Source organism: Haloarcula marina, assembly GCF_024218775.1.
In the GTDB taxonomy this organism is placed as follows: Archaea; Halobacteriota; Halobacteria; order Halobacteriales; family Haloarculaceae; genus Haloarcula; species Haloarcula marina.
This window is the reverse complement of record NZ_CP100404.1, coordinates 1,318,448-1,427,236: the sequence shown is the minus strand read 5'-3', so window position 1 is coordinate 1,427,236 and position 108,789 is coordinate 1,318,448. Positions and strand designations below refer to the sequence as shown.

Genomic DNA, 108,789 nt, shown 5'->3' with positions numbered 1-108,789 from the left:
TCGACCGCGTCGAAGTGTACTCGCCGACGCAGGCTCACCGGGAGTCCTTCGCCGCCGAGATGAACGAGGCATTGGACGCCACCGTGGCGGCCGTCGCGTCCTCCGCGGCCGCCGTCGAAGGCGCGGACGTGGTCGTGACGGCGACGAACGCGAGCGAACCGGTTTTCGACGGCGACGTGCTCGAAGCGGGCGCGCACGTCACCGCGATGGGACAGTATCACCCCGAAAAGCGGGAGTTAGACGCGACGACCATCGAGCGAGCGACGTACGTCCCGGACCTCCGCGACCGGGTCACGCAGGACGCCGGGTCGTTTATCCACGCGATGGAGGAAGGCGTCGTCGACGAAGCCCACATTCACGCGGAACTGGGGGAGGTCGTCGCGGGCCACGCCGACGGCCGCACCAGTCCCGACGAAATCACGGTCTTCGACTCCGGCGGGACGGCCATCGAGACGGTGGCGGCGGGGAAGATGCTGTACGACCGCGCCAGCGACGAAGAGGTCGGCGAGGAGATTCCGTTCGCGCCCGCGAGTCGCGCGATGGACTAGAGGTACGGAGCGAGTCCGAGGGCGTCGACGAGCGTGATACCCGCGGCGAACGCGCCCAAGACGTAGCCCGCGATGGTGCCGCCGTTGAGTAGCGGTAGCCCGGCGTGCGCACGGCCCTTGAGGACCATCCAGAGCAGTATCGACAGGCCGACGAACGTCCCGACCATCGCGGTCAGCGACGGGAGGGGTATCCCGAGGACGGTGGCGACGCCCTCCGGCGCGAAGAAGGCCGCACTCGCTACCAGCACCGTCGGGATGACGGCGTCGCCGAGGCCGATAAACAGGGCGTCGCGGTCCAGCGGCCCGCCGTCTTCGTGGGCCCTCTCTCCGTCGTCGCCCGTATCCGGTTCGCGCTCGTCGACCGCCGGTTCGGGGGCCGACACGCCATCTCCGCCATCAGCGGCGGCGTCCGCGGTCGGATTCGGCGTCGGCGCGTCGAGGAACGAGTACGACAGCGACAGCGGGATGACGAGGACGACGGGGACCTTCAGGTCCATCACGCCCGAGGCCAGCGTCAACATGTGTTCGGTGCCGTAGACGCTGATGGCGTCGTACACCGCGAGCACCGTGAGCAAGACGAGCGCCGGGAGGATACCGAAACTGATGCCGAACAGTCCCGCGCCCGCCGCGCCCATCACCGCTCCGGCGGCGTCGATGACGTACCACTCCGGGTGGACCAGTAGTGCGACGCCGAGCGCGGCCGCCAGTCCGATGGCGAGGACGTTGAATCCGCCCACCGTCACGACGGGTGGGACGAGGACGCGAAAGACGTACAGCGAGAGCCACGCCCCCGAGAAGACGACAAGGCCGCGAATCAACTGGTCTGCGTCGTACTTGAACGCGAGCAACATCACCGCCGTCGCGACGAGGATGCCACCGATGTAGAGGACGCTGTTCGTCGGGTCCGACGGGTCCTCGACGGCCTGATAGCCAGCGCTCTTGAACGGTTCGACGAGCGCCAACGCACCCAACTGCACGAACAGGAAGATGAGCGCGATGAGTCCACATCCCGCGGCGACGCGCCAGCGTGTATCCATGCCGATACGTCCGAGAGGACCGACTTTGAGGGTTACGGAGCCGTCTGCTCAGCGTGCGTACAGCGCCGACCCCACCAGTCCGGGCAGGTGGACGTTCGACCCCGGCGAAACGGCCATGTACGGCTTCTCGACGGGACCGAACACGTCGACGACGGAGCCGACGGTCCGGAGTTGGTCGTCGACGATATCGGTCCCGACATCGGCGTACTCCGCGTCGGGCGCGCGGACGATTGCCAGCCCTTGCGCGACTCTGACGACCGACCCGACGCGCCTCATTCGCGGAGCGCCTGTAGGTACGCCGCAACGGCACCCAGCAGGTCCGTCTTCGTGGCGTCGTCGGCGTTCTTCACGAGGACTCTGCCCCGAGTCTCGTACTCTCTCGGATAGGTCTTCTCGCGTTCGATGACCGCGTCGTAACCGACCTGCTGGACCGCCTTGGCAATCTCGTCGACCGTCGGCTCCTCGACCGCGAGGCCCCGGGAGACGCGTCGCCCCTCGCTGCGCGAACAGTCCGCGTCGAATGCCGCAGGCCAGATGACGTTCTCGACCATACCGGACGTGGCCCCCGCTGGCTTATGTGCCTTTCCGACATCCGACGTGCGTCGGCCGTCGCATGAGGGAAACATACATAACCAAATGGGATATGACTTCGTACGATGGTCAACAAAACCGTGCTGGGCATCGCCGTCCTGTTGGTCCTCGCCTCCTTCGGCGGTGGTATCTTCGTCGGGATGCAACTCGGTGGACAGGACGCCGAACCACAGACCGATTCAAGTGGTTCGGACAGCGGTGGCGGCGATGACGGCGGCGCGGCGCAGACGAGTACAGCGACGCCGACCAACGGGTCCGCCTCCAACGGCTCTGTGGACAATGGTACAGCGACGAACGAGACGACGCCAGACGGGACGGCGACGGCGACGCCAACCCCGACGCCGGTCGAGACAGAGCAGGAAGCGTACGTCCCACCGCGGTACTACAGCGAGAGCAAAATCGCAGCACACGTCGCCGAATTCATCAACGAGGAGCGACAACAGCGCCGCCTCGACCCCATGTCCCCGAACGGGAACACCGCGGACCGTATCGCAGTGATGGCCGAGGGCCACAGTGACGCGATGGCGGCCGAAGGGCGGACCGTCCACGAAATCGACGGCGTCGACAGTGCCGACCGATACCGCCAGAGCGACCTCTACAGCGCCTGTACGTTCCAGGCCGCTGGAAAGTCGTACGTCCGATATCCCGACGGCAACAACTTCGAGGCAATCGACCGCACCGTCGCCGGACAGGTCTACACCGAAGACGGCCAAGAGCAGTTCAACGCCGGGAACCGAGAGGTCGCTCGCGCCATCGTCGACTCCTGGTTCGACACGCAACCGTACCGCGACCGCCTCACCTACGCGAACGCCGCCCGGATGGGCATCGGCATCAACGTCACCGACTCGGGCGACGTGTACGCGACGGCGAACATCTGCGGCTGACCGGACCGGTTTTTCGCGGTTCGAAACGACGGACGCATTCTGGAGAGCGGCTACCTGACGAGCGAACAACTCGCTTCGCCCCGAAGGGTCCGACGCAGGGAGCGACACTCACGCCGACAGCGACGGGAGCGCGGTGCCGACGCCGAACAGCGTCCCGGTCGCTTGACGCCGAGAGACGGGACCGAGTACGGCCGACGAGTGAGTCGAGCGCGACACCGCGTGCGAGGACAACGTCCGTGGGTCGAGGGCGTCTGCTTGTTCGACAGTGCTCGTCGAGCGAGCGGATACCGCTCGCTCGGATAGGGTGACCACTTCGTCGGGCGCGTCTGTCTGACGCGACGGCCCGCAGTGAACTGCTTCGAGTGAGTGCGAGAACGAGCGTGAGACGACACACGGCCGAGAGAGTGAGGCGACGGAGTACAAACACGAACGGTCCGGGGGAGCGACGGAATCGTGTGAGAACGGCGAGAGAACGAGGCCGCAGGCGTCAGTTACTGGACTGGTTCTGCTGGTCGGCAATCCACTGGTCGTACTCGTCGGGCGGCATCACGACGACTTCGCCAAGCATCCTCGAGTGGCCGGAGCCACAGTACTCGGCGCAGTACAGTTGGTAGGTCCCCGGTTCGGTCGGGACCGTACGGAGACGGTTGTACTGGCCGGGGAACGCGTCGGACTTCAGCCCGAGGCTCGGGACGTGGAAGGCGTGGAGCCAGTCACGCGAGGTGATGCGTAACCGGACCTCCCTGTCCGCTGGCATGCGGAGTGTTCCGGTCGACGTGGCCGCCGCGTTGTCCTGGAAACTGGAGCCGTTGTAGTAGAACGACCAGCCGTAGCGGTAGGCCTGCACCTCGATGTGTTCGGGGTTCTCCTGTTGGATGTCGGCTTGGGCCCCCGCTTCGGCGGTGACGTAGGGGCTCGCGAGCACCTGATAGGAGGCGACGCCGACGAACAGGAGGATGATGGCCGTCGCGACGGTCCACGTGATTTCGAGGCGACGGTTCTCCATCGTCGGGAGCGGTTCGTCCTGATTGCGGAACCGCCAGACGGTGTAGATGAGAATCCCCTCGACCAACACGGTAATCGGAATGGCGACGTACAGCAGGTTCAGGTTCAGCTCCCAAATCTGCTCGACCGTCGTCGAGGCGGACGGCTGTGCTGCGACCGGTTCGGCGGCGAGCGCGAGCAACGCCGCGCCGAACAGAGCGACAAGACCGACGCGTCTCCGGGTCATGGTCGCGGCTTAGGATTTCGGGGATAAATAACTGCTGTCTTGACTTTCGGACCCCGTCTCGTCCGGCGACAGACAGGGCGTCGGCACGTCGATTAGGAGGGGGTTTCTCAGGCAGATAGCGGCCACAAACCGACCTCGAAACACGGGGTGAGCGGAACGTGTTCCGGGCGAGCCGCTATAGGCCAGTTATCCGCGATTACGAAGCCTGATATGGCCGGTGTATCGCACGTATGCCCATCAGACGCTCTCCAGTATCGCGCCGAACGCGGCGCTCACAATTGCCCGACGGACCGCTGACGCGGGAGGACGGGTAGGTGACGACACCGTGACCGCTCGCACATCTCGTTCCGTATCCGCAGTCGTCGTGGCGGCGCTCGTCGTCCTCGCGACGGACGGCTTCGCCGGTGTCGCGGCGGCCCAGACCGCCAGCGTCACGCAGTCGACGACGGCCACGACCGCGCTCCCCGGCGACGAAGTGACTCTGACGACGACGTTCGAGACGTCTGCCGACACGGGTGCGCCCCAACTGCAACTCGAGTTCCCCGAGGGCTGGGAAGGTGAACTGGACGACACGGACGGTGACGGCCAACTCAGCGACGAGAGCGCCGTCGTCACCGAGGACGTGACGCTCGACGGCGGGGAGAGTACGACCGTCGAGTTCACCGGCATCGATACGAGCGGCCTCGTGCCCGGCGACTACGCACACGGAGTCCTCTCCGAGGACGACACTGAGACGACCACTCTCACCATCGAGCAGGCGAACCGGCCGCCGACGGCCGACGCGGGGGACGACCGGACTGTCGCCGAGGTGACCGCGGTCGAACTGAACGCCACCGGGTCGGCGGACCCCGACGGCGACCCGCTGACCTACAGGTGGACCGAAGCGACCAACACGGGAGTCACGCTGACCGACGCCGACACGGCGACGCCCACGTTCACGTCGCCCGCCGTCGATTCCGCGACGACGCTCACCTTCGAGGTGACCGTCACCGACGAGAGCGGTGCGACGGACACCGACACCGTCAACGTCACCGTCCAACCGACCACCGTGACGGAGGCCGTCGCCAGTTACGGGTCCGGCGACGACGCAACCATCGAGGACGACGAAATCCAGCAGGCCGTCTTCTGGTGGCAGACGGGCGCGGAGGTGCCGGGGACCGGCGGCGAGACTATCACCGACGGCGAGATTCAGCAACTCGTCTTCCAGTGGCAGACGGGCGCGACGGTCACCGGATCGTAGCCGGGGTCCCGCCTCGTTTCGGTGCCACAGTGGGGTTCGAGCGAAAAAGCGAGGAGTCTAAGTGTCCGCCGACAAAGTCGTAACTAATGGCTGCAAGCCGGACCTTCGCCGGACTGTTGGCGGCGACTGCCGTCGGCGTCTATCTGCTGGTCATCGCCGGTGCGACGGCCGCCATCACCGACGCGGTGGCGACGTGCACCACGTGGCCGCTGTGTCGCGGTCCGGTCTCCCTCTCGGAGCCCGAACTGCTCATCGCCCGCGGGCACCGCCTGACTGCGGCAATAGTCGGCGTCCTCGCCCTCGTGACCGTCGGCCTCGGTCTGCGAACCGACGCGTCCCGTCGCGTCAAGGCCACGCTGGTGGCGGGCCTCGCGCTGTACCCCCTCCAAATCGCGCTCGGCGCGTTCGTCGCTACCTCGGGCGCGGCGGGCCAACTCCCCGGCGCGCACCTCGCGGTCGGGATGGCGATTTTCGGCGCGTTCGTCCTCGCGCTGGCGTGGCATCTGGAAGCCGAGACCGGTGACGACGAGGAAGAACCGGTCACCGACCTCTCGCCCGCACCGATGCCCGAGGAAAACGACGAGCGCCCCGTCTCGGCGGCGTCTCTCTCCGCGCGTGAGCGCGTCGTCGCCACCGTCTCCGCGTACTTCCGACTGATGAAGCCGCGGCTGATGTGGCTGCTGTGTCTCGTGGCCGCCGCGGGGATGGCGCTGGCGACGGGGGCGACGGGGACCGACCTCACCGTTCGGACCGTCCTGCTGACCCTCGGCGGCGGCGTCCTCTCTATCGGAGCCTCCGGGACGTTCAACCACGTCCTCGAACGCGACATCGACAAGCGGATGGACCGGACCTCCGACCGCCCCATCGCGACCCACCAGATTCCGGTGCGCAACGCGATGGCCTTCGGTCTCGTCCTCTCCGCGACGTCGCTGTGGCTGTTCTGGCAGGTGAACCTGCTGGCCGCAGCCCTCGGTCTGGCCGCCATCCTCTTTTACAGCGTCATCTACACGCTCGTGCTGAAGCCCAACACCGTCCAGAACACGGTCATCGGCGGGGCCGCTGGGGCGCTCCCGGCGCTCATCGGCTGGGTCGCCGTCGCCGGAACCGTCGGCCTCCCCGGTATCGTGCTGGCGACGGTCATCTTCCTCTGGACCCCCGCGCACTTCTACAACCTCGCGCTGGCGTACAAGGACGACTACGAGCAGGGCGGCTTCCCGATGATGCCCGTCGTTCGCGGCGAGACGACGACGCGGAAACACATCGTCTACTACCTCGGCGCGACGCTGGTCGCCTCGGGCGTGCTGGCGGCGCTGACCTCGCTCGGATGGCTGTACGCGCTGACCTCGGTGGCGTTCGGGGCCGTCTTCCTGTGGACGGTCGTCCGCCTCCACCGCGAACAGACCGAAGCGGCGGCGTTCCGGGCGTTCCACGCTTCGAACACCTACCTCGGGCTCTTGCTCGTGGCCATCGTCGTCGATGCCCTCGCGATATGAGCACGCTCACTCGCCGACCCGACTTCTCGCTCGACCGCGAGACGCTGCTGTACGGCGCGCTCCTCCTCAATACGGAACTCCTGCTGGTCGCATTCCACGTCCTCTTCGGCGGGACGACGGCCACCTCGCTGACCGGCATCGCCCAGTACGTCTACCCGCTGGTCTGGATAAACGTCGGCCTGCTGGCTATCGTCAAGACGACGCCACCGCCCGTCTCGCAGTCCCAACGCCGTAAGGGAATGCTCGTCGCGGGCGCGTACTTCCTCGTACTGGCGGCCATCGGCGGTATCGTCCGCCCGGGGTCGCCCGGCATCGAGTCGTACTTCCAGTTCAACCTGCTGTACCTCCCGCCGGGGTGGAACCCGATGCTTGCGTACTTCGGCGAAGTCGTGTCGGTGACGCTCATCCCGTACAAACTGGTCGGCTACGCCGCCCTGTCGTATCTCGTCTACGTGATGGTGCTGGACTCGGCGGGCCTCTCGTGGGGGACGCTGACCGGCCTGTTCTCGTGTGTCTCCTGCGTCCTCGGGATTCTCGTCCCGGTGGTCTCCAGCGTCCTCGGCGGGACGGCGGCCGTCGTCGGCCAGTTGGTCCCCCAATCGTACGGCGCGGCGACTGTGGTGTACCTCCTCTCCGTCGCGCTCCTGTACTGGCGGCCGTTCGGCCGCTGAGGGCGGGCGTTTTTCTCCCGCGAGAGCGTACCCGCGCGCATGTCGAACGTCGAAGTCGAAATCGAGTACTGCGTCCCGTGTGGATTCCTCGACCGAGCGCTGGCCGTCGAGCGCGCGATTCTCAACGGCCTCGAAGGCGAGTTGGATAAGGTGAGTTTGGTGATGGGGTCACACGGCGTGTTCCGCGTGACCGTCGACGGCGAGGCGGTGTACGACAAGGACGAAGACGACTACGACGTGGACGACATCGTCCGCGCCGTGCGCGCCAGTCTGTAGCGTCGACAGAACGGAACCGCTTTCGGCGGCGATACCGGACGGGCAGATATGGACGAGGTACTGGTCGCCGAGGACGTGCAACGGAGGTACGGCGACACGGTCGCGCTGGACGGCGTGTCGCTGACAGCGACAGCGGGGGAAGTCCTCGCGCTGGTCGGCCCCAACGGCGCGGGGAAGACGACGCTGGTCCGGGCGCTGACGGGGACCACCGACGCCGAGGGGCGTGTCGAACTGTTCGGCGAGTCACCCCGCGCAGTGGACCGGAGCCGAATCGGCCTGCTCCCGCAGTCGTTCTCGCCCCACGAACGCCTGACCGCCCGCGAACTCGTCGCCTACTACGCCGGACTGTACGACGAGACGCGAGACGTGGACGCCGTGCTGGCGGACGTGGGACTCGCGGACACCGCCGACACCACCTACGAGAACCTCTCGGGGGGCCAACAGCGTCGGACCTGCGTGGCGACGGCGCTCATCAACGACCCCGACCTGCTCGTGTTGGACGAACCGACGACGGGCATCGACCCAGCGGGTCGGCAGGCCATCTGGGAGTTGCTCGAGGGCCTCGCCGACCGGGGCGTCACTATCCTCGTGACGACACACTACATGGAGGAGGCCGAACGACTCGCCGACCGCGTCGGCTTGCTCGCCGACGGCCGACTCGCCGCGCTGGACGACCCCGAGCAGTTGATAGCCGACCACGGCGGCGACAGCCAACTCCTCGTCGACGGCACGTTCGACGAGGACGCCGTTTCGGCTATCGACTACCCCGCGCGGACCGCCCTTCGGAACGGGCAGTTGGTCGTCTACGGCGTCCGCCCGGAGTCCATCGGTGGCGTCGTCGACGCTCTCGAGGGCGCTGGCGTCGGCTACGACGGCCTGACGTGGACCGAACCCGACCTCGAAGCGGTGTATCTCGAACTGACCGGCACCGGCGTCGGCCGCGGCGGTGAACCACAGGCGACGGCCGCCGCGTCGGGAGGCCCGCAATGAGCCGTCTCGGCCGACTCCGCTCGGAGTCGCGGGCGGCAGCGCTGGCATTTCTCCGCCGCCGGACGGCCGTCTTCTTCACGTTCTTCTTCCCGCTCATCATCGTCGTCATCTTCGGCGTGTTGGTCCAGACGCGGCCAGGCGGGGGCGGCCTGTTCACCGAACCACCGGCGTACTACGTTCCCGGCTACCTCGCCGTCGTCGTGCTGTTCACGCCGCTGTCCCGGGTCGGGAGCGAAGTCGCGCGGCACCGCGACGGCAACCGCTTCGAGAAACTGGCGACGACGCCGCTCACTCGACCGGAGTGGCTCCTCGCACAGACGCTCGTCAACGTCGTCATCATCGGCCTCGCTGGGATACTCATCCTCGGTCTGATGGTGGTCCTGACCGGGGCGCAGATTCGACCGTCGCCGCTCTTGCTCCCGTTCGTCGCCGTCGGCGTGGGTCTGTTCTGTGGCGTCGGTGCGATGCTCGGCAGCCTCGCCGACTCACAGGACGGCGTCATCTCCGCGAGCAACGCCATCGCCCTGCCGCTGTTGTTCCTGTCCGAGACGTTCGTTCCCCCCTCCCTGCTCCCGGCGTGGCTTCCGACGTGGCTCTCGCCGCTGACGTACTTCTCGCGGGGCGTGCGCGCGGCCACGTCGACGGGCGGCAACGCGCTTCCGGCGCTGACGGTCCTGACCGCGTGCGCGGTGGTGGCGTTCCTCGTCGGCGCGCGACTCCTGCCACGGACGGACTGAATCAGCGCCAATCCGGACTGGGGGCTGACGGGGCGCGCCCGACCGCGCGCCAGGTTCTGTACGGACCCTCATCGGTTGATTTTGTAAGTATTGCCGGATATTTAATCACGTCATACGCCAGTAGACGACGACGCAAAGCAGTGCGGTCTACGACCGGATTAGTCCGTACAGCATCTGAAACAAACGTATTGTGGACTTTCGAGCGATAGATTTCTTATCTAGTTGCCGACATATATGAGGGGTGACAATAGCCCACATCCGAAAGGTTTACTATTATAATTGTTATTCCGCCAGTTGGCATGGCAGAGAATCCATTCGGTGGTAGTGGCAGCGGACTGAACCGACGGGATTTCCTCGGTGGGGTGACCGGGCTACTGGCGGCGGCAGCGTACTCGAGGGACGTTCCGGCGGAAGTCGCCGCGCAGGTGACTTCGGGGGACAGTTCAGACGTTCAGAGCGTGACATCGCCGGACGGATCCATCGAGATGACCGTCGACCTCTCCTCGGGCGTTCCGACGTACAGCGTCTCGGCGAACGGCACGACTTACATCGACCCGTCGCCGCTCGGGTTCAACTTCGCGAACCAAGCGGCGTTCGGGACGGCCATCAGCGGCACGGGCCCGGACATCACGGTGACTGGCACTGACAGCGGCACGGCGACGGAGAACTGGACGCCCCAGTGGGGGGACTTTGCGTCCGTCTCCGAAGACTACAATTACCTGACCATCGGTCTGGAAGAGACGGCCAGTCCGGGCCGGTCGGCGAACCTCCGCATCCGGGTGTTCGACGACGGCCTCGGGTTCCAGTGGGCGTTCGATTCCGAGTTCGGAGACTTCGCCATCACCTCCGAGAACACGGAGTTCAACTTCAGCGAGGACTACACGGCGTGGTGGATCAGAAACGAGTTCGTCAATCCGCGCTTCGAACAGGAGTACAACGAGACGAACCTGAGCGGCATCGACGCCGGGTCGCGAACGATTCGGCCGAACGACAACACGGTCCGGTCGGGGGCGCACACACCGGTGACGATGCAGGCCAGCGACGGCACGTATCTGAGTGTCCACGAGTCGAATCTCGACGATTACGCGTCGATGTCGCTCGCCTCGAAATCTGACACCGGCAGTAAGAACATGGCGACGGAACTCGCGCCGCTTCCCGACGGGACGAAGGTGTCGGCGTCGGCCCCGCACGTCACGCCGTGGCGGACGGTCCAAATCGGCTCCACTCCGGGTGAACTAGTGGAATCGCAGTTGATTCCGCTGCTGGCGGATCCGCTCGACGAGTCCGTGCTACCGACCGCTGGGGGGAGCGTCGACACCGACTGGATAACCGCACGGAAGTACGTCGGCATCTGGTGGACGATGATCGCCGGGTCGGCCAACTGGGAGTACAAGTCCGACAGCGAGATTTCGGGGGACCCGGCGGCGTACATCCACGGGGCGCGAACCGAACGGATGAAACGCTACATGTCCTTCGCCAGTCAGAACGGGATGGACAGCGTCCTCGTCGAGGGATGGAATCAAGGGTGGGACACGTATCCGGGCGACGGGTCCGGATTGGAGATGGGGGTGGCCGACTCCTACCCGGACTTCGACGTGCCGGAAGTGACTGACTACGGCGCGGCCCTCTCTAACTCGGTGGAGATGACCATCCACAACGAGACGGCCGGGAACATCGTCAACTACGAGGACGAGATTCAGAACAACGGCATCTTCCAGGAGTACGAGGACGAGGGCATCCGCTCCATCAAGAACGGCTACGTCTCCGACCCGGGCCTCGGCTTCGAAGGCGACGGCACGTACGCGACGCACAACCAACACTGCCAACTCGCGGTCAACCACCATCGACTCGTCATCGAGCAGGCGGCGGCCGACCGGCAGATGCTGGAGATTCACGAGGGCATCAAACCGACGGGGGAGATTCGGACGTACCCGAACGTCGCCGCGCGAGAGGTCGTGAAAGCCCAGGAGTACGACGGGTTCGGCGCGCTCGGGTCAAACGTCGGCCGCGACCACCACGTCCTGCTACCCTACACGCGGATGCTGGCGGGGCCGACGAGCTATCAGCCCGGTATCTTCGACATCACGTTCAACGACGACGAGGGCGACCAGATTCAGACCACGCGAGCGAAACAACTCGCGATGTACCCCACCTACCTCGGCGGCATCCAGATGGCCGCCGACCGCATCGAGGCCTACGTCGACTCGAGCCTCGAAGTCGGCGAGTTCGTGCAGGCCCAGTCGGGCGAGTTGGACGGGATGATTACCGCCGATAAGTGGCGCAACGCCTACGGCGCGCACTACGTCCCGGTCGACCCGAACCGCGAACCCTCGGGGGCGTCGGTGACCTTCACGGTCAAGAACGTCCCGAGCGCGGGCGACTACGACCTGCACTTCCGGTACGCCAGCGACTCCTCGGCGAACTCCCAGCGGGTCATCGACAATGGCGGCCCGGAGGCGACGCTGTCGGTCAACGGGAGCACCCAGAAAATTCAGCCCAGCTATACCAACTACTGGGACGACTGGGGCATCCATACGACCACGGTATCGCTCGACGCGGGCGACAACACCGTTGCCGTCGAACTGAACTACAGCACCGACGGCAGCGGTACCTGGACCGGCGGCGACGTGGGGGGCTTCAACCTCAACTCCGTGGCCGTCAGCGACGTTGGCGCGGGGTCGCCCGTCGCGGCGGACTACGCCAACGTCGACCCGAGCAAGGAGAACTTCGACACCGAACCCGAGTTCGACTACATCGAGAACGTCCCCGCGAGTTGGGACGAGACGGTGGCCGTCGACGGCGAAATTGGCGACTACATCGTGACGGCGAAGCGCTCGGGCGACGAGTGGTACGTCGGCGCGATGACCGACGAGACGGCCCGCGACGTGACCGTCTCGCTCGACTTCCTCGCCAGTCAGCCCGACGGCTGGACGATGACGAAGTACGCCGACGCGGCCGGGACGGACGTGGACACCAACCCCACGGACGTCGCCATTACCGAATCGAACGTCGCGGCCGGAGACAGTATCACCTTCTCGATGGGCGCGGGCGGCGGGACGGCGCTCCGTCTCGTGCCCGCCGAGTCGTCTTCGAGAACCTTCTCGTCGAGTCTCGGCGACGCGTCGGGCGACGACGCCGGACCGGGCGCGTACACCTACCCGACCGACAGTTCCTTCGAGGACGGCGCGTTCGACCTGCTCTCGTTCGACGTCGATGAGACCAGTTCCACCTACGACTTCACCTTCGAGGTGTCGAACCTCTACGACGCCTTCAGTTCGGGGAACTTCTCGCCGCACTACTTCGTCGTCTGGCTCCGCGACCCCTCGCTGTCGGGCGGGTCGGCGACGGAGAACGGCGACCTGAACGTCACCGCCGAGTTCGACGCGGCGTGGCACTACCGCGTCGACGCCAGCGGCTACAGTCAGGGCGTCATCGACGCGGCGGGCAACAGCCTCAGCACGCCCGGACTGAGCGTCGATCTCGGTGCGAACACGGTCACGCTGTCCGTCGCCCAGAGCACGATGAGCAACGTGGACATCGAGAACGCCGAAGTCGTGCCCGTCGTCGGTTCCGAGGACTACGGCGCGTTCCGCGACGTACAAGAGAGCGCGACCCAGTGGCAGTTCGGCGGCGCGCAGTCCGGGGCCGTCGGCAACGCCCCCAGCATCATCGACATGGTGACCCCCGACGGCGTGAGCCAATCCAGCGCGCTCGCCTACGACGGGTCGACGCTGGCGTCGCTGCCGTTCACGTCGCTGTAAGGCGAACTCACACGAGACCGACATTCGGTTATCGAGGTCTGCTTTCGTTTTTTACGGTCCGCCCGCCGCCGAACGTCGGCGGCCGAGATTGAATTAACCTCGCGGAAAGTTGAGATAGGCGACGAAATAGTTCTTCATCAACGTCCATAATCGTTGGATTTATGGTGCATAACTCATCTTACTGAGGTGGAAATGGTTAGTAGACAATCCAAACAAACTCTTAATGGGCTCAAGCGCCGGGAGTTCCTCGGCGGCGTGGCGTCGCTCGTGGCAGCGGCGGCGTACACGCAAGACGTGCCCGAATCGGTGGCCGCACAGGTCACTGGTGGGGACGACAGCGACACGCAGACTGTCGCGTCGCCCGACGGCAGCATCGGGGTAACTGTCGACGTATCGGGTGGGACACCGACCTACAGTGTCGCGTTCAACGACACGACGTACATCCAGTCGTCGAATCTGGGCTTCGACTTCCAGAATCAGGCGACGTTCGGAGCCAGCGCCGACGGCACCAGCGGTGCCAGCATCACCGTCACCGGCAGCGAGAGCGGGACGGCCACGGAAAGTTGGACGCCCGAATGGGGGGAGTTCACGAGCGTCTCGGAGGACTACAACTACCTTCGACTCGGCCTCGAAGAGTCGAGCGCCCCCGGTCGGTCGGGCAACCTCGAACTCCGCGTCTTCGACGACGGCCTCGGCTTCCGGTTCGTCTTCGACGACGACTTCGCCGCCAACAGCGGCAACCTCGTCGTCAGTTCAGAGAACACGCAGTTCAACTTCGCGGGAGACTACACGGCGTGGTGGATTACGAACGAGTTCGTCAACCCGCGGTTCGAACAGGAGTACACCGAATCGAAACTCAGCGAAATCGACGCTGGCACGCGGACGATTCGACCGACCGACAACGAGATTCGTACGGGGGCACACACGCCGTTGACCGTCAAGGCGGGCGAGAACGCCTACATGAGCGTTCACGAGGCGAACCTCGACGACTACTCGACGGCGTCGCTCGCCGCCGACGCCGACGACGGCGGCACGACGTTCTCGACGCAACTCGCGCCGCTCCCGGACGATACGAAGGCCTCGCTGCAGGCCCCGAACGCGACGCCGTGGCGCACCGTTCAGTTCGCCACGAGTCCGGGTGACCTCGTCGAATCACAACTCATCCCGCTGCTGAACGAGGACCGCGACGACGACGTGCTCCCGAGCGACGGGAACGGCGGCGTCGACACGAGTTGGCTGACGCCCCGGAAGTACATCGGCATCTGGTGGACGATGATCGCGGGCAACGCGCGGTGGGAGTACAAGACCGATAGCGAAGTTTCGAACAACGGCAACGACCCCGCGGCGTACATCCACGGTGCGCGCACAGAGCGCATGAAGCGGTACATGCACTTCGCCAGCGAGAACAGCATCGACAGCGTGCTGGCAGAGGGGTGGAACGTGGGATGGGACTCCTATGGGTCCGACGCCAGCGACACGGGCGCGTCGCTGGAGATGGGCGTCGCCGACTCCTACCCGGACTTCGACGTGCCGGAGATTACGACCTACGGGGCGAACCTCTCGAACCCCGTGGAGTTCACCATCCACAACGAGACGTCGGGGAACCTCCCGAACTACGAGAACGAAATCGAGACGGACGACATCTTCTCGCAGTACGACGACCAAGGCATCCGCTCCATCAAGAACGGCTACGTCTCCGACCCCGGCCTGTTCGGGGACAACCAGTCGTCGCCGAGTCACAACCAGCACTGCCAACTCGCGGTCAACCATCACCGCACCGTGATTCAGGCGGCGGCGGGCGAGCGACAGATGCTGGAGATTCACGAGGGCATCAAGCCGACCGGCGAGATGCGGACGTACCCGAACGTCGCCGCGCGAGAGGTCGTGAAAGCCCAGGAGTACGACGGGTTCGGCGCGCTCGGGTCCAACGTCGGCCGCGAACACCACGTCACGCTTCCGTTCACGCGGATGCTGGCCGGGCCGACGAGCTATCAGCCCGGCATCTTCGACATCACGTTCAACGACGACACCGGCGACCAGATTCAGACCACGCGGGCGAAACAGCTCGCGATGTACCCGACCTACAACGCGGGCATCCAGATGGCTGCCGACCGGGTCGAGGCGTACATCGACGAGTCGTTCGGTATCGGCGAGTACGTCCAAGCACCCTCGGGCGTCTTGGACGGCCTGATTACCGGCGACGACTGGCGCAACGCCTTCGGGACGCACTACGTCGCCGTCGACCCCAACAACGCACCCTCGGGGTCGAAAGTCAGTTTCACCGTCGACAACGACTCGGGGGCTGGTACCTACACCCTGCACCTGCGGTACGCCTCGAACGGGTCGGACGGGACCAACGCGCCGCGTGTCCTGAACAACGGCGAGTGTCAGGCGACGCTGAAGGTCAACGGTAGCGCCTACGACGGCGGCGACGGCAAGATTACGCCGCAGTTCACCAACGCGTGGGACGACTGGCAGATTCACACGGTCGACGTTGACCTCCAGTCGGGCGAGAACACCATCGACGTCGAACTCAACTACACCGACGGAGATTCCTTCTCCGGCGACGTGGGCGGGTTCAACCTGAACACCGTCGGCATCTCCGCACAGGGCGGCAGCGCGCCGTTCCCGGCGGACTACACCGCCCTGACCGACGGCATGGTGGCGAACGAGAACGTCGCTTCCAAGCCCGACTTCAAGTACATCGAAGACGTCCCGGCCGGGGGCTGGGACGAGACGCGCGTCCTCGACGCGTCCATCGGCGAGTACATCGTCACCGCCCGCAAGCAGGGCAACGAGTGGTACGTCGGCGCGATGACCGACGGCAACGGCCGCGCAATCAACGTCACGCTCGACTTCCTCGCCAGCCAGTCCAACGGCTGGAAGATGGAGATGTACACCGACGAAGCCGGTATCGACGTGGACACGAACCCGACCGAGATTCGCCAGACCGAGTCCATCGTCAGTAGCGGCGACACGGTCCTCGCCTCGATGGCTCGCAGCGGCGGGACGGCCTTCCGACTGACCCCCGCATCGTCGAGTGAGGCGTCGAACCTCTCGGCGTACTCGCTCCCCTCGCAGACCGTGAGTTTCAACATCTCGACCGGCCCCGACCTCGACCAGCAGTTCATCACTGCGACCGGGTCGAACACCGGGGACTACATCGGCGGGACGACCGTCGGCATTCAGGTCGACGGCTCCGTCGACGCTATCGAGAACATCCGTCTCGCTCCCGGCGCGTCGGACAAGGACTTCAACTTCGGGTACACGTTCTCCTCGCCCGGGACCTACGACGTGGTCCTGAAGGACCTCCAGACCGACGCTGACCTCGCGTCGGCGACGGTCACCGTGACTCCCGGTGTCTTGGTCGCCGAGTTCACCGACCCCGACGGCGACGACGACGGACCGGGCGGGTACACCTACCCGACCAACAGCGCCTTCCAAGACGGCGCGTTCGACCTCAAGAGCTTCAAGGTGTACGAGTCCGACACGAACTACCTGTTCGCCTTCGAGGTCGACAGCCTCTACGACGCCTTCGGCGGCGATTTCTCGCCGCACTACTTCGTCGTCTATCTGCGCGACCCGTCCCTGTCGGGTGGGACCGCCACGGAGAACGGCGACCTCTCTGTCACGACGGACTTCGAGTCCGGGTGGCACTACCGCGTCGACGCCAGCGGCTTCGGCGGCGGCGTCATCGACGCCCAGGGCAACGACATCGGGTCGGTGAGCAAGCTCGTCAACCTCGACGGGAATACGGCTATCCTCTCCGTCTCGAAGAGCGACGTGGACGATATCGACATCGTCAACACCGAAGTCGCGCCCGTCGTCGGGTCCGAGGACTTCGGTTCGTTCCGCTCGGTCAACGTGGACAACGGCGAGTACGTCTTCGGCGGCGCGGACGCGAACGCACAGAGCAACGCGCCGCGCGTCCTCGACATGCTCACACCGCCCGGCGTGAGCCAGTCCGATGCGCTGGCCTACGATGCCGAGAGCAAGGCGCAGATACCGTTCACGCCGCTGTACAAGGACCGACTCGGCACGAGCGTCGAGCGTATCGCCTCGCTCGAAGACGACACCGGCGACCAGTACGGTCCCGCTACGTCCTCCGACGGCGATAACGCCTTCAGCTACCCGTCGACGGGCGACATCACGCCCGAGGACCACGACATCCAGCAGGTGGACATCTACGAGGACGGCAGCGACTACCGATTCCTCGTTCAGGTGCCGCAGATTCGTGACCCCTTCGGCGGGGACTACGGCTACGGGCTTCAGCACGTCCAGATATACATCCGCGACCCGGCCGCGTCGAACGCGAACACCTACAGCCGAGAGGGTGTCCACGCCTACGACAGCCCCCAGAACATCTTCGGGGAGAGCTACCACCGCCGCATCGTCGCCCACGGGTTCGCGGCGACGACCAACGTCCCGAACAGCGAGGCGACGATTCCGGTCGTCGAGGACGGCAGTTGGAACGTCGTCGCCGACGCCGACAGCGGCGTGAGTACGCGGGCCATCCCCGAGTACAGCGCCATCGAAATCGTGGTGCCACAGAGCGCGATTCCGTCCGGCATCCGCGGCTCGGACATCGTTCCGATGATGTTCAGCTATGCTGGAGATGATGAATATACCGCTGGTGTTCGGAAAGTCGAATCTGACGGCAATGTGAATAGTAAATACGACTTCGGCGGTGCACCGCCGAACTACACTCACAACAACATCCTCGACATCGTCCTGCCCGACGGCGTCTCGCAGGCCGACGTGCTCGACCCGACCGCTTCGGATATCACCGGCAGCGACGACTTCGACGGCTACGACATCCCGTTCGTCGACGGCGAGGCCGTCACGAACAGCGTCCGTGAGGCAGTCGCGGGTCAGGGTCCGGTGACCAGCGCCCACTTCGAGACAGTGCAGGACGCGTACAACAACAACAGCGCGATTCCCGGCACCGACGGGGTGGTGCCGGACTATGCTGACGTGCGGGAACTCGCACGGGAGGCGAACAAATGAGCGATACCTCACGACGGGCGCTCGTCGCGCTCGTCTTGGCAGTGCTGACGGTCGCAGCGGCTCCCGCCGGAATGCTCGGTTCCGTCGCGGCATCCTCTCACACCGGGAACGCGGGTAACACCGGCGCGTGGAGCAGTTATCAAGCAGACACGACCAACACCGGCAACACGACGACGCCCGTCCAGTTCGGCGGCCTCAACTTCGAGTGGGGGACCGACAGCGGCGACGGGACAGACATCGCGTCCAGTCCGGCCGTCGTCGACGGCACGGTCTACGTCGGTGACGACGACGAAGTGCGCGCCTACAGCGTCGCCGACGGCTCCGAGACGTGGTCCGCGACGGTGAACGGCCAAGTGTACGGCACGCCCGCCGTCCACGACGGGGCTGTCTACGCGGCGACCGAGGACGGCTACGTCTACAGTCTCGACGCGAGCGACGGGTCGCAGAACTGGGAGGCGAGTGACCCGAACGGTGCTATCTACGGGTCGGCCACCGTCGCCAGCGACGGAACCGTCTACGTCGCCAGCAACGACGGCTTCGTCTACGCGTACGCCTCCGACGGCTCGCTGAGTTGGTCCCACGACCTCGGCTCGGCGGCCGGTCGGACGACGCCCGCGCTCGACGAGGATAACGACGCGCTGTTCGTCGGCGACCGCAGCGGGGCACTCCACCGCCTCGACAGCGGTGACGGCAACGAGCAGTGGCAGGTCGACGTGGCCGGTGGCGCTATCAACGCGCCCGCCGTCCACGACGAAACGGAGACCGTCGTCGTCACCGCGACCGACGGCACGGTCGCCGCCTACGACTTCGACGGCAACCAGCAGTGGAGCGACACCTCAACCTACGACGGCGTCTTCTCCAGCCCCGCCATCCACAAGGGCGTGGCCGTCGTCGGGTCACAGAGCGGCATCGTCGCCGCCCACGACATCGATTCCAGCGGTTCGGCCGTCTGGACGGAGACGTACGACACCGCGGGGACACTCGGTATCGCCGTCTCGACGGCGAACGATACCGTCTTCGCCGCCGGTGACAACGGCAACATCACCGTCATCGACGCCGACGCTGGCGAAGGGCGCTTCCAGGTGGAACCGAACGGCGACACCGTCGCGACTGCGCCCGCCATCTCCGGAACCGACATGTTCATCGGTACCGACGACGGCACGGTGGAGAAGTTCGCCGCGCTACGTGTAACGTCAGTCTCAGCGCCCGATACCGCGGAGCAAGCGTCACCGTTCACCGTCGACGCGACGTTCGAGAACACCGGTTCGACCAGTGCGTCGCCGAACTGGGGCGTCGTCGTCGGCGACGATACGTCGGCCCAAGACGTGCAACAAATCGACATCGCGGCCGACTCGACGACCACCGTCTCCTTCGAAGCGACCCACGACGGGTCCGGGTCGACGACGGTCCGCGTCGGTCGACAGACCGAGACGGTCGACGTGCAAGCCCGGTCCATCTTCAGCGTCACCTCGATTTCGGCCCCGAGTTCGACCACCGAGGACGAGGCGACGACTATCACGGCCGACATCCAGAACAGCGGTGACGCGAGCGGAACCTACACCGCCGAACTGAAAGTCAACGGCACGCTCAGGGACACGAAGGAAATCACGGTCAACGCAGGCAGTACCGACACTGTCACCTTCGAGCACGAGTTCAAGTACGTCCGAAACAACGAGGTGACCATCGGCTCACAGAGCACCATCGTCACGGTGACCGAGGACGGAACGTCCGGTGGTAGTTCCGGCGGCAGCAGCGGTGGCGGCGGCGACGCCGGTAACGTTGACGACGATACGGAGACGGAAACCGACGAACCGGCGACGGAATCCGAAACCGAGTCCACCGAGGACGAGACGGAGACTGAAGCACCGGAGACCGAAACCGCGACTGAATCCGTCGAAGACGATCAAGGCGACGATTCGTCGAGCGGATCGGACTCCGACGGCGGTACCGAAGACAGCGACAGTAGCGGGGAGAACGACGACAGCGACAGCGGCGGCGAGAGCGAACCCACGGCCACCGTGACCACGGAAGGGTCCGGCCCCGGCTTCACCGCCGTCGTTGCGCTGCTGGCCATCGTGGCCGCCGCGCTCCTCGCGACGCGCCGCGACGAATAACGGGACCGTCCCGTCTGGAACGTCTCTTTCTTTCGCGACCGGTGAGCGACAGCCGTCGCCGGTGAACGAGGGCACCGAGTCAGTTAGTCGTCGGTCGAGAACAGTCCGTCGCGGAGCGACGGCCCGGCGACCGCGAACAACAGCGCCGCTTCGCCCCGGGGGACCCAGCCGTAGACGTGGTTGAGCATCACGTACGTCACGAGGCCGAGGAAGAGGCTCAGGCCCCACGCGGCGACGGCGATGCGGCCGACGCGTGCGTGGGCCGTCTCGCGGAGTTCCGCGACGGAGTGCGTGACTCCGAGGACGACAGCGTGGACCACGACGGGGACGGACACCGCCGACAGGAGGATGTGGATGGCGAGCATCACGATGTAAGCGCCCCAGACGAGTCCCGTCGCCTGAATCTCCTTCTCGAAGCCGCCGCCGACCTTCAAGAGGTACATCACGAGGAACGCGAGGATGAGACCGAAGGCGGTCAGCATCGCCGCGCGGTGCTTGCGTATCTGGTTCGTCTTGATGAAGTAGACGCCGACGACGATGGCGCTCAACGCGGCGGCGTTGACGACAGCGATAGCGTCCGAGAGGAGGATGACCGTCTGGTCGCTGATGGACGGGAACGGGAGGACGCCGCCGAACGTGGCGAAGACGAGTGCGTATCCGACGACGGAGGCGGCGGCGGTGACGAGCCGTGGTGATGCACGGGCGCGCGACTGGAGTCTGTCTGCGACTGCCATACGTCCCACTCGGGAAGCGAACGGTTTCCGTGTTCTGGAACGAGAAAAGCGGCTATCGAGGGCTCAGGCGAACGTCCGGGAGACGTCGTCGTCCTCCTCCTCTTCCTGCTGAATCTTCTCCCACGCGTCGAGGAAGTCGGTCATGGTGACCTCCGTGCGGTCGTCGCGGATAGCGAACATCCCCGCCTCCGTACAGATGGCTTTCACGTCGGCGCCGGATGCCTCCTCGACGGTTTCGGCCAGTTCCTCGAAGTCCACGTCGTCGGCGACGTTCATGCCGCGGGTGTGAATCTGGAAGATTTGCTTGCGACCTTCGAAGTCCGGCTTGGGGACCTCGATAAGGCGGTCGAAGCGGCCCGGGCGGAGGATAGCGCGGTCGAGCATATCGAAGCGGTTCGTGGCGGCGATGATGCGGATTTCGCCGCGGTCGTCGAAGCCGTCCATCTCCGAGAGCAGTTGCATCATCGTCCGCTGGACCTCGGCGTCGCCGGAGGTCTTCGAGTCCGTCCGCTTGGCCGCGATAGCGTCGATTTCGTCGATGAAGACGACCGCTGGTTCCTCCTGCCGGGCGAGTTCGAACAGATCCCGGACGAGTTTCGCGCCCTCGCCGATGAACTTGTGGACGAGTTCCGACCCGGCCATCTTGATGAAGGTGGCGTCGGTCTCGTTGGCGACGGCCTTCGCCAGCATCGTCTTGCCGGTGCCGGGCGGGCCGTGCAGGAGGACGCCGCTCGGGGGGTCGATGCCCACGTCTTCGAACATTTCGGGGCTGATGAGCGGCATCTCGACCGTCTCCCGGACCTCCTCCATCTGTTCCTCGATGCCGCCGATGTCGGCGAAGGTCACGTCCGGCGACTGGTCCACCTGCATCACGCGGGCGCGCACGTCCGTTTCGCTGTCGAGTTGCTTGACGATAGAGAGAGAGTTGTTGACGGCGACCCGGTCGTCCGGCGAGAGGTCTTCGCGCATCTCGTCGGTCACGTCGGTGAGCGCCTCCTGATTGTTGCCGTGCTGTTTGATGATGACGCCGTCGTCGCTGAGTTCCTGCACCGTCGCGACGAACAGTGGCGACTGCTTCAGTTTCTTGTTCTCGTGGGTGAGGCGTTCGAGTTTCTGCTGGAACTTGTTGTTCTCGGCGTTGGCGTCCAGCAGTTTGTCTCGCATCTCCTCGTTCTGTCCTTCGAGCACCTCGAGGCGTTCCTGCAGCGCCTCTATTTTCTTCTGTTTCGAGGCGTCCTCGTCGTACGGCAGGTCCACCTCGTCGACGGTGTCGGTCATTACGCAATCTCTAGTGGGTGAATCATTATGAGGCTTCGGGTAGTCCCAGATTTCGATACGGCCAGCAGAAGGCCTATAACCCTCGCATTTGGCCATCCCGGATTGAGAATCCGAACCGGCAGTTTTCTGTCCCGCCGTGGGCTATCGCCGCGCATGCCTGAAGAACCGGAGTCTGTCGTCGTCGTCGGTGGCGGTGTCGCGGGCCTCTCCGCGGCGCTGTTCACCGCACGAGCAGGCGTCTCGACGCGTATCGTCTCGACGGGCGAGTCGATTCTGAACCGGAACGCGCATCTCGAAAACTATCCGGGTTTCCCGGCCGGTATCAACCCGCGACTCCTGCTCGAACTGATGCGGGCGCAGGTCCGCCGGGCGGGCGGGTGGTTCACCGACGGCGAGGTGACTCGCGTGACGCCCACCGACGACGGCTTCGAGACGGCCACCGCCGACGGCGAAGAGTTCGAGTCGACGTACGTCGTCGCGGCGTCGTGGTCGGACGCGAGCTATCTGCACGGCCTCGACCTCGAGTTCGTCGACCGCGGGAGCAAGGAGTTCGTCGGCGTCGACGACGGCGGACGAACGAGCGTCGACGGCCTCTACGCCGCGGGACGACTGGCCGAACAGCACCATCAGACAATCGTCGCCGCGGGCCACGGTGCGCAGGTCGGATTGGCGCTGGTCGAGGACAGCGACGTGGACTTCTACCACGACTGGACGGCCCCGGAGGGCTACTTCACCGACCGCGGTCGGGAGGTGCCGCCGGGATGTGAAGAGATATCCGAGGCGGAGCGCCAGCGACGCGAGGAGGAGTCACTCGAAATGATGAAGCGCTACTTCGAGGAACCGATGCCGGGCGAACCGACGATGCACCCCAGCATCGCCGACGACGAGTAGCGTCACAACTCGATTTCGACGCGACGGAGCCGAGCGATACGCTCGTCGGTCGGCGGATGCGAGCGGGTTTCGACGTGGAACGTGTCGTCGGGCGGCGACCGCTCGAATCCATGTGGTAAGAAGCAGAGGCCGCGAACCCCGTCGTAGGCGCGGCGCTTGTCTCGCTCGGGTGTCGCCGCCGCCCCGTCGTCCAGTCGTTCAAGCGCCTCGACCAGTGCCGACGGATTTCCGGTGAGTCTGGCGGCGCTCCGGTCGGCCGCGAACTCGCGGGCCCGCGACAGCGAGCGCGCGAGGACGACGACGGGCGCGGTGAACACGCCCAACAGGACCCCGCCAAGACCGACCGTCGCGGCGAACAGGAACGCGACGGCGAGTGCGAATTCGAGCGACCCGACCGGTGCGTCGACGAACCGGACGCTCAGTACCGCGGCGACAGCGAGACCGACGGCACCGAAGACGACCCGACGGCTGGGGAATCCGGGGAGTAGGTCGTCGAGCGGGCCGTACTCGCCGTTCGTGAGCGCGGGGAGGAAACTCGCGAGGGTCATCACCGTCGCGTCGCGATTCTTGACGTGCATCAACTCGTGAGCGAGGACGGCGTCGAGTGCCGCCCCGTCGAGCGTCGACAGCAGTCCCTCGCTGACGACGACAGTGGCGCTCCCGAACGTGCCGACCGCGAAACTGTTCGGGACCGAACTCTCGGCGACGGCGAGCGTGGGAACGGACATGTCCGCCTGCTGGCAGAGTCGCTGGACCCGGTCGTGGAGGGCGGGGTAAGCCTCCGGACCCACCACGCTGGCATCCACGGCCGCGAGCGTCTGTCGGCGCGTATAGCGCAGTTGCGCCCAGACGAAGGCGAGCAGCGACGGCGCGACGACCGCGACCCACCACGCGATAGCCGACCCCACCGGGAGCACGCGAGCGAGAGCGGCACGGAGCGGGGCGAGCCACGGCGTCAGCAGGGCCGCCACCGTCAGCACCACCGCGAGGTCGACGGCCAACAGCAGAGAGAGGGTGAACAGAATTCGGCGGGTGAGTGTCCCCATTCGTCTTCTTAGAGTTGTCGGCAACCCATCAAAATCCTTCTGGTGACTTCGATTCCCGTCGAAGCGAGGGGAATACTTTAGATTCATTGGCAGAAATTTACGGCCAGTGCCCTCTACCCTCGTCCGTGCGGCTCTCGCCCTCCTCTGTGTCTGTGCCGTCGTGTTCGCGACAGCGCTGTTTCCGGCGGCTCTCGACGTCGGCCTCGACCAGCCCGCTCCGGTCGAGGCATCGACGCCGAGGGCCACACCGACCCCGACCCCGACACCGACGGCAACTCCCACGCCGACCCCAACGCCCGTCCCCGACGCTTCGACTGGCGGTGGCGGCGGGCTTCCGGATTTCTCGTGGCTCTCGACGTTCTTCGCGTTGCTCGGTCTCGCCGCCGTCGGCTACGTCGGCGTCCTCGCCGTGCGCTCCTCGGAGGGAGTCGACGGCGGCGTCCTCACCTCGCTCCTCGCCCGTCTCCGGCTACCCGCCATCGTCCAGCGGATTCCGCAGGTCACGACGGCCATCCTACTCACCGGGTCCTCGGCGCTCGCGACCGTGGCACGCGGCGTCGGGAGCGCGGTCCGCGGCGTCGGTCGCGGCCTTGCCGCCGGTATCGGTCCGATAGGACGGGTCCTCGGCCGCTCGCTCGCCGCACTTCCGGCCGCCGCCGTCGCCCTCATCGCCGCGCCGGTTCGCTCCCTTACCGGCCTCCGCGGCGGCGGATTCCTCGCGCCCCTCCGTGGCGGCTTCGACCGCCCTGCATTCCTCCGGCCCGACGACCCGACGACGGAGGACGCCCGAAACGCGACCGACATCCCGCCAGCCCCCGACGAATCCGGGGCGACCGACACCGGCCCGCTATCGGTTCGCGAGGCGTGGGAACGACTCGTCGGTGCCGTCCCGGTGTCGAACCCCGACGCGACGACGCCCGGGGAGTACGCTCGGCGGGCCGTCGACAGCGGTCTGCCCGCCGGGCCGGTGTGGCGGCTGACCGACCTGTTCCGGGCCGTCGCCTACGGCGGCGCGTCCGAAACGAACGACCGGATTACGGCTGCGAGAGACGCCATTGAAGGTATCTTCGACCGGGGTGACGACTCGTGAGCCGGACCGCACAGCGAGACCGGAGCGCCGAGACGGAGGACGAAACGGAGGGCGCGACCCGGGCCGACACTCAGCGGTCGCGCGTCGGGATGCAGTCATCCGACTCGGAGATAACGGCCCGGACGCGCATCGACGGAACCACCGACGCCGACGACCCCGGACGACGCTGGATACCGTTCGCCGTCGTCGGCGTCGTCTCGCTCGCGGCGGCCGTCGTCGTCGCGACAGTCCCGGGCTTGCTCGGTGCGCTCGGGGGCGCGGGCGCGACGGCGACGCTCCGAGTCGCGGCCGCCGCACTGGCCGCCGTAGCCGGACTCGGCGGCGCGTACGGCGTCGCACGTCGGGCGGGGCGGAGCGAGGCCGACGAAACCGAGTTCGGAGGGCCGACCGGCGCAACCGGGCCTACCGACGGCGAGGACGAGAGCGCCCTCGTCGGCGCGGAGTTCGACCGGCTACTGACGGCAATTGACGGCCGGGTCGACCCGCACCATGGCGTCCAACTCAGCTACGCGGCCGACGTTCGGCGACACCTCCGAGCGACGGTCGAGCACTCTCTCGTCCGGGCCACAGGGTGTTCAGCCGCGGACGCCGAGCGCGCCGTGGAGACGGGTACGTGGACGGACGACCGGCGCGCCGCGCAGTTCGTCGGCGGTGACGAGGTTCCGGCCCTGCCGCTCCCGATGCGACTCCGCGACTGGGCCAGCGGCGAGGGCTTCGACAGGAAGGTACGGGCGACTATCTCCGAGATTCGCCGCCTCCGGGAGGGCGAGTCTGCGTGACCGACCGTCACGGCGGACGGCCCGCGGTCGGCCTCTCGGTTGCGCTTGTCACCGGTGCTATCGGCGTCGTCACCGGCAACGCGGCCATCTTCCTGGCGTCGACCGTCGGCCTCGTGTACGCCGCCTACGAGGCGGCGACCAGCGACCCGGTCCCGGAACTGACCGTCGAGCGGTCTATCGACACCGCGAACCCGCGACCCGGCGAGACGGTGAGCGTGACCGTGACGGTTCGGAACGACGGCCGCCGCTACCTCCCCGACGTGCGCCTCGTCGACGGCGTTCCCGAGCGACTCAGCGTCGTCGACGGGACGCCGAGCATGGGGACCACGCTGGAGTCCGGCGCGAGCGACTCGGTCACGTACGCCGTCGAGGCCCGCCGCGGCGACCACGTCTTCGGCGAGACGACCGTCGTCTGCCGGGACCTGAGCGGGACGACAGAGCGACGGGAGACGGCGCTCGTGGAGACGGCCATCGAGAGTTCGGCCGACGTTGGGACTCCGCCGCTCCCGGCGCAGACCCTCCCGCGAGCGGGGCAGGTGGAGACCGAGAGCGGCGGCGACGGGGTGGCCTTCTACGGCGTCCGCGAGTACCACACCGCAGACCCGATGCGCCGTATCGACTGGAAGCGGTTCGCGCGGACGACGGAGTTAGCGACCGTCGAGTACCGGGAGCGGTCGGCCGCGACGGTGGTCCTGCTCGTGGACGCCCGATACCACCGCTCGGCCCGGCCCGAAAGCCCCACTGCCGCGCAGTTCTGTGCGTACGCCGCCGAGCGACTGGCGGCGACGTTCCTGGCCGAGAACGACCGCGTCGGCGCGGCGCGGTTCGGCGGGGACGCGTACCTCACGCCGGGCGCGGGCCGGACGCAGCAGCGCCGCCTCACGGAGTTCGTCCGCGAGTCCGTCGACGGGTCGATGGCCGACGGTTCCGCGACGACGGTTCTGACCGAACCCCGTGGGGGCGACACTTCTCCGGCGTCGGTGAAGGAGAGGGAGCGCGTCGAGCGACTTTCCCGGCGGGTGCCCGGGGAGGCCCAGGTCGTGTTCTGTACGCCGCTGTTGGACGAGGAGGCGGCGGACGCCGCGAAGCGACTCGCCGCCCGCGGGCACGCGGTGACGGTAATTAGCCCCGACCTCACCGACACGGGGACGCCGGGCGGGACGCTGGCCGAGTTCGACCGCGACGAACGACTGGACGACCTCCGGCGGACGGTCAGGGTGGTCGACTGGACGCCGACCGACCCATTGGCGGCGGCGCTCGCGCGGGCCTCGGCGGGGTGGTCGCAGTGACCGACGCCGACACCCGACCTGTCGAACCGACCGCCGCGTTGGCGGGGACCGTCGCGGTTGCACTCGCCGTCGCCCTCGGCCTCGCCATCGACGGACCCCTTCCGGTTGCGGCGGGCGTGACGGGCGCGCTACTGGTCGCCGCGGGGGTCTGGGCGCTCGACGGCGAGACGAACGCGCGCGTCGCGGTCGGGAGCGGCGGTCTCGTCCTCGGGACGCTCGCCCTCGGCGCGGCGACCCTCCTCGCGGCGGGAAGCTACGCCCTGCCGGTCCACCTCCTCTGCTGGTGGGCCGTCCTCTGCGTGGTCGTCGACGCGGCGACGGGCATCACCGCCACCGAAGCGCTGGGGACCGCGCTCCGCGAGAGCGGGAACGCCCTGCTCGTCGGCGTCGTCGTCGCCGTCCTCCTGAACCTGAACGCGGAGTTCAACATCCTCACCGCCGTTGCCGTGATGACCCTCGCCGTGGCCGTCGCCGACCCCTTCGGCGCGTTCGTCTCGCTCCAACTGGCCGTCCTCGGCACCAGTTGGCTGCTGTCCAAGGTGACGCCGGTCCTCGACGATTGGCTTCCGGCGGAGGGCGCGGCCCGCAACGGCACGCTCCGGACGCTCGACGAGGCCAGCACCGTGCCGAGAGAGGTCCCGAAGACGGTCTGGGCGCTCGTCGCCGCCGAGTGCGTCCTCCTGTTCGTGCCCGCCGTCCGGGCGCTGTTCGCGACGTTCCTCGATGGTCTCCCCGTGCTCGGTCAGGTCCTGCGTGTCCTGCTGTCCGGTCCGCTGCACGTCCTCGTGGCGGCGATAGCCGTCGCGCTCTGTACCGTCCTTCTCGCCGACGTGGCCCGCTACTGGGTCGCCGATTGGCTCGGCGAATCACCAGCCGAGACCCTCGCGTTGCAGGCCGGTGGGCTGTTCACCACCGCGGTGGTCCTCGTCGGCACCGCCGTCGCGACCGCTCTCGGCGCCTCGCTGTTCGGCGCTCCCGCGACCGGGATGAGCGCCGTGGTCGGCCCCGCCGCCGTCGTCCTCTGTAGCGTGGTCGCGGCGCTTCTCGTCGTCGGTCTCGCCCTCCAATCCGCGAACCTGTTGGCGGCGTACGGCGTCCTCTCGTCGTCGACGGCCGGGTTCTCACTCGGGAGCGCGCTGCTGTTCGGGGCGACGCTCTGGGCCGCGGAACTCGGCGTGGGGACGCCCCTCGTCGTCGGCGGCGTGGCCGCGTCGCTGCTGGTCTGGGACCTCGGCACGCACGCGAGCGGCATCGGAGCGACGCTGGGTCGGGCCGCCGAATCGACCGACAGCCAGTTCGTCCACGCGACCGGGAGCGTCCTCGTCCTCGCGGTGGCCGTCGGCGTGGCCGTCGCCGCGCGCTATCTCCTGGTGCCCGCACTCGCGCCACCCGCGACGCAAGCCGCCGCGTGGCGCTCGGTCGTCGCCCTCGGACTGGTGCTGGTCGCGATACTCGCTTTCGCCGCCGCGTCGGCGCTTCGTGGCGGGCGGCCGAGCGGCGAGTGAGAACCGGGACTTTTAGCCCCGGACGGCGAAGGGCGAGCCATGTTGCAGGGAGTCAACGTCGTGTTGGGGGTTTCAGGCTCCATCGCCGCGGTCAAGACGGTGGAACTGGCCCACGAGTTGCGCCGCGAGGGGGCGAACGTCCGGGCCGTGATGACAGACAGCGCGACGAGCATCGTCCACCCGTGGGCCGTCGAATTCGCCACCGAGCACGACGTAGTGACCGAACTGACCGGTCGAGTCGAACACGTCGACCTCTGCGGCGTCGACGGGTGGGGCGACGTGCTCTTGTTGGCACCCGCGACGGCCAACACCGTCGGGAAGGTGGCCGCGGCCATCGACGACACGCCGGTGACGACCTGTGCGACGACGGCGCTCGGCGCGGGCGTGCCCGTGGTCGTCGCGCCAGCGATGCACGAACCGATGTACGACCACCCCGGGGTCATGGACGCCATCGAGCGCGTCGAGTCGTGGGGCGTCGACTTCGTCGACCCGCGCATCGAGGAGGGGAAGGCGAAGATAGCCAGCGAGGAAGCCATCGTGACCGGCGTCGCACGGGCCGCCGGGAACCGACCGCTCGCGGGCCGCCACGTCGTCGTCACCTCCGGCGGAACCACCGAGTCGGTCGACCCGGTCCGGACCCTCTCGAACCGTGCGTCGGGCCGGACCGGGCGGGCCGTCGCTCGGGCGTGTTACGTCGCGGGCGCGGACGTGACGCTCGTCCACGACGGTCCCGACGTGCCGTACGCGACCGTCGAACGGGTCGAGTCGGCCGCCGAGATGACCGCCGCCGTCACCGACGCGGCCGAACACGCCGACGCGCTCGTCTCCGCCGCCGCAATCTCCGACTACACGGTCGAACGCGTCGACGAGAAGATAGCGAGTGGACAGGACCGCCTGACCCTCGAACTCGAACCGACGCCCAAACTCATCGACACGGTCCGCGAGGCTCACCCGGACCTCGCCATCGTCGGCTTCAAAGTCGAGTCCGAAGGCGGCGATGACCGCCTTCGCTCGCGGGCGCGGGAACTCCTCGACCGGGCGGGACTGGCCTTCGTCGTCGCCAACGACGTGAGCGTGATGGGCGACGCGGAGACCAGGGCGCTTCTGGTCTGGGCCGACGACGACAGCGAGTACGTCGGCGACAAGGGGGGACTCGGTGACCGTGTGGCCCGCGAACTGGCCGTCGAACTGGGCGAACACCCACCCGCGGCCGAGTGATTGCGAAATAGTTTTGCGTATTCCGTTGTTCGCTTCGGATAACGACTGTAGCGCTCGTCAGACACACACAGACAGGATTCTCAAGGAACTACCGTGACTGCATCCGACGCCCGCCGTCTGCTGGTCCCGGTCGACGACTCGGTGACGATGCGTAACACCGTCGCCTACGTCGTCGACGAGGCCCAGACCGCGGCCACTGACGGACCGGTCGAACTCCACTTCGTCGACGTCGCCAGCACCCGCTCGGTCGACCCCGACGCCATCGAGGAACTCAGCGAAGCGACGGACCTCCTCGAACGCGTCGAGGTCTGGGTCGACGAGGACCTCGGCGAAGACCCGCCATCGGGCATCTCGGTCCACACCGACGTGGTCGGCGCGGACCGCTATCTGTTCAGCCCCGGCGACTACGCCGACGCGATTCTCGGCTACGCGGCCGACGTAGGAGTAGACCGCATCGTCTTAGACCCCGAGTACAGCCCCGGCGGCGCGACACCGATGTTGCGACCGCTGGAAATCGAACTCGCGCGCGACGACATCGACATCGAGCGCGCCCCCGTCGAACGACGGGCGCAGGGGACGGTCCTCGCCCGCGCCGCGTCGCTCCCGAAGTACCTCACCGTCTTCGGCGCGTCGTACCTGTTCTACATGCTCCTGAGTTCGTGGAAGCCGCTGGACTTCTTCACCGGGTTCCTCACCGCGACGCTGGTCTCGGTACTGCTGGCTCCGGTCGCGTTCAGCCAACAGCCCTCGGTCTTCCGCGTGGGACGACAACTCGCCCGGATGGCGCTGTTCGTGCCGTACCTGCTGAAGGAGATCGCCGTCGCGAACCTCCAAATCGCGTACGTCGTCCTCCACCCCAGCCTCCCCATCGACCCGAAAATCGTCGAGTTGCGGGCCGCGGTGTGGGGCGACGCGCCGGTGACGACGCTCGCCAACAGCATCACGCTCACGCCGGGGACGCTAACGGTGGACGTCACCGACCGCGCGTTCGCCATCCACTCGCTCACCGGCGGCGCACGGACCGACCTCTTCGAAGGTGGACTGGAGCGGGCCGTCCGCTTCGTCTTCTACGGCCGCGAAGCGGCCGCAATCGCGTCGCCCCGCGAGCGCGGGGACGACGGGGAGGGCCAAGATGGTTGAGTTCGCCACGGCCCTGCTGGCCGTCGCCGCGGCGTTCGTCGTCTTCGCCGTCGTCGCGCTGTACCGCGTGTTCGTCGGCCCGACCATCCACGACAGAGTCATCGCAGTCAACGTCATGGGGACGAACACCGTCATCGCCATCGCGCTCGTCTCGGCGGCGTTCGACGAACCGGTGTTCCTCGACGTGGCGCTCGTCTACGCCCTGCTGAACTTCCTGCTCTCGATAGCGTTCTCGAAGTTCAACGTCGAACACGGAGGGGTGCTGTGACGCCCGTCGAATGGGCCATCGTCGGCCTCGCCGTCCTCGGTGCGTTCTTCGGGGGCGTCGCGGCGCTGGGCATCGTCCGCCTGCCGGACGTGTACACCCGCGCGCACGCCGCCTCGAAGAGCGACACCCTCGGGGCCGTCCTGGCCGTCGGCGCGGCGGCGCTCGCGCTCCAGACGGACCTCTCGACCATCAAGGCGGTCTTCCTCCTGACGTTCATGTTCCTCACCAACCCGACGGCGGCCCACGCCATCGCCCGGGCCGCACAGGACCAAGGTATCGAGCCGTGGACCGTCGACGAGGAGGGCGAATCATGAACCCGCCGCTGGTCGAACTCGCGCTGCTCGTCTTCGTCGTCGGGTGTGCGCTGGGGGCCGCGCTGCTCCGGGATACGCTCGCGGCCGTGATGGCCTTCGCCGCGTACAGTCTCGGCGTCTCGGTCCTGTGGCTCATGTTGCAGGCCCCGGACGTGGGCCTGACCGAAGCGGCGGTCGGCGCGGGCATCATGACCATCCTGTTCTTGCTCGCCCTCGCCAACACCGTGACGCCCGACCCCGACCGACTGCTCGAATCGGTCAACCTCCGGACGGTGCTGTTGGTCGGCGGGTTCGTCGCCGTGATGGCGGCGACGGTCCCGGCGCTCCCGGCCATCGGCGACCCGAGTTCGCCCGTCGTCGGGGGCGAGGTGACCCAGTACTACCTCGAAAACGCCTACGAGCAGACCGATGTGGAGAACTCCGTGACGGCCGTCCTCGCGGCCTACCGTGGCTTCGACACGCTCGGCGAGGCCGTCGTCGTCTTCGCGGCGGGCGTCGTCGCGCTCAGCGTCCTCCGTCGGGAGGTGTTCGCATGAGCTTCGACGACCGACCCGGCCTGTACGTCGAGAGCACCATCATCATGACGACAGTGCGCGTCGTCGCGCCGTTCGTCCTCACGTTCGCACTGTTCATCATGTTCCACGGCGCGGACACGCCGGGCGGCGGCTTCCAAGGCGGCGTCATCGCTGGCTCCGTCGTGATGATGCTCGCGTTCGCTTACGGCATCGAGTCGACCCGACAGTGGGTCGACGTGCGCGTCGTCGCGGCGCTCGCGTCGGGCGGCGTCCTCGTGTTCACCAGCATCGGCCTCGGCGCGATGCTGCTGGGCGGGCAGTTCCTCCAGTACACCGAGTACGAGTTCCTCAACTCACACGCCAGCAAGTACGGCATCGAACTGGTCGAACTGGGTATCGGCGGCATCGTCGCCGCCGTGGCCATCGGCCTGTTCTTCGTGCTCGCCGCCGGATTCGGCCACGCCGTCGACGAGGAGGGAGATGCATGAACGAACTACTCCAACTGGACCTGCTCGCGTCGCGGTACAACTACTACGCCGTCGTCCTCTTGCTGGGCATCGGCCTCTACACGGTCGTCGAGTCGCCCAACCTCGTGAAGAAGGTCATCGGGATGAACGTCTTCCAGACTGGCATCTTCCTCTTTTTCATCACGCTCGCGTACCGGACGGGCGGAAACCCGCCGGTCGTCACGGAGGGCGGCGGCCCGTACGTGAGTCCGCTTCCGCACGTCCTCATCCTGACGGCCATCGTTGTCGGGGTGAGTCTGACGGCGGTGGCGCTCGCACTCATCGTCCGCATCTACTCGGAGTACGGCACGCTCGACGAAGAGACACTGGAGCAACTCTACTATGATTGAACACCTGCCCGTCCTGCTGGTCGTCTTGCCTATCGTCGGCGGTACCCTACCGCTGGTCGCGAGTTTCTACACCGACCGTATCGGGTGGTACGTCGCCACGGCGGCGATGCTCTGTCACACGGTGCTGGCCGGACTGCTCGGCTGGACCGTCTGGACCGACGGCGTCGTCTCCTACGCCGTCGGCGGGTTCGCCGCCCCGTACGGCATCGAACTCGTCGTCGACGGCCTCTCCGTCGCGCTCGTCGCCCTCGTGAGCGTCGTCTCGCTCGGCGTCCTCGCGTACGCACGCAGCGCAGGCCCCCGCTCGAACGCCTTCTACAGCCAGTTCCTCCTGCTCGCCACCGGTCTCACCGGGATGAGCATCACGGGCGACGTGTTCAACCTCTACGTCTTCCTCGAAATCACGGGACTGGCGGCCTACGGCCTCGTCGCCAGCGGCCGGGAGGCGAACGCCGCCGTCGCCGCGCTGAAGTACCTCATCGTCGGAACCATCGGCGCGTCGCTGTACTTACTGGGCGTCGGCTACGCGCTGGCCGCGACGGGGACGCTCAACATGGCCGACCTCGCGGACAAACTGGCGGCCGTCGGCTACGACTCGACGCTCGTGCTGACCGCGTTCGGCCTGATGGTCGGCGGCCTCACGGTCAAAGTCGCACTGTTCCCGCTACACACGTGGCAACCGGACGCCTACGCGAACGCGCCGGACACGGTCAGCGCGTACATCTCCGCGCTCGTCTCGACCGTCTCGGCGTACGCGCTCGCCCGCCTCCTGTTCTCGGTCTTCACCGTCCAGTTCCTCGACGCCGTGCCCGTCGCCCAGTGGGCGCTGCTCGGACTGGCCTGCGTGAGCATCGTCGCCGGAAGCGCGCTGGCCGTCTCCCAAAGCAGCGTCCAGCGGATGCTCGCGTACTCGTCGGTGTCGCAGTTCGGCCTCGTCGTCGCCGGGTTTACCATCGCGACGCCCATCGCCGTCGTCGGCGCGACGGTCCACCTCGTCGGCCACGCCGTGATGAAAGGCGGCCTGTTCGCCGCCAGCGGCATCATCGAACGGCGGACCGGCGCGACCACCGTCGGTGGCTACGCCGGGATGGCCGCGCGGACCCCCCTCGCCGCTGGTTCGTTCGCCGTCCTCGCCTTGGCGATGGTCGGCGTGCCCCCCGCTGTCGGGTTCGTCGGCAAGTGGTACATCGTCGTCGGGGCCGTCGAGGCCAACGCCTGGCCCGTCGTGGCCGTCCTGCTGGCGAGTACGCTCCTGACGCTGGCGTACTTCGCCCGACTGGTCGAACGCCTCTACTTCGCCGAACCGACCATCCGCGAGGAGACGGCCGTCGCGGACGGCGGTGACTCGCCGGTGTCGACGGGGATGATTACCGTCGTCGTCGCCGCGGCCGTCCTCGCCGTCGCACTGACCGCGGCCGTTCCGGCCATCGAACAGTTGCTGGAGACACTCCCACCCCTTCTGAACCAATGACTGACGTTGCCTCACTCCGACCGCTGCTCGCTGTGCTCGTCTCGGCGCTGGCCATCCCCGTCATCCTCTCGCTGAAGTCACGACCGAACGTCCGGGAAGGCGTCACCCTCGCCGTCGCCGCCGCGAAGTTCGCCATCGTGGCGAGCATGGTCCCCGGCGTGCTCTCGGGGACCCAGTACGTCTTCTCGTTCGGCCAGTTCGCCACCGGCATCGAACTCGCCTTGCGGGCCGACCCGCTCGGCATCCTCTTTGCGGGCCTCGCTAGCCTCCTGTGGATAGTCACGAGTTTTTACAGCATCGGCTACATGCGTGGGTTGAGCGAACACGCCCAGACGCGCTACTTCGCCTCGTTCGCGGCCAGTCTCGCGAGCGCCGTCGGCGTCGCCTTCAGCGCGAACCTCCTGACGCTGTTCGTCTTCTACGAACTGCTGACGGTGTCGACGTATCCGCTCGTCACCCACGACGAGACGGACGAGGCCCGCGCCGCGGGCCGGAAGTACCTCACCTACACCTTCGGCGGCGGCGTCGCCGTCCTCGGCGGCACCGCGCTGGTCTTCTTCCTGACCGGAACGACGGCGTTCACGCCGGGCGGCATCGAGGCGCTGGCGACGGCCGACCCGATGCTCGCTCGCGCGGCGTTCGCGCTGCTCGCGGCCGGGTTCGGCGTCAAGGCGGCGCTGATGCCCGCCCACTCGTGGCTCCCGGACGCGATGGTCGCGCCGACGCCCGTCTCGGGCCTGCTCCACGCCGTCGCCGTCGTCAAGAGCGGCGTGTTCGGCATCGCCCGCGTCGTACTGGACGTGTTCGGGACCGAGACGATGGCGAACCTCGGCGTCGACCTGCCGCTCGCGGCGCTCGCCGCCTTTACCCTGCTGACCGCGAGCGTCATCGCGCTCAGGCAGGACAACCTCAAGCGACGGCTGGCTTACTCGACGATTAGCCAACTGTCCTACATCGTACTGGGACTCGCACTCTTGGAGGGGGACGCGCTCGTCGGCGGGTTGCTCCACATCCCCGCCCACGCGTTCATGAAGCTCACGCTGTTCTTCTGTGCGGGCGCGATTCACGTCGAGACACACACCGACGACATCAGCGACATGGCCGGCATCGGGAAGCGGATGCCACTGACGATGGCCGCCTTCGCAATCGCCGCCGCGGGGATGGCCGGAATCCCGCTGGTCGCCGGGTTCGTCAGCAAGTGGTACCTCGTCATCGGCGCGTTAGACGGCGGCGGCCTCGTCTTCGCCGCGGCGCTGCTGGTTTCAGGGGTCCTCAACATCGCGTACTTCTGGCCCATCGTCTATCAGGCCTACTTCGAGTCCGAGGACGACTACGACGACAAACCCCTCATCGAGGCGGCCTTCGGCGGCCGTTCGCTCGCCACGGACGGCGGCGACGCCGAAACCGCCACCGTCGATGCCGACCACGAGGCGGACGGCGACGGCGAGGACGACGAGATTCCGGACCCGCAACACGTCGACCACCTCGGCAAGCGCCACGAAGACGTGGAACACCACGGCGGCCCGCCCGCCGAGGGCTGGGACCAGCGCAACTGGCGCGGGGCCGAGAGCACGTGGTTCATGCTCGGCCCCATCCTGACGGCGGCGACGCTGTCGCTGTTGCTCGGCGTTGCGCCGCGCGCGGTGGTCTTCCTGCGCATCGTCGAGACTATCGTCGGTAACCTTCCGGGGGTGGTCGCCTGATGGCGACCGGACCGCTGACGATGGTCCCACCGGTCGTCGTCCTGCTGGCCGTGGCGATACTCGTCTCTCGGTTGCCACGGCGGAGCGGGCACGCGCTCGGCGTCATCTCGACGGCGGCGGCGCTGGCGTGGGCGTGGTTCGTCCCCGCCGGCGCACACCTCCAGACGACGTTCCTCGGCTTCGAGGCCGTCCTGCTCAACGTCGACGAGTTCTCGCGGCTGATGGGGCTCATCTTCGGCCTCATCGGGGCCGTCGCCGTCCTCTACTCCTACGCGAGCGAGGCCGAGAACGTCCAGACGGCGTTCGCGCTGTCCTACGTCGCGACGAGTTTCGGCGCCGTCTTCGCGGGGGACTGGCTCACTCTGCTGTTCTTCTGGGAACTGATGGCCGTCACCAGCACGCTGCTGGTCTGGCACTACCGCGGCGCGGCGGTCCGCGCGGGCTTCCGCTACGCGCTCTTACACGGTCTGGGCGGCACCCTGCTGATGGCCGCCATCCTCCAGACGTACGTCGCGAAAGGGACGTTCCTGTTCGCGTCTGTCCCCGGCGGTCCGGCCGCCGCGGGCATCACACCGGGCCTCCCCGCGGCGCTGGCCGCCGTCGGCATCGGCGTCAACGTCGGCTTCATCGGCCTGCACGCGTGGCTTCCCGACACCTACCCGCGCCCGCACATCGCCGCCTCCGTCTTCCTCTGCGTGTTCACCACGAAGACCGGCGTCTACGGGATGTACCGGGCGTTCCCGGAGGGTCACGTCGCCATCGCGTACATGGGCGGCGGGATGGCCGTCTTCGGCGCGACGTTCGCGCTGTTCCAGAACGATATGCGCCGCCTGCTCTCCTATCACATCCAGTCGCAGGTCGGCTACATGATTGCGGGTGTCGGCATCGGGACGACGCTCGCACAGGCGGGCGCGTTCGCGCACGTGTTCAACCACATCCTCTACAAGGGCCTGCTGTTCATGACCGCGGGCGTCGTCGTCTACCGCACCGGCGAAGAGAGCCTGAAGAAACTCGGCGGCCTCGCCCGCGAGATGCCCATCACGGCCGCGGCCTTCACCGTCGCGGCGCTGTCCATCGCCGGGTTCCCCGGCTTCAACGGCTTCGTCAGCAAGGGCATCGTCATCGCCGGAAGCCACTACGACTTCGTCGAGGGACCGCTATACGCGGGCGGCCGGACCACGCTCGAATGGCTCCTCCTCCTCGGGGGCGTCGGCACGTTCATGTCGTTCATCAAGTTCGGCTACTACGCGTTCTTCCACGGCGAGTACGACGGGAGCGTGAAAGACGCCAACCGCGGGCAGAGCGTCGCGATGGTCACCGTCGCGGTGCTGTGCGTCGCCTACGGCATCTTCGATGGCGCGCTGTTCGCCATCCTCCCCTTCGACGTGACAGACGAAGCCGTGGTCTCACACGTCTACACCACCTACACCGTCGACCACCTCGTCGAGGGAGTCGCCCTCGCCGCCGCCGGACTCGTCGGGTTCACCGTGACGAAGAAACCCCTCTCGAAACTCGGCCGCGTTCCCGACATCGACTCGCTGTACAACCCCGCCGTGTTCTACGGCACCCGTGCCCTCGTCGTCGGCGTCACCGAACTGTACGCCGCCGTCGACCGACTCGTCGTGCGCGCGGTCAGCGGCTTTACGATGGCCGTCACGGACCCGGTAACGGTCTACGACCGCCTCGACGGCGACGAGGAAGACACGCACCCGCTCAGGGCCGGTATCGGGTTCAGCGTCCTCGTCCTCGCCGTGTTCGTCACGGTGGCGTTGCTGGTCCTGTGACGACCGCCGTTTACCGGTAGGAACCGGCTACTTCGGGTAGAGACTAGATGAAACTCAGGCTGAACGAACGCTGAGGTGAACTGCATATTTATGTATCCAGATACGCATAGTCGGAAATAAGCGCGCGTCCGAGTGCGCCGCCGACTGACGGTCGGCGGGTGGTCGACGACGCGTGTCGGATAACTAACCATGGAACTCAAACGTTTCTTCGACGACGACGATGCGGTGTCACCGGTCATCGGGGTCATCCTGATGGTGGCCATCACCGTCATCCTCGCCGCCGTCATCGCCACGTTCGTCCTCGGCCTGGGTGACCAGGTCAGCAACACCGCGCCGCAGGCCAGTTTCTCCTTCGACTTCGAGAACGACGCCAGCGGCGACGATTCGCTGACTATCGTCCACGACGGTGGTGACACGATTCGGTCCGAAGACCTGAACATCGTCGTCTCCGGTGCAAATGTGGAGGGTTCAGATACTGATGCCGGGACGTACACTGGCAGCACATTCGATAGCGTTACCGACGTGAGTGCGGGAACGTCGGAGACTATCGACGACGAAAGTCAGTTCTCGGCCATTAGCTCAGTGGACCTCGACCTGAGTCCGGCGACGGTCCGCGTCGTCTACAACGCCGACGGCACTTCTGCCACTCTCGGCGAGTGGGACGGACCTGACGCGTAATTCCCGCGTTTCATTTTCGATTTTTGCGCTGAGAGACAACAGAGTCGCGACACTATCCGTCCAGTACCGGGCTGACATGCAGACGCGAACGGACACGTCGGCGATGTGCGTCCAAACGTTGTCGCGAGAATCATCGATGATACGGAGTACTACCGTCTTGCGGATTTCGCTCTCTGAATCGAGAATCGAACGGACCGTGCTCCGATGCGAGCAAACGGATTCAAGCCTGGATTGAACTGCTAAAGCGTAGTGTGGGTATAAGTCACCCGACCGTCTGTAGACGACTCAGCACACCACTGCGAGCGACCTACCCCACCAAGCCGGAGTAGGTTCCGATTAACGGCTCGCCTATTCAGCCCACGGTGTGTAGATACAACCATGGATCTGAAACGACTCATTCACGACGACGACGCTGTCTCGCCGGTTATCGGGGTCATCCTGATGGTGGCTATCACTGTCATCCTCGCTGCCGTCATCGCCACGTTCGTTCTCGGACTCGGCGACAACCTGAGCAACACCGCACCGCAAGCGAGCTTCAGTTTCGACTTCGAAGACAACAGTGGGGGCGACGACTCCCTAACTATCGTCCACGACGGGGGTGACACCATCCGATCCGAGGACCTCAACATCGTCGTCTCGGGGGCTCAAAACGAAGCAGGAAGCGATATTGGAAGTTACGACGGCTCCACTTTCGATAGCGTGACCGATGTCAGTGCGGGGACGTCTGAAACCATCGACGCCACGGGTGACTTCACCAGTGGCAGTGGTAACCTCGACCTGAGTCCGGCGACGGTCCGCGTCGTCTACAACGCCGACGGCACTTCGGCCACTCTCGGCGAGTGGAACGGGCCTGACGCGTAAGGTCGTCGACTCATTTTTCGCTTTCACCCGGACCGCTGTGGTTATTACCATCGACTCACAGATGTAGGACACATGCCGGTGCTCGGTATCGCGTGTCGGGGTGAGACCGAATCGTGAGTCAGCAGACCGAGCGCCCGTCCGTCACGCCAGCAGAGGACGCGCTCTCGAAAGGCGAGATTTTCGACGTGTTGCAGAACGAGCGGCGGCGCTACACGCTCCAGTACCTCCGGGAGAACGGCGGTCCCGTTGACCTCGGCGACCTCGCCGACCACGTCGCCTCGCTGGAGTACGACTGCCCCGAGGGCGAGGTGTCGAGCACCCAACGCAAGCGCGTCTACACGACGCTGCAACAGACACACCTGCCGCGGATGGACGAGACAGGTATCGTGGACTACGACGCCGACGCTGGCGTTATCGCGACGACGCCGCAGACCGAGGAGTTGACGGTCTACCTGGAAATCGTCCCCGGAAGCGAGTTCCCGTGGCGGGAGTACTACCTCTCTTTCGGCGCGGTCAGTCTCGCCGTCGTCGTCGTCCTGTGGGTCGGCGTCTACCCCTTCACCCTCATCCCGCCGCTCGTCTGGGCGACGGTGATGGCCGTCGTCCTGACCGGGTCGGCGCTGTACCACACGTTCCTCGGCCGCGAGATGACGCTCACGGAGTACATGACCCGTCAGTACGACGACGATGACTAATTGCACCGTCCGAGAATCACGTCTGATAATCGAAATCCGCCACCCACCACTTTGATTCGCTGAACAGGCGTGAATATCGAGATTAGACAGCTCCTGAAGCCGTTCAAGCCGCCGTTGAAGCGCTAAAACGTGGTGTGGGTATAAGTCAGCCGCCGTCATGAGAACGAATCAGCACACCTCTACGAGCAACACCGAACCGTGTGGTGGGAGTAGGATCGGGTTATCGCTCGTAAGGACCGACATGCGGTGTGCATATGGACACAACAATGGATTTGAAACAACTCATCCACGACGACGACGCTGTCTCGCCGGTTATCGGGGTCATCCTGATGGTGGCTATCACCGTCATCCTCGCCGCCGTTATCGCGTCGTTCGTCCTCGGACTCGGCGACCAAGCACAGCAGACGACTCCGCAGGCCAGTTTCGCGTTCGACTACGACGGAGATGCAACGGGTTACAGTGCGAGTAACGGCGTTCTGTCCGTCACCCACGACGGTGGCGATACCATCCAAGGTAACAGTCTGTACATCCGTGGAGATGGGTGGGTTTCTGCCCAAGCAAGCGGACCAAGAGTCTACTTAGCTGACGGTAACGAAACCCAAACCTGGAACGATGCAGAAGGGACGACGGATGTCTCGGCCGGTTCAAGTATTACCGCATCCCTGAGCAATGACTACGAAGTCCGTATCATCTACGAACCGCCCGAGGGAGACAACTCCGCAACCCTCGCGCAGGACTCCGGACCGCAGGCGTAACTGAACGACCGCACTTCTCTCATTTTTTCACCCCGGCCAGCGACGGCTACGCCACGACGCTTTTATCACCACCTCTCCAGAGACAGGTAACGATGGATTACTCGCGCGCCGCCGTCCTCGGAGTGGCTATCGTCGTCCTCGTGACGGCGGCCGTCTCGGGACCGCTCGTTCCGGGCGTCACGCTGACGACGGAGCGGAGCGTCGCGTACGGCGAGGGGACGGCGAACGTCTCGTCGGCGACGTTGCCCGACCGGGCGACGCTGGAGCGCGGGTCGTTCGGGCAACGCGGGTACTACCTCACCGTGCCGCCGGGGACGGTGCAGTTCGACGCGCTCACCGGCACCCCGATGCTCGTGTACCGACTGAATATCGACGACATCGGCTACACGCGCTCGACGGTCCACTTTCTCGACGCGTCCGTCGCCGAGCGCTACGAAGTGACGATGGACGCCGATAACTTCGCACCCGAGCGCATCGACCGACAGACGTACCGCGGGACGATTGGCGTCGTCGTCGAAGACTCGCGAAGCCGTCGACTGGTCGCCGAGCGAAACCTCACCGTCGAGGTGGACGAATGAGCGTCGATAGCGTCGAGCGATGGACGTGGTCGCGTTCCGGCATCTGGTCGACCGTCCGAGCGGCCGTCTTCGGCGACCGGACGGGGCTGGCGATATTCCTCGCCAGCGCCTGTCTGTTCGCCGTGTGCTGGCGAACCAGCGTGTTCATCAACGACAGCTACGCGCTCGCGAACGGACTCTATAGCCTCTCGAACGGGCGTCTCGTCCTGACCGAAGCCGTCTACGGCCCGGGGCTGGAGACGCCGGGCGTCCGGACCTACGGCGGCGAACTGCTCTCACGGAACTACGGCGTCATCGTTCTCTCGCTGCCGTTTCTCTGGGCCATCGATGCGCTGGGGAACGTCGTCGCGCCGCGAATCGGCGTCCTCGCACTGTGGTCGCTCGCGCTGTTGGCGCTGGTCGTCCAGGTTGGCCACCTCACGGGACGGCGCTGGGTGCGCGTCCTCGGGAGCGGCGGTGTCCTCGTCGTGTTCGCGGCGAACGTCGCCCTCGCCGAACCGCTGGCGGCGAAGTCGCATCTCCACGCCCTCCAACTGTTTCACCTGACCGTCGCCGCCTTCGGCCCGGTTCTCCTCTATCGACTGCTCGGCCACGTTCACACGCCCCGGGTCGGCCTGCTCGGTGCGCTCCTGTTCGCCCTCGGCACGCCGCTGGCGTTCTGGGCCACCGTGCCGAAACGCCACGTCATCACCGCGACAGTGGTTCTGGGCATCGCCTACGCGCTGTATCGGAGTCGCGTGCATGCCGACGGAGCGGTGGTCGAAAACCCACTCGCGTTCCGGGCGCTCGCGTACGCCCTCGTCGGCCTGTACGCGTGGGTCCACGCGCCGGAGGCGCTCTTGCTGGGGACGTGCCTCGCCGCCGCCGACGTGGGGACCGCCGACGACAATAGCCCGCGGACGCTCGCCGTCCTCACGGCCGCCTTCGCCGTCTCGCTCGTCCCCTTTTTCATCACGAACACGCTCATCGCGGACTCGCCGCTCCGGCCGCCTCGACTCCTCGCGGCGACGGGGGCGACGGGCGAGACGACGGCCGCGAGTGGTGGCGGGACCGCGGCGCGGAACGGCGGCGAAAGCCCGTTCGCACCGCTCGCCGACGCCCTCGAAACCGCGCTGTCACCGCTGACACTGCTCGTCGGTGAACTCGTCCTGGGGTTCGAGACGGCGCTCCGGCAACCCGGCGACATCTTTCACGCCTACGTTCGGTCCGGGTCCAGTCCGGACGTGTTGAACCGGTCGAACGAAGAGGCGGTGAACCTCTCCGTACTGGAGTCCGCGCCGATTCTGGCCGCCGTCACGGCGCTCGTCCCGACGATACGTCGGTGGTGGCCGCGGGCCTCGCTCCCCGACCGGACGCTTTCTGCGACGCGGGTCGTCGACTGCTTCGCCGTCCTCGCGGCAGTCGGGTTCGCGCTCCTCTATGCGACCCGATTGCCGGTCCACGCGCAGGTGACCGCGCGGTATCTGTTCGTGTTGTTCCCGCTGGGTGTGTACGGCGTCCTCCGGCTACCACCAGTCCGAGAGGCGCTCACCGGCCACTGGCGCCTGTTCTGCTGGACGCTCGCCGCTTGCGTGTTCGTCGGCGGGCAATTGGTCGTCGTCGCCGTCGCCCTCGGTGCCGCTGGTCTCGGCGAGGCGTTCCAACTGCACGCGCTCCTCTCGCTGTCGGCGGCCGCACCACTCGGCCTCTGGGCGCTCGCCGGACGGAGCGAAGGTCGCTACGGACAACTCGGCGCGGTCCTGTTGGCACTCGCGACGAGTGCTGCCCTCCTCTTCACCTGTCTCGCCGCCGTCGAGTACTATCCGGTCGGCGGCGCACAGGCGTTGCCGATAGTCCGAACGGCGGGCGACCTGCTCCCGCTGGCCTAACCGTTGACGACGAATTTTTGTACGCTCTCACAGTACCGTCGCCATGGACCGACTCAAGCAGTCGCTGTTGGACGCGCCGATTATCGAGAAAGACGGCTATCACTACTTCGTCCACCCCATCAGCGACGGCGTCCCCATGCTCCGCCCGGAACTCCTCCGGGAAATCGTCATCAAAATCATCCGCAAGGCGGAACTCGAAAACGTCGACAAAATCGTCACGCCCGCGGCGATGGGCATCCACCTCTCGACGGCCGTCTCCCTGATGACCGACATCCCGCTGGTCGTCGTCCGCAAGCGCCAGTACGGCCTCGACGGCGAAGTCGCGCTCTCGCAGGTCACCGGCTACTCCGAGAACGAGATGTACGTCAACGACGTGTACGAGGGCGACCGCGTCCTCGTCCTCGACGACGTGCTCTCGACCGGCGGCACCCTCGCCGCCCTGACCGGCGCGCTCGAAGACATCGGCGCGGACATCTGTGACATCGTCTGCGTCATCAAGAAGGCCGACGGCGTCAACAAACTCGACGAGGCGGGTTACGACGCGAAGACCCTCATCAACGTCACCGTCGAAGACGGCGAAGTCGTCATCGTCGACGAGACCGGGGACGACTGAGGGACGCTCTCGGGAACCGGTCTCTTTCTCCGAACTGCTCGCGATTGCCGATGCCGACAACGACGGCCTTCGTCGTGGGTGGGAAATATACACCCCGCTATCGCTCGGTGTTCTCTCGTTCAAGCTACCGTGACCGAAGAATACACGCTCACGAAGGTCCGTGAAGACAGGGCGTGGCGGCGGCGTCGTTCGCTGTGCGCGACTATCGAGATTCAAATCGACTCGTGTGAATCCGACGCTCACGATATTGTGAGCGATAGAACATAGCGGGAGGTAGATTTGAACTACCGATCTGCGGGTTATGAGCCCGCCGGAATCTCCTGGCTATCCCATCCCGCTACCTCTTCATATCCGAGGCCCCTCATTAAGGGTTGTGATTCGAACGCCGTCCGTGAATTAGTCACGCGCTACGTCGCGTCGCGCTGGTGGACCTTCCAGGTAAAGAGGCTCTCGAAGACGTAGTTGACCAGCATGGCGACGGCGATGGCGATGGGACTGGCCGCGAGGAACCACAGATCCGTGCCCGCGATGACGAGTTCGACAGCGAGCCATTGGGTCAACACCCAGTAGACGGCCAGTTGGACGAGCGCGCCGCCCGAGCGGACGAGGTGTGACTTCCCGAGGCGTTTGGCGAACGGCACGATGCCGTCGGCCCCCTGCGCGGAGAACGTCCAGTGTTCGTTGACGAGAAACATCACGACGATGGCCGTCTCGATGCCCGCGGCTTTCGCCCAGAGTTCGGGAACACCGAAGCCGAGACGGAGAACGGCGAGCACGGTGTTGTCGCTGAGCGCGCCGACGACGCCGACGGACGCGAACTGGCCGAACCGGACCGCGGAGACGAGCGACTCGAACCGCGCCGGAACCGCGTCCCTGAGCCTGTCGCCGGGGCCGCTCATCGCTCCCGTTCGACGAGCGCCGTCGGGTCCTCCCGACGCGCGGCGATGGCTGTGTGCAGGCGGTCGTCGCGGAGCTGTTTCGCCCGGTGGCGGGCCGCCAGTAGCGCGCGGAACAGCGCCGCCGAATCCCGAATCGGGGAGACGGTCGACCCCGGCTGGTCCTCCCAGGCGATGGGTACCTCCGTGACTCGGAGGTCCAGCGCGCCCGCGATGGCGACGAGTTCCACGTCCCACGCGAAGCCGGGTTCGTAGAGGTGCGCGCGCACCTGCGCCCACGCGCCAGCGTCGATGGCCTTCGCGCCGCACTGGTAGTCGTACAGGGACACGTCGAGCAGGCGACCGGCCAGCCAGGCGAAGCCGTCGCCGAGGAATCGGCGGGCGAACGTCTGGTGACTGGTGACGGCGGAATCGGGGTGGCGGCGCGACCCGACGGCGAGGTCGGTGTCGCCGTCGCGGACCCCGCTGACGACGCGTTCGAGCGAACGGACCGGCGTCGACCCGTCGGCGTCGGCGAAGACGAGCACGTCCGTCGACAGGCGCTCGAACCCCGCGGTGACGGCCGCACCTTTCCCGCGGCGGTATGGAACTGTCTCGATGCGGGCCGGAACGTCCGCGAGTCGGTCGACGACCCCGTGGCGGGGCGCGTCGAGTTCGACGAGAATCGTCTCCGGAGCGAGCGTCTCGTCGATAGCCGCGACGTACGCCCGGAGTTGGGGGACGTCGGGCCGGAAGGCTGGGACGACCACGCCGACGGAACGCGACATTGTGTTGGCATCCACCGCCGCCGAGTAAAAACAGTTCGGACCGTGACCGGACTCGCGCGCGAGGGTGCAAAAGACGTATAGGCCAGCGTCGCGCTCTCTCGTGTGATGGAGTACGGCCTCGTCGCCCTCTGGCTCGCGCTTTATCTGCTGTTGTGTTACGTCGGTGCGACTGTCGCCGCCGTCCTGTTCCCCCGTTTCGCCGACCGCGGCGTCGCCTTCGGGATTCCGGTCGCGCTGACGATACTGTGGCTCGTGACCTACTTCGTCGGCCGCATCTCGCTCACCGCTGGCGTCTGGGGCGGACTCGTCGTCCTCGTGGCCGCCGCCGCGGTGGCCGTGCGCACGGTCGACCCGGTAGACGGCCGCGCTTACGCCGAAGTCGCTGGCGTGTTCACACTCGCCTTCTGCTTCCTCGTCGCGATACGGGCGCTCGACCCCGTGATAATCCCCATCGGCGGCGAGAAGTTCCTCGACTTCGGTCTCTTGCAGTCCCTCCTCCGGGCCGATAGCCTGCCGCCGGAGGACATGTGGTTCGCGGGCGAACCGGTCGCGTACTACTACGGCGGCCACCTCGTCGCCGCTATCCTCACCCGCTTGACGGGAACCGCGGGCCAGTACGCCTACAACCTCGCGCTCGCGGGCTTCTACGCGACGCTCGTGACGGCGACGTACGGCCTCGCTGGGGCCATCGCCGCCGACCGGGGCGTCCCGCGTCGTCTCGCGGCCGCGCTGTCGGCCTTTTTCGTCGGCATCGCCAGCAACTTCTCGACGCCCGCCAGATTCCTCATCTGGCTGTTACCGGACGGCCCCGCACGGTGGGTGGCGACCAACGCTGGCTACGAACTCGACGGGTTGGCGGCCGGCCCGGGACAGTTCAGTTACTGGGACGCCAGCCGTGTCATCACCGACGACGCCGCGGACTTCGTGACGTACGAACCGAGCGCCGCGTTCGTCATCGACGAGTTCCCCCTGTTCGCGTGGCTCAACGGCGACATGCACGCCCACATGATGAGTACGGGCTTTTTGCTGTTGGCGGCCGCGCTGTGTCTCAGCTACTTCCAGACGCCCGCCGTCGAGTGGCGGCGTCGGCTGGCGCTGTTGTTCGGCGCGCTCCCCGCCGTCGCCGGGTTGATGGCCGTGACGAACACGTGGTCGTTCCCGTCGGTGGCGGGGCTGGCAATGCTGACCGTCGCCGTCGCGCCCGCCGACCCCACGACGCTCCTCCCTAACAGCGTCGGCGAACGCCTGCGGTTCGACGGCCTCGGCCACGAGGGACTGCGAATCGGCATCGCAGTCGCCGTCGCCGTCGGTATCGTCGCCATCGGCCTCCTGTGGTCGCTGCCGTTCTGGTTGGGGGCCGCGAGCGGCCGTGAAATCGCCGTCCTCCCGGACCGAACCTCGCTGCTGGAACTGCTGGCGGTTCACGGCGTGTTCCTCGTCCCGTTCGGTCTCTACCTCTACGCGCAGGTCGGAAGCGCGCTGGGGACCCGCCGGGCGCGCATCGCCGGTCTCGCAACGGTCGGCCTCGTCTTCCTCGGCGCCACACTCGACGTGGCCGCCGTCGGTCTGCTCGGGCCGCTACTCGTCGGAACCTGGCTGTTGGCTCGGTCCCCGAGACTGGAGCGAACGCTCCCGGCGTTCCCGACGTTGGCCGACGGGGGCGACGGTCCGATGGACTTCGAGGCGGTGCTCATCCTCGCGGGCGCGGGACTGGTCCTCTTGGTCGAGTTCGTCTTCGTGAAGGAGAACATCGGCCGGATGAACACGGTGTTCAAGACGTACATGCAGGTGTGGGTGCTGTGGGCCGCCGCCGTCGGGCCGGTGCTGGCGTGGCTGGTCGCCCGCTGGCGGCCGAGCGCGGAGTCGCGACGGCAGTGGACCAGCGTGGGCACGCGCGCGCTCGTGGCCCTGCTGGTCGTCTCCACCTCGTTGTACGGCGCGTTCGCGCTCTCGAACCACGCGGAGGCGACCGGACCCGCGACCCTGAACGGGACGGCCTATCTGAACGAGGACCACCCGAGAGAAGCCGAGGCCATCCGCTGGCTGGACCGGACCGTCGAGGGGCGACCGACGATCGTCACGGCCGCCCCGGCAGGCTACCGGTGGAACCCCGACGACGGCGAAGGCGCGAGCGCACCGGCGAGTCTGACCGGCCTGCCCACCGTGGCCGGGTGGTTCCACGAGGCGCAGTATCGCAACGACAGCGTCTATCAGAATCGAGTCGCGGACGTCGAAGCGATATACACCGGGGCATCGACCCGACAGCGCGCGCTCTTACGTGAGTACGACGTGCGGTACGTCTACGTCGGCCCGGCCGAGCGAGCGCGCTACGGCGACGTGACTATCGACCACCTCTCGGGCGTGACGCCGGTAAAACGGTCCGGCGGCGTCGTCATCTACCGCGTCCACCAAGAACAGCTCTGAGCCGCTGACTATCGACCACCTCTCGGGCGTGACGCCGGTAAAACGGTCCGGCGGCGTCGTCATCTACCGCGTCCACCAAGAACAGCTCTGAGCCGCGTTACTCGGCGGGCGGCGCGCGTTCGCGGAGGACGGTGACGGCCTCGGCGTCGACGTTCTCCGTATCGAGGTGCATGGGGATGTACTCCTGGGTCTGGAACGTCTCCTCTTCGTCTTCGGAGCCGATAGTACACCACAGTTGCGGCCGCTCGGGGCCGTGCCAGTCACCCTGCCGCGTGACCGAGAACACCTCGTACTCCGCGCCGTCGTACTCGATGCGGCCGCCCTTCCGGAGGCCGGGGTCCCCGTGGATGATGAGCTTCTTCATGCGAACGGCTTCGGAAACAGCGTACTTAGTGACTTCGAAGGCGAGCGCGTGAGTTGTCCGCATGGACGGACGGCGGCCCGACTCCGAACCAAACGGGTTTTAAGCGACCACGCCAAATCGCTCCGTAAGGTCGATATCTATGGAGATGCCGCGACGATTCAATACGTACTGTCCGCACTGTAACGAGCACCACGAACACGAGGTCGAGAAGGTCCGTTCCGGTCGCGAGACCGGGATGAAGTGGATCGACCGCCAGCGTGAGCGCAACTCCGGTATCGGGAACGACGGTAAGTTCTCGAAAGTCCCCGGCGGGGACAAGCCCACGAAGAAGACGGACCTCAAGTACCGCTGCTCGGACTGCGGCAAGGCCCATCTCCGCGAGGGATGGCGCGCCGGGCGACTCACCTTCCAGGAGTAATCATGGCAGGTAGTTTCGTCACCGTCGCCTGTCCGGACTGCGAGAACGAACAGACTCTCTTCGAGAAAGCCGCGAGCGAGGTAACGTGTGCCGTCTGTGGCCACACCCTCGCCCGCCCGACCGGCGGGAAGGCCGACATCGAAGGCGAAGTGACCGCCGTCGTCGAGGCCCGATAGGATGAAATACAGCGGCTGGCCAGAACCGAGCGAACTCGTCGTCGGCAAGGTCGACGAGATCGAGGACTTCGGCGTGTTCGTCGACCTCGAAGAGTACGAGGGCAAGCGTGGCCTCTGTCACATCTCCGAGGTCGCCAGCGGATGGATAAAGAACGTCCGCGACCACGTCAACGAGGGTCAGACGGTCGTCGCCAAGGTGTTAGACGTCGACGAGGGGTCCCAGCAGATAGACCTCTCCATCAAGGACGTCAACGACCACCAGCGCAAAGAGAAGATTCAGGAGTGGAAGAACGAGCAGAAGGCCGACAACTGGATGGAACTGGCCTTCGGCGAGGACATCGACGACGAGACGTACGGTGCCATCGCCAACGCTCTGCTGGCCGACTTCGGGTCGCTGTACGACGGCTTCGAGGCGGCGGCTATCCACGGTGACGAGGCGCTCGACGACACCGACCTCGACGACGACGAAATCGAGGCCATCGTGGAGACGGCCCGCAACAACGTCTCCGTGCCCTACGTCAACGTCACGGGCTACGTCGACCTGACGTGTCCCGAGAACGACGGCGTCGACGTCATCAAAGAGGCGCTGAAAGCCGCCGAGGGCAACGGCGAAGTGCCCGAGGAAATCGAACTCGAAGTCACCTACGTCGGGTCTCCCGAGTACCGCATCCAGGTGAAGGCGCCCGACTACAAGACTGCCGAGGGAGCGCTCGAAGAGAGCGCCGCCCGCGCTCGCGCCGTCGTCGAACAACACGACGGGACCGGTCAGTTCCACCGCGAACGCCACGAAGACGACGAATAGCGAATGAAGGCGGACATCCGGGTGTGTTCGGCGTGGAAGTCCGAACACGACGGCCCGGTGTACACGCTTACCGATTCTTGTCCGGAGTGCGGGGCCGACGCCGTCAACAGCGCCCCCGCACCGTTCGACCCGACGGACCCACACGGCGAGTATCGACGTTCACTTAAGCGCCGCAACCGCACGTAGGCGGTATGGACGAATTCGACATCGAGGTACTCGCCGACCCCGAACTGGCAGACCCCGTCCTCATCGAGGGGCTCCCGGGCGTCGGCCACGTCGGAAAACTCGCCGCCGAGCACTTACTCGAAGAACTGGACAGCGAACTCGTCCGCCGCGTCTACTCGACGCACTTCCCCCCGCAGGTCACCGTCGACGAGGGCCGCGCACAGTTGGCCTGCGCGGAGTTCCACGCGGTCACACCCGAGAACGGTCGCGATATGCTCGTCCTCTCGGGCGACCATCAGGCACAGGACGGCGCGGGCCACTACGGCCTGACCGACACCATTCTCGACATCGGCGAAGAGTTCGGTGTCGAGGAGATATTCGCCCTCGGCGGCGTCCCTACCGGCGAACTCATCGAGGAGTACGACGTGCTCGGTGCGACCACGACGGACGAGGCCATCGAGACGCTCGAAGACGCGGGTGTCGTCTTCCGCGAGGACGAACCCGCGGGCGGCATCGTCGGCGTCTCGGGACTATTGCTCGGCCTCGGCGAGCGTCGCGGCGTCCCGGCCACCTGTCTCATGGGCGAGACGTCGGGCTATCTGGTCGACCCCAAGAGCGCGCGTGCGGTGCTGAAAATCTTGGAGGAGGTGGTCGGCTTCGAAGTCGACTACGAGTCCCTCGAAGAGCGGGCCGACGAGATGGAGGAAGTCGTCCGGAAGATTCAGGAGATGGAACAGCAGAACGCGCCGTCGCCGACGGACGAAGACCTGCGCTACATCGGCTGAGAGCGAGAATTTCTTAACCGCAGACCCCTAACGGATTCGCGTGCAGGCAGACCCCGGCGCGCTCCCCGAATGGCTCGTCCTCGGCGTCCTCTTAGGCGCGGCGGGGAGCGTCGTGGTCGCGGGCTTGTTTGTCGCCGCCGCCAGACTGTTCCCAGCGGAGAATCACGCGAGACAGTTACGCGACGGCGGCGAGGAGCGTCGGCGGACCGAACTCAGAGAGTACCTCCACGCCATCGACGAGCAGTTCGCCGAGAACCACTTCGTCGAGGGCCAACACGTCGCCTTCTACCTCCCGAAGCGGGACGTGGCAATCACGTTCGACGCCCGGGCGTACTACCGCATCGAGCGCTCCGAGACGGTCCCCGTCCTCGTCGAACACGAGATGCCCGGCGTTCATCTGGGCGCGAGACTCCCCTTCGAGACGCCGGAGGTATCGCTCGGTCCGGACCCCGACCGGTCGCCCGACCCCGGCGTACAGGCGTTCGCGGAGTTGGGACTGCGGCAGAACGCGACGCTCGCCGAAGTGAAGTCGGCCTACCGTGACCGCGTGAAGGAGGTCCATCCCGACCACGGCGGCGACGAGGACGACTTCAAGCGCGTCCGGGAGGCGTACACCATGGCGAAACAGCGCGCGTCGTAGCGTCAGGGGTCCGGCGACGGGTAGTTTCCGCGCCCCGCCTCGGTGTGCCCCGAGGCGTTCACCCATCCGTCCCGCGGTCCCGTCGCGTTCGCGTGGACCCGGTCGTGGTAGTCGTTACCCGTCCAGCCACCGCTGAACCACTGGTTGGACCCGACGACCATCGCGCTGGCGTCGACGCGGGCGGACTCCGGAGCGTCGTACGCGAGGTACACCGGCGCGTCGTACTCGAAACACGCCGTCTCGTCCCGGTAGGGGAACGAACACGCGGTCAGGGTGCGCGTGACCGACGCACCGGGGTAGAACGTCGCCGACGCGCCGACGGGCGTCCGCGTCTCGATGGGATACGGCACGTCGCGGAACACCGACGTGGCCACGGTTCGGCGCGTCCGCTTCGCGTGGTCTGGGTTCTCGGGGTCGTACTCCGCGGCGTCGATGCGCTCCTGTCTCCCGACGCCGTCCTCCTCGACGTAGCGGTAATACCGGGTCTCGACGGGGAACCGGTCGGCGGTCAGTTCCAGCATCGGTCCGTACCGCGTCTCGACCAGCGAGACGGCGAAGACGCCACCGAGCGTCCCGTTCGGCGCCACGTCAGTCGCCTCGTACGTCGGCGTCCCGTCGACCTGCGGGACGGGCAGACGGACCGTCACGTTCCGGAGCGTCTCGTCGGCGTCGACGCCGATGCTGTAGTCGTACGTGCTCGTGTAACTGTCCGGGTTCGGTCCGAGAAACGAACACCCGGCGCTCAGGAGGAGGCAGGCGACCAGCAGAGTGCGGAGCGCCGCGGACATTTCCTGTTCGTGGAGCGAACGGTTCGCGGAGCGGCCACAAAGCCGTTCGGGCCGTCACTCCTCGCGTTCGGCCTCGTAGAGGTGGACCATCTCGGCGACGAACCAGAGTTTGAGCGCCATCGAAAGTGCCGTCGCCAGCGCCATCTCTGCCGGACGACGGCGGAGCGCGGCGTAGACGGCGTACGCGGCGGCCGCGCCGTTGCCGTAGTTCAGCACCGCCGGATAGCCGAACCGGTCGTGGTCCTGCTGCGTCCACAGTCGCTCACCGTACACCACCTTGGTCATCCACGCGCTGTCGTCCTCGGGCGGCGAGAACAGAAACGGATTCAGCAGGACGAACGCCAGCGTCACCGCGACGCCGCGCCAGTTCCGGTAGTAGAGACACGTCATCAGGAGGGGCAGGGAAGCCACGCGGGACCACCCGCTCTTGGGGTTGGCGTGGCGCGCCCAGAAGAACCGGTCTAGTGCGGACGCATCGTCGGGCAGTACGTCGGGGTCCATACCCCCACAACCGCCGCCGCCGACAAATCGCTACCGCCCTCAGAGGCCCTGGCTCATGAGGTGCGAGCGCAGGAGGTCGCCCTCCTTGCTCCCGGCGACGGGGTTGACGAGGACGACGCGGTCCTCGGGGTCGAACGCGTCCCGGTCGCTCAGCGCCCGGACGCCGCCGACGGCCGTCCCGCCGGTCGCCCCGATTTCCGGCCCCATCTCACAGCCGTCGACGGCCCCTTGCAGGGTGTCTTTGTCGGAGACTGCGACGCCGTCCCCCCCGCTCGATTCGACGGCGCCGATGGCGGCGCGTCCGGCGGCCGGAGCGGGCACTTCCAAGGGACCGACGATGGTGTCGGGGAACTCGACCTCACTGGGGGCGTCGTCACTCTCGCGGACGGCGTCGGCGATGGGCGCCGACGACTCCGGTTGGGCGGCGTAGAGACGCGGGACCCCCTCGGCGAGGCCCGCCGAGACGGCGAGTTCGAACCCGCGGGCGAGGCCGACCAGCGTCTCCCCGTGGCCGGTCGGGTGGACGACGGCGTCGGGAGCGGTCCCCCCGCAGTCGTCCAGCAGTTCCATCGCGAGCGAAACGCCGCCCTGAATCCGGAACGGGTGGCCCGGAGCGACCGGCGCGAATTCCTCGTCGGTGTCCTCGAAGACGGCGACGGCGTCCGAGTAACGGCCCTCGACGACGCGCATGTCGCCGCCGTGGACGTTCACCATCGCCTTGTTGACGAACGGACACCGCGAGGGGACGAACCCCTTCGAGTCGATACCCGCGCGGGCCGCGGCGGCCGCGGCGGCCTGTGCCCCGTTGCCCGTCGAGGGCGTCGCCACGCGGTCTGCGTCCTGCTGGGCCGCCGCGGTGACGGCGGGCGCGAGTTTCCGGTCGGTGAGCGACCCGGTCGGATTCCGCCCCTCGTCCTTGATGCCGACGCTGTCGACGCCCAACTCCGCTGCCAGTTCCGGGACCGACACCAGCGGCGTGTCGCCGTCGTCGATACTCACGGCCACCGGGTCGGGGAACGGGGTCAGGGCCGCCGTCGTCTCGACGGCGTCGGGGTCGTAGTCGGGCGCGAGCACGCCGCCGCAGTCGGGACAGCGCTCCACGCCGGGGTCGACTGCTTCTTCACACGCCGTACAGACGAGGCCGCGAAACGCCGCTGTCGTCTCCATACACCCGCCTCGGGACGGCACCGCCTTGTGTCGTGCGGTCCACTCCAGCACGCTCTTTGCGGACGCGTCCGAACCGGACGCTATGACCGACGCCGTTGTCGCCGGTGGTGGCCTCGCGGGCCTCGTCGCGGCCCGCCACCTCGCCGAGGCAGGACTGGACGTGACCGTATTCGAGGAACGCGACGACGTGGGCGGCCGCGTCCGCACCGCCCGCGCGGACGGCTACACGTTCGACCGCGGGTTTCAGGTCATCTTCTCGGCGTACCCCGCGGTCCAGCGCGAACTCGACGTGGAGGCGCTGTCACCGCGGCCCTTCACCCCCGGCGCGACTATCGCCCGTCCGAACCACCGGTCGGTGCTGTCGGACCCGCTCCGCAAGCCCACGGCGGCCCCGCAGACGGTGTTCAACCAAGAGGTTCGGACCGCCGACAAACTCCGTCTGTTCAGGCTCCAGCGAGAACTCGCCGACAGGGACCCCGAAACGATACTCGACGGCGGCGGCACCACCATCGCGGACTATCTCGGTCGAAAGGGGTTCTCCAAGCGGTTCGTCGAGCGGTTCGCCGCGCCCTTCTACGGCGGCATCACGCTGGACCGCTCGCTCGGGACCGACAGCGCCGTCTTCGAGTACACGTACAAGATGCTCTCCGAGGGCGAGATTTTCGTCCCCGCCGACGGGATGCAGGCGATGCCCGAGCAACTGGCCGACCGCGCCGTCGCCGCGGGCGCGACCATCGAGACGGGCCGGGCCGTGACTGGCGTCCGCGGCGAGGGCGACGAGGCGACCGTCGAAGTCGGGTCGGAGACGCTGACGGCCGACGCCGCCGTCGTTGCCACGGACCCCGCGACGGCCACCGAGTTGACCGCCGTCGACGGCATCCCGACGGACGCCCTCGGATGTGTCACCCAGTACTTCTCGCTGCCCACGAGCATGGCCCCGAAGACGGGCAAGCGCATCGTCCTCAACGCCGCCGACGAGCGACCGAACACCGTCGCGCCGCTGTCGGCCGTCGCCTCGGAGTACGCCCCCGAAGGGATGGAACTCTACAGCGCGACGTTCCTCGGAATCCCCGAGGAAGACGACGAGACGCTGGCAAGCGAGGTCAGAGAGGCGGTGGGGTCGTGGTATCCCGAGGCGAGTTTCGGCGACCTCGAACTCCTGCGGACCGACCGCGTCCCGTTCGCCCAGTTCCCACAGCCACCGGGCTTCCGCGACTCGCTCCCGGACCCCGACGCACCGGCGGGACCTGTCGCGCTGGCTGGCGATTACACTCGCTGGTCGTCGATACAGGGTGCGCTGGAGAGCGGCCGCGTCGCTGCGGACCTGCTCGCGTAGTAGATAGAATCGCCGCGGCGGCCTACGCCGTTCGACCGCCGCTACTCAGGTTTCCCTCTTGCTCGTGGTCCTCTTCGTCGTCAAGCAGTACTGCCGAGACGTACTTGATGGTCGCGAAGTACAGCAACAGCAGCGAGAGCAGCGTTATGCCGATAAGCGCGAGTGCGGCACCTGTCTGAACCATGTTCGACGGTCCACCGCGGTAGCCCAAATAGCTACCGTTATAGCATCCGTCGGAACTCGCCGAGAGCGGGGAAGGAGAGCGTCTCGCGGCCGCTCTCGTCCCAGACGACCGGTTCGAGTCGGTCGGCGTCAGTCACCAGCGGCGACTGGAAATCGCGAGCCGACATACGGTTGACGACGACGCCCGCGTTGAGTTTGTTGAACGAGGGGAGCATCACCACCTCGCCGTCGCCGTACTGGGCGGGGCCGACGAGGTAGCACGGACGCCGCTGTCCTTCGATTTCGATGGTCGGGTGGTCGTGCCCGACGACGTAGCGCGCGGCGTCTTGCTCGGGTGCCTCGTGGCCGTGGAGGACGACGGTGTCGCCGACCCGGAACTCGCGTTCGGTCGGGCCATCCCACACCGAGTCGAGCATGGTGTCGTGGTTGCCCGGCGTGACGACGAGGCGCGCGCCCTCGTCACGACAGGCGGCTTGCAGGCCCTCGACGGTTCGCTCGACGGTGCGCGGGACCGTCCGGAACGAGTGGAGCAAGTCACCGGCGACGACCACCGTCGAGGGGTCGTGCCGGTCGACGAGCGAACGCACCCGTTCGACCATGTCCGACCCGGAACCGACCGGGAACTCCAGATTGCCGCCCGTGCCGCGGCCGACGTGGAGGTCCGCGAGTACGAGCGTCTCCCCCAGCATCAGCGCCCGGTCGTCGTAGGTCAGTCCCATCGGTCCGAGTCGGCACGCCGCGCACATATCCCTGACGCCCGCGGGGCGATGGGATTTTTATCCGCCGCCTCCCGAAGGCGGGTATGGTCGACGTCCTCGAAAACAAGCGCGCCGCGACGCGCTTTCGCATCCTCGTCGAGATAGCGGAGCGCCAACCCGCGGTAAGCCAGGGAGAGATAGCGGAGGCCGTCGGCGTGACGAGTCAGGCGGTCAGCGAGTACATCCGCGAATTGGTCGACGAGGGCCTCGTCGAGAAGGAGGGCCGTTCGCGCTACCGCGTCACCAAAGAAGGCGTCGACTGGGTGTTCCAGTCGGCCTCGGACATGCGGCGGTTCGTCGACCACGTCACAGACGACGTTCTCGGGAGCGTGCAGGAGGACGCCGCTATCGCCGAGGCGGCCCTCGACGAGGGGGAGACGGTCTCGCTATCGCTCGCCGACGGCCTGCTTCACGCCGCACCCGGCGACCACGGGGGCGCGACGGGCGTGACGACGACGAGCGCCGAGGAAGGGGCCGTCGTCGGCGTCACCGGGTTCGAGGGCGTCATCGACCTCGAACCGGGCCACGTCAGCGTCGTCCAAGTGCCGACCGTCCGCTCGGCCCCGAACGGGAGCGACGCCGACATCGCGGCCGTCTGCGCCGACGCCCCAATCGTCACCGCCGCGGGCGTCGAAGCCGTCGTCGCTCTCCGAGCGGCGGGCGTCGACGTGACGACGTACTTCGCGCCGGGCGAGGTGGCGGCCGACGCCGCTTCCCGGGGTTTGGACGCCGTCGTCGTCGCCACGCAGGACACCGTGGGCCGCGTCACCGACGCCCTCCGGGACGCGAACGTCGGCTACGACGTGACCCAGTGAAACCTTTTCCACGCCGAGGGTTCTCGGTGTAGGTATGTCCGACACCGACGACACCGAACTGGACGCGGCCGTCTCGACGTTCCTCTCGGAAGCCGACGCGACGTTCGAAGAGTACGAGCGGGGGTACACCGACGCCGACGCGACCCTGCGGCGACTGGAGGTCGCCATCGACTCGCTCCGCTCGGCCGCCGAGGAGTGAGCGGGCGAACAGTCTTGTAGATTCGGAGTCATTTTCGGCGTATGACCGACGTGGTCGTGGTCGACGGCGCTCGCACCGCACACGGGAAACTCCTCGGCGCACTCTCGGAGAAGTCCGCGACGGACCTCGGCCGCGCCGCCGTCGAGGGTCTGCTCGACCGGACCGGCGTCGACCACGAACGCGTCGACTGGGTGTGTCTCGGCACCGCCGTCCAAGCGGGCGTCGGGCAGGTCCCGGCGCGACAGGTCGTGGTCGACTCGCCGTTGCCCGACAGTTGTCCGGCGACGACGACCAACGAGGCATCGGGGTCGGGACTGCGCGCCATCGCGAACGCCGTCGACCGCATCGACGCGGGCCGGACCGACCTCTGCATCGCTGGCGGGATGGAGTCGATGTCGAACGCGCCCTATCTCGTCCGGGAGATGCGCGGCGGCCGCCGCCACGGGGACACGACGCTCGTGGACGCGATGATTCACGACTCGCTGTGGGACCCGACCTACGACGCCCACATGGGGACGCTGACCGACCGCATCGCCGAGCGCTTCGAGATTACCCGCGAGCAACAGGACGAGTACGCTCGTCGCAGCAACCACCGCGCCGCCGAAGCCATCGAGCACGGCCACTTCGAGAAGGAGATGGTCCCAGTAGAGGTGGGCGCTGGGCCACCGGGCCAGCGAGCGGACGGTGAAACCGTGAGCGACCACCTCGTCACCGAGGACGAGGGGCCGCGGCCCGAGACGACGGTCGAAGGACTCGCGAAACTCCCGCCGGCGTTCGACGAGGAGGGAACAATCACGGCGGGCAACGCCTCGAAACTCTCCGACGGAGCGGGCGCGGTACTGCTCGGCGACGCCGACGCCGTCGACGCGGCGGGCCTCGGCCCGATGGCCCACGTCGAGGACTACGCCGTCGCCTACCGCGACCCCGCCGAGTTCTCGCTCGCAGTGGCCGACGCCGTCTCGAACCTGCTGGCGGTGAACGACCTCACCGTCGACGACGTGGACCACTTCGAACTGAACGAGGCGTTCGCCGCGCAGATGGTGTACGTCGCCGACGAACTGGGGATTCCCGCCGAGAAGCACAATCCGCTGGGCGGCGCGGTGGCGCTCGGTCACCCCATCGGCGCGAGCGGCGGCATCCTCACGACGACGCTCCTGTACGCGATGGAGCGAGAAGACCACGACAGAGGCGTGGTGGGGATGAGCGTCGGCGGCGGGGGCGCGATAGCGATGTCTCTCGTTCGGTAGCACGGGGAGGGACGCTCAAACGCCGGTCGAAGCGAACGCGGGTTCTTCAGGCCCAGGTCGTGAAGGTCGGGGCAACGATGCCGCCTCACTCCCGACGACCCCTTCGCTATGCCCTCGCGCTCGTGGTCTTCGTGGCTCTGGTGACCGCCGCCCTCGCCGTCGGTGCGACGGTCGCAGAACGACGCGCTCTGACTGCCAAAACCGAGTACGTCGACCACCGACTCGAACAGCAAGCGGACTGCCTCTCGGATTGGGGGGCCGACGAGGGGGCGGGTCCGGACCGGGACGCCGAGATACGGCGGGTGACGCTCGGCGGCGTCTACGTGGACGTGACGGTGCCGTACGCCTACACGGTCGGTGACGTCGACGACAGGGTGTTCGCCGACACCGCCTCGCGGGCCACGTACGCCGTGACACCAACGACGACCACCCGCGTCGGCGGCGACGACGTGGACGTGTGCTGACGGCGAGCAACACCGACCGAATCGGGAAGAATTATCGGCCCGCCTCCCGCAGCACTGAGCATGACTCACTTCTCCCACCGTGTCGAACAGGTGTCGATTTCGGGCATCCGCGAGGTGTTCGAGGCCGCTGGCGAGGACGCCATCAACCTCGGACTCGGACAACCGGACTTCCCGACGCCGGACCACGCCCGCGAGGCCGCCGTCGAGGCGATTCAGGCGGGCAAAGTGGACGCCTACACCTCGAACAAGGGGACACTGGAACTCCGCGAGGCCATCGCCGAGAAACACGCTCGGGACAACGATTTGGACGTAGACCCCGAGGACGTCATCGCCACCTCCGGCGGGAGCGAAGCACTCCACATCGCCCTGGAGGCCCACGTCGACGCAGGCGAAGAGGTCATCTTCCCGGACCCCGGGTTCGTCTCCTACGAGGCGCTGACTCACCTCGCTGGCGGGACGCCCAAACCGGTGGGTCTGCGGGACGACCTGACGCTGGCCCCAGAAACCGTCGAGGAGGCCATCACCGACGAGACGGCGGCGTTCGTCGTCAATTCCCCCGCGAACCCGACCGGCGCGGTCCAGTCGCCGGAAGACATGGCCGAGTTCGCCCGCATCGCCGACGAACACGACGTGCTCTGTATATCCGACGAAGTGTACGAGCATCAGGTGTTCGAGGGCGAGCACCGCTCGCCCGCGGAGTTCGACGAGACGGGCAACGTCGTCGTCGTCAACGCCTGTTCGAAGGCCTACTCGATGACCGGGTGGCGACTCGGGTGGGTCACCGGGTCGAACGACCGCATCGAACGAATGCTCCGAGTCCACCAGTACGCTCAAGCCTGCGCCTCCGCACCGGCCCAGTTCGCCGCCGAGGCCGCGCTTTCCGGCCCGCAGGACCCCGTCGCGGAGATGCGCGAGGCCTTCGAGGAGCGCCGAAACCTCCTGCTGGAGGGCTTCGAGGAGATGGGACTGGAGTGCCCCACGCCGAAGGGGGCGTTCTACGCGATGCCGAAGGTGCCCGACGGGTGGGTCGACGAGGTCATCGACCGGGGCGTCGTCGTCGTCCCCGGCGACGCCTTCGGCGAGAACGGCGCGGGCTACGCGCGCATCTCCTACGCGACGGACACGGAGACCCTGAAGGAGGCCATCGACATCATGGCCGAGGCGACGGCCGCCCTCGACTAGCCCCGAATTTGGAACAGTCTCGGAAGGGACTGCGAAGAAGGGTTTTGAGGCTGGGCGTCCTCTCCGAGGACGAACTTGCCGTGGCCTACGGACACGACCGGAGTCGGCGGGACGCCCGCGAGCGGACAGCGGAGAGACAATACTTTGAGACGGGCGCGAGCAGTACGGATAGAGGCATGGAGAAAGCGCTCTGGTACCTGCTGACGGCGACGCGCGGCGGGGCCAACCGAGCGCGCATCATCGACGCCCTCTCGGAGCGACCGATGAACGCGAACGAACTCGCGGACCGACTGGACGTTGGCTACAAGACGATTCGCCACCACATGGAGCAACTGGAGAAACACGACATCGTCGAGTCCGGGGACGAGGACTACGCGAAACTGTACTTCCTGACCGACCGCTTCGACAATTACCGAGACACCTTCGAAGAAATCGTGGAGCAGATGGACGCATGAACGTCGAGACGCCGAACGTGGCGGTGAGCGGGTGATGGCGATGGGACCGATGATTACCGCGGCGGCCGTCCTCGCGGTCCTCAACGTCGTCCTCCTGTTGCCGCTGGTCGGCATCTGGGTCCGCAACTACGCGACGTTCCGAACGGGTCTCGTCGCCGGGTTGCTGGCCTTCGCCGTCGCGATGCTCGTCGAGAACGCCGTGGCCGTCTACTTCTTCTTCTCGATGCAGAGCTTCTACGCTGGCGACCCGCACGTCCAGCAGGCGGTCCTCATCCTCCGGTCGCTCCAGTTCGTCGCTATCGTCGGCCTGAGTTACACGACGCTCCGGTAGATAGCCGAAGAGTCGATACGGTTCCGATACGTACGGTATGCCGATGGACCACCTCACACCGTCGAACGTCCCGGTGTACGCCACGGGCGACGAGCGACGGACGATTTGGGACCGCTGTGCGGACCGCGGCCAACCGGTCATCGCCGTCCGGGTCGCGACTCGCGGCTACATCGTCCAGTACGACCTCCAACACCTCGACAAACAGCTATCGCCGACCGCCGTCCAGCAGTTACGCGACCGCGTCCGTTCCCGCAGACCGTATCCTACCGGAACGGACCCCATCTCCGAGGCGGAAGGCGTCGGCGGGGAGGCCGGGGCCGTCTCCGGCGACCTCCATACGCCGACGGAGAAGGCGGGCCGTGACCTCGCCTCGCACATCTCGCAGTTCGTCCTCGACCGGAGCAACTGGCGGTAACGACCCGCGCCACTCACTCGGCACGAGACTTTTTGCCAACTCGCGACCACGATAGAGTATGGCAGTCGCCCGACACGAATCGGGGGCGCTCGGCGCGGGCCGTGCGCTCGCCTCGCAGGTCCACCCGGTGTTCATGCTCCCGCCGCTGGCGACGTCGCTGTTCGGTGCACTCCTCGCTGGCGGCGTCGACCTCCGCGTGGCCGCCCTCCACGCCGGGGCGATGTTCTTCGCCGTCTACACCGCCCACGTCAAGGACGGCTACGTCGACTTCCACGTCCGCGGCGAGGACGACGACCACCCCCTCACGGTCGATGGCTGTCGGGGCGCACTGGTCGGTGCGGGAATCGGCTTTCTCGTCTGTCTCGTGGGCCTCTGGGCGCTCGTCGGCCCCGGCACGGCGCTCGTGACACTCCCGACGTGGGTCATCGGCTACACGCACGCCCCACAACTGGACCTGAACCCCGTCGGCGCGACGATGGGCTACCCCACGGGCATCTCGCTGGCACTACTGGGTGGCTACTACGCGCAGGCGACGGCGTTCAGCCCCCGCGTCCTCGGCCTCGCGGCCGTCTTCCTCGTCCTGCTGACCGGCATCAAAATCATCGACGACGAGAAGGACTACGACTACGACCGTTCCATCCAGAAGCGAACGGTCGCCGTCGTCCTCGGACCGCGTCGGGCGCGACGCCTCGCGGTAGGATTACTCGTTACGGCGATGGTCGGCACCGTCGCGCTCGCGGTCACGCTGTCTGGCGTCCCCCCGACGGCCGCCGGGGCCGCCGCCGTCTTCGGTCTCGTCGCCGCCATCGCTCGCCGCGCGGAGTCGGAACTGGCGACGATGCTGCTGATTCGGGGGTCCTATCTCTTTCTCGCCGTTCTGGTCGCGGCGGTGTGGTTCCAGCCGTTCGCCTAGTTCGAACTCACGATTTTGATGACCGCCCCTTCATCTAACTCCGTCTGGTCGCTGATACGCCGTTCCTCGCGGGCGTCGACGGCGTGGATGTACCCCTCGCCGATGTCCGAGTGGACGGCGTACGCGAGGTCTTTCGGCGTCGACCCGCGGGGCAGGAGGAAAGCGTCGGGGAGGACGTTCCCCTGTCCGTCGGTCCACTTCGTGTCGTTCTGGACCGGATAGGCCGTGATGTGGTCGAGCAAGTCGTAGACGGCGGCGTCCATCGCCTGCTGGACGCCCGTGCCGCCGTAGTCGGCCATCACGTCGCGGATGCGGTCCAGTCCCTGCCGTTGCTGGTCGCTCACGTCGCCGACGATGTCGAAGTCGGTGTCGCCGGGGTCGTAGTCGACGACGCCCGCCTCGGCGGCCTTCCGGAGGGCGAGTTCGCCGTCGGCCGTCGCGGGAATCACGATGTCGGCGGCTTCGCGCAGTCGCTCGACGTTGCCCTCGGGCGCGATGTCGGCCTTGTTCGCGACGACGACGATAGGTTTCGTCCGTTTGCGAATCTGTCGGGCCAGCGCTTCGCGGTGCTCGTCGGTCCACGCAATCGGGTCCTCGGGATAGTCCAGTTCGCGGAGGGTCCGAGCCACGTCCAGTTCAGTCGCGCCGACGCCGGTGAGCATGTCCACCAGCGCCTCGTCCAAGTCGAAGTCGGGCGAGCGAGACTGGCGTTCGACGGACTCCCAGTTGCGGGAGACGATGCTCGCCAGCCAGAGGTCCATCTCCTCCTCGACGAAGTCCACGTCCTCGACTGGGTCGTGTTCGCCGACTTCGACGGGTTCGCCTTCCTCGTTGGTCCCTCCGGAGGCGTCGACGACGTTGAGGATGACGTCGGCGTTGGTGAGTTCGTCCAGAAACTGGTTACCCAGACCGCGGCCCTCGTGCGCGCCGGGGACGAGACCGGCCACGTCGATGAGTTCGACGGGAACGTAGCGTTTGCCGTCCCGACAGTTGTCGTCGCCGCACCGCTCCGCGCGGTCCAGGCAGGGACACTCGGTGCGGACGTGGCTCACGCCCCGGTTGGCGTCGATGGTCGTGAAGGGGTAGTTGCCGACGTCCACGTCGGCCATCGTCGCCGCCTTGTAGAAGGTAGACTTCCCGGCGTTGGGTTTGCCAGCGAGTGCGAGAGAGAGCATGCGATGACGTACCAGTGTGCGCGGAAAGGCGGTTTCGGTTCGGGAGTCGCTAGAACCGCCGTCGCCCGCCGCGGAACGTCGGGGCGCTCGGGGTACTCAGTCGCCCGAGGAGTCGGCCGCCGCGTCGCCCGCGTCGATGGTCCCCATCTCGGGCGTGGACTCCTCGCCGACCGCGTCTTGGACCTTCCCGGTGACGACGGCCAGGACGTAGATACCGACCGCGACGAGCACGACCACGCCGCCGGCGGTCGCACCGGCGTAGTACGAGATGGCGATACCGAAGATGACCGCCAGTTCGGCTAACACGATAGAGACGAACAGCGACTCGGTGAAACTTCGCGAGACCTGTGTCGCCCCAGCCACGGGGACGACCAGCATCGCCGCGACGAGGATGACGCCCATAATCTGCATCGCGCCGACGACGACCAGCGCCGTCAGCATCACCATGATGCGGTTGTACCAGTCGACCGAGATGCCGGACACCTCGGCGGCCGTCTCGTCGAAGGTGACGTAGAGCAGTTGGTTACGGGTCACGGCGACGACGCCGACGATGACGGCGAACAGCACCAGCAGGATGGCCGCGCTCTGTGAGGTGACCGTCGAGAGGTTCCCGAAGAGGTACTGGTCGACGCTGACGGTCAGGCCACCTGCGTTGATGCTGATGAGCGTCGTCCCCAGCGCAAAGCCCGTCGAGAGGACGATTGCCATCGACACGTCGTTGTAGGCGTCGGTGGCTTCAGAGATGAGTTCGATGAACAGCGCCGCGACGATAGCGACGACGACGGCGGTGAGGTACGGCGTCACCCCGAGGTCGATGACGGCGTTGAGAAACAGACCGACGGCGACGCCAGCAAAGGCGGTGTGAGCCAGCGCGTCCCCGATGAGCGCCAGTTGCCGGTGGACGAGGAACGTCCCGATGAGCGGGGCCATCACGCCGATACAGAGGCCGACCAGGATAGCCCGGTGCATGAATCCGTACTGGAGCAGTTCCAGTCCGGTCACACCGGCCACCCACGTCAGCAGTTCCGACCAGAGGGCCAACAGTAAGTAAAGCGGCGCGAGCACGGCGTCCAGCGGACTGGCCTGCAGGATGATAGCGACCCCGCTCATCCGTCTGCCCCCAGCCCCATCGCGGCGGTCCCGAACGCGCGGGCAAGCGCGTCACCGTCGACGAACTCGTCGGTCGGGCCGTCGAAGTACACCTCGCCGTTGAGACAGACGACTCGGTCGGCGTGGTCGGTGACGGCGCTCAGGTCGTGTTCGATGAGCAAGACGGTGATGCCGTCCTCGTTCAGGGCTTCCAGCAGGTCGTAGAACGCGTCGACCGACTCGGCGTCGACGCCGACCGTCGGTTCGTCCAAGACCAGCAGTTCCGCCTCGCCCGCCAGCGCTCTTGCGATGAAGGCACGCTGTCGTTGTCCGCCGGAGAGTTGCGTCACCCGTCGGTTCCTGAACGCCGACATACCGACCGCTTCGATGGCGTCGTCGACGACTGCCCAGTCTTCACGGGAGAGTCGGCCGAAGCCGACGTGGGGGAATCGCCCCATCTTCACTACTTCGCGGACGGTGATGGGCATCTCTTTCGAGGCGCTGGCGTGCTGGGCGACGTAGCCCACTCGGGAGCCGTCGTCGAAGGCGTGGGCCGGTTCGCCGAACAGCCGAACCGTCCCCTCGTCGGGGCGGCGCAGGCCGAGTAAGAGCTTCATCAGCGTCGACTTCCCGGAGCCGTTCGGTCCGACGATGGCGACGTACTCGCCGGGGTCGATGCGCACGGAGACGTCCCGGACGACCGGCGTCGCGGTGTAGCCGAACGAGACGTTCGACGCCTCCACGACCGGGGCGTCGCCCGCCCTCTCACCCCGACTCATTCGAAGTTCCTCCACGTCTCGCCCCAGCCCTCCGTCGGGCCCGCCTCTTCGGGCGTCTTGTTGCCGAGGACGACTTCGAACGTAGGCATGTTGATGTTGTAGGCAATCTCCTCGTAGCCCCAGTCGTTGGCCACCCAGTCTTCCCGGACGCCAGCGTACGGCGTCACCGGGAAGTACGCCTCCGCGCCCGTCTCCTCGATGAGCTGAATCGCCGGACGGCGCGACTCGAAGACGCCGTTGGCGATGTAGCGGATGTCGTTGTCTTCGATGACCTGCTGGGCCTGCCTGATGTCTTCGGGAGCGACGTCACCGCTGGCCGCGAGGTTGGTCACGAGCGGCCGCATCCGGACGCCGTAGCGGACGCCGATGTACTGGAACGCGTTGTGGGCCGCGAGTTGCACCACGTCGCGTTCGGCGGCGTCGAAGATGGCCTCGTAGTCGGCGTCGATGCGGTCGATAGTCTCTGACTTGTACGTGCGGGCGGCCTCCCGGAGCGTGTCCTCGTACTCGGGCGCGAGTTCGACCAGGCCCTCGGTGATGTTGTCGATTGAGGTCTTCGCCCGTCGGGGGTCGAGCCAGAAATGGGGGTCTTTGCCCTGTTGCTCGCCGACGCCCTCCTCCTCGGGGTCGAGACTGGCGGCGAGGTCCACCAGTTCGACGCCCTTCCGGACGTTGATGAGTTGGGTGTCGACCCCGTCGTCCCGCAGCGTCTGGATGGCGCGGTCGGCCCACGGCTGGAACCCCGGGCCGACGTGGATGAACGCGTCGGCCTCGATGATACGCTTCGTAACGCTGGCGTTTGGCTGCCAGCCGTGGCCGTGGAGGCCCGTCGGAACGAGGTTCTCGACCGTGATGGGAGTCTCGGCGGCGACGTTGCGAGCGAAGTCGTAGAAACTGAAGAAGGAGGCAACGGCGACCGGTCCGTCATCGGAACCGTCGGTGTCGGTGTCAGTATCGGTCCCCGTTCCCTGCCCGCTACTCGTACAGCCAGCGAATCCTGCGGCCAGCAGACCCGCGCCGGTCGCGATTGCTCGCCGCCGCGAGAGTCCGCGTCCCGTGGAACTTCGGTTCGTGTCGTTCATTCCTTACTGAGCGAGGAGGCATCCAAGGATAAAGTAGTTACTATCTACTCAAAAGATTAGACTCGTCTAATTCATTCGTGCGGCGAGGGCGAGTGCTACGAGAGTCGAATCGGTTGCCCGTGGCTATCGGGTAGTACGGCCCGTTCAGAGACGTCCGGGGAATAGAAGCCACTGCAGCGACGCTCGCCTCAGTCGGATGCTTCGGCAGTATCGCCCTCCTCGTCGACCGGTTCGTCCCGGTCTTCCGAGGCCGCGTCGTCGCCGCCCTCGTCCGTCGAGTTCGTGCCGCTCTCTAACTCCTCGGCCATCTCGGCCATCGCGACGGCCGATTCGTCCGGGCGGTCCAACACTTCGTCGGTGTGCATCCGCATCTCCTCGCGAGCGCGAATCTTCCCGTCGACGGTGGCGTTCTCGTGGAGTTCGACCGTGTTCGCGGAGATGTCGCCCCACACCTTCGCGCCGGGGCCGACGCGAACGTCGCCGTTGCGGGTCGTCACGTCGCCTTTGATTTCGGTTCCCTTACCGACGACCACGTCCTCGCGAGCGCGGAGACTGCCGAAGACCACGTTGTCCCGGCCGACCTCTAGGGATTCGGCGCGGATGTTGCCGTGGAGTCGGCAGTCGTCGCCGATGGTCGCGGGCGTCGAGACGCGCCACGCGTCGTCGGAGACGCTGGCCCCGCGCGGGACGAGGATAGGGTCGTGGTCGCGGTCCTCACCGAGCATCTCGTCGACGAGGTCCCGTGCGGCCTCGTCCTCGCCGATGCGCAGGAGTTGCGAGAGGTAGACGAACAGGAACACGATGGTCGGCATCGGGTTGCGGATGACTATCCACCCGTTCGCCTCGAAGCCGTCTTCGATGTCCACGTCGTCGCCGATGTCCACGTCCCCGGCGACGCGCAACTCGCCGCCGATGTGGACGCGTTCGCCGATGTAGGCGTCCTCGCCGACGAGGACGTTGTCGGCCACGTCACACCACATGTCGAGGCGACAGTCGCCCTCCGCTTCGATGTGGCCGCCGAAGCGGACTCGCTCGTCGGCGATGACCGAGCGCCCGCGGACGCCGAACTCGACCGTGCTCTGCCCGCCGATAATGACGTCCCCGTCGGTCACGAGGTCGTGTTCCTCGACGGTCGTCCCGTCGGGAATCGAGAGTTCCGAGAGCGGATCAGAGCCGAATAGCACACCCGATATAGCGGTATCACGGGTATTAAAGCCTGAGGACGCGCACGACGGGCGTCTGACGTTCGTCTGACGGGGCGTGGGAACCGGGCACAACCATCCGCCGAGAGACTACACTTTTATTCGTTTCTCCCCTACGGCGGGTATGACTGTTCTCTCGTTCGACGAGCAAGGCGTCGACGTGGTCTACGACGGCACCGAGTTCCGACTGGAGAAAGCCCTCATCGAGGACGCGACCCAGAAGTCCTACCCCGACGTGACCGACCACGAAGTCTTGCAAATCGTCGAACCCGACCCGACCCTCAGCGGCGAACCCCGACGCATCGCCGAAATCGTGAAGTGAGGTCCCCGCCCGCACGCAGTTCTTTCGTAGGCAGTAATTCGCTCGTAGGAATATATACAAATATCGTCATAACGTCCGCCGTCTTGCGGTAATTCGTCGCCGAAATCGTGGCAAAAACTCACACGGGCGGCAAGAATTTAAGTACTCAGTTCGGACTGAGTGGTAATGACAGACCCACGTATCGCCGGTGCCGGTGTCACGAAGTTCGGGAAACACCCCGAACGCACCGGTCGGGACCTGTTCGCGGAGGCGGGACTGGAGGCGCTCGACGACGCCGGGGTCGCCCCGGACGATGTCGACGCGCTCTACTACGGCAACTTCATGGGCGAACTCGCGGAGCATCAGGGCCACCAGGGACCGTTGATGGCGGAAGCTATCGGCCTCGACGCCCCCGCGACGCGGTTCGAGGCGGCGTGTGCCTCGGCCGGGGCCGCCGTCCGCGAGGCGGTAAAGAGCCTGCGCAACGGCGAGTCCGACGTTATCGTCGTCGGCGGTGCCGAGCGAATGACCAACATCGGGACGGCCGCCGCGACGGACGCACTGGCTATCGCCGCCGACGACCTCTACGAGATTCGCGCCGGGATGACCTTCCCCGGGGCCTACGCGCTGATGGCCCGGTCGTACTTCGACCAGTACGGCGGGTCACACGAGGACTTGGCCCACATCGCGGTGAAGAACCACGAACACGCCCTCGTCAACGAACACGCGCAGATTCAGAAGGCGATTACCGTCGAAGACGCGTTGGAAGCGCCCACCATCGCGAGTCCGCTGGGCCTGTACGACTCCTGTCCGATTACCGACGGCGCGGCGGCGGCCGTCCTCACGAGCGAGGAGTACGCGGAGGACCACGGCCTCGACGCCCCCATCGCCGTCACCGGGACGGGCCAGGGCGGCGACAACCTCGCGTTACAGGACCGGCCGCACCTCGCGCAGACGCCCGCCGCCGATAAGGCCGCCGAGGAGGCCTACGCTGACGCGGGCATCGGACCCGACGACGTGGACTTCGCCGAGGTCCACGACTGTTTCACCATCGCCGAAGTGCTGGCTATCGAATCGCTGGGCTTCTACGACCACGGCGAGGGCATCCACGCCGCGACGAACGGCGAGACGGACCGCCACGGCGAGTTGCCCATCAACCTCTCGGGCGGCCTGAAGGCGAAGGGTCACCCGGTCGGTGCGACGGGCGTCGCCCAGTTGGCGACCGCCGCGTGGGTCCTCGACGGGTCGCACCCGCGGGCCGACGCCGTCCCCGATGGAACTGTCGGCGTCACGCACAACGCGGGCGGGACCGTCGCCTCTACCACGGTCCACGTCCTGGAGGTGAGAGAATGACGGACGCCGCCCCCGACGGCCAGTACGACGCGTGGCTGGACGCCATCGAGGACGGCGAGGCCTACTACATAGAATGCGAGAACGGTCACGGATGGCTTCCGCCGCGGCGGGTCTGCCCCGACTGCGGGTCGCGCGAGTTGACCGAGGAGCAGATGCCCGAGAGCGGCGAAGTCCTCACCCACTCGACGATTACCGTCCCGACGCCGCAGTTCGAGGACGACGCGCCCTACGTGACTGCCATCGCGGACTTCGGCCCGGTTTCGGTGACCGGCCTCGTCCGCGGTATCGACCCCGACGACGTGACTATCGGGACGGTCGTCGGCCTCCACGTCGGCGAGCGAGCGACGACCGGGGACCGGGCCGTCGTCTTCGAACCGCGGTGAGAGAGTCCGACGCTACTTTTCGACTCTGACCGTCGCCGTCTCGCCGCGCACCACGTCCACGAACTGCTCGGGGTGTTCGACGTGCGGGAGCAGGAGCGATTCGCCGAACACCACGAGCGCCGTGTCCGCGCGGTCGGCGAGCGCGCGCCCCTCCGAGAGCGGCGTGATGTCGGCGTTCTCGCCCCAGACGAGCGTCACCGGCACGTCGAGGTCCGCCAACACGTCGCCGAGGCTCTCCTCGGGGTCGAAAAAGCCGGAGACGAACGACGCCGGGGCGAACCGCGCGCCGGGTTGGTGGCCGCTCTGCCACTCGTAGTCGACGATTTCCTCGGTGAGGTTGTCCATGTCGTAGTAGCCGTGGTCCTCGTGGAAGTACCGAATCGAGGGCTTCGAGACGATGAGGTTGAACAGCGCCTGGCCGACAATCGGCGAGCGAACGAGCGACCGGACCCAGACGTTCCGGTTCCCCATCGAGGAGTCGGTCGGACAGACGAGGACGAGTCGCCCCACGTCGACTTCGCGGGCGGCCATGGCCGCGTAGGACCCGGTGAGCGAGGAGGCGACGACCGTCGCGTCCTCGCTCTCGTCGTCGAGGAAGTCACGGACGAACGTCGAGAGGAGCGACGCCGAGTACAGCAGCGGCGGCCGGTCGGAGTGGCCGAACCCGGGGAGGTCCGGCGCGATGACGTGGTACTCCTCGGCGAGCGTCTCGAACACCGCGTGGAACTCGTGGTTCGACGCCGCGGCGTTGATGCCGTGGAGAAGGACGAGGTCGGGGTCGTCGGGGTCGCCAGCCTCCGCGTAGGCCACGTCGAACCCGCGCCAGCGATACGTCTGCTGTTCGCCGGGCAACAGCGGTTCGAAGTCGTCGGCGCGCGACTGGAGGAGTTCGTTCGCGAGTGCGGTCGACCCGACCACGCCGACGGCGGCACCGAGTACCTTGCGGAGTTTCATACCCCGAAATACGGGCCGCGGCCTGTTTATACGTGATGGACGGGTGGTAAGTTCGGGTCCTACCGCGGGTGGTCGGCGTCGAGGCAGTCCCGGAGCGGTGCGAGGACGTCGTCGACGACGGTGTAGGGGTCCGTCTCGCGGGCTACCACGGCGTCCACGTATTGCTCGATGCCCCCGCGTTGGACCAGTTCGCGGGAGAGGAGTCGGTTCGCGTCCTCGCGCAGGAGCGTCCGAATCTCGGCGGCGAAGCGCTCGCGCTCCTGGGCCTCTCGTTGGCCCGTCCGGTCGAGGTAGTCGCTGTGCTCCGCCAACGCCTCGATGAACGCGTCGACGCCCTCGCCGCGGTTGGCGACAGTCTCGACGATGACGGGGTCCCAGGCGTCCCCGTCGTCGCCCGCATCTCCGTCGCCGCCGGGCCGTTCCAGACCCATCCCTCCGTGGTGGCCCGCCGTCCCGCCCCGGCCCTGTAACATCTCCCGTAACTGCTGGACAGTGCGGTCCGCGCCGTCCAAATCGGCCTTGTTGACGACGAACACGTCCGCTATCTCGAGGATACCGGCCTTCAGCATCTGCACGTCGTCGCCGCTCCCCGGTGGGACGAGGACGGCGACGGTGTCGGCGGTGCGAACGATGTCCACCTCGTTCTGTCCCGCACCGACCGTCTCGACGATGATTACGTCCTTCCCGAACGCGTCCAGCGCGGTGACGGCGTCCGTCGTCGCCGTCGAGAGGCCGCCGAGCGACCCGCGGGCGGACATCGACCGAAAGAACACGTCCATGTCGCCCGCGTTCGACGCCATGCGGATGCGGTCGCCCAGCACCGCGCCGCCCGAGAAGGGCGAGGACGGGTCGATGGCGATGACGCCGACGGTGAGGCCCCGGTCGCGGTATTCGGCGGCCACCTTGTCCACGAGCGTCGACTTCCCTGCGCCGGGACTGCCGGTGACACCGACTACGTCGGCGTGGCCCGTGTGTCGGTGGAGGTCGGAGATTATCTCCCGGTAGCCCGGCGACCGGTTCTCTATCTTGGTGATGACGCGCGCCAGCGCGCTGTGCTTCCCGGCGAGCAACTCGTCGACGAGCGCGCTCATCGCTCGGGGGCGTGCTCGCGGATGTACGTTATCATCTCCTCCATCGACGCGCCGGGGCCGAATATCTCGTCGACGCCCTGTTCGCGCAGTTCGGCCTTGTCGTCGTCGGGGACGATGCCCCCCACGAGGACGAGACGGTCGTCGAAGGCGTCGTACTCGCGCAGGCCGTCGAGAATCTTCGGCACCAGCGTGTTGTGGGCACCCGAGAGGATGGAGATGCCGACGACGTCGACGTCCTCTTGGACGGCCGCTTGGACGACTTCGTCGGGCGAGCGGTGGAGACCGGAGTAGATGACCTCGAACCCGGCGTCGCGTAGCGCCCGCGCGATGACGTGTGCCCCGCGGTCGTGGCCGTCGAGGCCGACTTTCGCGACGAGACACCGGATGGTGCGCTCTGCCTGTTCCTGCTCGACACTCATGCCACCGACTACCACCGGATGCGGTTTGACTCTTGCCCCCGTCTGCCACAGTCAGGGGTCGGTCGGGTCACACAGACGCCGAGAGAACGAGGTATGGCACGACGAACAGCAGGAGAAACAGCACGAGGAGGACGACGCCGTAGCCAGCGAGCGTCGCCGCGGCGGTTCGCCACGCCGGGTGGTCGAAGCGGTCCGATATCGTCGCCATGGGCTACTTTCGTCGGCCCGGCCGATAGTCCTTTCCCGACGCTACATCCCCATGTCGCTGGCCGCGTCGGGAACCGGGAGTGCAGTCGGCGACGCGCCGAGTAGCTCTGCGGCGTGGTCCAGGGCCATGTCGAACCCGTAATAGCGTTCGAGTTCGTCGCCGTCGGCGGTGGGTCGAACCTTCAGCATCGCGTATCCCTCGACGTTCTGGGCGATGGCGGCCGTCCGGCCGTCGGCCTCGAAGGTGAGCAGTCGCTCCGTCTCCGTCTCTCGGTAGCGGGCGGTGATGCCGTCGGCCGTCGCCGTCGTCGGGTCGTCGATGTCTGCCATCGGTCGCTCTAGGGAAGCATCGTATGCTAAACTGACGGTCCGCCGGTCGAACCGCAACGCGCAAACGGGCGGCCGCCGACGAATCGCGCATGGCGAAGTGGTTCCAGAGCGGGCGTCGACGCGACATGTGCGTCCTGTTGGCCGGGGCCGAGGACGGCGAGATGACCGGCCAGCGCCTCAAGACGCGACTCGAACGGCGTTACGACACGCGCATCGAGCCAAAGAGCTTCTACGGCGCGCTCGACGCGATGGAGGACGCTGGATTCGTCCAGCACCGCACCGAGGGCATCGCCGACAAGTACTCGCTGACCGAGGGCGGCGAGCGTCGACTGCGCGAGCAGTTCGCGTGGATGGCCGAGCATCTGGACGACGGGGCGGACGAACCGCGCGACGAACAGTAGCGAGGGCGGCCGAGACTGCGATTCAGTCCAGCAACTGGTCCGCGATGGTGTTCCGCAGGACTTCGCTCGTCCCCTCGTAGATTTCGTTCAATTTGGCGTCGCGGTAGAACCGTTCGACCGGGAAGTCCTTCGTGTAGCCGTAGCCGCCGTGAATCTGGATCCCTTCGTTCGCCACCTCTCGAGAGACTTCTGAGGCGTACAGTTTCGCCTGCGCGGCCTCCTTGATGAACGGTTCGCCGCGCTCTTTCAGGTCGGCGGCCCGATGCATGAGCAGGCGGGCGGCGCTGGTCTTCGTGTCCATGTCGGCCAGTTTGTGCTGGATGGCCTGAAACTCGCCGATTGGCTGGCCGAACTGCTCGCGCTCCTGGGCGTACTGAAGCGCCTCGTCGAGGGCCGCCTGTGCGATGCCGACACCGCGGGCGGCGATGGTGATTCGCCCGCCGTTGAGCGTCTTCAGCGCGTGGACGAACCCGCGGCCCTCGTCGCCGAGACGGCGCTCCTCGGGGAGGTACATCTCGTCGAAGCGGAGTTCGGCGGTCGGACACCCCTTGTCGCCGAGTTTGTGTTCCGTCCCCTCGACGACGAACCCGTCGTCTTCCTCGGGACGGACGACGAACGACGAGATGCCCTTGTTGTCCGCGTCGGGGTCCGTCTTGGCGAACAGGACGACGGTGTCGGCGACGGAACCGTTCGAAATCCACAGTTTCCCGCCATCGACGACGTAGCCGTCGCCGTCGCGTTCGGCAGTCGTCTCCATCGCGGGCACGTCGCTGCCCGCGCCGGGTTCCGAGAGCGCGAAGGCACCGATGTCGTCGCCCTCGGCCATCGGCGTCAGGTACGCCTCTTTCTGGGCTTCGTCGCCGAACTCGGAGACCATGTTGCAGGCCAGCGAGATGTGGGCGGCGACGATGGTCCCGAGGCCGCCGCTCCCGCGGGAAATCTCCTCTAAGGCCATCGCGTAACTGTGGTAGTCGAGGCCCGCGCCGCCGTACTCCTCGGGAATCGGCATCCCCATGAGACCGAGGTCGGCCATCTGGTCGACGAGGGTCCACGGGAACTCGTCGGCCGCGTCGATGTCGGCCGCGCGGGGGACGACTTCCTCGTCGACGAACTCCGCGACCATGTCGCGTATCTGTCGCTGCTCGGCCGTCGGACTGAAGTCCATGGTGGAAGGTATCGTGCGGCGTCCTTTACTGTTCGGCACGGGCGGGACGACGGCCGCTGTCCCTATCGCTCGTACTCGTAAAAGCCCGCGCCGGTCTTCTTCCCGAGGTCACCCGCCGCGACTTTCCGCTTGAGGAGATAGGCTGGCTGATACCGGTCGCCGAGTTCCTCGTGGAGCGTCTCGGAGGCGTCGAGCACCACGTCGAGGCCAATGTGGTCGGCCAGTTCCAGCGGCCCCATCGGGACGTTCGTCCCGAGCGTCATCCCGCGGTCGATGTCCGCCTTGCCCGCGATGCCCTCGTCGTAGGCCCGGACGCCCTCGTTTATCCACGGCATGAGGATGCGGTTGACCACGAAGCCGGGTTTGTCGTCGGCGTCCCACGTCTCCTTCCCGACGGCTTGCGCGAACGCGCGGCCGAGCGCCAGCGTCTCTTCGCTGGTCTTCTCGCCCTCAACGACTTCGACGCCCTTCATCACCGGCACGGGGTTCATGAAGTGCAGGCCCACCACCCGGTCCGGGCGGTCGGTGACGCTGGCGATGGTCGTTATCGAGAGCGTACTTGTGTTGGTCGCCAGCACCGTCTCGGGCCCGCAGGTGTCGTCCAAGTCACCGAAGACGGACTGCTTGACGCCCATGTCCTCGGTGACGGCTTCGACGACGAGGTGGGCGTCCCGCAGGTCGGCGAGGTCCGTCGTCCCCTCGATTCGCCCGCGCGCCCGGTCGGCCTCGGCCTGCGTCAGTTCCTCCTTCCGCACCAGTCGGTCGAGACTCCGGTCGATGGCGTCGAACCCCGCGCTGACGAACTGCTGTTCGACGTCCCGCATCACCACGTCGTAGCCCGCCGTCGCGGCCACCTGCGCGATGCCGTTGCCCATCGTGCCCGCGCCGACGACGCCGACCGTGCCGATGTCTTCGAGTTGCATATCCGAAATGTTCGGTCGGCGTTCGTGTAAGCCTGCCGCCGAGACGGTAATAGTAAGCGTTCGAATACGTTTTCGAGCTTGCGGAACAGTAACACACCCTAACCCCCAGAAAGCGCGGATTCCAAAGGATTCACTCGCTCCGTAGTAAATGTCAGCAACAAGATACTTATGCCGGGCGGGTGAATCGGAGCGTACGTGATACACTGGGCCGACACTCGGCGGGTCACCTCGATACTGGACCGCACGCGCAACTACCGCCGGGCCACGACGCCCAGCACCCCTCGATAAATGAGCAAATCACTCGACGCTTCGGCCACGCAGGCCGACCGAACCGTCGCACAGGTCATCGACACCATCGCAGCCACCACCGCCGACGTTCGCACGGCCATCGCCACCGAACGTGAACACAGCGGCACCGTCAACCCCAGCGGCGACGAGCAACTCGCCGCCGACGTGCGCGCCGACGAACTGTTCGAGGCGCGCGTCCTCGGCATCGACGGCGTCGCCACCTACGCCAGCGAGGAACGCGAGACGCTCGCGACCAGCGACGGCCGCTTCCACGTCGCGATGGACCCCCTCGACGGGTCCTCGAACCTCGAACCCAACAGCGGGATGGGAACCATCTTCGGCATCTACAGCGAGCGGCCGCCGACCAGCGGCCGGAACCTCCTCGCCGCGGGGTTCGTCATCTACGGCCCCGTCACCTCGATGGTCGTCGCCCGCGACGGCCGCGTGAAGGAGTACATCCTCGAAGACGGCGACAAACGCCTCGTCAACGACGACGTGACCATCCCCGAAGACCCGACGGTGTTCGGGTTCGGCGGCGGCGTCGACTCGTGGACCGACGAGTTCCAGCCGTTCGCAGAGGAGATTCGCCACGAACTGAAACTCCGCTACGGCGGGGCGATGATCGCCGACATCAACCAGATACTCACCTACGGCGGCATCTTCGCGTACCCGGCGCTCGACTCCAGTCCCGACGGCAAACTCCGCCTCCAGTTCGAGGGCCAACCGATGGCCTACGTCATCGAGGCGGCGGGCGGACAGTCCTCTGACGGCACGCAGTCGCTGCTCGATATAACGCCCGACGAACTCCACGAGCGAGTTCCCCTCCACCTCGGGAACGCCGCCCTCATCGACCGACTCGAACGCTCGGTCGGTCAGTAACCGAGATAGATAGCCAGCGCTTTTAGAATGCCGTAGACGACCACGACCAGTCCCACGACTGCGCCGAGTATCGTTCCAACGATACCGCTGGGCCACAGCGACAGCGGGTTCGGTAGTCCCGACGGCGCGCCGAGGGACGGCAGCGAGAATCCCCCACCGCCGGTGACGTTGGCGACGCGCGTCGTTCCCACTTCCAGCGGCCCGCTGTCGTCGAGTTCCCGCGAGAACTCCGTCGTCCGCGTCTCCCCGGCGGGGACGGTCACCTCACGCGTCGCGAGCGTGCTGTCGTTGAGGAAGACACCCACCAGATAGTCGCCCGTCGCGGTCCCGTCGTTCGTGACTTCGACGGTCAGGACGACGCTGTCGCCGACGGCGAGCGAATCGGGTTCGGCCGTGACGTTGGTGACTTCGATGTCCGGCGTTCCCGTCGACTGGGACTCGGACGCCGCCTGCGCGTCCCCGCCGGACTCGGCCGACTCCGCCTCGCTCTCGGTAGCGGTCGCCGTCTCGTTTTCCACGGGTGTCCGAGTCGGCACCGGCGTTTCGGTCGCCGTCTCGGTCGGCCGCGCGTCAGCCCCGTCCCCGACGCCGACGGCGAACCGCGAGAGACCCGGCGAGGACGCCTGATAGACGACCCGCGTCTCGTTCCGACTGACGACGGCCGTGTCGAGCGCCGACCACCCGTCGTCGTCCCGATAGAGCGTCACCGCCGACGGCGACGCCCCGTTCAGCGCGGGCCGCGGAACGGTGAACGTGAACGTCGCGCGGTCGACCGGGACGCCGCCGTGGTCGACGGCGAACGTCGCGAGACCGGCGTCGCCCGTCACGGTCAGGAACGAGAACGGCGTCCGGTTGCGCGCCCGAACGGTCAGTGGGACCGTCTCGTTGGCCGGGAGCGTCACTGTCACGCGGTCCAGCGAGGCGTTCGCAGTGGTGACGAGCGAGTCGTTCGGAGCGGTGATTCGCTGGGCGAATCCGGTCCCGACGACGGTCGTCGAGGCGGTGGTGGCGTTCGGTTGGCTGACGTTCAGTCCGGACGCGTCACCGTCGCGGGTCACCGTCACCGTCCGGGCCGCCGTGGCCGCGTTGCCGAACGGGTCGGTCGCCTCGACGGCGACTTCGTGGGCCCCCGGCGTGGCGAAGGCCACCTGAATCGACGGACCCGGCAACAGCGTGCCGCCGTCGATGCGCCATCGGTAGCGGTCGATACCCTGCTCGTCGGTGGAGTTGCGCGCCGTGAAGTTCAGCGTCTCGCCGACCGTCGCGTTGGTCGGCCCTTCGAGCGTGACGTTCGGCGCGGACCCGTCGTACCGGAACGAGCGGAGGCGAGAGAGTTTGACGGTGTTGCCGTACCGGTCGGTCGCGTTCAGCCACAGTATCGGGTACGCCCCTTCCTCGGGGAACGTGTAGCGGGCCGTGTAGACGACGGCGTCGCCGACCGATTCGGTGAAGTCCGAGCGGTTCAGGCGGTCGGTGACCGGACCGCCGATGCTGACCGAGAGGCCGTCGAGGGGTTCGTTCACCGCCGCGCGAATCTCGACGGTCGAGGCGTTGACCCGCCGTATCTCGAACGACCGGTATCTCGGCGTCACCGTGTCCATACCGGAGACGGTAACCGTCCCGTCCCTGAGTTTGTTCCCGGCGGTGTCGGCGATGCCCCCGGCGCTCCGAATCCCGACCGTGACGTTGTTCGCGTTCAGGCGTTCTGCGAGGTACAGCGAGACGCGCGCGCCGGTGCGGTTCTCTCCGGCGTCGATGTCGGCGACCGAGATGTTCTCGACGGTTCCGCGGGTCGTGACGAAGTCGGCGGCGGCGATACTGCCAGTGTCGAGCGTCCCGTTGTCGTAGACGGTCACGTGGATGGTCGTGGCGTTGCCCTTCGTCGCGTTCCCGAACTCGGGTGCCTCGGTGTCCGCCGCGGCGACGGTGCCCGACGCGAGGACGGCCAGCGCACAGAACAGCGCGACTGCGAGGAGACGACGGCCCGCGACCCGTCCGCGTCCCGTCGACTGTCGGCGTTCCGCGCTGGCGGCGCTCATCTCCCCTCACTACCCCAGCGGCGGTTATCAATGGCCCGGCGACATTTCGAACGCTGATAATCGCGCTCCGTCGGGGGCAACTACTGTGGTGCCGGGGGTCGTGTGGTGTGGTATGAAGGTCCGTATCGCGAAGGGCGCCAGCCGTGAGGAGGCGTCGGCCATCGCCGCCGCCGTCGCCGAACACGTCGGCGAAACCGTCGAAGTGTACGTCGGCGACAGCGACGAACCGACACTCGTCCGGGAAGTCCTCGAAGTCGACGATACCGACGCCGACGGCGTCGCCGCGGCCGAGGACCTCGGACCGACCGACCGCGAGAAGCGTCTCCGCGAGGAAATCGCCGACATCGAGCGCGGCGGCCCCGAGAAGTACCGCGAGCGACTGGCCGACCAGGGGAAACTGTTCGTCCGGGACCGCCTCGAACTGTGGTTCGGCGAGGACGGCCTCGACTTCGAGGACGGCCGGTTCGCCAACTTCGATAGCTGGTACGGCGAGGACACCGACGACCGACTCCCCGCCGACGGAATGGTCGCGGGGGCGGGGACGCTGGATGGCCGGAAGGTCCACGTCGCCGCCAACGACTTCACCGTGAAGGCCGGGTCGGTCGCCGAACGCGGCGTCGAGAAGTTCATCCGTCTCCAACAGCGCGCCCTGAAGTCCGGTCGCCCCGCGCTCTACCTCGTGGACTCCTCGGGCGGCCGCATCGACCAACAGCGGGGCTTCTTCGCCAACCGGGAGGGCATCGGGAAGTTCTACTACAACCACTCGATTCTCTCCGGCGCAGTCCCGCAGATTTGCGTCCTCTACGGCCCCTGTATCGCCGGTGCGGCCTACACGCCCGTCTTCTCGGATTTCACCGTGATGGTCCGGGGAATGAGTGCGCTCGCAATCGCCTCGCCGCGAATGGTCGAGATGGTCACCGGCGAGGACATCGACCTCGAAACGCTGGGCGGCCCGGACGTGCACGCCCGGCACTCGGGGAGCGCCGACCTCGTGGCCGACGACGAGGAGCACGCCCGCGAACTGGTCGCAGACTTGCTGACGTACCTCCCGGACAACTGCGACGAGCGACCGCCCAGAGCGGAGACGGTCGCACCCGCCAAATCTCCCGACGGCCTCGACGCCGTCGTCCCGCAGGAACCGAACAAAGGCTACGACATGCACCGGGTGATAGAGCGCGTCGTCGACGGCGAGTCGTTCTTCGAGCTACAACCGGAATACGGCAAAGAGATTCTCACCGGGTTCGCCCGCGTCGACGGCCGCACCGTGGGCGTCGTCGCCAACCAACCCGCCCAGCGCGCGGGGGCAATCTTCCCCGACTCGGCGCGGAAGGCCGCCGAGTTCGTCTGGAAGTGCGACGCGTTCAACGTCCCCCTGCTGTATCTCTGTGACACGCCGGGGTTCATGGCCGGGTCCAGCGTCGAGAAGGAGGGCATCCTCGAAGCGGGCAAGAAGATGATTTACGCCACCTCCTCGGCCACCGTCCCCAAGCAATGTGTCGTCGTCCGGAAGGCCTACGGTGCGGGCATCTACGCCATGTCCGGCCCGGCCTACGACCCCGAGGCGACGCTGGCGCTCCCGAGCGGCGAAATCGCCATCATGGGGCCGGAGGCGGCCATCAACGCCGTCTACGCGAACAAACTCGACGCCATCGAGGACCCCGACGAACGGGCCGAGCGCGAGCGCGAACTCCGAGAGTCCTACCGCGAGGACATCGACGTACACCGCATGGCGAGCGAAGTGGTCATCGACGAAATCGTCCCGCCGAGCGACCTGCGGGCGGAACTGGCCGCCCGGTTCGAGATGTACGAGGACGTGGAGAAGGACCGGCCACAGAAGAAACACGGCACGATTCTCTGAGCGCGGTTATCGACCCTCGACGGCGGCCCGGTCCAGCGTCGGGACGCCGCGGGCGACCACGACCCCCGTCCCGACGGCGAACGCGACGACGCTGGCGAGGCCGACGGAACTGGCGACCAGTTGGCGGAGGACCGCGCTCTCGGTGGTCGCGTAGACGAACACGAACCCGGCCGAGGCGTTGAATACGCCGTGGAGGAACGCGGCGGCCAGCACCGACCTCGCGCGGAGGACGACGTAGGTGTACAGCGGCGAGAACGCGACGCAGGCGAGCACCATCATCCCGACGCCGACCAGCGGAAACGAGGGAAAGTTGTAGCCGTCGAGGATGACGGGCGCGTGCCACAGACCCCAGCAGACGCCGATGAGGCCCGACGCCTTCCAGAAGCCGAGCGGCGCGAGTTCCCACAGGAGATAGCCGCGCCAGCCGAACTCCTCACCGAAGGCGAAGGCGGCGTTTATCGTGACCCCTGCGGCGAGCGCGATAGCGAGCGTCACCAGCAGGCCAAGAACGCCGCCAGGGAGGGCGACCCCGGGAAGCGGGTTCGCGCTCGGGTCGAACGCGACACCGGGGATGGCCAGCGAGAGGGCGAGCGTCAGCGCGACAAGCGGGAGCGAGAGGAGGGCGGCGACGGCGAGCCACGTCGGGCGGCCGACACGCAAGCCAACCGTCGACGGCGAGACGCCGGTCGTGAGCGTGGCGACGAACGCGGCGACCATCGGCGTGAACATGTAGACGGGCGCGAGCGCGACCAGTCGAATCCCGGTAACCAGCGAGACGGCGACGACGGCGGCGGCGAGCGCCAAGAGGGCGACCACGAACCGTGCGAGACGGGACCTATCGGGGGCGGGCATCGTCGCGGATATCGCCGGGGGCGGCAATAAAACGCAGTGACGAGGGCGGCGTTACGCCGGTCGGCGTTCGACCAGCGCCGTCCGCTCGAACGAGCAGACGAGCGTGTCGTCCTGTTTGAACACGTCGACGCGCATCGTGACGACGCCGCGCTCCTCGTCGCTGGTGAGTCGGGTGTTCGTCACCGTCGTCTCTGCACGGACGGTGTCGCCGTGGAACACCGGCGCGGGGTGTTCCACGTCGTCGTACGCGAGGTTCGCGACGATGGTTCCGTCCGTCGTGTCGGGGACGGTGAGGCCGACGGCCAGCGACATGGTGTAGAGACCGTTGACCACCCGCTCGCCGAACTGCGTCTCGCTCGCGAACTCGGCGTCCAGATGGAGCGGTTGCTGGTTCATGGTCAAATCGCAGAAGCGTTGATTGTCGCTCTCGCTTATCGTCCGGCGCTTCTCGTGGCGGATGGTCTCGCCCTCGGTGAACTCCTCGAAGTACAGACCGGTCATGGACGCGAGGACGCGGTCCCGCTCCTTAGCGATGGGGGCCGCCACCGCCGGAGACTTACGTGCGTTCGCGTCGAACTCCCCGCTATGGCCCGGAGAAGCATCCTGTTCGCGCCCGGCGACGACCCGGCGAAACTCCGGAAGGCGCCGACGAGCGACGCCGACGTGGTCGTCTTCGACCTCGAAGACGCCGTCGTCCCGGACGCGAAGGCGGCGGCCCGCGAGACGGTTCGGGCGGCGCTGTCCGACGTGCTCCCCGCCGACTGTGAGGTGTGCGTGCGCGTCAACTCCGTCGACGGGGAGGCGGCCGACGACGTGGCCGAACTCGCGGACGGCCCACACCCGGACTCCCTCATGCTCCCGAAGACGCGAACCGGCGAAGACGTGCGTTCGCTCGCGGCCCTCGCGGCCGAGGTAGGTATCGACTGCCCGATACTGGCGCTCGTCGAGTCCGCAGCGGGTGTCCTGCACGCCGAGGAAATCGCGGCCGCCGACCCGACGGACGCCCTCCTGTTCGGGGCCGAGGACCTCGCGGGCGACATCGGCGCGACCCGAACCACGGAGGGGAACGAGGTCGAACACGCCCGTCAACACGTCGTCCTCGCCGCACGAGCCTCGGGGGTGACGCCCGTCGACACGCACTTTCCGAACTTCACCGACCACGACGGCCTCCGTCGAGAGGCAGAGCGGGCGCGTCAGTTGGGTTACGACGGGAAACTCGCTATCCACCCCGCGCAGGCGACGGTCATCAACGAGGTGTTCACGCCGGACGCCGAGCGCATCGAGTGGGCCACCCGAATTCTGTCAGCCCGCGACGAGGCCGACGGCGGCGTGTTCGTCGTCGACGGCGAGATGATAGACGCACCACAGATTCGACAGGCCGAACGGGTGCTGGACCGCGCTGGCGTCGACTGGTCCTGACCGACCCGGCGGACGATTTCACGTTCGCTCGCGTGGTACCGATGTTACCGGACGGTCGCCCGCACTCGACGCTGGCCCGTGTCGACTACGACGCCGACGAGGTGTTCGCGGGCGACTAGCGAGGCCGGAAACCGAGTGACGAAGCGCCTGCCTATGTAGGCAAGCCCGCCCATGACCGGCGGTACCCTTTTCACCGCGCTAAGTGTCTATGTAGCTATGTCTAACGAGGTGAACCCGTTCGAGAGCTTGCAGGAGCAAATCGACGACGCGGCCGCCTATCTGGAGTACCCGACCGACGTTCTCGAACGGTTGAAACACCCGGAGCGGGTCTTGGAGACGAACCTCTCCGTGGAGATGGACGACGGGTCCATCGAGGTGTTCAAGGCCTTCCGCTCGCAGTTCAACGGCGACCGCGGCCCGTACAAGGGCGGGATTCGCTATCACCCGCAGGTCTCTCGCGACGAGGTGAAGGCGCTCTCGGGGTGGATGGTGTACAAGTGCGCCGCCGTCAACATCCCCTACGGCGGCGGGAAGGGCGGCATCAAACTCGACCCCCGCGAGTACTCCGACGGCGAGGTGGAGCGCGTCACGCGCTCGTTCGCCAAGGAACTGCGCCCGTTCATCGGCGAGGACCGAGACATCCCCGCGCCCGACGTGAACACCGGCCAGCGGGAGATGAACTGGATAAAGGACACCTACGAGACCTTAGAGAACACGACCGAACCCGGCGTCATCACCGGGAAAGCCCCCGAATCGGGCGGGAGCGCAGGTCGCGTCGAAGCGACCGGTCGCTCAGTGATGCTCACCACGCGGGAGGCGTTCGACTACCTCGGGAAGGACGTCGGCGAGGCCACCGTCGCGGTCCAGGGCTACGGCAACGCCGGGTCCGTCGCCGCGAAACTCATCGACGACCTCGGCGCGAACATCGTCGCCGTCTCGGACTCCTCGGGGGCCGTCTACAACCCCGACGGTTTCGACGCCCGGGCCGCTAAAAGTCACAAGAACGAGACCGGGTCGGTCACGGGGTTCGAGGACGCCACCGAGGAACTGACCAACGAGGAACTGCTGACGCTGGACGTGGACCTCCTCATCCCGGCGGCGCTGGAGAATGCCATCAACGGCGACATCGCCCAGGAGGTGCAGGCGGACATCATCGTCGAAGCCGCCAACGGCCCGCTGACGCCGCGGGCCGACGACGTGCTGACCGACCGCGACGTGGCCGTCTTTCCCGACATCCTCGCCAACGCGGGCGGCGTCACGGTGTCGTACTTCGAGTGGGTCCAGAACCGCCAGCGCTTCTACTGGGAGGAACAGCGCGTCAACGACGAACTCGAACGGGTCATCACGAACGCCTTCGACAACCTCGTCAAGACGTACGAGCGGACCGACGCCCCGAGTTTCCGCACCGCGATGTACGTCGTCGCCATCGAACGCGTCGTCAACGCCGCCGAGGAAGCGGGCATCTGGCCCTGAGGTCGGCGGCAATCGACCGCCGCCACCGCCGTCGTTTTCCCCGTGTCGCACCAATCGGAGGTATGCCCGTCTTCGAGCGCGAAGTCCGCGTCGCCGCGCCGCTGTCCGAGGTGTGGGAGTTTCACTCGACCGGCGACGGCCTCGTCGCCCTGACGCCAGACTGGATGCACCTCCGCATAGAGGAGACGCGCGGCCCGGACGGCGACCCCGACCCCGAAGTACTGGACGCGGGGTCCGTCGTCGTCTCGTCCATCCGACCGTTCGGCGTCGGCCCGCGACAGCGCTGGGTCTCGGAAATCGTCGCTCGCGAGGAGGACGACGGCGAGGCCATGTTCCGGGACGTGATGACCGAGGGGCCGTTCCCGGAGTGGGAGCACACCCACCGATTCCGCGCCGACGGGGAGGACGCGACCATCGTCCGGGACCACGTCGAGTACGAACTCCCCGGCGGACCGCTCGGCCGCGCCGTCGGACCGCTCGGATTCCTCGGGATGGAACCGATGTTCCGGTATCGCCACCGGGAGACGAAGGCGCTACTGGAGCGGTGAAGGGACGGCATCGAGTTCCGTCGACAGACCCCTAGCCGCCGACTTCGGTCTCGCCCTCTCGCGCGAAAATCGACTGTTTCGGCCGCGAGCGGTGTACTCTTCTCGACCAAGGCATCGACCGCTGGCCTCCCGTGCCGGAGCCAACACGGCGTTGCCGACTCGATACGACGATTTATCACGAATCGTGGGAAACGTTCACGTGATGGTCGCCCTGACACCGGACCAACGCGAGTACGCCGAGCGTGCGGAGTCGGTGGCCGCCGAGTTCGCCGACGAGGCGTACACGTGGCGCGGCGACGTTCCGTGGGAAAACCTCCGGCGACTCGCCGACGCGGACCTGTACTGCCCGTCTATCTCCGCGGAGTACGGCGGGCAGGGACTGGGCGACGTGACGGCGATGCTCCTGACCGAAGCGGTCGGCCGCGAGTGCCCGGACACGGGGTGGTTCACCTACATGCAGAGCATGGTGGCCCCGCGAGCCATCGACCTGTTCGGCTCCGAGGAAGTGAAACGGGAGTTCCTCCCCGACGTAACCGCGGGCGAGAGCTTCGTCTCCATCGCCATCTCGGAACCCGACGCCGGGTCGGACGTGGGGGCGATGACGACGGCAGTGACCGACACCGACGGCCGGTTGGTGTGTAACGGCGAGAAGACGTGGGTCGGCGGCGTCCCGTTCGGCGACGCCGCCGTCACGTGGGTCCGGTTCCCGGACGGCCTCGGGTCCGTGGTCATTCCCTACGACGACCCCGGCGTGGAAATCGAAACGGTGTACACGAACATGGCCGGGTACGCCCAGACGCACTTCACCATCGACGACGTGGTCGTGCCGGAGAGCCACGTCCTCACCCGCGGAAAAGCGGCGTTCAAACGGCAGTTGGTGTCGCTCAACTGGGAGCGGTTGGGGAGTTCGGTCCTCACCGTCGCGTGGGCCGAGGCGGCGCTGGAACAGGCGCTCTCGTACGCGAGCGAGCGCGAGCAGTTCGGACAGACGCTCGACTCGTTTCAGGGCATCGAGTGGAAACTCGCGGAGATGTACCGGCAGGTCGAGACGGCGGCTTCCCTGACGTATCTCTCCGCGGCCGGAGCACAGGGTCACGAACGCCCGCCGTCGCGACTCCGGACCTCGACGGCGAAGCTCCACTGCTCGCAGATGGTCGAGAGCGTCGTCAGCGAGGCCGTTCAAATCGTCGGCGCGCGCGCCTACCAGCAGGGTCACCCGCTGGAACACCTCTACCGACTCGCGCGCGGCCGTCGAATCGCCGCCGGGACCGACGAGATGCAGTTGAACACCATCGCCCGGGCGCTGAAAGAAGACGGCCTCCCGGCCGTCTCGGAGCGGTAACGCGGCGGTCGGCCGACTTCGCCGTGCTCGCTCAGTTCTCGTATGCCCGCTCGAAGTTCGGTGGGCGGCCCTCGTTGAACGCGGCGACGGCTTCCCGATGTTCCGCGTCGACGACGCAGTCCCACTGGTACTCGGCCGCGTTCCGGCAGTACTCGGGGAAGCTCTGCTGGGGGTCGATTAGTCGGTTCGTGTGCCGGACCGCCGTGGCCGGTTTGTCCCGAATCTCGGCCGCGAGGTCACCCGCCGCGTCCAGGGCGTCGGCCGCTCGTTCGACGGCGAGACCGATGTCGACGGCGTCCTCGGGGGTGATGTCGCGGCCGGTGAGCAGGTACTCGCGGGCCTTCGACTCGCCGACGAGTCGGGGCAGGAGCCACGCGCCGCCGTCGCCGGGGACGAGGCCGATGTTGACGAATCCCTCGCGCATGACGCCGTCCTCGCCGACGACGCGCAGGTCACAGGCGAGCGCGAAGTCACACCCCGCGCCGATAGCTGGCCCGTTGACGGCGGCGATGGAAGGCGTCGCCATCGTCCGGAGGTTCCAGACGAACTGCTGGATGACCCAGAGGAACGCCCCGTACTCTTCGGGCGATTGGTCGTCCCAGTCGGGCATCTCGGTGGTGTCCGCACCCGAGCAAAAGCCCGCGCCCGCGCCGGTCAGCACGACGGCGTAGACGCCGTCGTCCGCTTCGGCGGTCCGGGCGGCCGCGTTGAGTTCGAGGACGGTGTTCCGGGTGAAGGCGTTGTACACGTCCGGCCGCTCGATGGTGACTGTCGCGATGCCGTCGGTGACGACGTAGCTGATGTCGTCGAACTGTTCCATGTCCCGCCCGTCGCCGCCTCGGTACATCAACGCTCGGGGGCCGACGAACCGGTGAACCTGGCGGTTCCGTCGTCGAAGGTGAGCGACCCCTGTTCGAGGACCGTCGCCGCGTCGGGCAGGTCCGAGCGCACGGCTTCGGAGACCCACATCTCCGAAAGGTCCTCGGTGTTCCGTATCCAGAGGACCCGGACGGTGTCGGAGTCGTACCCGCCGAGCGCGGCAAACGCCGTCCGGAGGGCGAACTCGTCGTCCGGCGCGACTATCGGGAGTTTGGCCTTCGCGAGCGACCCGCTGGTGAGCGCGTTGGCGTACGTCTTCTGGAAGTCGAGTTGGTCGAGCGCGGCCCGTCGGGTGATGTCCGCGAGGCCGATGCCGTTGCCGTTGCCCTTCGTCGCCTCGGTCAGGCCGCGGGCGTAGATGAGTTTGATAGCGGGCGTCTCGGGGTCGTCCGCGTTGAGGACGCGGTAGCGACCGATGACGTTCGTGTCCATTCCCGCCCCGGAAATCTCCTTGCCGAGTTCGTCGACCACCAGCAGGTCCACGTCGTCGACCGGTAGAGTCGGCATCTCCTCGTTCGCCTGTGCCAGCAGTTCGGGTTCGCGGTCGAGGAACGACCCCGTCGGGACGCCCTCGACGGTCGCTATCTCCTCGCTGAAGTTCTCGACGAGGGCGACACCACCCAGCAAGGGGGTCTCCGACTCGACGACCGGTAACGCGGTCCGAAGCGTCTCGACGTAGCCCTCGGCGATGGCCGTCGAGTGGAACGCCTTCGCGCCGCGCTGTTTGCCCAGTCCGACGACCGCCATCTTCGTCAGGCCGCTCTCAATCGGCCCGGAGAAGTTCGTGTGCGCCTTCACGCGGTTTACGACGACGACGGCATCGGCGGAGAGTGCCGCCGTCGAGAAGTACACCGGCATCTCTGTCTCGCCGACCGTGACCGTCGCCAGTTCCTCGGCGTCCATCCGGGCGTCGATGGGCGCGCCCGTCCGCTCCTCGGTGATGTCGAGCGACGCCAGCACCTCCTGCTGTCCGTCGGGCGTCGCGCCGCCGTGGCTTCCCATCGCGGGGACCAGCACCGGGTCGAACCCCCGTTCGGCGAGTTCTGCGACGACGCTGGCGGCGATGTCGCCGATAGCGTGGATGCCGCGGCTACCGACGGCGACGGCGACGGTCCCGCCGTCGGGGACGCCATCGAACGAGAGCGCGTCGAGTTCGGCCCGCGCCGCCGCGGCCGGGTCTGACACCGTCTCGGTCGGTGGTTCGTAGCGGACTCGTGCGAACGCCGGGAGAGGTTGTGGGTCGATGAGGTGGTCCACATCGCCGCGTTCGGGTACGTCCATACGACAGTGTGTCGGCGGTCGCGTACAAATATCCAGTCTTCCGAACGAGGCGGCCCCGCCGTCAGTAGAACGAGTTGTTAAAGTATTACTCGGTGAATCAACCAAGTGATGAAACGACGTACGTTCCTCGCCCGCACCGGCATCGGGGCCGCTGGAGTGACCGCGTTGGCCGGGTGTAGCGGAGGGTCGTCCGAATCGCTGAACGGAACGCTGACCGTCGCGACGTACTCCTCGTTCACCGGCGAGGGGACGGCGGGGAACTGGCTCAAGTCCGCCTTCGAGTCCGAACACCCGGACTCGACTGTCGAGTTCCGGACGCCGGAGAGCGGCATCAACCAGTTCATCCAGCGGAAGGCCGAGGGTGCGCCGATAGACGCCGACGTGTTCGTGGGCCTGAACACGGGCGAACTCGTCCGGGCCGACGAAGAACTCGACGACGCGCTCTTCGCCGCGGCCACCGATAGCGTCGACGGCGCTGACTCGGTCAAGCCGTCGCTGAACTTCGACCCCGACGGGCGCGTGATTCCGTACGACACCGGCTACATCAGTCTGGTGTACGACGAGGGCGCCGTCGACGAACCCGCGACGTTCGACACGCTACTGGAACCGGGCTACGAGGACGCGCTCATCACCCAGAACGCCCAGCAGTCCGACCCCGGCCGCGCGTTCCTGCTGTGGACCATCGCGGCGAAGGGGGCCGACGGCTACCTCGACTACTGGCAGGGACTCCTCGACAACGGCGTCCGAATTCTCTCGGACTGGCAACCGGCGTATCAGGCCTACACGAACGAGGAGGCCCCGATGGTCGTCTCTTACTCCACCGACCAAGTGTACTACCACGGCGAGGACGTGGACATGTCCCGCCATCAGGTCGGATTCCTGAACGACCAGGGGTACGCGAACCCCGAAGGGATGGCGCAGTTCGCCGACGCCGACAACCCCGAACTGGCCCGCGAGTTCATGTCGTTCGTGCTCAGCGAGGAAGCCCAGTCCGAGATTGCGGTGCGAAACGTCCAGTTCCCGGCCGTCGAGGGCGTCGAACCCGGCGGCGACTTCGGCGAGTACGCCCTCGAACCCCCCGAACCCGTGACCTTTAGCTACGACGAACTCGCGGGCAACGTCGAGGGCTGGATAGACGAGTGGGCGCGCCAAATCGCGAGCAACTGACGATGCGGTTCCGGGACGGCCGGGCGCTCTCGGTCGGCGTCGTCGCGGCGATAGCGACGCTGGTCGTGATTTTCTACTACCCCGTCGGGAGCGTCCTCGCCAGCGCCGTCTCCGTCGGCGGGCGACTCACCCTCTCACCGGTCGTCTCGGTGCTGGCCGACCCGTTCTACACGGGCGCGGCACACACGCTCGTCACCGCGCCGACGACCGTTCCCCGCGGTGTCGTGACGTGGCTTCGCGCCGGGATGCCCCCCGTTCGGTTGGGGCTGTTCGGCTTCACCGCGTATCAGGCGTTCCTCTCGACTGTCGCGAGCGTCGTCGTCGGCCTGCCGGGTGCATACCTGCTCGCCCGCTTCGAGTTCCCCGGACGCCGGTTCGTCAGGTCGGTGACGATGCTTCCGTTCGTCCTCCCGTCCATAATGGTCGCCGTCGGATTTCTGGCGATGTTCGGGCGGACGGGCCTGTTCAACGACGCCCTCGCACTCGCGGGCCTCGGGCCTGTCGAGGTGACGTTCACGCTCGAACTCGTCGTCCTCGCACACGCGTTCTACAACGCGCCGCTGGTGACGCGGTTGGTGACGGCGGCGTGGGAGTCGGTGGATTCGCGCCGCGTCGAGACGGCCCGGACCTTGGGCGCGTCGCCCCGCCGGGCGTTCGTGGACGTGACCGTCCCGCAGTTGCTCCCGGCGTTGTTGACGGCGTCGGTGCTCACCTTCGTCTTCACGTTCATGTCGTTCCCCATCGTCCTCGCGCTGGGCGGCCTGCAACTCGCCACCGTCGAGGTGTGGGTGTTCGCGAGCGTCCAGAACCTCGAACTGACCGAGGCGGCGACGCTCGCCGCGATAGAGACGGCGCTCTCACTCGGTCTGCTGTACGTCTATCTGCGGTACGAGGCCGCGCAGATTCGGCCGCGCGGCGACGGCGGCGGGCCGACGCGGACGCCCCTGTTCGTCGGGCGGCGGTCGGTGCTGTCCCCGAGACGGTTGGCGCTGTTCGCGTACGGACTCGTGGCGCTGGTGCTGTTCGTCGGGCCGCTGGCGAGTCTGCTCGTCGAGAGCGTGACGACGCCCGACGGCCAGTTCACGCTGGAGTACTACGGGTTCTTGCTGTCACGGCAGGCGTCGGCGGCGTCGGGGACGGTCCGTCCCCTGCCTGCGATACGCAACTCGCTGTTGTTCGGCGCGGGCGCGCTGGCGCTGGCGCTTCCGACGGGGGTCCTCGTCTCCGTCGTCGCCACGCGAGACAGTCGGTGGTCGCGGGTCGCCGAGGCCCTTCTGACCGCGCCGCTCGCGGTCAGCGGCATCGTCGTCGGATTGGGGATGCTCCGCTCGCTCGTGTTCGGCACGTCGCTGTTCGGGCAGCGAATCGTCCTCACGGGACCGCTCGCCGTCGTGGCCGTCCACGCCGTCGCGGCGTACCCCTTCGTCTCGCGGAACGTCACCCCGGCTCTTGGCGGCATCGACGACCGACTCGTCGACGCGGCGCGGGCGCTCGGGGCCGACCGCACGAGGGCGCTGGTCGACGTGGAGTTGCCGCTGGTCGCCCCGGCGCTCGTGGCCGGTGCGGCCTTCGCCTTCGCCATCAGTATCGGCGAGTTCGATTCGACAGTGCTACTGGCGGAGGGCGTCGACAGCGCGACGATGCCCGTCGCGCTCGAACGCTACATCGCCAACCGCTCGCTCGGGCCGAATCTCGGTCCCGCGACGGCGATGGGGACGGTCCTGCTGGCGGTGACAACCGTCAGTTTCGTGCTCATCGACCGCGTCGGGGGGCGGTGGGAACGATGACCGCGCCCGGTATCGACGTGGAACGTCTCTCCGTCTCCTTCGACGGCGTCGACGCCCTCGACGACGTGTCGCTGTCCATCGCCGACGGCGAGTTCTTCACGCTCGTCGGCCCCTCCGGATGCGGAAAGACGACCATGCTGCGCGCCATCGCTGGCCTCGAATCACCGTCGACGGGCCGGGTGACCATCGACAGACGCGACGTGACCGCCGACGCGCCCGAGGCGCGCAACGTCGGCATCGTGTTCCAGAGCTACGCGCTCTTTCCGCACATGACCGTCCGCGAGAACGTCGCCTACGGGTTGCAGTTCCACGACGTCGAGGGCGACGACGACGCCCGCGTCGGGGAGCTACTGGAACTGGTCGACCTGCGCTCGCTGGCCGACCGGGACCCGGACCAACTCTCGGGCGGCCAGCGACAGCGGGTCGCGCTTGCGCGCGCGCTCGCACCCGAACCGGACGTACTCCTGCTCGACGAACCGCTCTCGGCGCTGGACGCGAAGCTTCGAAAGCGACTCCGGGTGCAAATCAAATCCATCCAGCGCGAACTCGGTATCACGACGCTGTACGTCACCCACGACCAAGCGGAGGCTCTCGCCGTCAGCGACCGCGTCGCCGTCATGCAGGACGGCCGCCTCGAACACGTCGGAACGCCCGAGTCGGTGTACCGCGAACCGGCCTCCCGCTTCGTGGCCGAGTTCGTCGGCGACAACAACGTCTTCGCCGGAACGGTCACCGGCGACGGCGCGGGCGTCGCCGTCGACGGGGTGACGCTCCCGCTCCCGCGAGACGCCGACGCGAACCCCGGTGACGCTCTCACACTGGCCGTTCGCCCGGAGGACATCGTCATCGGCGACGCGGACAGCGGGACCGAGACCGGACTCGCCGCGACGGTCGAGACGGTCGAATTTCTGGGCGACGCCTACCGCGTCCACTGCGCGTGGAACGGGCGAACCGTGCTCGCGAAGACGGCGGCCGACGCGCCGCCCGAGGGAACGGTCGAACTCGGCTTCGGTCCCGAGGCCGTTCACCGCCTCTGATGTCGGTGCGTATTAGGCGCGGCCGACGGAACCCGTGGCAATGACCGGACTCGGGAAGATAGACCGCGAGGTTTTCGAGGACATCATCTACCCGCAGTTGGGGGCCGAGCGAGACGATATCGCGGTCGGGCCGCGCCACGGCGTCGACTTCGGCGTCCTCGACGTGGGCGACCGAGCGATGGTCCTCGCCACGGACCCCATCTCGATTCTCCCCGAACTCGGGTTCGAGCGCGCCGGTCGACTGGCGCTGGAAATCGTGCTGACGGACGTGGCCGTCTCGGGTATCGCGCCGACCCATATGGCCGTCAACCTGACGCTGCCGCCGTCGTGGACGGACGACGAGTTGGCCCGGCTCTGGGGCGGCCTCGCGGGCCACGCCGCCGACCTGGGCGTGAGCATCGTCTCGGGTCACACGGCCCGCTACCCCGGCATCGAGAGTTCGTGGGTCGGGGGCGCGACGGTGTTCGGGTTCGGCGAGAAAGCGGATATCGTCCGGCCCGACGACGCCGCACCCGGCGACGAACTCGTCGTGACCACGGGTCCCGCGGCGGAGGTCACGGGACTGCTCGCGACGCTGTTTCCCGAGCGGTTGGGACTCCCGCCGGAGACGGTGGCAACCGCGCAAGCGCGCGTCGAGGACATCGCCGCGGTCCGCGCGGCGCGGGCCGCGTTCGACGCGGGCGGCGTGACCGCGATGCACGACGCGACGGAGGGCGGCGTCGCCGGGGGACTGACCGAGATGGCGCGCGGCGCGGGCGTCCGGGTCGACCTTCACGCCGATTCGGTCCCGGTCGCACCGGGCGTCGAGGCCGTCTGTGACGCCATCGACGTAGACCCGTGGACGGTCACGAGCGCGGGTACCCTGCTGTTGACCGTCGAATCCGGCGAGGGTCAGTCGGTCGTCGAGGCGATACGGGAGACCGGCACGGCCGCCGCCGTCGTCGGCGAAGTGTCGTCCGGCGAGGGCGTCTTCCGCGACGGGGAGCGACTGGCCGCGCCGACGAGCGACCCCTCGTGGGACGTGTTCGCTCGGCTTTCCGAGACGGAAGACTGAGGACGGCGGTGCGCCGTCAGTCCTCGCTCTCGTACGGTTCGCCCACGGCGGCGGGCATCCGCGTCGACCCCCAGACGGAGAGGACGACGACGACGGCGATGTAGGGGAACAGGCTGACGAGTCGGTTCGGGAGTTCGATGCCCGCCGTCTGGAACTGTATCTGGAGCATATCCAGACCGCCGAACAGGAGCGCGGCGGCCGCCGCGCCCAGCGGATTGTAGTTCCCGAACAGGTACGCGACGATGCCTATCCAGCCCCGGCCGTCGACCATCGTGTCGCCCGTGCCGGTGAACGACCCGGCGTGGGCCAGGAGGACCGCTCCCGCCAGACCGGCCAGTATCCCCGAGAAGATTACCGCGGCGTAGCGGACGCGGTTCACGTCGACGCCAGCGGTGTCCAGCGCCTCCGGGTTCTCGCCCGCCGCTTGGAGCCAGTAGCCGTACTTCGTCCGGTAGAGGACGACCCACGCGGCGACGGCGACGACGGCGGTGAGCAACACCAGCGGCGACGTGTCGAACAGTATCGGGCCGACGACGGGGAGATCGGCGAGAACGGGAACCGTCACGTCCTGCACGCTGACGAGGCCGGGGCTGTTCCGGTTCCCCCAGAGCAGGACGGCGGTGAACGGTCCGAACCCGAGGCCGATGAACCAGACCGCCAGTCCGGCGACGATTTGGTTGGCCTGATAGCGGATGAGGAAGACGGCGAACACCAGCGCGTACACGAGACTGACGAGGACCGCACCGACCATCGCGACTGCGAGGTCGCCCTGCGTCGGCGACGACCCCCCGACCAGCCACACCAGCATCGCCGTGTTGACCGCGCCGAATATCATGAACCCCTCCAGTCCGATGTTGAACACGCCGCTCTTCTCCGCGTAGAGCCCCCCGATGGCCGCGAGTGCGATGGGCGTCGCGGCCTGTAGCGACCGCTCGACGAACCCGACGGTCACGATTTCGCCGAGGGGAACGTCCAGGGAGAGCGCGGCCACTACGGCCAACGCCACCACGCCGAGTGCGCCGCCGAGACGGAGCGAGTTGCCCTCGACGTAGTCGCCGACGCTCGCGCTCATCTTCGGTCCTCCCCCAACCCGACACGCTCGGCGGCCATCCGGAACAGTTCGGGCGCGGCGACGAACAGGACGACGAGGCCGATGATACCGTCGATGAGTTGGACCGGCAGGTCGCTGTTGATGCTGATGTGCGACCCCGCAGAGTCGAGGCCGCCGAAGAGGAGGCTGGCCGGGACGACGCCCAGCGGATTGTTCGCCGCGAGGAGACTGACCGCGATGGCGTCGAAGCCGTACGTCGCGACGCCCGACGGGTCGCTGTAGTACCCTTGAATCATGATGGCGAACACCGCTCCGGCGACCCCGGCGAGCATCCCGGAGAACGTCATCGTCGCGACCACCATCCGGTCGGGGTCGACGCCCGAGAACGTCGCCGCCGCCTCCTGCCGCCCGCTGGTCACGAGGTCGTAGCCGAATCTCGTGCGGCCCACGACGAACGCGACGATAACGACGGTCACCACGGCGACGGCGAGGCCGACGACGGAGAAGTCCGGGTTGTCGTAGACGAGTCGCGGTAGGTCGACGTACTCCGGGAGGCGCGCGGTGTTCGGCGCGCGGTTGCCCTCCCCGCGGAACGGCCCCTCGACGAGGAAGCCGACGACGCCGACAGCGATGAAGTTCAACATGATGGTCGTGATAATCTCGTTGGCGTCCGCGTAGGCCTTCAGCAAGCCCGGAATCGCGGCGTACGCGCCGCCAGCGAGGACGGCCGCGACGGTTCCGAGCGCCATCAGCGCGACGCCGCCGACCGCCCCGCCGGGCAGGAACGGCGCGAGCCAGAGAATCGTGACGATAGTCGCGAACCCGCCGACGACGAACTGGCCCTGGACGCCGATGTTGAACACGCCCGCGCGGAAGGCCACGGCCACGGCGACGCCGGTCAAGACGAAGATGGTCGTGAACTTCAGCGTCCGCGCGGTGGCGGTGCTGTCGCCGAACGACCCCTCGAACACGTCGACCAGGAACTGCACCGGGTCGTAGCCCGTCGCCGCGACGACGACGAGGCCGACCAGCAGGGCGAGTCCGGTCGACGCGACGGCGATACCGAGTCGCTGGAGCGCCGACGCGGACAACATGGCCGTCCCGGCGCGTTCGAGCGCGTCACGGAGGCGTCCCGCCTCGTCGCCGCTCACGACTGCACCTCCGAGTCCATCGGCCGTTCCTCATCGGACGAATCGTGCCCGGCCATCAACAGCCCCAGTTCCTCCTCCGTGGTGGTCTCAGGGTCCAGCACGTCGATGAACTCCCCTTCGTACATCACGGCGATGCGGTCCGACAGCTTCTGAATCTCCTCCAGTTTCGAGGAGACGAACACGATGGCGACGCCCGCGTCGCGGAGCGTGGTGAGGCGGTCGTGGATGAACTCGATAGAGCCGATGTCGACGCCCCGCGTGGGGTGGGCCGCGACGATGGCGGCCGGGTCGTGTTCTATCTCCCGGCCGACGATGAACTTCTGCTGGTTCCCGCCCGACAACGAGCGCGCTTTCGCCTCCGGATTCGGGGGCTGCACGTCGTACTCGTCGACGATGTCCGCGGCGTGGTCGGCGACGGCGCCCCAGTCGACGACCCAGCCGTCGACGTAGGGTTCGACCGTCTGGTTGCCCAGCAGGGCGTTTCTGACCAAGTCGTATCCCATCACCACTCCCTCCGCTTGCCGGTCCTCGGGGACGTAGGCGATGCCGCGCTCGATGCGGCGGCGACGGCTCAGTCCCGTGATGTCTTCGTCTTCGAACCGGACCGTGCCGTCGTCGACGCTTCGGAGGCCGGTTAGCGCCTCGACCAGTTCGGCCTGGCCGTTACCCTGGACGCCCGCGATACCCAGTATCTCGCCCTCGCGGACCGTGAGGTCGACGCCCCGGACTTGCTCGATGCCGCGGTCGCCGTGGACGCGAAGTCCATCGACTTCGAGTACCCGGTCGCCGGGTGTCGTCTCGCGGGGTCGCCGGTCGAACAGCACCTCCCGGCCGACCATCATCCGCGCCAGTTCCTGCTCGGAGGTGTCGGCGGCGTCGACCGTCCCCACGGCCGACCCGTCGCGCAGGACGGTTATCTCGTCCGCCGCGGTGAGCGCCTCGTCGAGTTTGTGCGTGATGAAGATGAGCGAGCGACCCGACGCCGTGAGTTCGTCCATCACCTCGAACAGGCCCTCGACCTCTTGGGGCGTGAGGACGGCCGTCGGTTCGTCGAGGACGAGAATCTCGGCCCCCCGATAGAGGCTCTTGACGATTTCGACCCGCTGGCGAACGCCGAGGCCCACGTCTCGGACGGGCGTGTCCAGATGCTGGGCCACGTCGAAGTCGTAGCGGTCCGAGAGCGTCTCCACGTCCCCCCGCGCCGTCGTCTCGTCGACCAAGCCCCGCTCCGTCGGTTCGTGCCCGAGAACGACGTTCTGGAGGACCGTCATCGGTTCGACCAACTGGAAGTGCTGGTGAATCATGCCGACACCGGCGTCGATGGCGTCCCGCGGCGAGTCGAACGACCGCGGTTCGCCGTGGATGCGTATCTCCCCGGCGTCGTGTTCGTACAGTCCGTAGAGGACGCTCATCAGCGTCGTCTTGCCCGACCCGTTCTCGCCGAGCAGTGCGTGGACCGTCCCGCGTTCCAGCGTGAAGTCCACGCCGTCGTTCGCGACGACGTCACCGAACCGCTTGGTGATGCCGCGGAGTTCGACGGCGGGGGCATCGCCCTCACCGGCCATAGTGCGTGATAGCTCGCATGGTGACGAGAGTCCGCTTAGTTACAGCCGGAGGCCGTACAGGGAACCGTGATGTCACCGCTGGTGATGCCCTGCTTGGCCTCCGCTAAGTTCTGCGAGACGGCGTCGGGGAGTTGGCCCTCGAACGCCTGTCCGATGACGCAGTCGACCGCCTCGTCCTCCAGGCCGAGCGTGTTCGGGCCGGAGACGGACTGGAAGTTCCCCTCGGCGACGGCCGCGGCCACCTCGTAGGTCCCCTCGTTGATGTACTTGACCGCCGACCCGAGGATGACGTCCTGGAAGTCCGGGAGGGTCTGTGACTGGTCGGCGTCGACGCCGACGGCGAACCGGCCGTTGTCCTGTGCGGCCTGAAAGACGCCCCGACCGGCCGCCGCCGCGGCGTGATAGACGATGTCCGCGCCGTCGTCGTACTGCGAACTCGCGATGTCGGCGGCCGTGCTCGTGTCGGTGTAGTTGCCGATGTAGCCGACGTTGACGCTCACGTCCGAGTTGACCCACTCCGCGCCCGCGACGTAGGCCCGCTCGAAGGCGTTGATGAGCGACCCGTCGACGCCGCCGACGAAGCCGATCTGCGGGGTGCCCGGGTCGGTCGAACTCCCCTCGTGGGAGAGTTCCTGCGTCGTCATGGTCCCGGCGAGCACGCCTGCGAGGTAGGACATCTGGTGGTTCGCCCACGTGTAGCCCGCGACGTTCGGTTGCTCGACGTGGTCGTTGATGAGCATCCAGTTCTGGTCCGGATAGTCCTGTGCGTTCTGCTGGAGCGCCTCGGTGTGATTGTACGAGACGAGGACGATGAGCGCGTAATCACCGCTCTGGGCGAGGTTCGCCTGCGTCGTCTGGTACTGGGCCTGTTCGGTCTCCTCGACCTGATTTATCTCGATGTCGTACTCTTCGGCGGCCGTCTGGAGGCCCTGCAACGCGAGGTCGTTGAACGCGTTGTCGTCGAACCCCGCGGGGCTCGAGACGATGGCGATGTTCGTCGTCTCCCCGCCACCGCCCGCCGTCGTGCCGTCGCTCCCGTCCGACTGTCCGCCGCCACCGTCGCTGCCGTCGCCGCCGTCCGTCCCGCCGCCGTCACCGCCGTCGCCGGAACAGCCAGCCAGCGCGAGGCCGCCGACCAGCGCACCGCTGGATTTGAGGAGGGTCCGCCGGTCGACGCCTTTCGCTACGCCTTCGGTCGAAGTACCGGACTCGTCGCCCGAATTACGCTCATCTGTCATTTTCATTATTGCTGTTCAATTCAGTTCAACTTATATGTTTTGGGCAGTGAAATGTATGTTTCACAGACCAGTTCCGGCGGTCAGTGAAGGCTGTTCCGTGGGTCGCTTTCGTCGCGTACCGTCCACACGTCTCTCGGCAGTCGACCACGTCAGCCCCGTGGACGCCGAGGCAGGTGTCTCGCGGTGGCGACTGTAACCAGTTAGGTATGCTCGATATTTTCTCGTCACGTGTCCGTTGTAGTATGTCGAACGCGACACATAGATTACCGGACCCGGAGCAGTACGAGTGGGACTTCGAGAAGCGCGGTACCGTGGGTGTCTGGTTCATGCAAGGCTGGCAGGGCTTCGCCGACGACGACTTGGCGGCCGCGAGCGACCACTACCGCGAACGCGGGGTCCGTGACGACATCGAGGCTACCCTCGCCGTCTTCGGCGACCGGACGAATCTCGCGAGAGAGACGCAAGAGTACATGGGCGAGGCGTGGTCCGAAAACGGCGAGTACACCGGCGTCGACAGAATCGGCTTCGTCTCGGACGGCACCACCGCGATGGCCGTGAAGTCGAACGTCGACGTTCCCGGTGCCGACGTGGACTACTTCACCGACCTCGAGACGGCCGTCGAGTGGGCGCAGGGCTGAGCGGCAATCGCACTGGCCCGTCGCTCGTCGGCGATGTAGCCCCACAGGCGCGACGGTAGCACCCCAGCCCGGACACGCCTCGCACGGGGGCTGGCGTACCTTTATCCGACTGAACGGCGGACTAGAGGGTGCATGACCGACGTACTCGTCGTCGGCGGTGGTCCCGCCGGACTGAGCGCGGCACTGTTTACAGCGAAGAACGGGCTCGAGACGGTCGTCTACGACACCGACGAGACGTGGTTGCACAAGGCCCACTTGTTCAACTATCTGGGCATCGAGTCGAAGGACGGCACCGAGTTCATCGAAGACGCTCGGCAACAGGTCGAGGAGTTCGGCGTCGAGCGGCGTTCGGCGGAAGTCACGGGCGTCGAACAGACTGACGACGGATTCGCCGTCACCACCGCGGACGGCGACGCCGAGGCCACCTACCTCGTGTTGGCGACGGGGGCGGACCGCTCGCTCGCCGAGGAACTCGGCTGTGCGTTCGACGGCGACGTGGTGGACGTGACCGTCTCGATGGAGACGGACATCGAGAACGCGTACGCGACGGGCGCGATGGTCCGCGACCAAGAGTGGCAGGCCGTCATCTCCGCGGGCGACGGCGGCGCGGCGGCGCTCGACATCCTCTCGAAGGAAGAAGGCGAGCACTTCCACGACTTCGATACGCCCGCCGACGCCGAGTGAACGACCCGCCGGTCGACCCTCGGGTCGGCCTCGTCGTCGCCGTTCTCGCAGTCAGTACGAGCGCAATTCTCGTGCGCGCGAGCGAGGCGCCCGCCGCCGTCGCGGCGTTCTACCGCGTGCTCCTGACGACGGCTATCGTCGCGCCGTTGGCGGTGACCCGCAACCCGGACGCGTTTTCGAGACTGAAACGGCGAGACGTGGTCGCGGCGGCCGCCACCGGCGTCGCGCTAGCCGTCCACTTCGCCACCTGGTTCGAGAGCCTCGCGTGGACCAGCGTGGCCGCCTCCGTGACGCTCGTCCAGTCCCAACCCCTGTTCGTCGCCGTGGGGGCGTGGGCCGTGCTCGATGAGCGAGTCACGCGCGGGACGGCGCTGGGCATCCTCGTCGCCGTCGGCGGTATCGTCGTGATGTCGCTCGGGGAACTGCTCGGCGGCGGCGTCGGCCCAGACCCACTGTACGGGAACGCGCTGGCGCTCGTCGGCGGGGTGACGGCCGCCGCCTACGTCCTCGCGGGGCGGTCGCTCCGCCAGCGGTTCCCCCTGTTCCCGTACGTCACTGTCGTCTACGCCGTCGCCGCCGTCTGCCTGTTCGCGTTCGTCCTCGAACAGGGCCATCCCGTGACCGGTTACGCGCCCCGCGAGTGGGTCCTGTTCTCGCTGATGGCGCTCGGCCCCGGCCTGTTCGGCCACACGGTGCTGAACTGGGCGCTGGGCCACCTCGAGTCGAGTCTGGTGAGCGTCTCGCTGCTGGGCGAACCAGTCGGGAGCGCGCTGCTCGCGCTCCTGTTGTTCTCGGAGGTCCCCGGGTCGTGGACCCTCGTCGGCGGGGCCGTCGTCCTCTGTGGCGTCGCCGTGACCGCTCGCTCGCGGCAGTCGGTCAGTTAGCCCGCTGTTCGACCGCGCCGCGAATCGCGGCGGCGTCGAAGTCGTGGTCCGGCCGGATGTTGACGAAATCGAGGAACTCCTCGGCCGCGAGGAGTTCCGCCGTGGTGTAGTAGCGGGCGACGGCGTCGACGGCGACACGCGCGCCGACGAGCGGTTCCAGGGCGCCGAGCGCGCAGGCCACGTCGTACGCACGGGCGTCCGCGATGCCTTCTTCCCGGACGCTGGTCGCGTCGATGAAGTACAGCGTCCCGTCCGCGACGAGGACGTTCTCACAGCGGAAGTCGCCGTGAGCGAGGCCGTCCTCGTGCATCCGATGGAGGTAGTCGAACACCGTCGGCGCGTGGGCCTCGGCGGCCTCGGCGGGCAACTCGTCCAGCGTCTCGAACTCCCGCAGGTACTCGAAGACGAGGACGCCCATCCCCTCGTACTCGAAGGCTTCGACGGGTTCGGGAGCGTTGACGCCCAGTTCACGCATCCGCCGGGTCGCCGCGAGTTCGTGTTCGGCCATCTGGTACGGCGTGCCGAAGTGCTCGAAGAAGCCCTCCGTCCCCGAGGAGAACGCGCCGAGGTTCCGACCGGTCGTCAGGAGCGCGTGGACCAGCGAATTCTGCTGGGTGATGAGTTTCACGAACCAGCGGTCGTTCACGACGAACGGCGTCGACAGCCAGTTGTCGGCCTCCAGGAACTCGACGCGGCCCGCGGGTTCGTCGTAGCGCGCCAGTACCGCGGCGGCGACGCCCTCCAGTTGCTCCCACGGGACCGTACCACGGAGGAGTCGGCGAAGCGCCATCGACTGGATGCAGGCGAGGCGCGGAGATAGTGTTTGTGTCCCAAATGGTATTTGATGACAGGGGACAAACACGGACTATGGACTTCTCGCTCCCAGCAGAGCATCGCATGATTCGGGACTCGGTACGGGAGTTCTGCGACGAGGAAATCGCCCCCATCGCACAGGACATCGAGGACGAACACCGCTTCCCCAACGAGGTGTTCGACCACCTCGCGCAGTTGGACGTGATGGGCGTCCCTATCGACGAGGAGTGGGGCGGACTGGGCGGTGACCAGTTGATGTACGCGCTCGTCTGCGAGGAGTTGGGTCGCGTCTCCGGGTCTGTCGGCCTCTCGTACGCCGCCCACGTCTCGCTGGGGTCGAAACCCATCGAACTGTTCGGCGACGACGACCAGAAGGAGCGGTGGCTGGAACCGCTGGCGACGGGCGAGCACCTCGGCGCGTGGGCGCTCACCGAACCCGGGAGCGGGAGCGACGCCAGCGACATGGACACCACTGCCGAGAGAGACGGCGACGAGTGGGTGCTCGACGGGACCAAGCAGTTCATCACGAACGCCTCTATCGCCGGGTCGATACTGGTGAAGGCCGTTACGGACCCCGGCGCGGGCTACGACGGCATCTCGACGTTCGTCGTCGCACCGGAGGACGACGGCTGGGAGGTCACCACCGAGTGGGAGAAGATGGGACTGAACGCCTCGCCCACCTGCGAACTCCAGTTCGACGACTGCCGGATTCCCGCCGACAGACTGCTCGGCGAGGAAGGCGACGGCTGGGACCAGACGCTCGAGACGCTCAACGGCGGCCGCATCTCCATCGCCGCGCTCTCGGTGGGACTCGCGCAGGGGGCCTACGAGGCCGCGAAATCGTACGCCACCGAGCGCGAGCAGTTCGGGCGACCGATTTCGAAGTTCGACGCCATCCGGGACAAACTCGTCGAGATGGACCGAAAGATAGAGCGTGCGCGATTGCTGACACACAAGGCCGCGACGATGTACGACGAGGGCGCAGACACCACGCGCATCTCCTCGCTCGCGAAGTTGGACGCGAGCGAGATATGTCGGGAAGTCGCCGAAGACGCCGTACAGGTGCTCGGGGGGTACGGCTACACCACCGATTTCGCGCCGCAGCGGTTTTATCGGGACGCCAAACTGATGGAAATTGGCGAGGGAACCAGCGAGATACAGCGGTTAGTGCTTGGCCGCGAATTGGGCCTGTAATGGTTTCCCGTAGGATACGGTTACTAACGTTCTAGGTACGGACACGTGTCGGTAGGTTCCCACAACGAGAAAAGCTATACTACGTGAGGGAACCACCCCGGTATGGACCTGGAGAAGATACCCACTCCTACCAAGGCGACCCTCGACCAATTGGCCGGGGTCACCGGCGTCGGCTGGACCACGTCGGTGCTCGGCTTCCTCACCGCTCTCATCGGGTACGGAAACCATATCCTCGCTCGCTTCCTCGTCGAGCCACAGGCGCTGTTGTACGCGGGCGTCGTCTTCTTCGTCGCGACGCTCGGCCTCGACAAACTCGCGAACAGCATCGCCGAGGACGAGGCGATGCCAGCGGAGTCGAGCGACTGAGGACGACGCGGCTAACTGGTCGGGACAATCGTCACGGGTACGTCCGCGGCATCGACGACGGCGAAGGCCACGTCTCCAGCGGTCAGCCGACCCGCCAGTCCCTTGGGTTCGTGGCCCATGACGATCTGGGTGATGTCCACGTCGGCGGCCAGTTCCAGCAGTTCCGCGGCGATTCTGGGTCCCGACCGGGTCCGTGTGCGGCCCACGTATTCGAGCGCCACCGTTGCGACGACCGTCTCGTCGGCGAAGCGCTCTCTGAGACGGTCTCGAACGTGTTTCGCCTCGCTGTCGGCGACTTCTTCTTCCAACAGGTGGACGACGTACAGTTCCTGTCCCAACCCCTCGCCGAGACGAATCGCCGTGTCGATGACCGGCGCGGAAATCGTGTCGTCGGCGACCGCGACGAGAATAGTCATACCCACAACAGAACACGGACCAGCATATCTCTTTTCGCCCGCGGGCCTCGACTACGTCGTCGCCTTGAGATTGTGAACGGCGTCTAGCCAATCGACGACTTCTGCCGTGGGTTCGAGGGCGTCGACGATGCGCTGGGCGTCCTTGTAAGCCATCGGCGCCTCGTCGCGGACGCTCTCGACGACGGACTCCGAGTACACGTCCGCCATCGCGTCGGCGAACGCGTCCATGTCGACCACGTCGTGGGCCTCGCCGCGGCTCATCACCCGACCCGCGCCGTGCGGAGCCGTCTGGTGGTAGGCGTCGTTGCCCTTCCCGCGAGCGAGGACGGACCCCTCGGCCATGTTGAACGGGACGACCAACCGCTGGCCCTCCCGGGCGGGGGTCGCCCCTTTCCGGACGGTCAGGTCGCGGAAGTCGACGTAGTTGTGAACGCTCTGGAAGCGGTCGACCGGGTCGACGCCCAGCGTCTCGCAGATGGCGTCGCTCATCACCGCGCGGTTCCAGCGGGCGTACTGCTGGGCGAACAGCATGTCGACGTAGTACCCGTGAGCCTCCCGGCCGTCCAGCCAATCGAGGTCGTCGTCGCGGTCCGCGTCGTCGCCCACGTGTGGACCGAGCGACCCCAATGCGTCGAAAGCGTCCTCGATGTCTTTGCCCGACAACTCCCGGCGCAGTCGGTCCTTCTGGATGTGGGATTCGCCCTTGCCCCCGGTGACCCACGCGTAGAGGTCCGCGTCGCTCACCGTCTCCGGGTCGAACTGCAGGTACTCGGCGTACTCCTCGGGAATCTCCGAGCGGATAGCGCCGATGGCCCGCCGGTCGGTCGCTTTCGACTGCCAGTACTCCGCGACGGACTTCCCGAGGTATCGCGACCCGCTGTGGACGACCAGCCAGTAGTCGCCGCTTTCGCGTGCGCGAGCGAACTCGACGAAGTGGTTGCCGCCCCCGAGCGTCCCGACGCTCTGGATGACGTGGCCCATCCCCTGTCGCTGGTCGGCCAGCACTCGCTCACACAGGTCCTCGAAGTACTCGCCGTCGTAGCCGTCGAAGTCGAACTCTATCGGATCGACGCGCTGGCCGAATCGGTCGGCGTAGGCGTCGTCGAACTGCCGGAACACGTCGTTGGCCCGCTCGAACGGGAACTCCTCCACGAGGTGGACCGCGTCGTCGTAATCGTGGACCGCCCGGCCCATCGGAACGGCCTCGCGGACCCGACGCTCGCGTTCGGCGTCTTCGAGCGGGAGTTCCGGTCCGAGGTTCGTCGCCGCCATCCCGCATCCCACGTCGACGCCGACGACGTTCGGCACGATGCGGTCAGCCAGCGGCATCGTGAACCCGATGGGAGCGCCCGCCCCCCAGTGGGTGTCGGGCATGATGCGGACGGGTTCGGTGAACGCGGGGTGGTCGACGAGGCGCTGAATCTGGGCCAGACACCCCGCCTCGACCAGCGACTCGTCTTCGACCATCACCCGCGCCGTCGTGTGCTCGCCGACCAACTCCAGTGGCATCTCTGTGGTGGATAGTCCGGTCGGTGTGTTGAATCTCACGGAGAGCCCCCAGCCGGTAAAAACCCTCTCCCGAACGAGGGAGAGTTCCCTGATGTGCACAATTCTACATTCTCAGCCCTCCAGAACCGTTTTCAGCCGATGGGAACGCTCGTCTGTTTATATGGGGTTCCCCGGCAGACATCCATATGTGAGGTAACGACGATGTCCTACCAAGCAACCAACCCACTGGCCGACGAGTTCGAACTCGAACTGGACGGGCCGTTGACGGCGTACTGGCTGGCACTCCTGCGTGTGGTCACCGGATGGTGGTTCTTCCACGCTGGCGTGACCAAACTCATCGAGGACGGCCTGGCCTTCGGATACGGTCCGGCCTACCTCCAACAGATGACCGGCACGGCGCTGGGGCCGATTCCGGTCTGGATGGGGAACAACCTCGCGTTCCTCATCAAGCCCGGCGTCCCGCTGTTCGAGACGCTCATCGGGCTAGCCCTGATAGCGGGCGCACTGACCCGCTTGGCGGCGCTGGGCGGGGTCGTCTTCATGACCCTGTTCTGGGTCGGCAACGCCGGATTCGGGCACGGCCTCGTCAACAGCGACCTGATGGGCCTGCTCCTGTTCGGCACGATGATCGTGTTCGGGGCCGGGCGGTACTACGGTCTCGACGCGGTCCTCGAGAAGTTGGAGTTCGTCAAACAGCGGCCGAAGCTCCGGTACATACTGGGCTAACGAGGTGACCAAGAACATGACTGATATCATCGACAAAGCGGCAATGGCACTGAGCGGCGGACTGATGCTGCTGGGCATCGTGGGCCTCGGCGTCGTCGAAATCCTCGCCGGAGCACCCTACGGTGCGGCCCCGGTGACGAACGACGCGGGCGAAATCGTGGCGACGCCGATGGTCGACCCGGTCCTCCGCACCGGCCTCGTGCTGGCGGGCCTCGCCGTCCTCGGCCTCTACGCGGCCTACCGGATGATGGCCCCGGCGGAGGACAGGGACATCGACCGGCGCGAGATGACGGCCGACTGAGCGGCCGACGACTCGGCACGGACTGCCCGACGCTGCGTTTCTCCTTTTGGCTGTCACACCGAGAGCGCCGCGAGACTTTTCCGCCCGCCGTCACTCTGTGCGGGTATGCTCGACGCGGGCGACCCAGCGCCGGACTTCGACTTGGAGGGGACCGCTGGCGCGGGCGTCGGGGCGTACCGTCTTTCGACGGCGGCCGAACAGGCCCCGGTGCTCGTCGCCTTCTACACCGAGGACTTCGCCCCGACGTGTACGGCGTATCTCGAAGCCCTGCGGGACACCGACTGGGCCGCGCTCACCGACGCCATCGCCGTCTTCGGCGTCGCGCCCGGCAGTCTCGACGACCATCGGCAGTTCGCCGACGAACTGGAACTACCGTTTCCGCTCCTCGCGGACCATCCGGGCGTCGACGCGCAGTTCGGCGTCCAACGACCTGACGGGACGACGCGACGAGCGGCGTTCCTCGTCGACGGGCGCTGTCGGGTCCGGTTCGCGTGGGCCGACCACAGGGACGCGCCGGGCGGCGAACCACCCGATATCGAGCCGATTCGCTCTGCCGTCGCGGACCTGTGACTACCATGCTGACCGGGCGCGGGCCGGAGCGTTCACACCGACGCGACGTGACCCGCCTCACTCGCCGGGAGCGATAGCACAAAGTCGGTTCCGCACAGTCGAGTGGGTATGGGAACGCCGCTCGATTCGCGCGAGGCGCAGGCCACGGAAGTCGTCGACAGACTGCACGAGGAGTACCCCGATTCGACCATCTCGCTGAACTACGCGAACCGGCTCGAACTGCTCGTCGCCGTCGTCCTCTCGGCGCAGTGCACCGACGAGCGAGTGAACGAAGTGACTGCAGACCTCTTCGAGAAGTACCGGTCTCCGGAGGACTACGCTGAGGCGAGCGAGGAGCAACTCGCCGAGGACATCTACGGCATCACGTTCCACAACAACAAGGGCGGCTACCTCAAGGGTATCGGCGAGAAAATCGTCGAAGAACACGACGGCGAAGTCCCCGACACGATGACGGCGCTGACCGACCTCCCCGGCGTCGGCCGAAAGACCGCCAACGTCGTCCTGCAACACGGCCACGACATCGTGGAGGGCATCGTCGTCGACACACACGTCCAGCGACTCTCACGCCGTCTGGGTCTGACCGACGAGGAGCGGCCCGAAGCCATCGAACAGGACCTCCTCGACGTGGTTCCCGAAGACGAGTGGCAGCAGTTCACCCACCTGCTCATCGATCACGGCCGCGCGGTGTGTGGCGCGCGCTCGGCCGACTGCGAAGCGTGCGTGCTCGCGGACATCTGCCCGTCGGAGAAAGGCGACAGCGACACCGACCTCGCCTCCGGCGAGGCGTGGGCGTAACTACGCCTGTTCGTCGTCGCCGAGACGGACCGTCAGGACCGGTATCTCGGCCGTTCGGACCACCTTCTCGGTGACGCTTCCCAGCAGGAAGCGGTCGATACCGCGTCGCCCGTGCGTCGGCATCACGATGAGGTCGGCGTCGGCCTCCTCGGCGTAGTCGAGGATGGTCCGGTAGGGGTTCCCGCGACGGACCTCCGTGACCGTCTCGATTTCGCGGTCGGCGAACGCCGCGGCGGCGGCCTCGACGAGTTCCTCGCCAGCCGCCTCCAGCCGTTGCATCCCGCCGCGTCCCTTCTCGGTCATTCCCGACTCGCGTTCGACATCGTCGGGCTTCACCATCCCGGAAAAGCCGGTGTCGTCGTCGGACATCACCAGATGCGACGCCTCGTTTTCGCTGTCGGCGACGTAGAGGACGTGGACCGTCGCATCGCACAGCGACGCCAGTTCGATAGTCTGGTCGAGGGCCGCTTCCGCGCCGGGGCTGCCGTCCGTCGGAAAGAGGATTCGGTCGTACATGTGTCGACGACCGGATGTACGCCACCGACTATTGTCAATCTGTTTGAATTATCGAGTCGTGGATAACCGGGTCCCGCCGTTCAGACGAGGTAACGGAGGACGTAGCGCGCCGCGCCGACGACGTACGCGAGCATCCAGAAGATGACGTAGCCGAAGACGCCGATGCGGAGGCGGGAGCGCCAGTGGCTCATCTGCTCGCCGCCGATTTCGTCGAGCAAGAGGTCCTCGTCGTAGTCGTTGTACAGGTCGTGTTCGCGCTTGGCCCGAAAGATGCGGACGATGCCGGTCCCGCCGAACAGCAACAGCGCGTACGCTTGCAGACCGAGGTACGCGTGGACCGCCGACAGGCCGCCCAGTTGGTCCGGGAGTCGCGGGGCCATCCAGAACACCATCGGAACCGTCGTCAGCGCGAGGCCGGTCACCACGAACTTCAGGTGGTGCACCAACACGTCCCACGTGACCGGTTCCGTCTCGATGATGTAGTACGCGCCGTAGACGAAACACGGGAAACTGAGTGTCACCGACACCAGCGCGACGCTCGCGACGACGCTCTCGGACACCATGAGCGGGCGTTAGCGAGCGAGCGGTAAAACCTGTCCGAACGCCGCGTTGCGAGCGGTATCCGTCGCCCTCGTGTGCAGTGGGCGGCGACGGTCGGTCACGACACGTTTTTCGGTACCCCAACCGTATCTCCGACAATGGCCGACCCGTCTGAGGAACAGCAGGACACCGACGCGACGGAGACGCTGGCCGACCAGACAGTCGACGGCGATGGTGACGCCGACGAGCAGTCCGTCGCGGCGCTCCGCGAACAAGTCGAGGAGAAGTACGACTTCGACAACTTCGGGCCGACGGACATGGCCGAGATGACTCCCGAGGAGTGGGACGCGGCCTTCGACGCCGACACGTGGATTA

At 67.0% G+C, this 108,789-nt stretch carries 115 protein-coding genes, 1 tRNA gene and 1 pseudogene (2 of these 117 only partly in view); 75 read left to right on the top strand and 42 right to left on the bottom strand.

Annotated features, from left to right (window positions below; all coding sequences use genetic code 11):
* Nucleotides 1-548, top strand: partial view of an ornithine cyclodeaminase family protein gene (locus tag NJQ44_RS07455; protein ID WP_254274053.1) — the 3' portion only. Its footprint begins 454 nt before the window's first position; 548 of the gene's 1,002 nt are visible here — the last part of the coding sequence; the start codon falls outside the window, past its left edge; it ends in the stop codon at nucleotides 546-548.
* Here the strand turns inward: NJQ44_RS07455 and NJQ44_RS07450 are convergent.
* The 3 genes from NJQ44_RS07450 to srp19 are packed head-to-tail and all read right to left on the bottom strand — an operon-like array spanning nucleotide 545 to nucleotide 2,136.
* On the bottom strand, nucleotides 545-1,585 hold the full coding sequence (locus tag NJQ44_RS07450) for a presenilin family intramembrane aspartyl protease PSH (protein WP_254274052.1): 1,041 nt from the start codon (nucleotides 1,583-1,585) through the stop codon (nucleotides 545-547). The genes NJQ44_RS07455 and NJQ44_RS07450 overlap by 4 nt on opposite strands.
* A gap of 48 nt (nucleotides 1,586-1,633) precedes the next feature.
* On the bottom strand, nucleotides 1,634-1,861 hold the full coding sequence (locus NJQ44_RS07445) for an H/ACA ribonucleoprotein complex subunit GAR1 (RefSeq protein ID WP_254274051.1): 228 nt from the start codon (nucleotides 1,859-1,861) through the stop codon (nucleotides 1,634-1,636).
* On the bottom strand, nucleotides 1,858-2,136 hold the full coding sequence (gene srp19 / locus NJQ44_RS07440) for a signal recognition particle subunit SRP19 (protein ID WP_254274050.1): 279 nt from the start codon (nucleotides 2,134-2,136) through the stop codon (nucleotides 1,858-1,860). Before srp19 ends, NJQ44_RS07445 begins: the two co-directional genes overlap by 4 nt.
* 105 nt (nucleotides 2,137-2,241) lie before the next feature.
* Here srp19 and NJQ44_RS07435 point away from each other — a divergent pair, with 105 nt between their 5' ends.
* Nucleotides 2,242-3,060: a CAP domain-containing protein gene (locus tag NJQ44_RS07435; RefSeq protein ID WP_254274049.1), complete on the top strand. Its 819-nt coding sequence runs from the start codon at nucleotides 2,242-2,244 to the stop codon at nucleotides 3,058-3,060.
* 487 nt (nucleotides 3,061-3,547) lie between these two features.
* Here NJQ44_RS07435 and coxB read toward each other — a convergent pair whose 3' ends face one another.
* Entirely contained in the window at nucleotides 3,548-4,291 is a 744-nt protein-coding gene (coxB, locus tag NJQ44_RS07430; protein ID WP_254274048.1) for a cytochrome c oxidase subunit II, read from the bottom strand.
* 217 nt (nucleotides 4,292-4,508) lie between these two features.
* Between coxB and NJQ44_RS07425 the strand changes: the two genes are divergently transcribed.
* The 10 genes and pseudogenes from NJQ44_RS07425 to NJQ44_RS07380 all read left to right on the top strand — a co-directional run bounded on the left by NJQ44_RS07425 (nucleotide 4,509) and on the right by NJQ44_RS07380 (nucleotide 20,580).
* The gene (locus tag NJQ44_RS07425) at nucleotides 4,509-5,531 is read left to right on the top strand and encodes a PKD domain-containing protein (protein ID WP_254274047.1); all 1,023 of its coding nucleotides are present in this window, start codon (nucleotides 4,509-4,511) and stop codon (nucleotides 5,529-5,531) included.
* Between the two features lie 86 nt (nucleotides 5,532-5,617).
* Nucleotides 5,618-7,024 carry a heme o synthase gene (locus NJQ44_RS07420; RefSeq protein WP_254274046.1) on the top strand — a complete coding sequence of 469 codons (1,407 nt, stop codon included), beginning with the start codon at nucleotides 5,618-5,620 and terminating at the stop codon, nucleotides 7,022-7,024.
* Nucleotides 7,021-7,695, top strand: coding sequence for a DUF7546 family protein (locus NJQ44_RS07415; RefSeq protein ID WP_254274045.1), 675 nt, complete (start codon nucleotides 7,021-7,023; stop codon nucleotides 7,693-7,695). The genes NJQ44_RS07420 and NJQ44_RS07415 overlap by 4 nt, the downstream gene beginning before the upstream one ends.
* A 39-nt stretch (nucleotides 7,696-7,734) precedes the next feature.
* Nucleotides 7,735-7,971, top strand: coding sequence for a SelT/SelW/SelH family protein (locus tag NJQ44_RS07410; protein ID WP_254274044.1), 237 nt, complete (start codon nucleotides 7,735-7,737; stop codon nucleotides 7,969-7,971).
* Nucleotides 7,972-8,019: 48 nt separating this feature from the next.
* Nucleotides 8,020-8,961 carry an ABC transporter ATP-binding protein gene (locus tag NJQ44_RS07405; protein WP_254274043.1) on the top strand — a complete coding sequence of 314 codons (942 nt, stop codon included), beginning with the start codon at nucleotides 8,020-8,022 and terminating at the stop codon, nucleotides 8,959-8,961.
* Nucleotides 8,958-9,698: an ABC transporter permease gene (locus tag NJQ44_RS07400; protein ID WP_254274042.1), complete on the top strand. Its 741-nt coding sequence runs from the start codon at nucleotides 8,958-8,960 to the stop codon at nucleotides 9,696-9,698. The genes NJQ44_RS07405 and NJQ44_RS07400 overlap by 4 nt, the downstream gene beginning before the upstream one ends.
* A gap of 299 nt (nucleotides 9,699-9,997) precedes the next feature.
* Nucleotides 9,998-13,459 (top strand): glycoside hydrolase family 97 N-terminal domain-containing protein, encoded by a 3,462-nt coding sequence (locus NJQ44_RS07395; RefSeq protein WP_254274041.1) that lies wholly within the window; start codon nucleotides 9,998-10,000, stop codon nucleotides 13,457-13,459.
* A gap of 192 nt (nucleotides 13,460-13,651) precedes the next feature.
* A pseudogene (locus tag NJQ44_RS07390) lies at nucleotides 13,652-17,479 on the top strand (glycoside hydrolase family 97 N-terminal domain-containing protein); the annotation flags it as partial.
* On the top strand, nucleotides 17,462-18,466 hold the full coding sequence (locus NJQ44_RS19560; protein WP_254274324.1) for a glucodextranase DOMON-like domain-containing protein: 1,005 nt from the start codon (nucleotides 17,462-17,464) through the stop codon (nucleotides 18,464-18,466). The pseudogene NJQ44_RS07390 and the gene NJQ44_RS19560, both read left to right, overlap by 18 nt.
* Nucleotides 18,463-20,580: an outer membrane protein assembly factor BamB family protein gene (locus tag NJQ44_RS07380; RefSeq protein ID WP_254274040.1), complete on the top strand. Its 2,118-nt coding sequence runs from the start codon at nucleotides 18,463-18,465 to the stop codon at nucleotides 20,578-20,580. Before NJQ44_RS19560 ends, NJQ44_RS07380 begins: the two co-directional genes overlap by 4 nt.
* 83 nt (nucleotides 20,581-20,663) lie before the next feature.
* Here the strand turns inward: NJQ44_RS07380 and NJQ44_RS07375 are convergent, their stop codons facing one another.
* Both NJQ44_RS07375 and pan1 read right to left on the bottom strand, forming a co-directional pair.
* Nucleotides 20,664-21,314, bottom strand: a complete 651-nt coding sequence (locus NJQ44_RS07375; RefSeq protein WP_254274039.1) for a DUF420 domain-containing protein — start codon at nucleotides 21,312-21,314, stop codon at nucleotides 20,664-20,666.
* Nucleotides 21,315-21,377: 63 nt separating this feature from the next.
* Nucleotides 21,378-22,592: a proteasome-activating nucleotidase Pan1 gene (gene pan1 / locus NJQ44_RS07370; RefSeq protein ID WP_254274038.1), complete on the bottom strand. Its 1,215-nt coding sequence runs from the start codon at nucleotides 22,590-22,592 to the stop codon at nucleotides 21,378-21,380.
* Between the two features lie 153 nt (nucleotides 22,593-22,745).
* Here pan1 and NJQ44_RS07365 point away from each other — a divergent pair, with 153 nt between their 5' ends.
* A complete protein-coding gene (locus NJQ44_RS07365; protein WP_254274037.1) occupies nucleotides 22,746-23,483 on the top strand; it encodes an FAD-dependent oxidoreductase in 738 nt (245 codons plus the stop codon).
* 2 nt (nucleotides 23,484-23,485) lie between these two features.
* Here the strand turns inward: NJQ44_RS07365 and NJQ44_RS07360 are convergent, their stop codons facing one another.
* Nucleotides 23,486-24,529 (bottom strand): M48 family metalloprotease, encoded by a 1,044-nt coding sequence (locus tag NJQ44_RS07360; protein WP_254274036.1) that lies wholly within the window; start codon nucleotides 24,527-24,529, stop codon nucleotides 23,486-23,488.
* A 106-nt stretch (nucleotides 24,530-24,635) separates the two neighbouring features.
* Here NJQ44_RS07360 and NJQ44_RS07355 point away from each other — a divergent pair, with 106 nt between their 5' ends.
* The 21 genes from NJQ44_RS07355 to hpt all read left to right on the top strand — a co-directional run bounded on the left by NJQ44_RS07355 (nucleotide 24,636) and on the right by hpt (nucleotide 44,509).
* Nucleotides 24,636-25,619 carry a DUF4129 domain-containing protein gene (locus NJQ44_RS07355; protein WP_254274035.1) on the top strand — a complete coding sequence of 328 codons (984 nt, stop codon included), beginning with the start codon at nucleotides 24,636-24,638 and terminating at the stop codon, nucleotides 25,617-25,619.
* Complete coding sequence (locus NJQ44_RS07350) at nucleotides 25,616-26,398, top strand: DUF7269 family protein (RefSeq protein ID WP_254274034.1); 783 nt, start codon at nucleotides 25,616-25,618, stop codon at nucleotides 26,396-26,398. Before NJQ44_RS07355 ends, NJQ44_RS07350 begins: the two co-directional genes overlap by 4 nt.
* Nucleotides 26,395-27,687: a DUF58 domain-containing protein gene (locus NJQ44_RS07345; protein ID WP_254274033.1), complete on the top strand. Its 1,293-nt coding sequence runs from the start codon at nucleotides 26,395-26,397 to the stop codon at nucleotides 27,685-27,687. Before NJQ44_RS07350 ends, NJQ44_RS07345 begins: the two co-directional genes overlap by 4 nt.
* Nucleotides 27,684-29,192: a DUF7519 family protein gene (locus NJQ44_RS07340; RefSeq protein WP_254274032.1), complete on the top strand. Its 1,509-nt coding sequence runs from the start codon at nucleotides 27,684-27,686 to the stop codon at nucleotides 29,190-29,192. Before NJQ44_RS07345 ends, NJQ44_RS07340 begins: the two co-directional genes overlap by 4 nt.
* A gap of 39 nt (nucleotides 29,193-29,231) precedes the next feature.
* On the top strand, nucleotides 29,232-30,410 hold the full coding sequence (gene coaBC / locus NJQ44_RS07335; RefSeq protein WP_254274031.1) for a bifunctional phosphopantothenoylcysteine decarboxylase/phosphopantothenate--cysteine ligase CoaBC: 1,179 nt from the start codon (nucleotides 29,232-29,234) through the stop codon (nucleotides 30,408-30,410).
* Nucleotides 30,411-30,503: 93 nt separating this feature from the next.
* Entirely contained in the window at nucleotides 30,504-31,550 is a 1,047-nt protein-coding gene (locus NJQ44_RS07330) for a monovalent cation/H+ antiporter subunit E (protein WP_256557212.1), read from the top strand.
* The gene (locus NJQ44_RS07325) at nucleotides 31,543-31,818 is read left to right on the top strand and encodes a cation:proton antiporter (protein WP_254274030.1); all 276 of its coding nucleotides are present in this window, start codon (nucleotides 31,543-31,545) and stop codon (nucleotides 31,816-31,818) included. The genes NJQ44_RS07330 and NJQ44_RS07325 overlap by 8 nt, the downstream gene beginning before the upstream one ends.
* Nucleotides 31,815-32,132, top strand: a complete 318-nt coding sequence (gene mnhG / locus NJQ44_RS07320) for a monovalent cation/H(+) antiporter subunit G (RefSeq protein ID WP_254274029.1) — start codon at nucleotides 31,815-31,817, stop codon at nucleotides 32,130-32,132. Before NJQ44_RS07325 ends, mnhG begins: the two co-directional genes overlap by 4 nt.
* Nucleotides 32,129-32,668 carry a DUF4040 domain-containing protein gene (locus NJQ44_RS07315; RefSeq protein ID WP_254274028.1) on the top strand — a complete coding sequence of 180 codons (540 nt, stop codon included), beginning with the start codon at nucleotides 32,129-32,131 and terminating at the stop codon, nucleotides 32,666-32,668. Before mnhG ends, NJQ44_RS07315 begins: the two co-directional genes overlap by 4 nt.
* A complete protein-coding gene (locus NJQ44_RS07310) occupies nucleotides 32,665-33,135 on the top strand; it encodes a Na(+)/H(+) antiporter subunit B (RefSeq protein WP_254274027.1) in 471 nt (156 codons plus the stop codon). The genes NJQ44_RS07315 and NJQ44_RS07310 overlap by 4 nt, the downstream gene beginning before the upstream one ends.
* On the top strand, nucleotides 33,132-33,503 hold the full coding sequence (locus NJQ44_RS07305; RefSeq protein ID WP_254274026.1) for a cation:proton antiporter subunit C: 372 nt from the start codon (nucleotides 33,132-33,134) through the stop codon (nucleotides 33,501-33,503). Before NJQ44_RS07310 ends, NJQ44_RS07305 begins: the two co-directional genes overlap by 4 nt.
* The gene (locus tag NJQ44_RS07300; protein WP_254274025.1) at nucleotides 33,496-34,974 is read left to right on the top strand and encodes a monovalent cation/H+ antiporter subunit D family protein; all 1,479 of its coding nucleotides are present in this window, start codon (nucleotides 33,496-33,498) and stop codon (nucleotides 34,972-34,974) included. The genes NJQ44_RS07305 and NJQ44_RS07300 overlap by 8 nt, the downstream gene beginning before the upstream one ends.
* Complete coding sequence (locus NJQ44_RS07295) at nucleotides 34,971-36,677, top strand: proton-conducting transporter transmembrane domain-containing protein (RefSeq protein WP_254274024.1); 1,707 nt, start codon at nucleotides 34,971-34,973, stop codon at nucleotides 36,675-36,677. Before NJQ44_RS07300 ends, NJQ44_RS07295 begins: the two co-directional genes overlap by 4 nt.
* Nucleotides 36,677-38,461, top strand: a complete 1,785-nt coding sequence (locus tag NJQ44_RS07290) for a Na(+)/H(+) antiporter subunit D (RefSeq protein ID WP_254274023.1) — start codon at nucleotides 36,677-36,679, stop codon at nucleotides 38,459-38,461. Before NJQ44_RS07295 ends, NJQ44_RS07290 begins: the two co-directional genes overlap by 1 nt.
* Nucleotides 38,462-38,650: 189 nt before the next feature.
* Nucleotides 38,651-39,139, top strand: coding sequence for a type IV pilin domain-containing protein (locus NJQ44_RS07285; protein WP_254274022.1), 489 nt, complete (start codon nucleotides 38,651-38,653; stop codon nucleotides 39,137-39,139).
* Nucleotides 39,140-39,517: 378 nt separating this feature from the next.
* Nucleotides 39,518-40,000, top strand: coding sequence for a type IV pilin domain-containing protein (locus NJQ44_RS07280; RefSeq protein ID WP_254274021.1), 483 nt, complete (start codon nucleotides 39,518-39,520; stop codon nucleotides 39,998-40,000).
* 113 nt (nucleotides 40,001-40,113) lie between these two features.
* On the top strand, nucleotides 40,114-40,695 hold the full coding sequence (locus tag NJQ44_RS07275) for a DUF7344 domain-containing protein (protein ID WP_254274020.1): 582 nt from the start codon (nucleotides 40,114-40,116) through the stop codon (nucleotides 40,693-40,695).
* A 266-nt stretch (nucleotides 40,696-40,961) separates the two neighbouring features.
* Nucleotides 40,962-41,450 (top strand): type IV pilin domain-containing protein, encoded by a 489-nt coding sequence (locus NJQ44_RS07270; RefSeq protein WP_254274322.1) that lies wholly within the window; start codon nucleotides 40,962-40,964, stop codon nucleotides 41,448-41,450.
* Nucleotides 41,451-41,542: 92 nt separating this feature from the next.
* Nucleotides 41,543-42,028: a hypothetical protein gene (locus NJQ44_RS07265; RefSeq protein ID WP_254274019.1), complete on the top strand. Its 486-nt coding sequence runs from the start codon at nucleotides 41,543-41,545 to the stop codon at nucleotides 42,026-42,028.
* Complete coding sequence (locus tag NJQ44_RS07260; protein ID WP_254274018.1) at nucleotides 42,025-43,896, top strand: hypothetical protein; 1,872 nt, start codon at nucleotides 42,025-42,027, stop codon at nucleotides 43,894-43,896. Before NJQ44_RS07265 ends, NJQ44_RS07260 begins: the two co-directional genes overlap by 4 nt.
* 43 nt (nucleotides 43,897-43,939) lie before the next feature.
* Entirely contained in the window at nucleotides 43,940-44,509 is a 570-nt protein-coding gene (gene hpt, locus NJQ44_RS07255; protein ID WP_254274017.1) for a hypoxanthine/guanine phosphoribosyltransferase, read from the top strand.
* A gap of 264 nt (nucleotides 44,510-44,773) precedes the next feature.
* On the opposite strand, the gene NJQ44_RS07250 is transcribed toward hpt, so the two are convergent.
* From NJQ44_RS07250 to NJQ44_RS07240, 3 genes are all read right to left on the bottom strand, one after another.
* Nucleotides 44,774-44,848, bottom strand: a tRNA-Met gene (locus NJQ44_RS07250).
* Between the two features lie 68 nt (nucleotides 44,849-44,916).
* Nucleotides 44,917-45,408, bottom strand: a complete 492-nt coding sequence (locus NJQ44_RS07245; RefSeq protein WP_254274016.1) for a GtrA family protein — start codon at nucleotides 45,406-45,408, stop codon at nucleotides 44,917-44,919.
* Nucleotides 45,405-46,172, bottom strand: a complete 768-nt coding sequence (locus tag NJQ44_RS07240) for a glycosyltransferase (RefSeq protein ID WP_254274015.1) — start codon at nucleotides 46,170-46,172, stop codon at nucleotides 45,405-45,407. The genes NJQ44_RS07245 and NJQ44_RS07240 overlap by 4 nt, the downstream gene beginning before the upstream one ends.
* 105 nt (nucleotides 46,173-46,277) lie before the next feature.
* Here NJQ44_RS07240 and NJQ44_RS07235 point away from each other — a divergent pair, with 105 nt between their 5' ends.
* Complete coding sequence (locus NJQ44_RS07235; protein WP_254274014.1) at nucleotides 46,278-48,596, top strand: DUF2298 domain-containing protein; 2,319 nt, start codon at nucleotides 46,278-46,280, stop codon at nucleotides 48,594-48,596.
* A 97-nt stretch (nucleotides 48,597-48,693) separates the two neighbouring features.
* Here NJQ44_RS07235 and NJQ44_RS07230 read toward each other — a convergent pair whose 3' ends face one another.
* On the bottom strand, nucleotides 48,694-48,960 hold the full coding sequence (locus tag NJQ44_RS07230) for an HAH_0734 family protein (protein ID WP_254274321.1): 267 nt from the start codon (nucleotides 48,958-48,960) through the stop codon (nucleotides 48,694-48,696).
* Between the two features lie 139 nt (nucleotides 48,961-49,099).
* Here NJQ44_RS07230 and NJQ44_RS07225 point away from each other — a divergent pair, with 139 nt between their 5' ends.
* Genes NJQ44_RS07225 through NJQ44_RS07200 form a run of 6 tightly spaced genes read left to right on the top strand, consistent with a single transcriptional unit; the run spans nucleotide 49,100 to nucleotide 51,946 of the window.
* Nucleotides 49,100-49,378, top strand: a complete 279-nt coding sequence (locus NJQ44_RS07225; RefSeq protein WP_254274013.1) for a 50S ribosomal protein L44e — start codon at nucleotides 49,100-49,102, stop codon at nucleotides 49,376-49,378.
* Nucleotides 49,379-49,380: 2 nt separating this feature from the next.
* A complete protein-coding gene (locus NJQ44_RS07220; protein WP_254274012.1) occupies nucleotides 49,381-49,554 on the top strand; it encodes a 30S ribosomal protein S27e in 174 nt (57 codons plus the stop codon).
* Between the two features lies 1 nt (nucleotide 49,555).
* On the top strand, nucleotides 49,556-50,356 hold the full coding sequence (locus tag NJQ44_RS07215; RefSeq protein ID WP_254274011.1) for a translation initiation factor IF-2 subunit alpha: 801 nt from the start codon (nucleotides 49,556-49,558) through the stop codon (nucleotides 50,354-50,356).
* A 3-nt stretch (nucleotides 50,357-50,359) separates the two neighbouring features.
* Complete coding sequence (locus NJQ44_RS07210; RefSeq protein WP_254274010.1) at nucleotides 50,360-50,542, top strand: RNA-protein complex protein Nop10; 183 nt, start codon at nucleotides 50,360-50,362, stop codon at nucleotides 50,540-50,542.
* A 5-nt stretch (nucleotides 50,543-50,547) separates the two neighbouring features.
* Nucleotides 50,548-51,306: a proteasome assembly chaperone family protein gene (locus tag NJQ44_RS07205; RefSeq protein ID WP_254274009.1), complete on the top strand. Its 759-nt coding sequence runs from the start codon at nucleotides 50,548-50,550 to the stop codon at nucleotides 51,304-51,306.
* Nucleotides 51,307-51,346: 40 nt separating this feature from the next.
* On the top strand, nucleotides 51,347-51,946 hold the full coding sequence (locus NJQ44_RS07200; protein WP_254274008.1) for a J domain-containing protein: 600 nt from the start codon (nucleotides 51,347-51,349) through the stop codon (nucleotides 51,944-51,946).
* A 2-nt stretch (nucleotides 51,947-51,948) separates the two neighbouring features.
* Here the strand turns inward: NJQ44_RS07200 and NJQ44_RS07195 are convergent, their stop codons facing one another.
* Genes NJQ44_RS07195 through NJQ44_RS07185 form a run of 3 tightly spaced genes read right to left on the bottom strand, consistent with a single transcriptional unit; the run spans nucleotide 51,949 to nucleotide 54,402 of the window.
* Nucleotides 51,949-52,734, bottom strand: coding sequence for a hypothetical protein (locus tag NJQ44_RS07195; protein ID WP_254274007.1), 786 nt, complete (start codon nucleotides 52,732-52,734; stop codon nucleotides 51,949-51,951).
* A 54-nt stretch (nucleotides 52,735-52,788) separates the two neighbouring features.
* Nucleotides 52,789-53,235, bottom strand: a complete 447-nt coding sequence (locus tag NJQ44_RS07190) for a DUF6653 family protein (protein WP_254274006.1) — start codon at nucleotides 53,233-53,235, stop codon at nucleotides 52,789-52,791.
* Nucleotides 53,236-53,274: 39 nt separating this feature from the next.
* Nucleotides 53,275-54,402 (bottom strand): threonine synthase, encoded by a 1,128-nt coding sequence (locus NJQ44_RS07185; protein WP_254274005.1) that lies wholly within the window; start codon nucleotides 54,400-54,402, stop codon nucleotides 53,275-53,277.
* Between the two features lie 82 nt (nucleotides 54,403-54,484).
* On the opposite strand from NJQ44_RS07185, the gene NJQ44_RS07180 reads away from it, so the two are divergent.
* Nucleotides 54,485-55,738: an NAD(P)/FAD-dependent oxidoreductase gene (locus NJQ44_RS07180; protein ID WP_254274004.1), complete on the top strand. Its 1,254-nt coding sequence runs from the start codon at nucleotides 54,485-54,487 to the stop codon at nucleotides 55,736-55,738.
* Between the two features lie 22 nt (nucleotides 55,739-55,760).
* Here NJQ44_RS07180 and NJQ44_RS07175 read toward each other — a convergent pair whose 3' ends face one another.
* A complete protein-coding gene (locus tag NJQ44_RS07175) occupies nucleotides 55,761-55,922 on the bottom strand; it encodes a hypothetical protein (RefSeq protein WP_254274003.1) in 162 nt (53 codons plus the stop codon).
* Nucleotides 55,923-55,959: 37 nt separating this feature from the next.
* The gene (locus tag NJQ44_RS07170; protein ID WP_254274002.1) at nucleotides 55,960-56,640 is read right to left on the bottom strand and encodes a metallophosphoesterase; all 681 of its coding nucleotides are present in this window, start codon (nucleotides 56,638-56,640) and stop codon (nucleotides 55,960-55,962) included.
* Nucleotides 56,641-56,723: 83 nt separating this feature from the next.
* Between NJQ44_RS07170 and NJQ44_RS07165 the strand changes: the two genes are divergently transcribed.
* The 9 genes from NJQ44_RS07165 to NJQ44_RS07125 all read left to right on the top strand — a co-directional run bounded on the left by NJQ44_RS07165 (nucleotide 56,724) and on the right by NJQ44_RS07125 (nucleotide 62,700).
* A complete protein-coding gene (locus NJQ44_RS07165) occupies nucleotides 56,724-57,494 on the top strand; it encodes a DUF7839 domain-containing protein (RefSeq protein ID WP_254274001.1) in 771 nt (256 codons plus the stop codon).
* Between the two features lie 34 nt (nucleotides 57,495-57,528).
* Nucleotides 57,529-57,693 carry a hypothetical protein gene (locus NJQ44_RS07160; RefSeq protein ID WP_254274000.1) on the top strand — a complete coding sequence of 55 codons (165 nt, stop codon included), beginning with the start codon at nucleotides 57,529-57,531 and terminating at the stop codon, nucleotides 57,691-57,693.
* Between the two features lie 41 nt (nucleotides 57,694-57,734).
* Nucleotides 57,735-58,940, top strand: a complete 1,206-nt coding sequence (locus NJQ44_RS07155) for a thiolase family protein (RefSeq protein WP_254273999.1) — start codon at nucleotides 57,735-57,737, stop codon at nucleotides 58,938-58,940.
* Between the two features lie 131 nt (nucleotides 58,941-59,071).
* Nucleotides 59,072-59,404, top strand: a complete 333-nt coding sequence (locus tag NJQ44_RS07150) for a hypothetical protein (protein ID WP_254273998.1) — start codon at nucleotides 59,072-59,074, stop codon at nucleotides 59,402-59,404.
* A 60-nt stretch (nucleotides 59,405-59,464) separates the two neighbouring features.
* Nucleotides 59,465-60,586 (top strand): pyridoxal phosphate-dependent aminotransferase, encoded by a 1,122-nt coding sequence (locus NJQ44_RS07145; protein WP_254273997.1) that lies wholly within the window; start codon nucleotides 59,465-59,467, stop codon nucleotides 60,584-60,586.
* Between the two features lie 176 nt (nucleotides 60,587-60,762).
* Nucleotides 60,763-61,041, top strand: coding sequence for an ArsR/SmtB family transcription factor (locus NJQ44_RS07140; RefSeq protein ID WP_254273996.1), 279 nt, complete (start codon nucleotides 60,763-60,765; stop codon nucleotides 61,039-61,041).
* Nucleotides 61,042-61,075: 34 nt separating this feature from the next.
* Nucleotides 61,076-61,372, top strand: coding sequence for a DUF8036 family membrane protein (locus NJQ44_RS07135; protein WP_254273995.1), 297 nt, complete (start codon nucleotides 61,076-61,078; stop codon nucleotides 61,370-61,372).
* A 43-nt stretch (nucleotides 61,373-61,415) separates the two neighbouring features.
* The gene (locus tag NJQ44_RS07130; RefSeq protein WP_254273994.1) at nucleotides 61,416-61,787 is read left to right on the top strand and encodes a hypothetical protein; all 372 of its coding nucleotides are present in this window, start codon (nucleotides 61,416-61,418) and stop codon (nucleotides 61,785-61,787) included.
* A gap of 58 nt (nucleotides 61,788-61,845) precedes the next feature.
* Nucleotides 61,846-62,700 carry a UbiA family prenyltransferase gene (locus NJQ44_RS07125; RefSeq protein WP_254273993.1) on the top strand — a complete coding sequence of 285 codons (855 nt, stop codon included), beginning with the start codon at nucleotides 61,846-61,848 and terminating at the stop codon, nucleotides 62,698-62,700.
* On the opposite strand, the gene NJQ44_RS07120 is transcribed toward NJQ44_RS07125, so the two are convergent.
* The 5 genes from NJQ44_RS07120 to NJQ44_RS07100 all read right to left on the bottom strand — a co-directional run bounded on the left by NJQ44_RS07120 (nucleotide 62,697) and on the right by NJQ44_RS07100 (nucleotide 68,009).
* Nucleotides 62,697-63,875, bottom strand: a complete 1,179-nt coding sequence (locus tag NJQ44_RS07120) for a redox-regulated ATPase YchF (protein WP_254273992.1) — start codon at nucleotides 63,873-63,875, stop codon at nucleotides 62,697-62,699. The genes NJQ44_RS07125 and NJQ44_RS07120 overlap by 4 nt on opposite strands.
* A gap of 96 nt (nucleotides 63,876-63,971) precedes the next feature.
* On the bottom strand, nucleotides 63,972-64,985 hold the full coding sequence (locus tag NJQ44_RS07115; protein WP_254273991.1) for a metal ABC transporter permease: 1,014 nt from the start codon (nucleotides 64,983-64,985) through the stop codon (nucleotides 63,972-63,974).
* Complete coding sequence (locus tag NJQ44_RS07110) at nucleotides 64,982-65,743, bottom strand: metal ABC transporter ATP-binding protein (RefSeq protein WP_254273990.1); 762 nt, start codon at nucleotides 65,741-65,743, stop codon at nucleotides 64,982-64,984. The genes NJQ44_RS07115 and NJQ44_RS07110 overlap by 4 nt, the downstream gene beginning before the upstream one ends.
* Nucleotides 65,740-66,825, bottom strand: coding sequence for a metal ABC transporter substrate-binding protein (locus NJQ44_RS07105; RefSeq protein ID WP_254273989.1), 1,086 nt, complete (start codon nucleotides 66,823-66,825; stop codon nucleotides 65,740-65,742). The genes NJQ44_RS07110 and NJQ44_RS07105 overlap by 4 nt, the downstream gene beginning before the upstream one ends.
* A gap of 188 nt (nucleotides 66,826-67,013) precedes the next feature.
* The gene (locus NJQ44_RS07100; RefSeq protein WP_254273988.1) at nucleotides 67,014-68,009 is read right to left on the bottom strand and encodes a polymer-forming cytoskeletal protein; all 996 of its coding nucleotides are present in this window, start codon (nucleotides 68,007-68,009) and stop codon (nucleotides 67,014-67,016) included.
* Between the two features lie 142 nt (nucleotides 68,010-68,151).
* On the opposite strand from NJQ44_RS07100, the gene NJQ44_RS07095 reads away from it, so the two are divergent.
* From NJQ44_RS07095 to NJQ44_RS07085, 3 genes are all read left to right on the top strand, one after another.
* Nucleotides 68,152-68,349, top strand: coding sequence for a DUF5800 family protein (locus NJQ44_RS07095; protein ID WP_254273987.1), 198 nt, complete (start codon nucleotides 68,152-68,154; stop codon nucleotides 68,347-68,349).
* Nucleotides 68,350-68,514: 165 nt separating this feature from the next.
* The gene (locus NJQ44_RS07090; protein ID WP_254273986.1) at nucleotides 68,515-69,681 is read left to right on the top strand and encodes a thiolase domain-containing protein; all 1,167 of its coding nucleotides are present in this window, start codon (nucleotides 68,515-68,517) and stop codon (nucleotides 69,679-69,681) included.
* Nucleotides 69,678-70,064 carry a Zn-ribbon domain-containing OB-fold protein gene (locus NJQ44_RS07085; protein WP_254273985.1) on the top strand — a complete coding sequence of 129 codons (387 nt, stop codon included), beginning with the start codon at nucleotides 69,678-69,680 and terminating at the stop codon, nucleotides 70,062-70,064. Before NJQ44_RS07090 ends, NJQ44_RS07085 begins: the two co-directional genes overlap by 4 nt.
* Nucleotides 70,065-70,076: 12 nt before the next feature.
* Here the strand turns inward: NJQ44_RS07085 and NJQ44_RS07080 are convergent, their stop codons facing one another.
* The 5 genes from NJQ44_RS07080 to NJQ44_RS07060 form a co-directional block, all read right to left on the bottom strand.
* Nucleotides 70,077-71,018 (bottom strand): alpha/beta fold hydrolase, encoded by a 942-nt coding sequence (locus tag NJQ44_RS07080; protein ID WP_254273984.1) that lies wholly within the window; start codon nucleotides 71,016-71,018, stop codon nucleotides 70,077-70,079.
* 59 nt (nucleotides 71,019-71,077) lie between these two features.
* Nucleotides 71,078-72,109: a methylmalonyl Co-A mutase-associated GTPase MeaB gene (gene meaB / locus NJQ44_RS07075; protein WP_254273983.1), complete on the bottom strand. Its 1,032-nt coding sequence runs from the start codon at nucleotides 72,107-72,109 to the stop codon at nucleotides 71,078-71,080.
* A complete protein-coding gene (locus tag NJQ44_RS07070) occupies nucleotides 72,106-72,528 on the bottom strand; it encodes a cobalamin B12-binding domain-containing protein (protein ID WP_254273982.1) in 423 nt (140 codons plus the stop codon). Before NJQ44_RS07070 ends, meaB begins: the two co-directional genes overlap by 4 nt.
* Nucleotides 72,529-72,595: 67 nt before the next feature.
* Nucleotides 72,596-72,736: a hypothetical protein gene (locus NJQ44_RS07065; RefSeq protein WP_254273981.1), complete on the bottom strand. Its 141-nt coding sequence runs from the start codon at nucleotides 72,734-72,736 to the stop codon at nucleotides 72,596-72,598.
* Nucleotides 72,737-72,777: 41 nt separating this feature from the next.
* Nucleotides 72,778-73,065, bottom strand: coding sequence for a DUF7111 family protein (locus NJQ44_RS07060; RefSeq protein WP_254273980.1), 288 nt, complete (start codon nucleotides 73,063-73,065; stop codon nucleotides 72,778-72,780).
* 89 nt (nucleotides 73,066-73,154) lie between these two features.
* On the opposite strand from NJQ44_RS07060, the gene NJQ44_RS07055 reads away from it, so the two are divergent.
* The gene (locus tag NJQ44_RS07055) at nucleotides 73,155-73,466 is read left to right on the top strand and encodes a PadR family transcriptional regulator (RefSeq protein WP_254273979.1); all 312 of its coding nucleotides are present in this window, start codon (nucleotides 73,155-73,157) and stop codon (nucleotides 73,464-73,466) included.
* Between the two features lie 22 nt (nucleotides 73,467-73,488).
* Here NJQ44_RS07055 and NJQ44_RS07050 read toward each other — a convergent pair whose 3' ends face one another.
* Both NJQ44_RS07050 and NJQ44_RS07045 read right to left on the bottom strand, forming a co-directional pair.
* Nucleotides 73,489-74,631 carry an acyl-CoA dehydrogenase gene (locus NJQ44_RS07050; protein WP_254273978.1) on the bottom strand — a complete coding sequence of 381 codons (1,143 nt, stop codon included), beginning with the start codon at nucleotides 74,629-74,631 and terminating at the stop codon, nucleotides 73,489-73,491.
* A 62-nt stretch (nucleotides 74,632-74,693) separates the two neighbouring features.
* Complete coding sequence (locus NJQ44_RS07045; protein WP_254273977.1) at nucleotides 74,694-75,554, bottom strand: 3-hydroxyacyl-CoA dehydrogenase family protein; 861 nt, start codon at nucleotides 75,552-75,554, stop codon at nucleotides 74,694-74,696.
* 288 nt (nucleotides 75,555-75,842) lie between these two features.
* Between NJQ44_RS07045 and NJQ44_RS07040 the strand changes: the two genes are divergently transcribed.
* Nucleotides 75,843-76,721 carry a class 1 fructose-bisphosphatase gene (locus tag NJQ44_RS07040; protein ID WP_254273976.1) on the top strand — a complete coding sequence of 293 codons (879 nt, stop codon included), beginning with the start codon at nucleotides 75,843-75,845 and terminating at the stop codon, nucleotides 76,719-76,721.
* Here the strand turns inward: NJQ44_RS07040 and NJQ44_RS07035 are convergent.
* Nucleotides 76,715-78,760 (bottom strand): PKD domain-containing protein, encoded by a 2,046-nt coding sequence (locus NJQ44_RS07035; protein WP_254273975.1) that lies wholly within the window; start codon nucleotides 78,758-78,760, stop codon nucleotides 76,715-76,717. The genes NJQ44_RS07040 and NJQ44_RS07035 overlap by 7 nt on opposite strands.
* A gap of 112 nt (nucleotides 78,761-78,872) precedes the next feature.
* Here NJQ44_RS07035 and NJQ44_RS07030 point away from each other — a divergent pair, with 112 nt between their 5' ends.
* Nucleotides 78,873-80,618, top strand: a complete 1,746-nt coding sequence (locus tag NJQ44_RS07030) for an acyl-CoA carboxylase subunit beta (protein ID WP_254273974.1) — start codon at nucleotides 78,873-78,875, stop codon at nucleotides 80,616-80,618.
* A gap of 6 nt (nucleotides 80,619-80,624) precedes the next feature.
* On the opposite strand, the gene NJQ44_RS07025 is transcribed toward NJQ44_RS07030, so the two are convergent.
* Entirely contained in the window at nucleotides 80,625-81,470 is an 846-nt protein-coding gene (locus tag NJQ44_RS07025; RefSeq protein WP_254273973.1) for a CPBP family intramembrane glutamic endopeptidase, read from the bottom strand.
* Between the two features lie 51 nt (nucleotides 81,471-81,521).
* Complete coding sequence (locus tag NJQ44_RS07020) at nucleotides 81,522-82,004, bottom strand: MaoC family dehydratase (protein WP_348533082.1); 483 nt, start codon at nucleotides 82,002-82,004, stop codon at nucleotides 81,522-81,524.
* 51 nt (nucleotides 82,005-82,055) lie between these two features.
* On the opposite strand from NJQ44_RS07020, the gene NJQ44_RS07015 reads away from it, so the two are divergent.
* From NJQ44_RS07015 to NJQ44_RS07000, 4 genes are all read left to right on the top strand, one after another.
* Nucleotides 82,056-82,889, top strand: a complete 834-nt coding sequence (locus NJQ44_RS07015) for an HpcH/HpaI aldolase/citrate lyase family protein (RefSeq protein ID WP_254273971.1) — start codon at nucleotides 82,056-82,058, stop codon at nucleotides 82,887-82,889.
* 216 nt (nucleotides 82,890-83,105) lie between these two features.
* Complete coding sequence (locus NJQ44_RS07010; RefSeq protein WP_254273970.1) at nucleotides 83,106-84,362, top strand: Glu/Leu/Phe/Val family dehydrogenase; 1,257 nt, start codon at nucleotides 83,106-83,108, stop codon at nucleotides 84,360-84,362.
* Nucleotides 84,363-84,424: 62 nt separating this feature from the next.
* Entirely contained in the window at nucleotides 84,425-84,910 is a 486-nt protein-coding gene (locus NJQ44_RS07005; protein WP_254273969.1) for an SRPBCC family protein, read from the top strand.
* Nucleotides 84,911-85,112: 202 nt separating this feature from the next.
* The gene (locus NJQ44_RS07000) at nucleotides 85,113-86,252 is read left to right on the top strand and encodes an acyl-CoA dehydrogenase family protein (protein ID WP_254273968.1); all 1,140 of its coding nucleotides are present in this window, start codon (nucleotides 85,113-85,115) and stop codon (nucleotides 86,250-86,252) included.
* A gap of 31 nt (nucleotides 86,253-86,283) precedes the next feature.
* On the opposite strand, the gene NJQ44_RS06995 is transcribed toward NJQ44_RS07000, so the two are convergent.
* Nucleotides 86,284-87,072 (bottom strand): enoyl-CoA hydratase/isomerase family protein, encoded by a 789-nt coding sequence (locus NJQ44_RS06995; protein ID WP_254273967.1) that lies wholly within the window; start codon nucleotides 87,070-87,072, stop codon nucleotides 86,284-86,286.
* A gap of 26 nt (nucleotides 87,073-87,098) precedes the next feature.
* The gene (locus tag NJQ44_RS06990; protein WP_254273966.1) at nucleotides 87,099-88,412 is read right to left on the bottom strand and encodes a nickel pincer cofactor-dependent isomerase, group 22; all 1,314 of its coding nucleotides are present in this window, start codon (nucleotides 88,410-88,412) and stop codon (nucleotides 87,099-87,101) included.
* Nucleotides 88,413-88,520: 108 nt separating this feature from the next.
* On the opposite strand from NJQ44_RS06990, the gene NJQ44_RS06985 reads away from it, so the two are divergent.
* Genes NJQ44_RS06985 through NJQ44_RS06970 form a run of 4 tightly spaced genes read left to right on the top strand, consistent with a single transcriptional unit; the run spans nucleotide 88,521 to nucleotide 93,457 of the window.
* A complete protein-coding gene (locus tag NJQ44_RS06985; RefSeq protein WP_254273965.1) occupies nucleotides 88,521-89,579 on the top strand; it encodes a thiamine ABC transporter substrate-binding protein in 1,059 nt (352 codons plus the stop codon).
* A gap of 2 nt (nucleotides 89,580-89,581) precedes the next feature.
* Nucleotides 89,582-91,366: an ABC transporter permease gene (locus tag NJQ44_RS06980; protein ID WP_254274320.1), complete on the top strand. Its 1,785-nt coding sequence runs from the start codon at nucleotides 89,582-89,584 to the stop codon at nucleotides 91,364-91,366.
* Nucleotides 91,363-92,403, top strand: coding sequence for an ABC transporter ATP-binding protein (locus NJQ44_RS06975; protein WP_254273964.1), 1,041 nt, complete (start codon nucleotides 91,363-91,365; stop codon nucleotides 92,401-92,403). The genes NJQ44_RS06980 and NJQ44_RS06975 overlap by 4 nt, the downstream gene beginning before the upstream one ends.
* A 40-nt stretch (nucleotides 92,404-92,443) precedes the next feature.
* Nucleotides 92,444-93,457: an AIR synthase family protein gene (locus NJQ44_RS06970; RefSeq protein WP_254273963.1), complete on the top strand. Its 1,014-nt coding sequence runs from the start codon at nucleotides 92,444-92,446 to the stop codon at nucleotides 93,455-93,457.
* Between the two features lie 16 nt (nucleotides 93,458-93,473).
* On the opposite strand, the gene NJQ44_RS06965 is transcribed toward NJQ44_RS06970, so the two are convergent.
* From NJQ44_RS06965 to NJQ44_RS06950, 4 genes are read right to left on the bottom strand one after another with little or no spacing between them, the layout of a single operon-like run.
* Entirely contained in the window at nucleotides 93,474-94,529 is a 1,056-nt protein-coding gene (locus tag NJQ44_RS06965; RefSeq protein ID WP_254273962.1) for an ABC transporter permease, read from the bottom strand.
* Nucleotides 94,526-95,602 (bottom strand): ABC transporter permease, encoded by a 1,077-nt coding sequence (locus tag NJQ44_RS06960; RefSeq protein ID WP_348533081.1) that lies wholly within the window; start codon nucleotides 95,600-95,602, stop codon nucleotides 94,526-94,528. Before NJQ44_RS06960 ends, NJQ44_RS06965 begins: the two co-directional genes overlap by 4 nt.
* 53 nt (nucleotides 95,603-95,655) lie before the next feature.
* On the bottom strand, nucleotides 95,656-97,224 hold the full coding sequence (locus tag NJQ44_RS06955) for an ABC transporter ATP-binding protein (RefSeq protein ID WP_254273960.1): 1,569 nt from the start codon (nucleotides 97,222-97,224) through the stop codon (nucleotides 95,656-95,658).
* Between the two features lie 35 nt (nucleotides 97,225-97,259).
* Nucleotides 97,260-98,462: a BMP family lipoprotein gene (locus tag NJQ44_RS06950; protein WP_348533080.1), complete on the bottom strand. Its 1,203-nt coding sequence runs from the start codon at nucleotides 98,460-98,462 to the stop codon at nucleotides 97,260-97,262.
* A 242-nt stretch (nucleotides 98,463-98,704) separates the two neighbouring features.
* Here NJQ44_RS06950 and NJQ44_RS06945 point away from each other — a divergent pair, with 242 nt between their 5' ends.
* The 3 genes from NJQ44_RS06945 (at nucleotide 98,705) to NJQ44_RS06935 (ending at nucleotide 100,668) form a co-directional block, all read left to right on the top strand.
* Complete coding sequence (locus tag NJQ44_RS06945) at nucleotides 98,705-99,100, top strand: hypothetical protein (protein ID WP_254273958.1); 396 nt, start codon at nucleotides 98,705-98,707, stop codon at nucleotides 99,098-99,100.
* Nucleotides 99,101-99,232: 132 nt separating this feature from the next.
* A complete protein-coding gene (locus NJQ44_RS06940) occupies nucleotides 99,233-99,784 on the top strand; it encodes an NAD(P)/FAD-dependent oxidoreductase (protein ID WP_254273957.1) in 552 nt (183 codons plus the stop codon).
* Nucleotides 99,781-100,668 carry a DMT family transporter gene (locus NJQ44_RS06935; RefSeq protein WP_254273956.1) on the top strand — a complete coding sequence of 296 codons (888 nt, stop codon included), beginning with the start codon at nucleotides 99,781-99,783 and terminating at the stop codon, nucleotides 100,666-100,668. Before NJQ44_RS06940 ends, NJQ44_RS06935 begins: the two co-directional genes overlap by 4 nt.
* Here the strand turns inward: NJQ44_RS06935 and NJQ44_RS06930 are convergent.
* On the bottom strand, nucleotides 100,661-101,458 hold the full coding sequence (locus NJQ44_RS06930) for an RIO1 family regulatory kinase/ATPase domain-containing protein (RefSeq protein WP_254273955.1): 798 nt from the start codon (nucleotides 101,456-101,458) through the stop codon (nucleotides 100,661-100,663). The two genes, NJQ44_RS06935 and NJQ44_RS06930, sit on opposite strands and share 8 nt — an antisense overlap.
* Before the next feature lie 77 nt (nucleotides 101,459-101,535).
* Here NJQ44_RS06930 and NJQ44_RS06925 point away from each other — a divergent pair, with 77 nt between their 5' ends.
* Nucleotides 101,536-102,675: an acyl-CoA dehydrogenase family protein gene (locus NJQ44_RS06925; protein ID WP_254273954.1), complete on the top strand. Its 1,140-nt coding sequence runs from the start codon at nucleotides 101,536-101,538 to the stop codon at nucleotides 102,673-102,675.
* A gap of 102 nt (nucleotides 102,676-102,777) precedes the next feature.
* Nucleotides 102,778-103,041 (top strand): hypothetical protein, encoded by a 264-nt coding sequence (locus tag NJQ44_RS06920; protein WP_254273953.1) that lies wholly within the window; start codon nucleotides 102,778-102,780, stop codon nucleotides 103,039-103,041.
* An 11-nt stretch (nucleotides 103,042-103,052) separates the two neighbouring features.
* Here the strand turns inward: NJQ44_RS06920 and NJQ44_RS06915 are convergent, their stop codons facing one another.
* Both NJQ44_RS06915 and NJQ44_RS06910 read right to left on the bottom strand, forming a co-directional pair.
* Nucleotides 103,053-103,457 (bottom strand): universal stress protein, encoded by a 405-nt coding sequence (locus NJQ44_RS06915; RefSeq protein WP_254273952.1) that lies wholly within the window; start codon nucleotides 103,455-103,457, stop codon nucleotides 103,053-103,055.
* Nucleotides 103,458-103,508: 51 nt separating this feature from the next.
* Nucleotides 103,509-104,966 carry an RtcB family protein gene (locus NJQ44_RS06910; protein WP_254273951.1) on the bottom strand — a complete coding sequence of 486 codons (1,458 nt, stop codon included), beginning with the start codon at nucleotides 104,964-104,966 and terminating at the stop codon, nucleotides 103,509-103,511.
* A gap of 201 nt (nucleotides 104,967-105,167) precedes the next feature.
* Between NJQ44_RS06910 and NJQ44_RS06905 the strand changes: the two genes are divergently transcribed.
* The 4 genes from NJQ44_RS06905 (at nucleotide 105,168) to nth (ending at nucleotide 107,358) form a co-directional block, all read left to right on the top strand.
* Nucleotides 105,168-105,692 carry a DoxX family protein gene (locus NJQ44_RS06905; protein ID WP_254273950.1) on the top strand — a complete coding sequence of 175 codons (525 nt, stop codon included), beginning with the start codon at nucleotides 105,168-105,170 and terminating at the stop codon, nucleotides 105,690-105,692.
* 16 nt (nucleotides 105,693-105,708) lie between these two features.
* A complete protein-coding gene (locus NJQ44_RS06900; protein ID WP_254273949.1) occupies nucleotides 105,709-105,993 on the top strand; it encodes a hypothetical protein in 285 nt (94 codons plus the stop codon).
* A gap of 105 nt (nucleotides 105,994-106,098) precedes the next feature.
* The gene (locus NJQ44_RS06895; protein ID WP_254273948.1) at nucleotides 106,099-106,563 is read left to right on the top strand and encodes a redoxin domain-containing protein; all 465 of its coding nucleotides are present in this window, start codon (nucleotides 106,099-106,101) and stop codon (nucleotides 106,561-106,563) included.
* Between the two features lie 108 nt (nucleotides 106,564-106,671).
* Nucleotides 106,672-107,358: an endonuclease III gene (nth, locus tag NJQ44_RS06890; protein WP_254273947.1), complete on the top strand. Its 687-nt coding sequence runs from the start codon at nucleotides 106,672-106,674 to the stop codon at nucleotides 107,356-107,358.
* On the opposite strand, the gene NJQ44_RS06885 is transcribed toward nth, so the two are convergent.
* Together NJQ44_RS06885 and NJQ44_RS06880 are read right to left on the bottom strand one after the other, a co-directional pair.
* The gene (locus NJQ44_RS06885) at nucleotides 107,359-107,874 is read right to left on the bottom strand and encodes a universal stress protein (RefSeq protein ID WP_254273946.1); all 516 of its coding nucleotides are present in this window, start codon (nucleotides 107,872-107,874) and stop codon (nucleotides 107,359-107,361) included.
* 80 nt (nucleotides 107,875-107,954) lie between these two features.
* Complete coding sequence (locus NJQ44_RS06880) at nucleotides 107,955-108,437, bottom strand: DUF7321 family protein (RefSeq protein ID WP_254273945.1); 483 nt, start codon at nucleotides 108,435-108,437, stop codon at nucleotides 107,955-107,957.
* 135 nt (nucleotides 108,438-108,572) lie between these two features.
* On the opposite strand from NJQ44_RS06880, the gene NJQ44_RS06875 reads away from it, so the two are divergent.
* Nucleotides 108,573-108,789, top strand: the 5' portion of a protein-coding gene (locus NJQ44_RS06875; protein WP_254273944.1) for a DUF7319 domain-containing protein. The gene runs 635 nt beyond the window's last position; 217 of the gene's 852 nt are visible here — the first part of the coding sequence; the start codon lies at nucleotides 108,573-108,575; its stop codon lies off the right edge, out of view.

What these genes read in the sequence shown, in the direction of transcription:
- NJQ44_RS07450 (WP_254274052.1), bottom strand. Translation starts at nt 1,585, where the DNA reads ATGGATACACGCTGGCGCGTCGCCGCGGGATGTGGACTCATCGCGCTC.
- NJQ44_RS07445 (WP_254274051.1), bottom strand. Translation starts at nt 1,861, where the DNA reads ATGAGGCGCGTCGGGTCGGTCGTCAGAGTCGCGCAAGGGCTGGCAATC.
- srp19 (WP_254274050.1), bottom strand. Translation starts at nt 2,136, where the DNA reads ATGGTCGAGAACGTCATCTGGCCTGCGGCATTCGACGCGGACTGTTCG.
- NJQ44_RS07435 (WP_254274049.1), top strand. Translation starts at nt 2,242, where the DNA reads ATGGTCAACAAAACCGTGCTGGGCATCGCCGTCCTGTTGGTCCTCGCC.
- coxB (WP_254274048.1), bottom strand. Translation starts at nt 4,291, where the DNA reads ATGACCCGGAGACGCGTCGGTCTTGTCGCTCTGTTCGGCGCGGCGTTG.
- NJQ44_RS07420 (WP_254274046.1), top strand. Translation starts at nt 5,618, where the DNA reads ATGGCTGCAAGCCGGACCTTCGCCGGACTGTTGGCGGCGACTGCCGTC.
- NJQ44_RS07415 (WP_254274045.1), top strand. Translation starts at nt 7,021, where the DNA reads ATGAGCACGCTCACTCGCCGACCCGACTTCTCGCTCGACCGCGAGACG.
- NJQ44_RS07410 (WP_254274044.1), top strand. Translation starts at nt 7,735, where the DNA reads ATGTCGAACGTCGAAGTCGAAATCGAGTACTGCGTCCCGTGTGGATTC.
- NJQ44_RS07405 (WP_254274043.1), top strand. Translation starts at nt 8,020, where the DNA reads ATGGACGAGGTACTGGTCGCCGAGGACGTGCAACGGAGGTACGGCGAC.
- NJQ44_RS07400 (WP_254274042.1), top strand. Translation starts at nt 8,958, where the DNA reads ATGAGCCGTCTCGGCCGACTCCGCTCGGAGTCGCGGGCGGCAGCGCTG.
- NJQ44_RS07395 (WP_254274041.1), top strand. Translation starts at nt 9,998, where the DNA reads ATGGCAGAGAATCCATTCGGTGGTAGTGGCAGCGGACTGAACCGACGG.
- NJQ44_RS07380 (WP_254274040.1), top strand. Translation starts at nt 18,463, where the DNA reads ATGAGCGATACCTCACGACGGGCGCTCGTCGCGCTCGTCTTGGCAGTG.
- NJQ44_RS07375 (WP_254274039.1), bottom strand. Translation starts at nt 21,314, where the DNA reads ATGGCAGTCGCAGACAGACTCCAGTCGCGCGCCCGTGCATCACCACGG.
- pan1 (WP_254274038.1), bottom strand. Translation starts at nt 22,592, where the DNA reads ATGACCGACACCGTCGACGAGGTGGACCTGCCGTACGACGAGGACGCC.
- NJQ44_RS07365 (WP_254274037.1), top strand. Translation starts at nt 22,746, where the DNA reads ATGCCTGAAGAACCGGAGTCTGTCGTCGTCGTCGGTGGCGGTGTCGCG.
- NJQ44_RS07360 (WP_254274036.1), bottom strand. Translation starts at nt 24,529, where the DNA reads ATGGGGACACTCACCCGCCGAATTCTGTTCACCCTCTCTCTGCTGTTG.
- coaBC (WP_254274031.1), top strand. Translation starts at nt 29,232, where the DNA reads ATGTTGCAGGGAGTCAACGTCGTGTTGGGGGTTTCAGGCTCCATCGCC.
- NJQ44_RS07325 (WP_254274030.1), top strand. Translation starts at nt 31,543, where the DNA reads ATGGTTGAGTTCGCCACGGCCCTGCTGGCCGTCGCCGCGGCGTTCGTC.
- NJQ44_RS07315 (WP_254274028.1), top strand. Translation starts at nt 32,129, where the DNA reads ATGAACCCGCCGCTGGTCGAACTCGCGCTGCTCGTCTTCGTCGTCGGG.
- NJQ44_RS07310 (WP_254274027.1), top strand. Translation starts at nt 32,665, where the DNA reads ATGAGCTTCGACGACCGACCCGGCCTGTACGTCGAGAGCACCATCATC.
- NJQ44_RS07305 (WP_254274026.1), top strand. Translation starts at nt 33,132, where the DNA reads ATGAACGAACTACTCCAACTGGACCTGCTCGCGTCGCGGTACAACTAC.
- NJQ44_RS07300 (WP_254274025.1), top strand. Translation starts at nt 33,496, where the DNA reads ATGATTGAACACCTGCCCGTCCTGCTGGTCGTCTTGCCTATCGTCGGC.
- NJQ44_RS07295 (WP_254274024.1), top strand. Translation starts at nt 34,971, where the DNA reads ATGACTGACGTTGCCTCACTCCGACCGCTGCTCGCTGTGCTCGTCTCG.
- NJQ44_RS07290 (WP_254274023.1), top strand. Translation starts at nt 36,677, where the DNA reads ATGGCGACCGGACCGCTGACGATGGTCCCACCGGTCGTCGTCCTGCTG.
- NJQ44_RS07285 (WP_254274022.1), top strand. Translation starts at nt 38,651, where the DNA reads ATGGAACTCAAACGTTTCTTCGACGACGACGATGCGGTGTCACCGGTC.
- NJQ44_RS07280 (WP_254274021.1), top strand. Translation starts at nt 39,518, where the DNA reads ATGGATCTGAAACGACTCATTCACGACGACGACGCTGTCTCGCCGGTT.
- NJQ44_RS07270 (WP_254274322.1), top strand. Translation starts at nt 40,962, where the DNA reads ATGGATTTGAAACAACTCATCCACGACGACGACGCTGTCTCGCCGGTT.
- NJQ44_RS07265 (WP_254274019.1), top strand. Translation starts at nt 41,543, where the DNA reads ATGGATTACTCGCGCGCCGCCGTCCTCGGAGTGGCTATCGTCGTCCTC.
- NJQ44_RS07260 (WP_254274018.1), top strand. Translation starts at nt 42,025, where the DNA reads ATGAGCGTCGATAGCGTCGAGCGATGGACGTGGTCGCGTTCCGGCATC.
- hpt (WP_254274017.1), top strand. Translation starts at nt 43,940, where the DNA reads ATGGACCGACTCAAGCAGTCGCTGTTGGACGCGCCGATTATCGAGAAA.
- NJQ44_RS07245 (WP_254274016.1), bottom strand. Translation starts at nt 45,408, where the DNA reads ATGAGCGGCCCCGGCGACAGGCTCAGGGACGCGGTTCCGGCGCGGTTC.
- NJQ44_RS07240 (WP_254274015.1), bottom strand. Translation starts at nt 46,172, where the DNA reads ATGTCGCGTTCCGTCGGCGTGGTCGTCCCAGCCTTCCGGCCCGACGTC.
- NJQ44_RS07235 (WP_254274014.1), top strand. Translation starts at nt 46,278, where the DNA reads ATGGAGTACGGCCTCGTCGCCCTCTGGCTCGCGCTTTATCTGCTGTTG.
- NJQ44_RS07230 (WP_254274321.1), bottom strand. Translation starts at nt 48,960, where the DNA reads ATGAAGAAGCTCATCATCCACGGGGACCCCGGCCTCCGGAAGGGCGGC.
- NJQ44_RS07225 (WP_254274013.1), top strand. Translation starts at nt 49,100, where the DNA reads ATGGAGATGCCGCGACGATTCAATACGTACTGTCCGCACTGTAACGAG.
- NJQ44_RS07220 (WP_254274012.1), top strand. Translation starts at nt 49,381, where the DNA reads ATGGCAGGTAGTTTCGTCACCGTCGCCTGTCCGGACTGCGAGAACGAA.
- NJQ44_RS07215 (WP_254274011.1), top strand. Translation starts at nt 49,556, where the DNA reads ATGAAATACAGCGGCTGGCCAGAACCGAGCGAACTCGTCGTCGGCAAG.
- NJQ44_RS07210 (WP_254274010.1), top strand. Translation starts at nt 50,360, where the DNA reads ATGAAGGCGGACATCCGGGTGTGTTCGGCGTGGAAGTCCGAACACGAC.
- NJQ44_RS07205 (WP_254274009.1), top strand. Translation starts at nt 50,548, where the DNA reads ATGGACGAATTCGACATCGAGGTACTCGCCGACCCCGAACTGGCAGAC.
- NJQ44_RS07195 (WP_254274007.1), bottom strand. Translation starts at nt 52,734, where the DNA reads ATGTCCGCGGCGCTCCGCACTCTGCTGGTCGCCTGCCTCCTCCTGAGC.
- NJQ44_RS07190 (WP_254274006.1), bottom strand. Translation starts at nt 53,235, where the DNA reads ATGGACCCCGACGTACTGCCCGACGATGCGTCCGCACTAGACCGGTTC.
- NJQ44_RS07185 (WP_254274005.1), bottom strand. Translation starts at nt 54,402, where the DNA reads ATGGAGACGACAGCGGCGTTTCGCGGCCTCGTCTGTACGGCGTGTGAA.
- NJQ44_RS07180 (WP_254274004.1), top strand. Translation starts at nt 54,485, where the DNA reads ATGACCGACGCCGTTGTCGCCGGTGGTGGCCTCGCGGGCCTCGTCGCG.
- NJQ44_RS07175 (WP_254274003.1), bottom strand. Translation starts at nt 55,922, where the DNA reads ATGGTTCAGACAGGTGCCGCACTCGCGCTTATCGGCATAACGCTGCTC.
- NJQ44_RS07170 (WP_254274002.1), bottom strand. Translation starts at nt 56,640, where the DNA reads ATGGGACTGACCTACGACGACCGGGCGCTGATGCTGGGGGAGACGCTC.
- NJQ44_RS07165 (WP_254274001.1), top strand. Translation starts at nt 56,724, where the DNA reads ATGGTCGACGTCCTCGAAAACAAGCGCGCCGCGACGCGCTTTCGCATC.
- NJQ44_RS07160 (WP_254274000.1), top strand. Translation starts at nt 57,529, where the DNA reads ATGTCCGACACCGACGACACCGAACTGGACGCGGCCGTCTCGACGTTC.
- NJQ44_RS07155 (WP_254273999.1), top strand. Translation starts at nt 57,735, where the DNA reads ATGACCGACGTGGTCGTGGTCGACGGCGCTCGCACCGCACACGGGAAA.
- NJQ44_RS07145 (WP_254273997.1), top strand. Translation starts at nt 59,465, where the DNA reads ATGACTCACTTCTCCCACCGTGTCGAACAGGTGTCGATTTCGGGCATC.
- NJQ44_RS07140 (WP_254273996.1), top strand. Translation starts at nt 60,763, where the DNA reads ATGGAGAAAGCGCTCTGGTACCTGCTGACGGCGACGCGCGGCGGGGCC.
- NJQ44_RS07135 (WP_254273995.1), top strand. Translation starts at nt 61,076, where the DNA reads ATGGCGATGGGACCGATGATTACCGCGGCGGCCGTCCTCGCGGTCCTC.
- NJQ44_RS07130 (WP_254273994.1), top strand. Translation starts at nt 61,416, where the DNA reads ATGGACCACCTCACACCGTCGAACGTCCCGGTGTACGCCACGGGCGAC.
- NJQ44_RS07125 (WP_254273993.1), top strand. Translation starts at nt 61,846, where the DNA reads ATGGCAGTCGCCCGACACGAATCGGGGGCGCTCGGCGCGGGCCGTGCG.
- NJQ44_RS07120 (WP_254273992.1), bottom strand. Translation starts at nt 63,875, where the DNA reads ATGCTCTCTCTCGCACTCGCTGGCAAACCCAACGCCGGGAAGTCTACC.
- NJQ44_RS07115 (WP_254273991.1), bottom strand. Translation starts at nt 64,985, where the DNA reads ATGAGCGGGGTCGCTATCATCCTGCAGGCCAGTCCGCTGGACGCCGTG.
- NJQ44_RS07110 (WP_254273990.1), bottom strand. Translation starts at nt 65,743, where the DNA reads ATGAGTCGGGGTGAGAGGGCGGGCGACGCCCCGGTCGTGGAGGCGTCG.
- NJQ44_RS07105 (WP_254273989.1), bottom strand. Translation starts at nt 66,825, where the DNA reads ATGAACGACACGAACCGAAGTTCCACGGGACGCGGACTCTCGCGGCGG.
- NJQ44_RS07095 (WP_254273987.1), top strand. Translation starts at nt 68,152, where the DNA reads ATGACTGTTCTCTCGTTCGACGAGCAAGGCGTCGACGTGGTCTACGAC.
- NJQ44_RS07090 (WP_254273986.1), top strand. Translation starts at nt 68,515, where the DNA reads ATGACAGACCCACGTATCGCCGGTGCCGGTGTCACGAAGTTCGGGAAA.
- NJQ44_RS07085 (WP_254273985.1), top strand. Translation starts at nt 69,678, where the DNA reads ATGACGGACGCCGCCCCCGACGGCCAGTACGACGCGTGGCTGGACGCC.
- NJQ44_RS07080 (WP_254273984.1), bottom strand. Translation starts at nt 71,018, where the DNA reads ATGAAACTCCGCAAGGTACTCGGTGCCGCCGTCGGCGTGGTCGGGTCG.
- meaB (WP_254273983.1), bottom strand. Translation starts at nt 72,109, where the DNA reads ATGAGCGCGCTCGTCGACGAGTTGCTCGCCGGGAAGCACAGCGCGCTG.
- NJQ44_RS07070 (WP_254273982.1), bottom strand. Translation starts at nt 72,528, where the DNA reads ATGAGTGTCGAGCAGGAACAGGCAGAGCGCACCATCCGGTGTCTCGTC.
- NJQ44_RS07065 (WP_254273981.1), bottom strand. Translation starts at nt 72,736, where the DNA reads ATGGCGACGATATCGGACCGCTTCGACCACCCGGCGTGGCGAACCGCC.
- NJQ44_RS07060 (WP_254273980.1), bottom strand. Translation starts at nt 73,065, where the DNA reads ATGGCAGACATCGACGACCCGACGACGGCGACGGCCGACGGCATCACC.
- NJQ44_RS07055 (WP_254273979.1), top strand. Translation starts at nt 73,155, where the DNA reads ATGGCGAAGTGGTTCCAGAGCGGGCGTCGACGCGACATGTGCGTCCTG.
- NJQ44_RS07050 (WP_254273978.1), bottom strand. Translation starts at nt 74,631, where the DNA reads ATGGACTTCAGTCCGACGGCCGAGCAGCGACAGATACGCGACATGGTC.
- NJQ44_RS07045 (WP_254273977.1), bottom strand. Translation starts at nt 75,554, where the DNA reads ATGCAACTCGAAGACATCGGCACGGTCGGCGTCGTCGGCGCGGGCACG.
- NJQ44_RS07040 (WP_254273976.1), top strand. Translation starts at nt 75,843, where the DNA reads ATGAGCAAATCACTCGACGCTTCGGCCACGCAGGCCGACCGAACCGTC.
- NJQ44_RS07035 (WP_254273975.1), bottom strand. Translation starts at nt 78,760, where the DNA reads ATGAGCGCCGCCAGCGCGGAACGCCGACAGTCGACGGGACGCGGACGG.
- NJQ44_RS07030 (WP_254273974.1), top strand. Translation starts at nt 78,873, where the DNA reads ATGAAGGTCCGTATCGCGAAGGGCGCCAGCCGTGAGGAGGCGTCGGCC.
- NJQ44_RS07025 (WP_254273973.1), bottom strand. Translation starts at nt 81,470, where the DNA reads ATGCCCGCCCCCGATAGGTCCCGTCTCGCACGGTTCGTGGTCGCCCTC.
- NJQ44_RS07015 (WP_254273971.1), top strand. Translation starts at nt 82,056, where the DNA reads ATGGCCCGGAGAAGCATCCTGTTCGCGCCCGGCGACGACCCGGCGAAA.
- NJQ44_RS07010 (WP_254273970.1), top strand. Translation starts at nt 83,106, where the DNA reads ATGTCTAACGAGGTGAACCCGTTCGAGAGCTTGCAGGAGCAAATCGAC.
- NJQ44_RS07005 (WP_254273969.1), top strand. Translation starts at nt 84,425, where the DNA reads ATGCCCGTCTTCGAGCGCGAAGTCCGCGTCGCCGCGCCGCTGTCCGAG.
- NJQ44_RS07000 (WP_254273968.1), top strand. Translation starts at nt 85,113, where the DNA reads ATGGTCGCCCTGACACCGGACCAACGCGAGTACGCCGAGCGTGCGGAG.
- NJQ44_RS06995 (WP_254273967.1), bottom strand. Translation starts at nt 87,072, where the DNA reads ATGGAACAGTTCGACGACATCAGCTACGTCGTCACCGACGGCATCGCG.
- NJQ44_RS06990 (WP_254273966.1), bottom strand. Translation starts at nt 88,412, where the DNA reads ATGGACGTACCCGAACGCGGCGATGTGGACCACCTCATCGACCCACAA.
- NJQ44_RS06985 (WP_254273965.1), top strand. Translation starts at nt 88,521, where the DNA reads ATGAAACGACGTACGTTCCTCGCCCGCACCGGCATCGGGGCCGCTGGA.
- NJQ44_RS06980 (WP_254274320.1), top strand. Translation starts at nt 89,582, where the DNA reads ATGCGGTTCCGGGACGGCCGGGCGCTCTCGGTCGGCGTCGTCGCGGCG.
- NJQ44_RS06975 (WP_254273964.1), top strand. Translation starts at nt 91,363, where the DNA reads ATGACCGCGCCCGGTATCGACGTGGAACGTCTCTCCGTCTCCTTCGAC.
- NJQ44_RS06970 (WP_254273963.1), top strand. Translation starts at nt 92,444, where the DNA reads ATGACCGGACTCGGGAAGATAGACCGCGAGGTTTTCGAGGACATCATC.
- NJQ44_RS06965 (WP_254273962.1), bottom strand. Translation starts at nt 94,529, where the DNA reads ATGAGCGCGAGCGTCGGCGACTACGTCGAGGGCAACTCGCTCCGTCTC.
- NJQ44_RS06960 (WP_348533081.1), bottom strand. Translation starts at nt 95,602, where the DNA reads ATGTTGTCCGCGTCGGCGCTCCAGCGACTCGGTATCGCCGTCGCGTCG.
- NJQ44_RS06955 (WP_254273960.1), bottom strand. Translation starts at nt 97,224, where the DNA reads ATGGCCGGTGAGGGCGATGCCCCCGCCGTCGAACTCCGCGGCATCACC.
- NJQ44_RS06950 (WP_348533080.1), bottom strand. Translation starts at nt 98,462, where the DNA reads ATGACAGATGAGCGTAATTCGGGCGACGAGTCCGGTACTTCGACCGAA.
- NJQ44_RS06945 (WP_254273958.1), top strand. Translation starts at nt 98,705, where the DNA reads ATGTCGAACGCGACACATAGATTACCGGACCCGGAGCAGTACGAGTGG.
- NJQ44_RS06940 (WP_254273957.1), top strand. Translation starts at nt 99,233, where the DNA reads ATGACCGACGTACTCGTCGTCGGCGGTGGTCCCGCCGGACTGAGCGCG.
- NJQ44_RS06930 (WP_254273955.1), bottom strand. Translation starts at nt 101,458, where the DNA reads ATGGCGCTTCGCCGACTCCTCCGTGGTACGGTCCCGTGGGAGCAACTG.
- NJQ44_RS06925 (WP_254273954.1), top strand. Translation starts at nt 101,536, where the DNA reads ATGGACTTCTCGCTCCCAGCAGAGCATCGCATGATTCGGGACTCGGTA.
- NJQ44_RS06920 (WP_254273953.1), top strand. Translation starts at nt 102,778, where the DNA reads ATGGACCTGGAGAAGATACCCACTCCTACCAAGGCGACCCTCGACCAA.
- NJQ44_RS06915 (WP_254273952.1), bottom strand. Translation starts at nt 103,457, where the DNA reads ATGACTATTCTCGTCGCGGTCGCCGACGACACGATTTCCGCGCCGGTC.
- NJQ44_RS06910 (WP_254273951.1), bottom strand. Translation starts at nt 104,966, where the DNA reads ATGCCACTGGAGTTGGTCGGCGAGCACACGACGGCGCGGGTGATGGTC.
- NJQ44_RS06905 (WP_254273950.1), top strand. Translation starts at nt 105,168, where the DNA reads ATGTCCTACCAAGCAACCAACCCACTGGCCGACGAGTTCGAACTCGAA.
- NJQ44_RS06900 (WP_254273949.1), top strand. Translation starts at nt 105,709, where the DNA reads ATGACTGATATCATCGACAAAGCGGCAATGGCACTGAGCGGCGGACTG.
- NJQ44_RS06895 (WP_254273948.1), top strand. Translation starts at nt 106,099, where the DNA reads ATGCTCGACGCGGGCGACCCAGCGCCGGACTTCGACTTGGAGGGGACC.
- nth (WP_254273947.1), top strand. Translation starts at nt 106,672, where the DNA reads ATGGGAACGCCGCTCGATTCGCGCGAGGCGCAGGCCACGGAAGTCGTC.
- NJQ44_RS06885 (WP_254273946.1), bottom strand. Translation starts at nt 107,874, where the DNA reads ATGTACGACCGAATCCTCTTTCCGACGGACGGCAGCCCCGGCGCGGAA.
- NJQ44_RS06880 (WP_254273945.1), bottom strand. Translation starts at nt 108,437, where the DNA reads ATGGTGTCCGAGAGCGTCGTCGCGAGCGTCGCGCTGGTGTCGGTGACA.